Below are 109677 nucleotides of genomic sequence, written 5' to 3'. Positions count from 1 at the left end.
CATTTCGAAGGCTCGGTGCAGCGCGCCGAGGATCCGCTGGCCACGGGTCAGCGCAGCACGCCCGGCGCCGGTCAGAGCGCCCGCCCCTCCTCGCCGCCGCCGGTGCAGCGCCCCGTGTCGTCCCTGCCGGGCGACAGTGGCAAATCCGATAGCTGAGCGCACATCACTCAGCCCTGGAATTGGAAAAGCCGGACCGCTTGGTCCGGCTTTTTCCTTTTCTGCCGCCCCGGTGCCTCCCTCAGTCGAGCGAGGTCAACGCCCGGCGATACACATGCCATGTCGCGTGTCCGAGGATGGGCAGCACCACGAACAGCCCCACAAGGAACGGCAGCAAGCCCAGAAAGGTCAGCCCCGCAATCATCGCCGCCCAAACCAGCATGACGCGCTTGTTCTGCTGCACCACCTTCAGCGAGGTCAGCATCGCGGTCACGAAATCCAGTTCCTTGTCCAGCAGCAGCGGGAGCGAGACCACGGTCAAAGCGAACAGAACGATCGCGAACACGGCGCCGAACGCAGTGCCGACCAGCAACATGGTCAGCCCCTCGGGCTCCAACAGGTAGGCATAGGACGTGGTGACATTGGTCAGGACGGCCGGGCCCATGAACAGCGCGAAAAGCATATGCGCGAAGAAGGACCAGAACAGGAAATAGACGATGATCACCCAGGCCATCGACGGCAATTGCCGCAACCGCTGCCGCCAGATCACGCCGAAAATGTCGTTACGGCGGAAATCCGTGTCGCCGATCTCCAACCGGCGGGACACCTCGTAAAGCCCCACGGCAAGGAACGGCCCCAGCAGCGGGAAGCCAACGGTGAAGGGGATCGCCCACCACACCTGCTCGGTCACGAACAGGAACAGGTAGATCAGCCAGCCCCCCACGACATAGACGTGGGAAAAGAACAGGCCCATCATCGGTTTGCGGTAGAAATCCCGCGCGCCCATCTTCAGTGCATAGACCAGATCGCCCATCGCCATCTGGTTCACGCGCGGCACCTTGGACGGCGCGGCGTGGCCCGTCACGTCACTCATGTTCGCACTTCCTCCCGCGGAAACTCTAGACCGCGGGTTTCGCGCGCGTAAAGCGTCTTAGCGATGGATCGGGCGCGGGCCCATCATCTCTTCCCACCGGCGCGCCATGGCCAGCAACCGCCCATCCGAGCCGGACGGCCCGATCAGTTGCAGCCCGTGGGACAAGCCGTTCTCCGCGATCCCGGCGGGCAGGTTCACCACCGGCAGGCCGGCAAGGCTGGCCGGGATCACCACCTCCATCCAGCGGTGATAGGTGTCCATCCCCTGCCCCGCGATCTCGCTCGGCCAGTCCCAGTCGACCGGGAAGGGCCAGACCTGCGCCGAGGGCAGCACCAGCGCGTCGAAGCGCTTGAACAGGTCGTCCAGTGCGGACAGCCAATCCCGGCGCAGCGCCGCCGCGCGCTCGACCTGATCGCCGGTCATGGCGAAACCGCGCTCGATCTCCCAGATCGCCTGCGGGTTCAGCAGGGTACGGCGCCCCGCATCGCGATAATGCGGCCCGAGGTCTTGCGACACGGCAAAGCTGCGCAGATCGGTCCAGCTTTGCCACAGCAGGTCCGAGGGCACCGGTGGGGTCAGCGCCTCGACCCGCCATCCAAGGGAGTCCATCCGGGCGACGGCACCCTCGGCCGCGTCCAGAACGCCCCCCTCCATCGGATAGGCCCCGCCCCAATCCGCCAGCCAGCCGATGCGCGGCGCCTTTGGGGATGCCGCCTCCCCCTCGAAGAGACCGCCCGAGAGCGTCTCCAGCAGACGCGCCAAGTCATCGACACAGCGCGCCATCGGGCCCAGTGTCGACAGCCGATGCAGCAACACCGCGTCGCGCACATCGCCCGAGACCACCCCGACCGTCGGGCGCATCCCCCAGACATCGCACCACGCGGCGGGGTTGCGCAGGCTGCCCATCATGTCCGACCCGTCGGCAACCGCCAGCATGCCGGTCGCAAGGGAGGCCGCCGCACCGCCCGAACTGCCCCCTGCGCTGCGCGACAGGTCCAGCGGGTTGCGTGTCGGACCATAGACGGGGTTGGTCGAATGCGAGCCGAGGCCGAATTGGGGGACGTTGGTCTTGCCGATGATGATCGCGCCCGCCGCCTTCATCCGGCGCACGATGGCGTCATCCTCTTCGGGGATATTGTCAGCCAGGATTGGCGACCCCCAGGTGGAGCGCACGCCCTTCACGCCGACAAGGTCCTTCACCGCGATGGGGATACCGTGCAGCCAGCCTTGCGGTGCCATCGCCTCGGCCAGCCGCGCTTCGCCCATCAGACGTTCGCGGTCGCGCAGCGCGACGATGGCGTTGACCTCGCCATTCACGGCGTCGATCCGCGACAGGGTCGCGCGCATCACCTCCACCGGAGACAGCGTGCGCCGTGCAATCGCCTCCGAGATGTCCGACGCGCTCAACCCAAGCAGATCACTCATGGTGCTTCCCCGTATTACCCGCGAAATCTCTATCCCGGATGCGACGACACGCGCAATCTGCCGGGGTTGATCCGACCTGACAGTTTACCCCATAAGTCCGATAGAAAGACTCGGATTACATCCCCCGTTTGAGAGTTCCCCATGCGTATCAGGTTCCTTCCCCCCGCCGTCAGCGCCGGCATCCTGGCGGGCCTCCTCGCGGCAACGGCCGCGATCCCCACCGAACCCGGGGTTCCAAGCACGCTTGAGGAATTGGGTCAGCGCCTCTTCTTCGACACCAACCTGTCGGCCAACCGCACGCAAGCCTGTGCCACCTGCCACGACCCGGCGCGCGGCTTTGCCGATCCGCGCGGGGCGACCTCCATCGGCGATGACGGTCACTCCATCGGCGACCGCAACGCCCCCACGGCGACCTATGCGATGTTCTCGCCGGAATTCCACCAGCGCGAGGATGGCATGTGGGTCGGGGGACAGTTCCTCGACGGTCGCGCCGCCACGCTTGAGGATCAGGCCGGCGGGCCGCCACTGAACCCGATCGAAATGGCCCTGCCCGACCGGGAGACCGCCGTCGCGCGGCTGGCCGAAAACCCGGATTACGTCGCCGCCTTCGAGACCCTCTTCGGTGAAGGCGTGCTGGACGATCCCGAGGCCGGGTATGCCGCCATGACCCGTGCCATCGCGGCCTTCGAGCGGACCGAGGAATTCGCCCCTTTCGACTCGCGTTATGATCGTTACCTGCGCGGCGAGGTTGAATTCACCAACGAGGAAGAGCTTGGACGGCTGCTGTTTTTCTCCGAGCAGTTCACCAACTGCAACCAGTGCCACCAACTGTCGCGCAGCGCCATCGACCCGCAAGAGACCTTCACCAATTACGAGTTCCACAATATCGGCGTGCCGGAAAACACCGACCTGCGGGCGCGCAATGGCGTCGAGACTGCCGACCTCGGGCTATTGGCGCATCCGGGCGTTGACGATCCCGCCGCCGCGGGCCGGTTCCGCACCCCCACCCTCCGCAACGTCGCCGTCACGGGGCCCTACATGCATAACGGGGTGTTCGAGGATCTGCGCACCGTCGTGCTGTTCTATAACGTCTATAACACGCAGAACGACGCGCGCCTGATCAACCCGGAAACCGGGGAACCCTTCGGCCCGCCCGAGGTGTCCGAGAACATCTCGACGGAGGAACTGACTCATGGCCCCGCCCTCGACGATCAGCGCATCGACGCCATCGTCGCGTTCCTCAGGACCCTGACGGATCGCCGTTACGAATACCTGCTGGACGAGACCTGAGGCGCGGCCTCAGGCTTCGCTGCGCGCGTCCGCCCGGCTTTTCCCCGAGACGTTCTGCGCCAGAACGCTGGCCATCAACCCATCCAGGTCGCCGTCCAGCACGCCCTGCGTGTCGCTGGTCTCGAACCCTGTGCGCAGGTCCTTCACCATCTGGTAAGGTTGCAGCACGTAGGACCGGATCTGGTTGCCCCAGCCCGCGTCGCCCTTGGCCTCGTGGGACTCGCGGATGCTGGCGGTGCGTTTCTCCAGTTCCAACTGATACAGGCGCGACTTCAGGGCCTTCATGGCGATGTCGCGGTTCTGGTGCTGCGATTTCTCGGAGCTGGTCACGACGATACCGGTCGGCGCGTGGGTGATCCGGACCGCCGAGTCCGTGGTGTTCACGTGCTGGCCGCCCGCCCCCGAGGAGCGGTAGGTGTCGATGCGGATGTCGGCGGGGTTCACCTCGATCTCGATATTGTCGTCGACCACCGGGTAGACCCAGACCGACGCGAAAGACGTCTCGCGCGTGCCCTTGCCGAAGGGCGAGATACGCACCAGCCGATGCACGCCCGATTCCGATTTAAGCCAGCCATAGGCATTGGGCCCGGAGATCTTGTAGCTGACCGATTTGATGCCCGCCTCGGTGCCCGCTTCCTGCGATTGCAGCTCGACTTCGTAGCCCTTCTTCTCGGCCCACCGGGTGAACATGCGCGCCAGCATCTGCGCCCAGTCGCAGGCCTCGGTCCCACCGGCGCCGGCGTTGATTTCGAGGAAAGTGTCGTTGCCATCGGCCTCGCCATCCAGCAACGCTTCCAGTTCTTTCGCAGCGGCAACCTCGACCAGGTCGGCAAGCGCCTGTTCAGCCTCGGCGACGACTTCCTCGTCGCCTTCCATCTCACCCAGTTCGATCAGTTCGACATTGTCATCGAGGCCCGACTTGATCTGGTCATAGGTGCCCATCTTGTCGACCAGCATCTGGCGGTCCCGCATCAGCTTCTGCGCGCCGGCCTGGTCGTTCCACAGGTTGGGGTCCTCGACGCGCGCGTTGAATTCCTCCAGCCGGTGCTGGGCGGTCTCGATATCCATCCGCTGCCCCAGAAGCTCCAGGGAATTGCGGATCTTTTCGATATTGGCTTGGGTCTCGGCGCGCATGTGTGACTTTCTCTCTCGCTCGGTGCGGCAGAGATAGAGGATCGCGCGCGCACCCTCAAGCGGGCGCGCGCATCTGGTTTGGTCAGTAAAGACCGCCGGAGCTGAGCGTGCCAAAGCCCGTGCCAGTGGGCACACGCGCCTCGCCCCCGCCCGTGGTCTCGACGGTCGCCTCGTCGGTCACCGGCCGCGGCATGTCTTCCTCGGGGTCCCCCTCGCCACGGCCGAACATCGGCAGGTCCGAGCCCATGCCCCAACCGCCATCGATCACCGACAGCAGGCCTTCATAGGGGGCTTCGCCGTCGCGGAAGAGTTCGTATACCACGTGCTCGCCCTGGCTGCCCTCGGGCAGGCGTGCGCCGGAATAGCGGTCGATGGGGTAAAATGCTCCGCCCTCGGGCACTTCGAAGCTGCCGCCGCCATATTCGCGGACCGCCTCGCGCATGAACTGCGCGAAGACCGGGCCGCACATGCCGCCGCCCGATGCCCCGCGCCCCAGGCTGCGCGGCTGGTCGTAGCCGATGTAACAGCCCGCCGCGATGGTCGAGGAGAAGCCCACGAACCACACGTCCCGCGCATCGTTCGTCGTGCCGGTCTTGCCGGCAAGCGGCACGCCGATACCCGCCGCACCGACAGACCCGGCCGCCGTGCCGCGCTGCACCACACCCTGCATCATCGAGGTCAGCTGGTAGGCGGTGATCGGGTCGATCACGCGTTCGCGGTTCGACACGATACGCGGCGCAAGGCCTGCGTCGATGGCCTCCAACTCGCAATCGGGGCACAGGCGCTGGTCATGGCGATAGACGGTGCGCCCATAGCGATCCTGGATGCGGTCGACCAGCGTCGGGTCCACCCGTTCACCGCCATTGGCGAACATCGCATAGGCCGCCACCATGCGGAACAGGGTCGTCTCCTGCGCGCCAAGGCTGTTGGCGAGGAAGGGCTGCATGTCGTCATAGACGCCGAAGCGTTCGGCGTAGCGCGCGACCGTCTCCATCCCCACGTCCTGCGCAAGGCGGACGGTCATCAGGTTCCGCGACCGCTCGATCCCGGTGCGCAGCGGCGAGGGGCCGTAGAACTGGTTCGAGGCGTTCGTCGGGCGCCAGATGCCGTCGCCGGTCTCCACCTCGATCGGGGCGTCGATGACGATGGTGTTGGGCGAATAGCCGGAGTCGAGCGCGGCGGCATAGACCAAGGGTTTGAAGGACGAGCCCGGCTGGCGCGTCGCCTGCGTGGCGCGGTTGAAACTGGAGGCCTGGTAGGAGAACCCGCCCTGCATCGCCAGAACGCGGCCCGTGTTCACGTCCATCGCCATGAAGGCGCCCTGCACTTCGGGGATTTGCCGCAGCGTCCAGCGCATGAAACTGCCGTCGCTGTCGCGGGTCATGGCGCGGACATGCACCACGTCACCCACGTTCAGCAGGTCCCCGGCGACGCGCGCCTGCGGGCCGCGATTGCCATCCTCGTCCGGCGGACGGGCCCAGGTCACGTCTTCGGCGGGAATGAAATGCCCATCCTCGTCTTCGTCGACGCCCTCGATCCCGATGCGGGCGCTGGTATCGCCCACCGACAGAACGACGGCGGCATACCAGCCATCGATATCGCGCGGGATATCGGCATCGGCCAAGGCCGCCCGCCAGCTGTCCTCGTCGGTCAAGTCGGCCGGGTCGATCGTGTCGGCCGGACCGCGCCAGATGCCGAGGTCGCGGTCATACCGCTCCAGGGCCCGGCGCAGCGCAGCCTCGGCCACCTGCTGCAAGCTTTCATCCATCGACGAGCGCACGGCATAGCCGCCGGTGAAGAACTCGTCTTCACCGTATTGGGCCGACAACTGGCGACGGATCTCGTCGGTGTAGTAATTGCGCGGCGGGATGCTGCCCCGGTAGGCCTCGATATGCCCCCCCTGCACGGTTTCGAGAGGCGAGGCCTGGGCCGCCTCCATCTCTTCCCGCGAGATATAGCCGTTCTCGTACATCTCGCGGAGCACGTAATTCCGGCGGCTGATCGCGCGCTCGTAATCCTCGACGGGATGAAAATTCGACGGCGCCTGCGGCAGCGCGGCCAGGTAGGCGACCTGCTCCAGCGAAAGGTCTTCGAGGGGCGCGTTGAAATAGGTCTGCGCGGCCGCGACCACGCCATAGGAGTTCTGACCCAGGAAAATCTCGTTGAGATACAATTCGAGGATGCGATCCTTGGACAGGGTCCGCTCGATCCGGGCGGCGAGGATGATCTCGCGCACCTTGCGCTCGATGGTGCGCGACCCGTCGAGCAGGAAGTTCTTCATCACCTGCTGCGTGATGGTCGAGGCACCGCGCACGTCGCGGCCGCGGGACCGGACGGCCTCGACGAAGGCGGCGGCGATGGCGCGCGGGTCATAGCCCTGGTGCTCGTAAAAATTCCGGTCCTCGGCCGACACGAAGGCCTGCGCCACGATGTCGGGGATTTCCTCGGCACTGACGTAAAGGCGGCGTTGGGCGGCAAACTCATCGACCACCTGCCCTTCGCGCGAATAGATCCGGCTGATGGTGGCGGGCGCGTAATTGGCCAGCGTTTCATGGTCCGGCAGGTCGCGGGAATACATGAACAGAAGACCGCCAATGCCAAGCGCGGCAAAGACCAGCCCAAGGGTCAGCGCGCTGAACAACGCGCCGAAGATGCCTGTAATGAATCGGACCATGCCCGCGCCTTTTGCAGTGTTCGGCGCTTATACGCGCCGGGCGGTCTCCGGTCAAAAGCAACAGGCGGGTTTTCGCGTGCTCGTGATGCCGGCAAACTGGCGCCATGGGCAAGGAAACCGGGCCAGAGGCGATTCTGCCGAGCTACGAGGCCGAAGCCGCGGGATGGGCGCAAACGCGCAATCAGGAGCTGTGGGAACGTCCGGCGTTGGAGGCCTGCGTGGCGGGCCGCGCGCCGGGGTTGCGGGTGCTCGACCTCGGCTGCGGATCGGGGCAGCCCATCGCGGAATGGTTCGTGGCGCGCGGGGACCATGTGACCGGCGTGGACGGGGCCGCCGCCATGGTGGAGGAAGCCCGTCGGCGCGTCCCCCGGATGGAGGTCATCCACGCCGACATGCGCGGCCTGTCGCTGGGGCAGAGCTTCGATATCATCTTGGCGTTCAACAGCTTCTTCCACCTGTCGCCCGACGATCAACGGGCGATGTTCCCGGTCTTCGCCGCCCATGCCGCCGCCGATGCCCGGCTCTTGTTCACCAGCGGTCCGGACGAGGGCGAAGCCTTCGGCACGGTCGGAGACTCGCCGGTTTACCACGCAAGCCTCGCCCCGCGGGACTATCGCGCCGCGATGAATGCGGCAGGGTTCGAGGTGATATGGTTTCGCCCCGAGGATGCCGAGTTGCGCGGGCATTCCGTCTGGCTCGCCCGGTTTCGGGGCTGACCTGTCCTGCCCTATTGCCTTAGCAAGGCCGCGCGCGCTGCATCGGCTTCGGCCCAATCCAGGATCGCCGTCACAAGCGCCGCCTGCATCTCGGCCCGCCAGTCGGGATTCATCAGGTTGTCGAGGTCGCCCTCGGCAGACATGAAGCCGATCTCCAGCAGGACCGACGGGATGTCGGCGGCCTTGAGCACGGTGAACCCCGCCTCGCCGCGCGGGCTGGAATGCAACTCCAAACCGGACGCGGAGATCTGAGCCACCAGCCCATCCGCCAGGGCGGCGGCGCGCGGTGCCGTTTCGACACGGGCCAGATCCATCAGGATATCGGCCACCACGTCATCGGCGCCCGACAGGTCCACGCCCTCCAGCAGATCGGCGCGGTCATGCTGTTCGGCCAGCGCAGCCGAGGCCGCGTCCGACGCCATCTCGGACAAGGTGTAGACGGTGGCCCCCTGCGCCCGACCTTCCGCAACGGCATCGGCATGGATCGAGATGAACAGGTCGGCACCAGCGGCCCGGGCCAGCGTGATGCGCGTCGGCAGCGGCACGAAGATGTCCGCGTCGCGGGTCATCACCACCTCGACCCGTCCCGTGCGGCGCAACGCCTCGCGCAACTCGCGGGCGAAGGTCAGGACGATATTGGCCTCGTGCAGGTCACCGCGCACCGCGCCAGGATCCACGCCGCCATGGCCGGGGTCCAGAACGACGATCAGCCGCCCGTCGGTGCGGCTGAGTGTGCCGGGGTCCGGTTGACCAGCAGTGACGAGCAGACCGGCCTCGGCCCCGGGCGGCGGGCCGGCCTGCGCCGCGAACCCGTCCTCGGTGGTGGGATCGAGCCGCAAGATAACCCGCGCTTCGCCGGTCGTGGGGTCGGTCTCCATCGCGGCGACGGCGGGCATCAGCGGCGCGTCGAGCGTCAGGACCATGCGCGACCATCCGGGCTGGAACGCGGCCCCGGTTTCGACGGATGTGACCGCATCGGCCGCGTCGAACCCGGGCGGCAAGCCGGACCATGCAACCTGCCGGAAGTCGATCACCACGCGATACGGGTCGGCCAGCGTGAAAACGCGGAACGGCACCGCCTGCGTCAGCGCCAGTGTCATCTCGGCCCCCGGACCGCGATCCTCCAAGGCGCTTTCGGCACCCAGAACACGGGCCATCGCGCCAAACCCCTGCGCAGCGGCAGGCAGCGCGGTTGCAAGCGTCAGAAGAAAGATCAGGGCTGCTCTCAGCACGGCGTTCGCTCCCGTGTCGTTTGGCGGGAGCCTAGCAAAATCCCGCAAGAGCCCCAAGCGCAAAGGCCGCGTGCCCTAACCTTGCCCGAAGAAGCGGATCAGGCGAGAGACGCCCTCTTCGATCTCGGCCGTGCCGCGCGCGTAGGAAAAGCGCAACGTGCCGCCACCGCGCGCCTTGTCGAAGTCGAGCCCCGGCGTGACGGCGACCCCGGCCTCGGCCAGGATCCGGTCGGCGAGGGCAAGGCTGTCATCGGTCAGGTGCGAGACGTCGGCATAGACATAAAAGGCCCCGTCGGCCGGCGCGGAGTTGGTCAAGCCAGCCTTGGCCAGCCCCGCCAGCAGGATTTCGCGGTTCTTGGCGTAAACCTCGCGGTGGCGATCCAGTTCTTCCCGCCCCTCGGGCGAGAGCGCGCCAAGCGCCGCGATCTGGCTGGCATGGCTGGGACAGATGAACATGTTCTGCGCCAACCGCTCGATGGTGCGCACGTGATCCTCGGGCACGACCATCCAACCCAGCCGCCAGCCGGTCATCGAAAAATACTTGGAGAAGGAGTTGATGACATAGACCTCCTCCGTAACCTCCAGCGCCGAGATGGCGCGCCCCTCGTATTGCAGGCCGTGATAGATCTCGTCCGAGATCAGCGCGATGTTCTGGGCGTCGCAAGCGCCCGCCAGCGCATCCAGTTCGCCTTGGCCCAGCATCGTGCCGGTAGGGTTCGCGGGGCTGGCGACAATCAGGCCGGCCAGATCCTCGGTCAGCTGCTCGGGCGTGGGCTGAAACCGGGTCTCGGCAGTGGTTACAAGGCCCACCGGGTCCAGGCTCATGGCCCGCAGGATTTGTCGGTAGGACGGGTAGCACGGCTCCCCGAGCGCGACACGGTCGCCCGCGTCGAAGAGCGCGGAAAAGGCCAGCAGGAACCCACCCGATGCGCCGGAGGTCAGCACCACGCGCGCCGGGTCGAGGTCGAGCCCGTACCATTCGTCGTAAAGGGCCGCGATGGCGGCGCGCAGGTCGGGGCGGCCAAGGGCGACGGTATATCCCAGCGGGCCCTTCTCCATCTCCTCCGCCAACCTGCGCCGCGCGGCCTCGGGCGCGCCGCTCCCCGGTTGGCCGACCTCCATGTGAACGATATCGCGTCCCGCTTCCTCCGCGGCACGCGCGGCCTCCATCACGTCCATCACGATAAAGGGATCGACGTTCGATCGGCTTGATGTGCGCATGTTCTGCCCCCTATGCTCCGCGCCGATCAGAAAGCAGCCCCGCGCCGGGGCGTCAATGCGCCCGGCCCGCCTGCCCTGCCCCTTGCGGTCCATCGTGCGCCTGTGTCGCGCAGGACCGTTCGGCGCTTTGTGCTAGGTGAGCCTTAAACGTCCGACAACCGGAGAGAGTGACCCGAATGAAATTCCTTGCCCCGCTGGCGCTTGCCGCCACGCTCGCCACCCCCGCGCTGGCCGATCTGACGGAGCTGACCGATGCCGAGCGCGCGGCGTTCCGCGCCGAGGTACGGGCCTACCTGCTCGACAATCCCGAGGTTCTGATGGAGGCCATCGCGGTTCTGGAAGAGCGGCAGGCCAATGCCGAGGTCGAGCGCGACCAGATGGCCGTGGCCGCCAATGCCGATGCGCTGTTCAACTCGGCCTTCGATTGGGTGGGCGGCAATCCAGAGGGCGACGTGACCATCGTGGAATTCTTCGACTACCGCTGCGGCTATTGCCGCCGTGTGCATCCCGATGTCGAGGCGCTGATCGAGTTCGACGGCAACATCCGCTACATCGCCAAGGAATTCCCGATCCTCGGCGAGCAGTCGGTGCTGGCCTCGCGCTTCGCCATCGCGACGCGGATCGCGCTTGGCGACGACGCCTACGAGACGATCTCCAACGCGCTGATGGAGATGCGCGGCGACATGACCGAGGCGTCGCTGATCGCGCTGGCCGAGGAAAACGGCCTGGACTCGCAGGCGATCACCGCCGCGCTGTCCGATCCGCTGGTGGACTCGACCATCGGCTACAACCACGAACTGGCTGGCCGGATGCAGATCACCGGCACGCCGACCTTCATCTTCGGGGACCAGATGGTGCGGGGCGCCATCGGCGTCGACGACATGCAGCGGATCGTGGCCGCGATCCGGGCCGACGCCGACTGAACTGGAATACGGTCGAAAAACGAAGGGCGCCCCGCGGGGCGCCCTTTCTTGTTTCGGTTCAACCGGGATCAGCCGAGCGACCACCAGCCTTTTTTCTTGGGCTTGGCCGGCTGTTCCGCCACCTCGGGTTCCGGCTCGGGCGCGGAGACCGTTTCGGCCACGGCAGGCTCGGGTTCCGGTTCCGGTTCGGGCTGCGGGTCCGGCTCGGGATCAGCGGGGGGCTCGGCGGCCTGTTCCTCGGGCGCGGGGGCCTCGGCTGCTTCGGCCTCCACAGGCTCGGCTGCCGTGTCATCCACAGTGGCCGGGGCCTCGGTGTCCTCGGCGGGCGCTTCGGCGGCCTCCGCCTCGGCACTCTCTTTCGCCTTCGACCGGCTGGAGCGGCGACGGCTGCGCTTGGGCTTTTCTTCCGGTGCCGCCTCTTCGGGCTGCGCGTCGGCAGGTTGCTCGGGCGCGCTATCGTCAGCCGTCACATCCTGGGTCTCGGTGCTCTCGGTCTGAACATTGGCCTCGGGGCTGTCGGCATCCTCCGCCTGACCATTTTCGCCGTTGTCCCCGTTTTCACCGGTCTCGCCGTTTTCACCGTTCGTCTTGGACTTGCGGCGACCGCGGCCACCGCGGCGGCGACGGCGCTTTTTCTTGGGCTGCTCATCGCCCTCGGCCTCCGGACGGTCCTGCGCCTCGGCAGTGTCTTCCTCGACCTCCTGCGCCTCGCCCTCGATCTCTTCCATCAGGGCGGCATCCATCGAGACGACCGGGGCCACGGCCACGACTTTGCGGGTCGCGGTCTTGAACTTCTCGATCTTGAAATCGGGCGAGATCAACGCGGCTTCGGCCTCAAGACGGATGGCCATGCCGTAACGCGCCTCGATCGAAGCGATGTAGTCGCGCTTGTGGTTGATCAGGAAGTTGACGATGCCCACCGGCGCGGTCAGCAACACCTCGCGCGACCTGCCGCGCGTGCCCTCTTCCTCCAGCTGGCGCAGGATCGACAGGGCAAGGCTGTCATCCGAGCGCTGGATGCCGGTGCCGTGGCAATGCGGGCAAGGCTGGGTCGTGGCCTCGATCATGCCGGGACGCAGGCGCTGGCGGCTCATTTCCAGCAGGCCGAAGCTCGAGATGCGGCCCACCTGGATGCGGGCGCGGTCGGTTTTCAGCTTGTCCTTCAGGCGCTTCTCGACGGCGGTATTGTTGCGCCGCTCGTCCATGTCGATGAAGTCGATCACGATCAGACCGGCAAGGTCGCGCAGGCGCAACTGGCGTGCCACCTCTTCCGCCGCTTCCAGGTTCGTCTTGGTCGCGGTTTCCTCGATCGAGCCTTCCTTGGTGGCCCGGCCCGAGTTGACGTCGATCGCCACCAGCGCCTCGGTCACGCCGATCACGATGTAACCGCCCGATTTCAGCTGGACGACCGGGTTGAACATGTCGGCGAGGTAGCCCTCGACCTTGAACCGCGCGAACAGCGGCATCGGGTCGGTGTAATGCTTCACGTTCTTGGCGTGGGACGGCATGATCATCTTCATGAAGTCCTTGGCCTGCCGGTACCCGGCATCGCCCTCGACCAGCACCTCGTCGATCTCGCGGCTGTAGAGGTCGCGGATCACGCGGTGGATCAGGTTGCCCTCTTCGTAGATCGGGGCGGGCGCGACCGATTTCAGCGTCAGTTCACGGACCTGTTCCCACTGCCGCTGCAGGTATTCGTAATCGCGCTTGATCTCGGCCTTGGTGCGCTTGGCGCCTGCGGTGCGGATGATCAGGCCCGCGCCCTGCGGCACGTCCAGCGATTGCGCGGTTTCCTTGAGTTTCTTGCGGTCGGCGGCATTGGTGATCTTGCGGCTGATGCCACCGCCCCGGGCGGTGTTGGGCATCAGAACGCAGTAGCGGCCAGCCAGCGACAGGTAGGTGGTCAGCGCCGCGCCCTTGTTGCCGCGCTCTTCCTTGACGACCTGCACCAGCATGATCTGGCGCACCTTGACGACTTCCTGGATCTTGTACTTGCGCGGGCGCGGCTTGCGCACCGGGCGAATGTCTTCCTCGGTATCGTCATCGGCGACAGTTTCGGCGTCGCTGTCGTCCTTGTCGTCGGCATCGCCTTCGTCGTCGGACTCGTCGTCGTCCTCGGGTTCGGCATCCGCCTCGCCTTCGTCAGCGTCGCCCTCATCCTCGCCGTTCTCATCCTCGCCGTTCTCGGCATCGGCGTTGGGATCGATCTCTTCGGTGTCATCCGCGGGGGGGATGTAGACCTCGGGGCCGTTTTCGGCCTCGGCTTCGGGCGGCGTGCTTTCGTCGGCGGCGTCGGCTGTTTTCGCCTCGTCCGCCTCGGCATCGTCGTCCTTTGCAGCGCCTTGCGCGAACCCTTCGACCGGGCCGTCTGCGGCCTCGTCTTCCGCCAGGTCGACCACGTCCATGCCCGCGGGGCCGCTGGTCACCGCGTCGCTGTCGTTGCGCGCGGCCATCGTCTCCGACGAACTGCCCTCGCCCTCGGGTTTGTCCGCGCTTTTCTTGCGGCGCGACCGGCGGCGCTTGGGTTTCTGCTCTTCCTCGGCCTCGGCAGCCATCGCCTCGGCATAGGCGCGTTCCTCGGCCAACAACGCTTCGCGGTCGGCGACGGGGATCTGGTAATAATCGGGATGAATTTCCGAGAAGGCGAGGAAGCCGTGGCGATTGCCGCCGTAATCGACAAAAGCGGCCTGAAGCGAGGGTTCGACCCGCGTGACCTTTGCCAGATAGATGTTGCCGGCCAGTTGCCGCTTGCTCAGCGACTCGAAATCGAATTCCTCGACCTTGTTTCCATCAACCACGACAACCCGGGTTTCCTCGGGATGGGTGGCATCGATGAGCATCTTCTTTGCCATGATGTCCTTGCTCGCAGCCCGACCGGCGGTCGCCCTGGGGGTGCCGCCGCGGAAAGACTGCGTTGTTCTGAGGGGGCGATGGGGCGCCGGAGAGGGTCGGGGCAAACCGCCCCGGTCCATTGTCCGATATGTGCGTCGCGCCGTTGCATCGCGTCCGTGACTCCGGCGAGCGGGCCACGGCCCGTCCGCCAATACAAGCCCCCGCGAGGTGCAGGGGGCGGTTCCAAAGGGCCAGAGGGCGGTATCGCGCTTTGACCCGAGTGACCTGCTGCCCCCCGAGCGCGGCGGGGTTTTGTGTCGCGGCGTCGGACGGGTGCAGAGAAACTGTTTCGCCGGTCGCCTGTGCGACCGTGCTTTCACATTAGGGGATGAAATGCGGCAATGACAATGGAGAAACGTGCACTTGGTGCATGAATGCACGTGTCAAATGCGGGCCGCGGCCTCCCTGCCCGGCCCGCATCCGCCGCATTCAAAGGCGATCAGAGATAGTCGGACCGGCTCAGCCCGTACTTCGCCATTTTTTCGTTCAGCGTCCGGCGCGGCAGGCACAACTCTTCCATCACCGCGGCGATGGAGCCCTTGTGTCGCCGCATCGTATTGTCGATCAGCATGCGCTCGAAGGCTTCGACATACTCTTTCAGAGGCTTGCCCTCGGTCGAGATGGTGGGGCCCGTCGCCTCGTTATCGGCCATCAGAAGGGACGTGATCGAGCCCGACCCGCGCCGGTTCTGCAAGACGGCGCGCTCGGCGATGTTCACCAGTTGCCGCACATTCCCCGGCCAGGGCGCTTGCAGCAGTTGCGCGGCCTCCTGCGCGGTGACTTGCGGCGCGTCGCATCCGTATTCCTCGGCGAATTGTTCGGACATGCGGTTGAAAAGCGTCAGGATGTCCTCGCCCCGCGCGCGCAACGGCGGGCACAGGATGGTCATGGCCGAGAGCCGGAAGAACAGGTCGGGGCGCAGCACGTCTTCCAGCGTCTGGCCCTGCGCGTGCTGGTTGCAGATCGCGATGATGCGGGTCTGCGGCGGGGTTTCCTGATCGTTGATGAAAGTCAGCAGCCGCGATTGCAGCGCGTTGGGCAGCGCCTCGATATCCTCAAGGCAGAGCGTGCCGCCCCGCGCCTCTTCGACCAGCGGAAGCCCGTCGTCGGGGGCCGGGCCGAACAGACGCGCGCCCAGTTCCTCCTCGCCGAAGGCCGAGCAGGAGACGGTCACGAATTTCTTGGTCGCGCGCGGCCCCACGGCATGAAGGGCATGGGCCACCAGCGTCTTGCCGGTACCGGTCTCACCATCAATCAGGACATGGCTGTCGGCCTGACCGAGGTCGAGGATATCCTCGCGCAGGCGCTCCATCTCGGGCGAGGAGCCGATGAGCTTTTTCATCAGCACCTTGCCGTCGCTGAGTTCGCGGCGCAGGGCGCGGTTGTCCAGCGTCAGACGGCGCTGGTTGCTGGCGCGCTTGGCGAGGTCGGTCATCCGGTCGGGGTTGAACGGCTTTTCGAGGAAGTCATAGGCGCCGATCCGCATCGCCTCGACGGCCATGGGCACATCGCCATGACCTGTGATCAGGATCACCGGCAAACCGCTGTCCTGCGCCATGAGCCGTTTCAGCAGCGTCACCCCATCCATGCCCGGCATCTTCACATCCGTGACGACCACGCCGGGAAAATCCGGTCCGATCGCCTTCAGCGCATCCTCGCCCGAGGCATAGGTCTCGGTTTCGAAACCCGAAAGCGCCAGCCACTGGCTGATCGATTGGCGCATGTCCTGCTCGTCATCCACGATCGCAATCTTCATCGCGGGCATCCTTTCTTGTCATTCATTGCGCGGCCTCCAACCCATCGTCGTCGGCATCGCGGTCGCCCAGGCGTGGCAAGCGCACCTCGAACACCGCGCCACCGCCCGCGCCGTTGCGCGCGGTCAACCGGCCGCCGAGGTCGGACACGATGCCGGAGGAAATGGCAAGACCCAGCCCCACGCCCTCGCCCGGCTTCTTGGTCGTGAAGAAGGGTTCAAACAGGGACTCGAGATCGTCGATCCCGTCGCCCGAGTCGCGCACCGTCAGCACGGCCTCTTCCCCTTCCACGATCATCAGGTCCAATTCCCGTCGCGCACTGTCCTTCATCGCGTCGAGCGCGTTGCGCAGCAGGTTGATGATGACCTGTTCGAGGCGCAGGCGATCGGCCAGGACCATGACCGGACGGCGCGGCACGCTTTGCGTAATCTCCACCGCCGTGGTGCGCAGTTGCGGCTCCATCATGGTCATCGCACCTTTCAGCGCATCCCGCAAATCAACGGGTTCCAGCGCATCGCCGCCCTTGCGGGCGTAGGACTTGAGTTGCCGGGTGATGGCCCCCATCCGCTCGATCAGGTCGTCGATGCGCTGGAAGGACGACGCGGCCTCGTCCACGCGGCGGCGCTGCAACAACAGGCGCGCCCCGGCGAGGTAGGTTTTCATCGCGGCCAGCGGCTGGTTCAACTCGTGGCTGACAGCCGCCGACATCTCGCCCAAGGCGGCGAGTTTCTGGCTTTGCGCAAGGCTTTGCTCGGCCTCTTCGAGGGTGCGTTCGACCCGTTGCCGCTCGGCGATTTCCCGCTGTAGCCGGGTATTCAGACGGCGAAGCTCCGCCGACTCGCGCTGCAGGACAACTGACTGCAACCGCGCCCGGCGGCTCAAAACATAGAACGCGCCCGCAAGCAGCAGGGCGAATCCCATGATCTCGAGCGCGAGGACACCGTTCACCCGCTCCCGCACCGAGGCGTAGGCGGTGTAGCTGACGATCCGCCAGCCGCGAAACGGAATGCGGCTTTCCAGCCGGATGGTTTCATTGCCGAAGAAATACGGCCCCGGATCGCCGAACGCCCAGTTTCCCGTCGCCTCCAGCGCGCGCTGGATCGCGGTGGGCGCGGGTTGCCGCTCCAGCGCCTCGGCTTCGGTCAGGCTACGCCAGCGCGGCTCGGTCGACAGGATGATCTGGCCAGTGCTGCTGGTCAGGAAGACGGCCTCGGACGTGCCCCGCCAGCGATCGACGACACGGGCAAGATCGACCTCGACAAGGATCACACCCAGCAGACGGTTATTCGCCTCGACCCGGCGCGAGAAGGTGAACCCAAAGGCGCCCACGTCGCTTTCGGAGATGTTGAACACCGTGTCGGAGGAGCGCACGGCCTCAACGAAATAGGGCTGGTTGGCGCGCAACTCGGACAGGTGGGCGCGGTTGGTGGCAGCCACCACCCGCCCCTCGCGGCTCAGTAGCGTCAGCGAGGCCGCGTCGATCTCGTCCACGTAGTCGATCAGGTGGGCCGAGGTGCTGGAAAAATCGTTCTGCTCCAGCGACCGGATCAGCACCGGGTCCCGCGACAGCAAAAGGGGCACGACCGAGTTGCGCTGCACTTCGGACAGGATGTTGCCAGAATAAAGCGCAAGGCGCAGTTCGGCCCGGTTGCGCGTCGTTTCCGTGAACCGCTCGGTCAGAAGGATGTTTGAAATCCACACCACCGCCACGGCCAGCGCCAGGAACACCAACATGACAAGGCGTGTCACCCAAGGGCGGCCCAGCCGGGGAACGCGGCTGGCGGAAGCGGAGGTCTCGGTGACGCTCATGGAGAGAGGTTACGCCTTTGGGGCCTCGGCGCTCAAGCCTCGCCTGATAACTTGCCGTGATCCGGCGAAAATCACGCGCTGACCAGCGCCTCGGCAAGGCTGGCGAACAGGGGCGCGCCATCGGTGCCGCCATGGGCCTCGTCCACCACGCGCTCGGGATGCGGCATGAGGCCAAGAACCCGGCGATTCTCCGACAAGACACCGGCGATATGCGCGACCGAGCCGTTGGGGTTTCCCTCGTAGGCAAAGGCGATACGGTCCTCGCCCTGCAAACGGGCCAGCCCGTCCGCGTCGATCTGGTAATTGCCGTCATGATGCGCGACCGGGATCACGATCTCCTGCCCCGGCTTGTAGGCGCTGGTGAAGGGGCTGTCGGTGGTCTCGACCGTCAGGGCCTGCATCTTGCAGGTGAACTTGAGTCCCGCATTGCGCATCAGCACACCCGGCAGGAGGCGCGTTTCACACAGCACCTGAAAGCCGTTGCAGATGCCCAGAACATGCCCGCCTCGCGCGGCAAAGCCTGCCACGGCGCGCATGATCGGCGATTGCGCGGCGATGGCACCGCAGCGCAGGTAATCGCCATAGGAAAACCCGCCCGGCACCCCCACCACGTCAAGGCGTTCGGGAAGCTCCGTATCCTTGTGCCAGACCATGTGTGTGTCGAACCCCGCCCGCTGGAAGGCCACGGCAAGGTCGCGGTCGCAGTTGGAGCCGGGAAAGACGAGAACGGCAGCACGCATGGGCGAAACTCCTGGTCAGGCGGTGAAATCGGTGATGACGGCCACGCCCGGGGGCGCGGCGCGGTCGAAAAGCTCAAGCTCGGCGGTCGCGTCCGACAGCGCCACGCGGCGCGCGATCATGGGCGAAAGGTCCAGATCCGTGGCCGTGATGAAATCGAGCAGCGAGGGGTAGCGATGCGCGGGCATGCCGCGCGTGCCATAGATGGCAAGCTGGCCGGAATAAACGGCATCCCAAGGCAGCTCCATGCGCAGATGCTCACCCGCCGGCATGCCCACCTGCACCATGCGGCCCAGTTTCCGGCAGGATTTCAACGCGTTCTCGGTCGTCGTTGTGAACCCCAGCGCCTCGACGGACAGGTGCACGCCGCCACCCGTGGCCTCGCGCATGGCGTCCGCCGGATCGTCGCCGCGGGCGTCGACCACCACTTCGGCGCCGAGCGCCTTGGCCTGCTCCAGCTTTTCGGGCACCACGTCGGCCACCGCCACGCGCGCGCCCAAGGCGCGGCCCAGCATCAGCGCCGCGATGCCGACACCGCCGCCGCCCCAGATGCCCAGCCATTCGCCGGGCTTGAGCGCCGCACGACCGGTCAGCGCATGCCACGCCGTCGTCACCCGGCAGCCAAGCGCCGCGGCCAGCGCAGGGTCCATCCCGTCGGGCAGGCGCGTGAGGTTGGCATCGGCATGGGCGACCGCGACACGCTCGGCAAAGGCCCCGTCACAGGTGAAACCCGGCAAGATTTGCGTCGAACAGATCGTCTGATGCCCCGATTGGCAGTCGGGACATGTCCCACAGGCAAGGATGAAGGGCGCGATCACCCGGTCGCCCACGCGCCAGTTGCGCGTCCCGGGGCCGACCTCTTGCACGACGCCGCAATATTCATGACCGGGGATATGGGGCAGATCGACCGGGTCGCCACCCGTCCAGACATGCCAGTCGGACCGGCAGACGCCGCAGGCCAGCACCTCCAGCACCACCCCGTCACGCGGGCAGGCCGGGTCGGGCGCGGTGCCGATCTCCAGCGGCTGGCGCCAGCCGGTCAGCCGCGCCGCCCGCATCAGGCGATCTCCACCCGGTAGCTTTCGATGACGGTGTTCGCCAGCAGCTTCTCGCACATCTCGGTGACCTGCGCCTCGGTCGTGCCGGGGGCGAGGTCCAGTTCGATCACCTTGCCCTGGCGCACGCCCTCGACCCCGTCGAACCCCATGGAGCCGAGCGCGGATTTCACCGCCTCACCCTGCGGATCCAGAACACCGGGTTTCAACATCACGGTCACGGTGGCCTTCATCGCCCTGCCCCTTTGTCTTTCCTAATATGCGCAGCACCCGGCCCATGGCCGGGCATGTCTTCAGTTGATCAGTGTCGGCTTGGTCGGTCCGGGCTCGCGCTGCGGCATCACGCCGAGCCTGCGCGCCACCTCGGTATAGGCATCGGCCAGATCGCCAAGGTCGCGGCGGAACACGTCCTTGTCCAGCTTCTGCCCGGTCTCGATGTCCCACAGGCGGCAGCTGTCGGGGCTGATCTCGTCGGCCACGATCAGGCGCATGTAGTCGCCGTCCCAGATGCGGCCGATCTCGATCTTGAAATCGACCAGCTTGATGCCGACGCCAAGAAACAGGCCGGACAGGAAATCGTTCACCCGCAATCCCAGCGACACCATGTCGTCAAGGTCCTGCTGCGTGGCCCAGCCGAAGGCGAGGATATGTTCCTCGGCCACCAGCGGATCGCCCAGCGCGTCATCCTTGAAATAGAACTCGATGATCGGGCGCGGCAGCGGCGTGCCCTCCTCGATCCCGAGGCGCTTGGCGATGGATCCGGCGGCGACGTTGCGCACGACCACTTCCAGCGGAATGATCTCGACCGCGCGGATCAGCTGCTCGCGCATGTTGATGCGCTTGATGAAATGCGTGGGCACGCCGATGGTGTTCAACCCGGTCATGAAGAATTCGCTCAAACGGTTGTTGAGCACGCCCTTGCCCTCGATGGTGGCGCGCTTTTCCGCATTGAACGCGGTGGCGTCATCCTTGAAGTACTGCACCAGCGTGCCGGGCTCGGGCCCTTCGTAAAGGATCTTGGCCTTGCCTTCGTAGACCTTCTTGCGCCGTGCCATGCGATGCGTCTCCCGGGGAAATGCGGAAGGCGGCCATGCCTTCTCCGACATGCCGCCATTTGGCCGAGCCTATAGGCCAAAGCGCGGTGTGTCGCAAGGCGCGGTGAAGATCGCGACTTGCGGGCGGGGGCGTGTGCCACGTATTGTCCGCGCAACACGCCCATCTGGACGCAGGAGACACCGATGACGACCTTCGATGATCGCGAAAGCGCCTTCGAGAACAAGTACGCCCATGACGAGGAAATGAAGTTCAAGGCCGAGGCCCGCCGCAACAAGCTGATGGGGCTGTGGGTGGCCGACATCCTCGGCAAGACGGGCACGGAGGCCGAGGAGTATGCGAAATCGGTCGTCCTGTCCGATTTCGAGGAAGCCGGCCACGAGGACGTGATGCGCAAGGTGATGGGCGATCTTGGCGACAAGGTCTCCGAGACCGAAGTGCGCAAGAAATACGACGAATTGCTGGCCGTCGCCAAAGGGCAGATGGTCGAAGAGAACTGAGCGCACACCGCGCCAGGAACGGCCCCGCGCATCCCGCGTGGGGCCGTTCGTGTTTTTCGGTCGGCGTTCCCGCCTCGCAACGGCGCCCGCAAATGACCCCGGCGCAGGTCTTTTTGCCCTTGTTTCGCGAAACCGCCCACGTCATGTGACCCCTGCGCGCAAGACCGGAGAGATGTCCCGATGACCAATGCCCTGAGCGAGATGCTGCAAACCCGCGACTGGCTGATGGCCGATGGCGCCACCGGCACCATCCTGTTCAACATGGGGCTGCAATCGGGCGACTCGCCCGAATTGTGGAACGTGGACCAGCCCGACCGGATCGCGACGCTGTATCAGGGCGCGGTCGATGCGGGGTCGGACCTGTTCCTGACCAACTCCTTCGGTGGCACCAGCGCGCGGCTCAAGCTGCATGACGCCCAGGACCGGGTGCGCGAGCTGAACCGCGCCGCCGCCGAGATCGGGCGCGAGGTGGCCGACAAGGCCGACCGCAAGGTGATCGTGGCAGGCTCCATGGGGCCGACCGGAGAGATCATGGCGCCCATGGGCACCCTTACCCACGAGAGCGCCGTCGCGATGTTCCACGAACAGGCCGAGGCCCTGAAAGACGGGGGCGCGGATGTTGTCTGGGTCGAGACGATCAGCGCGCCCGAGGAGTACGCCGCCGCCGCCGAAGGTGCACGGCTGGCGGGCATCGCGTGGTGCGGCACGATGAGTTTCGACACTGCCGGGCGCACGATGATGGGCTTTACCTCGGCCGACCTGGCCGCGCTGGTGGAACAGATAGACCCCGCCCCCATCGCCTATGGCGCGAATTGCGGCGTCGGCGCGTCGGATCTGTTGCGCACCGTTCTGGGCTTCCGCGCGGCCGGCAGCGAACGCCCGATCATCGCCAAGGGCAACGCGGGCATCCCGAAATACCATGACGGCCATATCCACTACGACGGCACGCCTGAACTGATGGCACGCTACGCGGTGATGGCGCGTGATGCGGGCGCCAAGATCATCGGCGGCTGCTGTGGCACCACGCCCGAACACCTCCGCGCCATGCGTGCCGCGCTGGAAGAGACGCCACGCGGCGATGCGCCGACGCTGGAGCAAATCACCGAAGAACTCGGCGGCTTCTCCTCGGGCTCGGACGGCACCGATGGCGAAGGCCCCAAGCGCAGCCGGGGCGGCCGCCGCCGCAGCCGCGCCTAGGCGGGCTTGCGCGCGATCAGATCGACAAGGGCGGATCGGCCCGCGTGCCCGATCCCTTCCTCGATCTCGGCGTCGTAATCGGCGAGGCGCAGGATCTCCCACCCGTCGAAGGCCGCTGCCAATTGCGGTGTCGTGTACATGTTCTCGCGGCGTCCTGGGCCGCCGGTGCCGTACTCGACCTGTCGCGGCGCATAGCCATGCAGCAGCATCAGCCCGCCAGGCCGCACGGCGCGGGCCATGTCGGCCAGCATCCGGTCACGTTCCGGCGGACCGAGGAACTGGATGAAGATGCCGACCACGGCGTCGACTTGCTGTGACCAGTCCCACGCTTCGATGCCAGCGACCTGGAAATCGACCACGACACCGCGCGTCGCTGCCAGCTTTCGAGCTTTCTCCACGGCGACGGGACTGGCATCGAAAGCGGTCACAGCATGGCCCAGCCCCGCCAGGTGCACCGAGTTGCGCCCCTCGCCATCGGCCACGCACAGAACCCTGCTGCCGGGCCCCAGCACATGCGCCCAGTCCGCAAGGAACCCCGCTGGCGCGGTTCCGTAAACGTAGTCTTCGCGGTCGAACCGCGCGTCCCATCCGCTCATCGCCTGCCCCCATGTCCGGTCCCTTCGCAGGTATGGGGCGCAACCCCCTCAGACAAGGCCGTTTTTCTCAAGAAAAACTGTCCGGAAAACCGGGGTTTTCCGAAACGGAAATCTCGAGATTTCCGGTCCCTCCCGTCACAGCAGGTCCAGTTGATCGCCCGGTCGCGGCGGCTGATGAAACAGGTCGCAGCGCAGGCGCGGCTGTTCGGTATCGAGGCCCAGCGCTCGGGTCGCCCGGGCAAAGCGCTGCTGGATCAACTCCGCCCAGATCCCCTGCCCTTTCAAGCGCTTGCCCCATTCCGGATCATAGTCGCGCCCGCCATGCATGTCGCGGATCTTGGACATGACGCGCGCGGCCCTGTCGGGGTAATGTTCGGCCAGCCAATCGGCCCAAAGCCCCGCCACCTCGCGCGGCAGGCGCAGGGGAATGGTCGAGGCGGCCACCGCGCCCGCCTCGCGCGCGGCGCTCAGGATCGCTTCAAGCTCATGATCGCTCAGCCCCGGCACGAGCGGAGAGGCCATGACCCGCACCGGGCATCCCGCCCGTGCCAGCGTTTCGATGGCGCGCAAGCGGCGCGCGGGCGACGGCACGCGCGGCTCCATCCGGCGCGACAACTCGGGGTCCAGCGTCGTGATCGAGATCCCCACGCGCGCCAACCCGGCCTGTCCCATCTCGCCCAGAATGTCCGCGTCACGTTCGATCAGCGCCCCCTTGGTCACCACGGCGACCGGGTGGCGATAATCGGACAGCACCTGCAGCAGCGCGCGCATGATCCGCCGCTCGCGTTCAATCGGCTGGTACGGATCGGTATTGGTGCCGATGGCGATGACCTTGGGCATGTAACTTGGCGCACGAAGTTCCCGCTCCAGCACCCGGGGTGCCTCGGGGCGCGCGATCAGCCGGGTTTCGAAATCGAGGCCGGGCGACAGGCCCAGATAGGCATGGCTGGGCCGGGCAAAGCAGTAGATGCAGCCATGCTCGCACCCCCGATAAGGGTTGATCGACCGGTCGAAACTGAGGTCGGGCGAGGTGTTGCGCGTGATGACCTTGCGCGGCACCTCGTCTGAAACCTCGGTCCGCAGAAGCGGCGCATCCTCCCCGTCGCCATGCCATCCATCGGGTTCGGCCACGCGGTCGAAGCGTTCGAACCGCCCGGCATGGTTGGCCGTGGCCGCCCGCCCGCGCCGACGCGCCGTTGTCATCTCGGGGTCATGCACCATGGCGCGAAACTAGAACATAAAGAGAACATTCTCAAGCGCAGGTCGCGGCCTGCTAGAACCATGTCGCAAATCGCCATGTGCGCCCGCCGCAATTGACTAGGTATCTGGCTCAGGCCATGTGGCCGGGCCCACATGAAGGAGACTCGCGGATGTCCGAAGAAGAGGACGACATCATCCTGTCGGAACTGGATGACGAGGAACTCGTCCAGCAAATGTTCGACGACCTCTACGACGGGTTGAAGGAAGAGATCGAGGAAGCGGTCCACATCCTGCTCGACCGTGGATGGGAGCCGTATGACATCCTGACCAAGGCCCTGGTGGGCGGCATGACCATCGTCGGCAACGATTTCCGCGACGGGATTCTCTTTGTGCCCGAGGTGCTGATGGCGGCCGGCGCGATGAAAGGGGGCATGGCCATCCTCAAGCCGCTGCTGGCCGAAACCGGCGCACCGCGCATCGGCAAGATGGTGATCGGCACCGTCAAGGGCGACATCCACGACATTGGCAAGAACCTCGTGTCGATGATGATGGAAGGCGCCGGTTTCGAGGTGGTCGACCTTGGCATCAACAACCCGGTCGAAGCCTATCTCGAAGCGCTGGAGTCCGAGGGGCCGGATATCCTCGGCATGTCGGCGCTGCTGACCACCACGATGCCCTACATGAAGGTCGTGATCGACACGATGACCGAGAAAGGCATCCGCGACGATTACATCGTTCTGGTGGGCGGCGCGCCTTTGAACGAGGAATTCGGCCGCGCCATCGGGGCCGACGCCTATTGCCGGGATGCCGCCGTGGCGGTGGAGACGGCCAAGGAATTCGTCCTGCGCAAGCACAACCAGATGGCCGCTGGCGCCTGACGCCCCGGAGCATATGGCATCGAGACGGGCGGCGCGACACGGGCGCCGCCCTTTTTGTTTCGCAGGGTAAGGCTTGTGAAAAGGCGCCCCCTCTTTGGGCTTGCAGGCGCCGTGCCATAGGTCTTTTGTCGCCGCATGACCCTCTATGCCATCGGCGACATCCACGGACACCTGACCAAGCTGCGCGCGGCGCACGCCCGCGTCGACGCGGACCGGGCCGCCCATGGCACCGACGCAGCCCCCCTGATCCATATCGGCGACCTGGTGGATCGCGGGCCGGACAGCGCGGGCGTGATCGCCTACCTGATGCGCCTGCAGGCAAGCGATCCGCGCATTGTCACACTGACCGGCAATCACGACGCCATGCTGACGCGCTGGCTGGAGACGGGGCCCGGCCCCGATCCGCGCGACCCGCCGCATGTGCGCTACCTCTCCGACAAGGCCGGCGGCGGTGCAACGCTGGCCTCCTACGATGTCGATCCGACCGGGCCGCCCGACGAGGTGCATGAAGAGGCCGTCGCCCGCATTCCGCGCGCCCATCGCGAGTTCCTTGCGGAGTTGCCGCGCTGGCACCGAGCGGGGGAGTGCCTGTTCGTACATGCCGGCATCCGCCCCGGCATCCCCTTCGAGGACCAAGACCCCGAGGACCTGATCTGGATCCGCGACGGGTTCCTCGACGACCCGTGCGATCATGGGCCTCTGGTCGTGCATGGCCATACCCCGGTCGAGGATGTCACCCATGCAGGCAACCGGCTGGCCATCGACACCGGCGCGGCCTATGGCGGGCCGCTTTCGGCGGTGGCGATCGAGGGGCGCGACGTGTTCCTGCTGACCGAGGACGGACGCCTGCCCGTCCCGCGCCCGCGCTGATGCCCGCCCGCGACATCCTGCTGGTGCTGGTGGTCGTCCTCGCCTGGGGGTCGAACTTCACCGCGATGAAGATCGGGCTGGAAGAGCTTCCGCCGCTTCTGTTCGTCGGCCTGCGCTTCGCGATCCTGCTGCCGCTTCTGGCCTTCTTTCGCAAACCCGCGCCCTGGTGGACGATCCTCGGCGTGGGCGCGTTCATCAACACCGGGCAATTCGCGTTTCTGTTCACGGCGATGCGGGCCGACGCGACGGCGGGGCTGGCCAGCCTGATCCTGCAAAGCCAGGCCCCGATCACCATCATCCTCGCCGCGATCTTCTTTCGCGAACGCGTCCGCTGGGTGCAGGCGGTGGGGATCGCGCTGGCCTGCATGGGCCTTGCGCTGTTCGGCATAGCGGGGGGCGGCAATGTCACCCTGTTGGGGCTTGGCCTCATCCTGATCGGCGCGCTCTCCTGGGCCTGCGGCAACCTCGTGCTGCGCAAGTCGCCCGGGGTGAACATGACCGCGCTGTTTGTCTGGGCAAGCCTCGTGCCGCCCCTGCCCATGCTGGGCCTGTCGCTGGCCTGGGAGGGGAGCGACCCGTTCGGCCAGATCGCGGCGCTCAGCATCACGGGGTGGCTGGCGGTGGCCTATGTCGCCTTCATCTCGACGGTGCTGGGCTTTTCGATCTGGGGCAACCTCCTGTCTCGCCATCCCGCGGCCTTGGTAACGCCCTTCGCGCTCCTGATCCCGGTGGTGGGCCTGACGGTCGCCGCGATCATGCTGGGCGAAACCATCACCGGGGGCGAGGCGCTGGCGGCGCTGGTGGTGCTGTCGGGGCTGGTCCTGGCCGTTCTGGGGCCGCGTTTCGTCGCGCGCTGACCTTCACGCCCGCCCGGCGCAGCCCCATATTGGTCGCGTGAAAGGAGACACCCCATGCCCCCTGCCCGTTTCGCCCTGATCCTTGGCCTGGTCATCACCGCCGCCGCCGCAACGGTGGCGCTTGCGGCTTGGGTCGGCCCGGTGGCGGGCGGTGCGTCGATGGGCGGCCTCCTGCTTGCGGCCCTTGTCGCCCGCGCGGTGCTGGGACGCCGCGCGTGACCCGGCTTGACGATGTCGAACTGACGGAACACGGCCTGCCGCCCGAGGGGCGTGGCCGTGTCCTGCTGATCGGCTGCGGGGCGCTGGCGCGCGAAGTGCTGACGTTGAAGGCCGCCAATGGCTGGGATCACCTCGACCTCGCCTGCCTGCCCGCGATCCTGCACAACCACCCCGAGAAGATCCCCGATGCCGTCGCGCAGGAGGTGGCGGCGAACCGGGCCGATTACGCGCAGATCTTCGTGCTCTACGCCGATTGCGGCACGGGCGGTCTGTTGCAGGCGCGCTGCGCCGAGCTGGGCGTCGAGATGCTGGACGGCCCGCATTGCTACAGCTTTTTCGAGCGGAATGAGGTGTTCACCGAACGGGGCGAGATGACGGCCTTCTACATGACGGATTTCCTTGTCCGGCAATTCGATGCCTTCGTGACCCGCCCGCTCGGTCTCGACCGGCACCCGGAGCTGCGGGACATGTATTTCGGGAATTACGAGACACTGGTCTACCAGGCCCAGACCGACAACCCCGCGCTGACGGAAAAGGCGCGCGCCTGTGCCGAGCGGCTGGGGCTGGGGTTCGAGCGGCGGTTCACCGGCTACGGCGACCTGGAAACGGCCCTGCGGCGGCTTTGACCCCAAAGGGATTGCGCCGGGCCTTCGGCCCGTCGCCCCGCGCGGGCTGCGCCCGCGTTGGGGGCTCTGCCCCCGCCGCCTTTGGCGGCTCCCCCGGCATATTTTTCGGATAAAGATGGGTGCAGGTCTTGGCGTGATGTGACACCTGCCGCTGAAAGCCGCCAAGACAGGAACATTGCGCGCAAGGCCGACAAGGGGCCGCAGAAAATTGCCGAATTTTCTGCTCGGGCGGCGTCGCGCGGGATCGGAGGCGATCCAGCCGGTCTTTCCCTCGCCGCGGCGGCGATGTAGGCCAGCCAGGACCCACCCGCGAGGACAGAAATGGATAACATCAAGGGCATGGCATGGATGACATTGGCGATGCTGGCCTTCGCGCTGGCCGACATGTTCATCAAGATGACGGTCGACCGCCTGCCCGTGGGCGAGGTGATTCTGTTCTTCGGCGTCGGCGGGGCGCTGGTTTTCGGGGTCGCGGCCAGGATGCAGGGGGCGAACCTTGCCTCACCGGCCTTCCTGTCCAAGCCGGTTCTCGCGCGCAATGCCTCGGAAATCCTCGGCACGGTCTGTTTCGTCATCGCCCTGTCGAAGATCGAACTGGCGACGCTGTCCTCGGTCATCATGTCTTCGCCGCTGCTCGTGACGCTCGGCGCCGCCGTGATCCTGGGCGAGCATGTGGGCTGGCGGCGCTGGCTTGCCATCGGGATCGGGATGGTCGGCGTGCTGATCATCCTGCGCCCCGGCCTGTCCGGGTTCGAGCCGGCAGCGCTTTGGGCCGTGGGGGCGGCGATCGGCCTGTCGGGCCGTGACCTCGCCACGCGGCCCATCCCGCGCGAGATCTCGACCCTTCTGCTGGGCTGCTGGGGCTTTCTCGCCGCCGCCAGCGCGGGGGCGGTGCTGCTGATCCTCTTCGGCGGCGCCGTGATGCCCGACGCGACTGAAACCGCGCAGCTTTTCGGCGCGCTGGCCTGTGCGCTGGTGGCCTATTACGCGATCACTGCGGCCATGCGGGTGGGCGAGATCGGCGTCGTGTCCCCCTTCCGCTACACCCGGCTTGTCTTTGCCTTCATCATCGCCGCCGTCGTCTTCGGCGAGCGTCCGGATGCGGCGACCCTGATCGGCGCGGGCATCGTGATCGCCACGGGCCTTTATACCTTCTGGCGCGAAACGGCGGCGCGGCGGGCTGTGGCGACCTCCCCCCTTCCCACGGGACGCCCCGGGCGTTAGACCCTGCGGCAACCGAAACGGCTGCAAGCGGAGCTGCCCCACATGAGCTACATCATCGACATCCACGCGCGCGAAATCCTCGACAGCCGTGGCAACCCGACCGTCGAAGTGGACGTCACGCTGGAAGACGGCACCCTGGGTCGCGCCGCCGTGCCCTCGGGCGCGTCGACCGGCGTGCATGAGGCCGTCGAGCGCCGCGACGGCGACAAGGCCCGCTACATGGGCAAGGGCGTGCTGGAGGCCGTGGCCGCCGTGAACGGCGAGATCGCCGAGGCACTGGTGGGGTTCGACGCCACCGAGCAGGAGGCCATCGACGCCGCCATGTGCGAGCTGGACGGCACCGAGAACAAGGGCCGGCTGGGCGCAAACGCCATCCTCGGCGTTAGCCTCGCCACCGCCAAGGCCGCGGCCGATTTCACCGCGCAGCCGCTGTATCGCTACGTCGGCGGCACCGCTGCCCATGTCCTTCCCGTGCCCATGATGAACATCATCAATGGCGGCGAGCATGCCGACAACCCGATCGACATCCAGGAATTCATGATCATGCCGGTCGCGGCCTCCTCGGTCGCCGAAGCCGTGCGCATGGGGGCCGAGGTGTTTCACACGCTGAAGAAAGAGCTGTCGGCGGCGGGCCTGTCCACGGGCATCGGCGACGAGGGCGGGTTTGCGCCCAACCTGAACTCCACCCGCAACGCGCTGGATTTCATCCTGCGCTCGATCGAGAAAGCCGGCTACACGCCGGGCGACGACATCATGCTGGCGCTCGACTGCGCCTCGACCGAGTATTTCAAGGACGGCAAATACGTCATGGCGGGCGAAGGCAAGACGCTCTCGGCCGAGGAAAACGTCGCCTATCTCGAGGCGCTCTGCGGGGATTACCCGATCCTGTCCATCGAGGATGGCTGCTCCGAGGATGACTGGGAGGGCTGGAAGATGCTGACCGACACGCTGGGTGACCGCGTGCAGCTGGTGGGTGACGACCTGTTCGTGACCAACCCCGCGCGCCTGGCCGAGGGGATCGAGAAGGGCTGCGGCAATTCCCTGCTGGTGAAGGTCAACCAGATCGGCACCCTGTCCGAGACCATGGCCGCCGTGAACCTCGCCCATCGCAACCGCATGACCTGCGTCATGTCGCACCGTTCGGGTGAGACCGAGGACGCCACTATCGCGGACCTCGCCGTTGCCACGAATTGCGGACAGATCAAGACCGGGTCGCTGGCGCGCTCGGACCGGTTGGCGAAATACAACCAGTTGATCCGCATCGAGGAAATGCTGGACGAAACCGCGCATTACGCGGGCAAGGGCATCCTGCGCGGCTGATCCTGCCGCCTGAATGACGCTTTCGAAAAGGCCGGGTCCAAAAACCCGGCCTTTTCCACGTCCCGCTTGCATCACCCCAAGGGGCAAACCCGCGCAATGCAACGCTTTCTCTGGACCTCGGGGGGCGGGCGTTTCAATCTGGGCGTGGAATGAACATGGTCCCGCAACCCCACGGCCGACCCGGCCACGCGCAAGCGCCCGCCACGCCCGAGGCTGTTGCGCCCCCTACCGGCGGCACGGGCGCGACGCGGGACTTCCATCCGCAGATGGCGCTTCTGATCGAGGCCGATGGCAGCCATTGGTCGGAGATCATCTTTCGCTGGTTGGGGATCACGGCTGGCGGCTTCCTGGCCTGGGTCTTCTCGGGCGACTGGCTGTGCCTGGCGTGGATCATCTCCTACCTTGCCCTGAACGCAGTCTATCTTGTCGCGCTTTCGGGCGTCGAACGACCGGTGGGGCGCAATCGCTACCTGCTGGCGCTCCTCCTGAATTTCTCGCTCTCGGGGCTCTATACCGCGCTGCCGGTCTATCTGGTGACATTCTCCGATCCGGCGCTGCATTTCATCGGCATCGTCGGCTTCCTCGCGCTTGCGCTGCACAACCTAGTGCAGCACCGCGGCCTCGGGATCGTCGCCGTGTGGGACCAGGGGCTGATCGTGGTCGGCGGCGGGGTGGTGGCGAACGATCTCTACCAGGGCGCCGAAAGCGGGCCTGAGCAGGTCATGGTCGTGACCGGCACCATCATCCTGATGGCCTATTTCCTGCTCAGCTACCGCTCGAACATCGCCGTTCACAACCGCCTCAGCCGGGCCGAGCGGTTGCGCGCCGAGGGCCAGAAAATGGAAGCCGTGGGGCGGCTGACCGGGGGCGTGGCGCATGATTTCAACAACATCCTGACCGTCATCCTCGGCAATCTGGACCTCTACCGCGAGATCGAGGACCGGGCCGAGCGCGACCAGCTGATCGACGAGGTCGAAAAGGCCGCCCGCCGCGCCGCCACGCTCACCGCGCAACTGCTGGCCTTTTCGCGGCGCGCGACGCTTCTGCCCGAGACCATCCGGCTGCCCGGCTACCTCGACGGCCTCGGCGCGATGCTGAACCGCGTCCTGCCGGCCAATGTGGATCTGGAAATCCACCTGCCCGCCCCGATGCTGACCGTGCATGCCGACCCCAACCTCCTGTCCACGGCCCTTCTGAACCTTGTCATCAATGCGCGCGACGCGATGCCCGATGGCGGCACGATCGAGATCTACGCAGAACGCCTGACCCTGCCGACCCCGCAGACCAAAGGCCCGATACGCCGCGACGGGCATCGGCTGGTGGGCGAGTTCTGCGCCATCCATGTGCGCGATACCGGGCCGGGCATTCCGCCTGACATGATGGAAGACGTGCTGCATCCTTTCGTCACGACCAAACCCCTGGGACAAGGCTCGGGCCTGGGGCTGTCCATGGTGCTGGGCTTCGCCGAGCAGACCCGTGGCACGCTGCTCCTCGAAAACCGGCCTGAGGGCGGTTTGCAAGCCTCGCTTGTCTTGCCCGCGACCGGGCCGAACCGCCCTGCCGGGGCCACGCAGGCCAGCCCCGTGGCGCAAGCCTGACGCAACGCCCGGTTTGACAGGGCATCCACCAGCGGGAAACATGCCAAGGTCGCGTGACCGGCTTTGGGAGGGGCCGCAACCGATGCCATTGGAGTTGCTCCTGACGCTGGTGATCGGCGGCATCGCGGGGATCGCGCTGCTGCTGCACTTTTTCGGCTATTCCAGGCCGCTGACCTTTGACGAGGACAGCGCCCGCGCCCATTGGTTGCGGCAATACCCCATGAGCCGACCGGGCACCGTCCACCTGTCGCAGGATCGCGCCGCGGCCCTTGTCGAAACGCCCGACGGGCCTGGCCTCGTCTGGGCCATGGGGGCCGACTCCACCGCGCATATGCTGACCGGCGCCACCCTGCGCACCACGCGACGCGGGCTGCGCATCGACCTGCATGATTTCGCCGCCCCCAGCGTCCGCGTCCGCCTGTCGCCCGAGGCGCGCGAGACATGGGCACGGCTGATCCCGACACATGAGACGAAAGGGGCCCTGCCCGCATGACCGACCAACTCACCTACCCGGACGTCGTGCAATGGGCCGTGCCGATCTTCATCGCCGCCATCCTGGTCGAGCTGATCTGGATCCATATCTCGGGCCGCGGCGGGCGTTACGAGACGCGCGACGCCGTGACCTCGCTCATCATGGGGGCGGGCAATGTCGCCTCGGGGATCGCACTGGGGTTCATCGCCTGGGGCTTCTTCATGGCGCTCTGGGCGATCACGCCGCTGGATCTCGGCACCTCGCTCTGGGTCGTGGCGCTGTGCTTTGTGCTGGACGACCTGCGCTACTACTGGGTGCACCGCTTCGGGCACCGCATCCGCTGGGTCTGGGCCAGCCACGTGAACCACCATTCAAGCCAGCATTACAACCTGACCACGGCGCTCAGGCAGACCTGGACCGGCACGTTCACCTTCATGATGGTGGTGCGCGCGCCACTCATCCTGATGGGCTTTCACCCGGCCATGGTGCTGTTTGTCGGCGGGTTGAACCTGATCTACCAGTTCTGGATCCATACCGAGACGATCGGCCGGATGCCCCGCTGGGTCGAGGCGGTGATGAACACCCCCTCCCACCACCGCGTGCATCACGGCCGCAACCCGCGCTACCTCGATGCCAATTACGCGGGCGTCTTCATCATCTGGGACAGGATGTTCGGCACTTTCGTGCCGGAGGACGCGACCGAGAAACCCGATTACGGGCTGGTGCAGAACCTTGGCACCTTCAACCCGATCCGCGTGGCCTTCCACGAATGGGTGGCGATCTTCCGCGACCTCTTTCGCCCTGGCCTGACCTGGCGCGAGCGTTGGAACTACGCCGTGAAACCGCCGGGGTGGAGCCATGACGGCTCGCGCCTGACCTCGGACCAGATCAAGGCGCAGGCCATGGGCGATCCGTCCGCGGGCGCGGCAAGCGACTATGCCGCGCCAAACCGCCCCGCGTCATAGGGCGCGACCAGATCCCCATAAGCCCCACCACCCGCCATCCGGTCGGCCAGCACCTCGGCCACGATCGCGGCCAGCGTCACGCCGGAGTGCATCACGGCAAGGTACAGCCCCTCGGGCCCCGCCGCCCCGATCACCGGGCGCTTGTCGCCGGGAACGGGCCGCATCGCCACGCCAATCCGCGCCCAGTCGATGGTCACGCGCGGGAACAGCGCCACCACCGCCGCCCGCGCGCTGTCGGCCAACGCCTCCGGCGCGCAGTCCAGCGCGGCGCTCTCATCGCCCTGGTGCGAGACCGAGCCGGGCACGATCAACCGCCCCTCGGCGTCCTGCCGGATCTCCCGCTCGGGCGCGACGAGGATCGTGTCGAGCAAACGTGGCAAGGGCCGGCTGATCATCAACCCGCCCGGACGCGGCAACATGGGGAGCGCGACTCCCAGCGGCTCCACCAGTGCAGGCGCCCCGGCCCCGGCGGCCACCACCACGGCCTCGCCCGGCACCATGCCCCATTCCGTGCGCACCCCAGCCACCCGGCCCGCACGCTCCACGATCTCCAGACCGCGCGCACCCGACACCTGCCGCGCACCCGCGTCCACGGCGCGGGCCATCAACGCCGCGGCGGCCCGCCCCGGCTCCACCGACCCTTCCGTAGGGCAGACCAACGCCTCCTCCGGCACCATCGCCAGCCCCGGCACCCGGTCCCGGATGGCGTTCGCCCCCAACCGCTCCACCGGGTAGCCGAACCCCTCCAGTTCCGCTTTCATCGCCTCCAGCGCCGCGCCCTGCACCTCCCAACTCAGCGACCCCTGCCAGCTCAACCCCGGCAGGTCCCCCAGCCGCCGCCATGCCGCCATCCCGGCCTCGCGCAGGCGAAAATGATCGGCATCGAGGGAGAAGCTCGCATTGATCCAGCCAAAGGACTGCGCCGTCGCCCCTGCGCCAGCGTCGATCACCACGACCTCCTGCCCGGCCTGCGCCAAGCGGCAGGCAATCGCCGCCCCGATGATCCCGGCCCCGATGACGATGGTTTTCATGCCCGCGCTCCCGCTCTAGCCTCGGCCCGACGCTAGCGACACCTTCCGCAAGGAACCAGCCCCCGGAGCGCCCCATGACGGCAGACGAGATCATCGCCACCCTCCACCTCGAACCCCACCCGGAGGGCGGCCATTACCGCCAGACCTGGATCGACGAGGCCACCCCCGGCCGCCCCACCGGCACCTGCATCTACTTCCTGCTGAAACAGGGCGAAACCAGCCATTGGCACAAGGTCGACGCCACCGAGATCTGGCACTACCACGCCGGCGCGCCCCTTCTGCTGTCGCTGGCCGCGTCCGAGGCCGGCCCCGCCACCGACCACCTGCTCACCCCCGACCTGACCCAGGGCCGCCCACAAATCATCGTGCCGCAGCACCACTGGCAAATGGCACGCCCCACGGGCGCCTACACGCTGGTCTCCTGCACCGTCTCCCCCGGTTTCCGCTTCGAGGGCTTCACCCTCGCCGCCCCCGGCTTCGACATCCCGCGCGGCTAATCCCAAATCTTTATCCAATCAAATATGCCGGGGGCTTGGGGGCAGAGCCCCCAAAACCTGAGCCGAGGCCCGCAAGGGCCGCAGGCGAGGTAAGACCAACGCGGCGCCAGCCGCTCCGTTTCCTCGATCGCCTTCAGGGCCGCGACCGCCGCCCGCCCCCCACCGGCGCCGCCACCCCCGTCGTGCCCGGCGCGCTGGTGGGCAAACCCCGCATCACCCGCGCCGCCAGATAGGCAAAGGCCTGCGCCTCGAGGAAATCGCCGTCGAGGCCCACTGTCTCCACCGGATCCACCGGGCAGGAGAGCGTCGCGCCCAAGCCCTGCATCAGGCCCGCGTTATGCCGTCCGCCGCCCGTGACCAGCACCCGCGCGGGCATGGATGGCAGATGCTGCATCCCCACCCCCACCGCCGAGACGCAGAGCGCGGCCAGCGTCGCCGCCCCGTCGGCATCGGACAGCCCGTCGAGGCACTCCAGCAGCCCCGAGAAATCGTCCCGGTCCAGCGATTTCGGCGGCATCCGGGCGAAATACCGCTCGCCCAGCGCCGCGCGCAGCACGTCGCGGTCGGGCCGCCCGCGCAAGGCCAGCGCCCCGCCCTCGTCGCGCGGCCCCAAACCCCGCGCCACCATGAAATCGTCGATCGGTGCATTGGCAGGCCCCGTGTCGAAGGCGATGCAGGCCCCCGGCGCCTCCGGCCCCGCTGCTGACGGGTCCACCCAGGTGATGTTGCCCACCCCGCCCAGGTTCAGGAACGCCACCGGCGCTTCGGCCCCGATCCAGCGCGCGCAGGCCCAGTGATAGAACGGCGCAAGCGGTGCGCCCTGCCCGCCCAACTCCATGTCCGTGCTGCGAAAATCCCAGATCACCTGCCGCCCCGAGGCCTTGGCCAGCCGCGCGCCGTCGCCCGCCTGGTGCGTGCGCCCGCCCTCCGGGTCATGGGCCAGCGTCTGCCCGTGAAAGCCCAGCGCCTCGACCTCCTCCAGCCCCTCCAGGACCTCCAGATGCGCCGCCTCGACCACGCGCGCCGCCGCCTCGGCCCGCCCGTCCCCGGCCCATGTGCCCAATCCCTCGCGGATCACCGCGCGTTCGGCCTCGCTATAGGGGCGATAGCGCGTCTCGCCGAAGCCGGTGACGCTCACACCGTCGGTTTCGATCACGGCCAGGTCCACGCCATCCAGCGACGTGCCCGACATCGCGCCCGCCATGCGCCACCGCTGCCCCTTTTCCTTCATGCCCGCGCCCGTTATAGCCAGCTTTCACAGCCGCAGCATGGACGCAAAGCGCGATGACCTACCAGCCCAAATCCGACTTCCTGCGCATCATCATGGAGCGCGGGTTCCTGGCCGACTGCACCGACCTGCAGGGCCTTGACGAGAAACTGATCGAGGGTCCGGTCACCGCCTATATCGGCTATGACGCCACCGCGCAGTCGCTGCATGTCGGGCACCTGTTGAACATCATGCTGCTGCGCTGGTTCCAGAAGACCGGCAACCGCCCCATCACCCTGATGGGCGGCGGCACGACCAAGGTGGGCGACCCCAGCTTTCGCGCAGATGAGCGCCCGCTTCTGACGCCCACCCAGATCGACGCCAATATCGCGGGCATGAACCGCGTCTTCGCGCGCTACCTCGACTATGGCCAGCCGCCGACGGGCGCGGTCATGCTCAACAATGCCGATTGGCTCGACGGGCTGAACTACCTCGAATTCCTGCGCGATATCGGGCGGCATTTCTCGGTCAACCGGATGCTCAGCTTCGAAAGCGTGAAATCGCGGCTGGATCGCGAGCAATCGCTCAGCTTCCTCGAATTCAACTACATGATCCTGCAGGCCTACGATTTCCTCGAACTCTACCGCCGCGAGGGCTGCGTGCTGCAGATGGGCGGTTCGGACCAGTGGGGCAATATCGTCAACGGGATCGACCTGACCCGCCGCGTGCTGGATCAGGAGATCTACGGCTTGACCACGCCGCTTCTGACCACCTCGGACGGGCGCAAGATGGGCAAGAGCCAGGGCGGCGCGACATGGCTTTCGGCCGAATTGCTCAGCCCCTACGAATTCTGGCAGTTCTGGCGCAACACGACCGATGCCGATGTGGGCCGGTTCCTGAAGCTCTACACCGAGTTGCCGGTCGCCGAATGCGACCGCCTCGGCGCGCTGGAAGGCTCCGAGATCAACGAGGCCAAGATCCTGCTCGCCAACGAGGTCACGACCCTTCTGCACGGGGCCGAGGCCGCGCAGGCCGCCGAGGCGACCGCGCGCGAGGTGTTCGAGAAGGGCGGCATGGGCGAGGATCTTCCCACCCTGACGCTCTCGGCGGACGAGGTTGGCGACGGCATTTCGGTGGTGCAACTCATCACCCGCTCGGGCCTCGCCAAATCCGGCAAGGAGGCCAAGCGCCTGATCGCCGACAATGGCGCGCGACTGAACGACGAACCGCTCACCGATGCGGGGCTGATGGTCTCGGCCTCCGACCTGGCCCAGCCGATCAAGCTGTCGGCCGGCAAGAAGCGGCACGCGCTGGTCGAGTTGGGAAACTGATCCGCGCTTAACCGGATCTTCATCATGGGCGCGTAGGGTCGTGCCCATGCTTGAGTCTACTGATTTCCATGCGAGTCGCCCGGAGGCGACCGGCTTTGCCGTGCTGCCCGGCGTGCCACTTCAGCAAAGCGCGCTGTGGTTCGCCGCCTGCGCCCGCCTCGGTGCCGACAGCCGCCCGGTGCCCGGGTGGCCCGGATGTCGCGCGCTTTTGCGACGCGTGCCGCTTCTGGGGCCGGTGGCGATGCTGTCGCGCCCGACAGGCGATCTCGCCCTTGGCTTGGCCCCTGGGCTGCGCGCCGATCTGGGCGCGCGGCATCTGGTCATCCATGCGGACACGCCCGCACAGGCGCAGGTTCTCGCCCGCTCCGGCTATCGACAGATCGCAGGGCCGCGCTGGATCGCCGAGCTTGCCCTGTCCCCCGATCTCGACCGAATGGCCGCACGCCTCGATCCCCGCTTCCGAAACCGGGTGCGCCGCGCGCTTTGCGGCGGCCTGCATGTCACCCGCCGCCCCTTCCCCGCCAATCCGGGTCACTGGCTGCTGCGCGCCGAACACCGTGCCGCGCGCCGCCTTGGCTACCGCCCGCTGCCCCCCGTCCTGATCGCGGCGCTGGCCGCCGCCCGCCCCGGCGCGGCGCAGCTGTTCACCGCGCATCTGGCCGGGCAGCGCGTGGCCGCGATGCTGTTCCTGCGCCACGGGCGCCGCGCCACCTACCAGATCGGCTGGTCCCGCCCCGAGGGGCGCGCAGCCTCGGCCGGAAACCTGCTTCTCTGGCGTGCCATGGTGGAGCTTCAGGCCTTGGGCTGCGACGCGCTCGACCTTGGCGCTGCCGACCCCGTCGCCGCCCCGGGCCTCGCCCTTTTCAAGCGCCATGCAGGTGCGCAGAGTCGCCCCCTCGGCGGCACGTGGCTCGATACCGCCCTTGTGCCGCTCCGCCGGAGAAAAGGCGCTGAACCGCCGGGGCGCCAGCCCCGGCGCGGGTCGCGCGCGCCAGCGCGGGAAACCTCTGCCGACGACCTCGCGCCGTCAGGTCTCGCGCGTCACCGGCATCCCCAACTCGCGCTCCAGCTGCCTCAGCAGGGCTTCGACGCGCGGGTTTCGTGTGCTGCCGACGGCGGCCTCCACCTCCTCCCTCCGGCCCTTGCGACCCGCGCGGATCATGTCCATCGGGCTCATCCCGCCGGTCGAGGTCTGGGCGCTGCCATGCAGGTAGATCGTCCGGCCCGGATCGGGGTGGCGCAATTCGATCACGTCGAGCGGCACCGCTTTCGAGCTGCCCACGCCGGACGGGTCGAACCCGGTCACATGGCCGATCCGGTGGTGGATATCGCGATAGGCGCTCAACGGTTCCTTCCACGTCTCGACGGCCTTGCCGCTCCGGTCGGTCACCCGGACCTTGCGCTTGGTGATCTCGACCTCGCGGCGCCATTGCAGCGTGCCGTTCATCTTGCGCCGGGTATGCGGTCCGACCAGCACGAGGAGGACGATCACGATCAACCCGGCTGCACGCAGCTGGCCCCCGTCCAGCACGCCGTTCGACAGGTTCGCGACAAGGATCGCGACCAGCAGGACGGCCATGAACACGCCAAAGACCAGGGGGGCGGTAGCGGCATTGAGCCGAAACGCCGACCGCCCCGGCGCACCCGCGCCGTAGGACCAGCGCCAAGGCCGCGCACCGGGGTTCAGGCGCGGCATCGGGCCGATGCGCTCAGCGGCCGGCAAGTCCGTCAGAAGGGTTTCGACTTTGTTGGGCATGGGATCTTCTCGGTCTTGAGGTCCCTTTTCGCAAAACACCGCGCGAGCGTCAGGTGGCGCGATTCCCTACCCCGCCACCATCCGCAGCAGCCGCGCGCGCCCGGGCGGCACGGCGCGGATCTCCAGCCCCGTGAAGACATGCAGCGTGCCAAGGTCGCGGTCGATCACCGCGTGGTCGCTGACCCAGCCGCCCATCAGCAGGTACGTGCGCAGCAGCGGCGGCATCTTGGCCTGCGCGCGCTTCAGGTCGGGCTTGCGTCGAAGCCGCTTGGCGAAATCGAAAACGGCGGGCGCCTTGACCCGCGGCAACCAGCGCGGCGGCGCAAGGTGCCGGTCGCGCAGCAACGCGAAAGCGTCGTAATAGTCCCGCGCCTCGGTCCCGTGGAAGGACGAGCAGCCGAACAGCATCTCGACCCCCTGTTCATCGACATAGGAGGTCATCGCGCCCCAGGCCACGCGCAGGATATCGGGGTCGCGCCGGTCCGGGTCGATGCAGAAGCGTCCCATCTCGACCATCGGCCCGTCGAATTCGGACAGGGCCGACAATTCGTAGAATTGCGCCGAATAGCTGCGCCCGATCTCGGCCCCGGAGGGCAGGTGCAGCATCCGGAAACAGCACACCAGCGCCCCGGTCCTGGCCTCTTCGATCAGGACATGGGCGCAGGCCGCGTCGAAATCGTCGCTGTCGCGCCCGTCACCGGGGGCGCCCTGCCCGCGGAACGCGCGCCATCTCAGGCGCTGCGCCGCCTCGATATCGTCCGGCGTCGAGGCCAGCCGCGCCCGATAGCGTCCTTTCGCGAGGTTCAGCATTCTCGCACCTCCTGCCCTGCCGAGACTCGCCCCGGTCCTAGCGGCCCCGAATGACGGGGATTTGACACGAGATGAAAATGACCTCTGCGGCGTGTCGCGGCAAGCAACGCCTTGCCGCACACGGCACCTTCTTCAAGAGATCAGAGTGTGTCGCCCAGATTGATCCGGCCGAAATTCGAAAGAAGCTGCTGGAAGAAGCCGAGGTTCTCGACCGTGGCCGCGGTCGTGCGGCGCGAAAGCTGCACATACTGCCCGTCTTCCAGGCCGAATCGTTCGACATTGCTGACCCGGCCGCCGGCATCGAAGGAGATGGCGACGATATCGCGCTCGATCACCTCGGGGGCGCGATAGGTGAAGTTCCGCACGCGGTAGGCGGTGTAAAACCACGCCTCATCCCGCATGACACCGGACGTCGCGGGGCGGCCCACCGTTTCGGCCACCTGCTCGCGGCTGTCGCCGATCTGCACCTGTGCAAGGTCCTCGGCCGGCGGAACGTATCCGTGATTGTCATAGGTCGCCGAGCAGGCCGCCAGCCCAAGACCAAGCGCGATGGCCAGCGCGATCCGGCGGCTGTTGCGGGAAAGACGGGTGGCGAATGTAGTGCCCATGGTGCCTCTGATCTCTCTCTGTCCGAACCGACCCGGGTCCGGCTGCGACTTGCACGGCGCGTCTGGCCTTTGTATCGCCTTAACTTATGGCAGACGACGGAGCAAGTTAAGCGCCCGAGCCGGCTTGCCCAGCCCGCTGTCCCCGTTTTCCGCCCGACAGGAGCCGCCGGAATGACGACCGAGACCCCGAAGGCCACGCCACCGCTGACGCCCGCGCGCCTGTCGCGCGCCGCCTCGCATGGCTTTTCCCTGACCCCCGACGCCACAGAGCGCGCCGCGCTGGCCGAGGAGCTTGGCATCGACGGCATCCGCAAATTGCGCTTCGAGGGCGAGTTGATCCCAGAGGGCAAGGCCGATTGGCGGCTTGAGGCGACGCTCGGCGCCACTGTCGTGCAGCCCTGCGTCGTGACGCTGGACCCGGTGGTTACCCGCATCGACGTACCGGTCACCCGCCGATTCCTCGCCGACATGACGCCCCCAGACCCCGACGACAAGGGCGAGGCGGAAATGCCCGAAGACGACACGGCGGAACCGTTGCCCGACCGGATCGACCCGGCCTTCGTGATGGCCGAAGCGCTGGCCCTGCACCTGCCGGATTACCCGCGCGCCGAGGGCGCCGACCTTGGCGAAGCCGTCTTCGCCGAGCCCGGCACCGACCCGATGACCGACGAGGATGCCAAGCCCTTGGCCGGTCTGAAGGCGCTGCGCGACAAGCTGGCGGGCGGTAAAAACGACGACGGCTGAGGCCTTGCGAAAGGCCCTTGGAAAAACGCTTGCATGGCGGGGGAATCCGAGTATGTTCCCGGCCTCATTCGCCCCCGGATGTCGAGTGTGGCGCGCGAGCCCGTGCGCTGCCGAAACGGTGGACCAGATCGGCCCGCCAGACCCGGATCAGCGCCTTGGCGCAAGGGGGCAGACGAGATAAAGAGACGATGGAACACGGGGCCGGCGCGATTGGGCGGGGCCCCTCGAAATTCGAGGTTGAGACATGGCTGTCCCCCAGAACAAGGTCACGCGGTCCCGCCGCAACATGCGCCGCGCCCATGATGCGCTGACCGCGGCCAATCCGAACGAGTGCCCCTCCTGCGGCGAACTCAAGCGCCCCCACCATGTCTGCCCGTCCTGCGGCACCTACAACGACCGTGAGGTCGTGGCCCAGGCCGACGAGATCGATCTCGACGAAGACGCGGCATAAGCCGGTCTCGGCGGCAGGCCGAAGATGGGTGACGGCACGGCACTAACCGGTGACTCGATTCCCGGGACGGTCCTTTCGATCGACGCGATGGGCGGTGATCGGGGGCCGTCTGTTGTAATTGACGGCATGGCCGCCGCGGTGGCCAAGAACCCGGACCTGCGGTTCATCCTGCACGGTGACCGCCCGGATCTTGAGCGCCTGATCGAGCGCAAGCGCGGCCTGGCCGAGCGGTGCGAGATTCGCCACGCCGAGGGCGTGGTACGCATGGACGAGAAACCGTCCAGCGTGCTCCGCCATGGCAAGAACACCTCGATGTGGTCGACCATCGAAGCCGTCCGGGCGGGCGAGGCCGAGGTCGCGATTTCCTGCGGCAACACCGGCGCGCTGATGCTGATGTCGATGACGCGGCTGCGCAAGATCGAGGGCGTGAACCGCCCGGCCATCGCCTGCCTCTGGCCGTCTCGCAACCCGTCGGGCTTCAACGTCATGCTGGATGTCGGCGCCGATATCCGCGCCGATGCCGAGGACCTGCTGCAATACGCGCTGATGGGCGCCAGCTATGCCCGCAACGGCATGGACCTGGCCCGCCCGCGCGTCGGGCTGCTGAATGTCGGCACCGAGGAACACAAGGGCCGCGCCGAGATCAAGGTTGCGGCCGAGCTGATCGCGCGCGTGGCCCCGGCGGCCGATTTCGAATTCGTCGGCTTTGTCGAGGGCGTCGATCTGCCTTCGGACAAGGTGGACGTGATCGTCACCGACGGGTTCACCGGCAATGTTGCGCTGAAGACCGGCGAAGGCACCGCCAAGATGATCAGCGAGCGCCTGCGCGAGGCCTTCACCTACACGCCGCTCAGCCGGATCGCGGCGCTGCTGGCCTATACCTCCCTGCGCCGCCTGTCCAAGAGCATCGACCCCCGCCGCGTGAATGGCGGGGTGTTCCTTGGCCTGAACGGGACGGTGGTGAAATCGCATGGCGCCTCGGACGCGACCGGCGTGGCCGCGGCGATCAAGCTGGCGGCCCGCCTGTCCGCCTCGGATTTCAACAAGCGCCTTGCCGCGCGGATCTCGCAGGCTGAACATGCCGCCGCCGCCGCCATGCAGGGGGACCAGGGCAAAGGGGCCGTTCAATGACCTTGCGTGCCGTCCCGGTCGGAATCGGCCATTACCTCCCCTCTCGCGTGGTCGAGAATGCCGAGTTCGAGAAAACGCTCGATACCAGCGACGAATGGATTCGGTCGCGCTCGGGCATCGAGCGTCGGCATTTCGCCGCCGAGGGCGAGACCACCAGCCAGATGGCCGTCGCCGCCTCGCGCGCCGCGCTGGACATGGCGGGGCTGACTCCGGCCGATATTGACGCCGTCGTCGTCGCCACTTCGACCCCCGACCTGACCTTTCCCTCCGTCGCCACCATGGTACAGGCGGGCCTCGGGATGGAGGGGGGATTCGCCTTCGACGTGCAGGCGGTCTGCGCGGGATTCGTCTATGCGCTGGCCAATGCCAACGCGCTGGTCGTCTCGGGGCAAGCGCGCCGCGTGCTGGTGATCGGGGCGGAAACCTTCAGCCGGATCATGGACTGGGAAGACCGCACGACCTGCGTTCTGTTCGGCGATGGCGCGGGCGCGCTGGTGCTGGAAGCGCAGGAGCAGGCGGGCACGGCCGCCGACCGCGGCGTGCTGGCCACCGACCTGCATTCGGATGGCCGGTTCCGCGATCTGCTTTATGTCGACGGCGGTGTGTCGGCCACCGGCTCGGCCGGCGTGCTGAAGATGGAAGGCCGTGAGGTTTTCCGCCATGCCGTTGAAAAGCTTGCAGAAACTGCGTATGCCGCGCTGGAGAAAGCGGGCGCCACGGCCGAGGATGTCGACTGGATCGTGCCGCATCAGGCGAACCTGCGCATCATCACCCGCACCGCGCAGAAGATGGGTGTCGGCATGGATCGGGTCGTTGTGACGGTCCAGGATCACGGCAATACTTCGGCGGCGTCCATCCCGCTGGCCCTGTCCGTCGGGGTCGAGCGTGGCCAGATCAAGCGCGGCGATCTGCTGGTGGCCGAGGCCATTGGCGGCGGCCTGGCCTGGGGCGCGGTGGTGCTGCGCTGGTAGCGCGGATCCGCGCGCAAACACCGGGCTCCAAACCCCTGCATTGACTTGAGAAATCGCATCCCGCATCTTGGGAGACAACCAAGGCGGGGGGTGATCGGAATGGCTGGCAAGACTTTGACCCGGATGGACCTGTCCGAAGCGGTGTTCCGCGAAGTGGGCTTGTCGCGCAACGAAAGCGCGCAACTGGTCGAACGTGTGCTCGAAATGATGTCCGACGCGCTGGTCGAGGGCGAACAGGTCAAGATCTCGTCCTTCGGCACCTTCTCGGTCCGGTCGAAATCGGCCCGGGTCGGTCGCAACCCCAAGACCGGCGAAGAGGTTCCGATCAGCCCGCGCCGCGTGCTGACCTTCCGCCCCTCGCACCTGATGAAGGATCGCGTGGCGGCCGGGAACAAGGCCTGAGCCGGCCGGACGAGACAGCGCACAGGTCGGGCCAAACCCGACCGTGACACGAGGATCAGTGCAGGACCCGGGGACAGGACAGGCCCATGAGCAAATCCCCCGATGCGTTTCGAACCATCCGTGAAGTCGCCGACTGGCTTGGCGTCGCCCCTCATGTTTTGCGCTTCTGGGAATCGAAATTCAGCCAGATCCGCCCGGTCAAACGCGCCGGGGGTCGGCGCTATTACCGGCCCGCGGACATGGAATTGGTGGGCGGGATCAAGGTGCTGCTGCATGACCGGGGCATGACGATCCGGGGCGCGCAACGGATGATCCGCGAAGAAGGCGTCGCCGCGGTCATGGCGCTCTCCCCGTCGCCGGACGAGACGCAAGGCCCCATTGAACCCATTGAGGGCATCGCCGAAGAGGGGACATGGCAGAGCGATGCCGAGGCCGATATCGCCGAGACCGGGGGGACCGAGCCCTCCGCCGACGATAGCCCCGTGACCGACTCCCAAACGGAGCCCGACTTGGCACCCGAATCCGAACCCGAACTCGATCTCGCGCCTGAGCCTAAGCCTGAGCCTGAGCCTGAGCCTGAGCCTGAGCCTGAGCCTGAGCCTGAGCCTGAGCCTGAGCCTGAGCCTGAGCCTGAGCCTGAGCCTGAGCCTGAGCCTGAGCCTGAGCCTGAGCCTGAGCAGGCAAGCCCTGCCCCAACTGAAACGCCAGAAGAAAATGGCGCCCCCGACACGCCGCAACCCGCGCCGGTCGAAATGGCCGAGCTTGATGCGCCACAAGACAAGGTCGAAGAGCAGGCCCCAGCCGAGGCCCCGACCGAAGTCGCCGAGCAAGACGACACCACCGCGCCGGACACCGATGCACCAAAGCCGGACCAGCCCGATCTCAGCCCTGCCGACGCGTTGGACCGGCTGGCACAGCTTGCAACGACAAGGCCGGTGCCCGCGGAAACACTGGCCGCGATGCGCCGTTTGCGGCAGCGTCTCGAAACGCCCCCGGCAGAGCTTTGACCCCGTCTGGCAGCCCCGCCGGAAAACTGCCGCAAGCCGCTCTTGGCCCCCTTGCGCCCCGGCTCAAAATCGCTAGAACACCCCTCACGTCGGGCTATGGCGCAGCCTGGTAGCGCGTCCGTCTGGGGGACGGAAGGTCGCAGGTTCAAGTCCTGCTAGCCCGACCATGGAAAAACCGCCTTGCCCTCCGGGGTTGGGCGGTTTTTTCTTGCCCAATCCGAACGCCCGGGCCGAACGCCCAGGAACGAGAGGCCTGCCATGACCGACACCGCTTCCGGAGTGCTGCCCGACCACCGCCTGCGCGCCATGATCGACGCGGGCGAAATCGCGGCCGATCCCGCCGTCACGGCCGGGCAGATCCAGCCCGCCTCCCTCGATCTGCGGCTTGGAACGGTGGCCTACCGCGTCCGGGCGTCCTTTCTTGCAGGCGAAGGCAACAAGCTCTCCGAGCGCCTGCCGGAATTCGAGATGCACCGCATGGACCTGAGCAAGGGCGCGGTGCTGGAAAAGGGCTGCGTCTATGTCGTCCCGCTGATGGAGCGGCTTGCCCTGCCCGCCGGGGTCTCGGCCGTCGCCAATGCCAAAAGCTCCACCGGCCGGGTCGATTGCCTGACCCGCGTGATCACCGATGGCGGGACCGAGTTCGACCGCATCGCGCCGGGCTATGCCGGCCCGCTCTATGCCGAGATCTGCCCGCGCTCCTTCTCGGTGCTGGTCAAGCCGGGCCTTGCGCTGAACCAGATCCGCTTTCGCCGGGGCGAAGCCGTGCTGGACGACGACGAATTGCGCAGCCGTCACGCCGACACCCCGCTGGTCACCGGCACCGACCGCGCCGTGATCGACGACGGGCTCGGCTTCTCGGTCGATCTTCAGCCCGAGACCGGGACGCTGGTCGGCTACCGCGCCAAACCCCATGCCGGGGTGATCGACCTGACGCAAATCGGCGCCCATGACGTGGCCGAGTTCTGGGAAGAGGTCCGCAGCGACCGGGGCCGCATCATCCTCGACCCGGGCGCCTTCTACATCCTCGTCAGCCGCGAGGCGGTGACCATCCCGCCCGATTGCGCCGCCGAGATGGCCCCGTATCTCGCCATGGTCGGCGAATTCCGCGTGCATTACGCGGGTTTCTTCGACCCGGGTTTCGGTCACGGCATCCCGGCCCGCGGCGTTCTCGAAGTGCGCTGCCACGAGGCCCCTTTCGTGCTGGAACACGGGCAAGTGGTGGGCCGCCTCGTCTACGAACGCATGGCTGAGGCGCCCGAGCATCTCTACGGTGCCGATCTGGCCTCGAACTACCAGGGCCAGGGGCTGAAACTCTCCAAGCATTTCAAGGCCTGAGCTACCCGTTCATCCTGGAAAGGGACCTGCAAAGCGCGTTTGTGGCGGCGACAAGACGGCCTGCCCGCCATCGACTCTGCAGCTTTTTCTTCAACGGCGTCGGCGCCACCGCTTTGAAATGCGCGCTATCCCCAAGGCGCAGGATCATCCGGCATGACGCGACCGAAGACATTTTCGCGGTGCCAGCGCAGGTTCTCCGGATGCGGCGCATCGCGCGGATCCTCGGGCCGGACCAGCTTGCCACCAGGCGCAATGAGCCGCCCCACGACATCACCTGGCACCTTGTTGTGAGAGACGAGGATCGTCTCGCAATCCTCCGCGACAGAGATCAGACCGCGATCAAACATCCAGTGCAAAGTCCCCGAGAGTGCCAGCCCGTTGCGCACCGAGTCGCTGCCCCGGCTTTCGACAGGCCGAATATGCGCCGCCTGCACCTCGGGGCGCCCGCCGCCATTGCGCAACATCAGGCCAGACACGGCGCAGCGATAGCCATAGGCCGCACGCACCTTCCGGCGGAACGCGACATCGCGATAGGGCCTGCGGGTGAGCCGCTCAAGGACCGGGCGCTCGAACGGGTCAGCCCCTTCGCCAAATCCCGCTGGCTGCGGATCGTAGCGTGTCGCCTCGATCCGCTCCAGGTCCTGCGGCAGGCCCAGGTTGACGATGCGCGCGAACTCCGCCTCCGGCAATCGCCGCACGGCAAGCTGCACCGCGCCCCCTTTTTTCGGCGTGCCGTCCGGCTCGGTCAAAGCCGCTTCCAACGGGCGCCCCTCCACCAGCCGCGGCACGTCCTGGTCAAAGGGCAGAAAACTGCCCGGCTCGATCATGGCGAGGAAGCGCCCATCGACGCCCGGCTTGGGAAGGACCCGATCGATCTTCGCAACCGCAAAATACCCGCGCGGCCCGGCCTTGACCGGCTCGTAATAAACGATCCAGTCACCGACCGCCGCCTCCATCGCCTTCAGATAGGGGCGCGGAAAGTCATAGACCACGTCTGGCTCATCCTCGTAGATCGAGTCGGCCTTGTGCAGGAGGACCAGCTTAACCATGCGTCCAGGAAATCGGTAAACAACCGGAACACAAGGGGTTTATTCGCCTGGCCCGCCCCTTCATCTTGGCAAAAAACTCCGGGGGAGCGCGCAACGCGCGCGTGGGGGCAGAGCCCCCGTCCCGGCCCGCCCCAACGCGCAGCCCTGGCAGAAAAGTCCCCCCGCAGCGCGCCAGCGCTGCCACCGCCGTCGCAGATCGCAGGCCGAAGGCCGAGACGCGCGGCAAGCCCTCGCTCAGACCGACCGGCCCGCGTACTCGATCGGGTGACGTGCAAGCTCCGCCTGCTGTTCGGGCGTCAATCGCTCGAAAGGCAGGACATAGGTGTGGATCGAGAACACCACCGCTCCCGTTCGCGGCAGGCGCAGCAGGCATTGGCGTTCTGAGCGCAGGTAGTCGGGACGGGTTGTCGGCGTGACGCGCGGTTGCGCCTCGGTCGCGGGCTGAAACAGCGTCGGGTCGGCATAAAGCAACGCGTTCTGCCGCCACAGCGGCCGGCCCGGCTTGATCCCGTCGAACAGGCGCTGCACCCGCGGCGCGATGCCGTCGTCATACTGCGCCACAGGGATATGGATCGCCGTCAGCGGGCGGCCGATCTTCTCGGCCAGCGTCCAGCTCGCTGGGAAACACAGGACTGCCGCTGTCAGCACGTGCTCCTCCGCGCCGTCCGGCTTTTGCAGCAAGCACAGATCCTCCTGCACCAACCGCGCCGCGACCACCAGCGGCGTGTCCGAGGCGAGGTCCACCGCCACGCCATCCGGCCGCGTGACCGTCTCGCCCCGCCGTGAAAACCCCTCGGGCAAATGGGCGATCACCGTTTCCAGCAGCTCCGCCGAGGCGGCCTCAGACACTGGCGTCTCGGCCCAGACTCGGCCGCGCGCCTCGGCGATCAGCCGGTCGCGCAGCGCCATCTGCCCGCCATAGGCTTCGTCCGTGACCAGCCATTCCGCCATGTCGAGCGGCGCGATCCCCGGCAGCTTGCGGCCAACCGGCGTCATCCAGGGCGCGCTCGGCAGCCGTTCATGCAGGACAGGGTCACCCATTTCCGACCTTTCTTGCCGCGAATTGGCGCGCCGGGCCAGTATGACCCTCGCAGGATTTTCCCCATCGCCGCCATGCGCGTGAGGGAGGTGCGCCATGAATGAAGCCTATCGACTGCCCGCGCGCAAGATCGACCCGACCAAGGGCGTCACCCTGCCCGACGGCACCCTAAACGACCAGGACCGGATCGAGATCGGCCCCACGCCGCTGGCCTATGCCGAGTGGGAGGCGGCGGGCCTGACCCTGCCCGATCTGCCCGCCATGCGGGCCTGGCGCTTGCACCGGCTGGTGGACCGTCTGGCCGAGCGCGATTACGCAGGCGTGTTGATGTTCGACCCGCTCAACATCCGCTACGCGACCGACTCGACCAATATGCAGCTTTGGAACACCCACAACCCGTTCCGCGCCTGCCTCGTCTGCGCCGATGGGCACATGGTCTTGTGGGATTACAAGAATTCCCCCTTCCTCGCCGATCACAACCCGCTGGTGGCCGAGGTCCGCTCGGGCGCGTCGATGTTCTATTTCGCCACGGGCGACAGCGGCGGTGCGGCGGCGGCGGAGTTCGCGGGGCAAGTGTCCGAGATCCTCGGCACCCATGCGGGGACCAACACGCGGCTCGCCGTGGACAAGATCATGTGGCAAGGCGCCCGCGCGTTGGAGGCGGCCGGCCTGACGCTGTTCGACGGAGAGGAGGTCACCGAGAAGGCCCGCGCGATCAAGGGCCCCGACGAGATCCGCGCCATGCGCTGCGCCAGCCATGCCTGCGAGGCCTCGGTCGCCGCGATGGAGGATGCCTGCCAGCCCGGCCTGACCGAGGACGATATCTGGGCCGTGCTGCATGCCGAAAACATCCGCCGCGGCGGCGAGTGGATCGAAACGCGCCTTCTGGCCTCGGGGCCGCGCACCAACCCGTGGTTCCAGGAATGCGGGCCGCGCCGGGTGCAGGAGAACGAGATCGTGGCCTTCGACACTGACCTGATCGGCTGCTATGGCATTTGCATCGACATCTCGCGCACCTGGTGGGTCGGCCCCGACCGTCCTCGCCCCGACATGGTCGAGGCGATGCAGCATGCCCATGAGCACATCATGACCAACATGGCATTACTGCGCCCCGGCGTTTCGTTCCGCGAGTTGACCTTTGGTGGCCACCAACTCGCCCCGAAATACGATGCGCGCAAGTATTCCTGCCGCTTCCACGGTGTAGGCCTGTGCGATGAATGGCCCCTGATCGCCTATCCCGACCACTACGTCGAAGGCGCGTTCGACTACGAGGTGGAACCCGGCATGACCTTCTGCGTCGAGGCGCTGGTGGGCGAAGAGGGCGGCGATTTCTGCATCAAGCTGGAGGATCAGGTTCTGATCACCGAGGATGGCTACGAGACCCTTACGCGCTATCCGTTCGATGCGGCGCTCATGGGTAGCCCCTAGACCGACTCGACACCGCACGGTCCGACACGACCGCGTGACCGAACCCGGCTTCGGGTTGCGACCCAACGCAACTGCACACATGCTCTGCCGGACTGAAGGAGCGCGTTCATGCCCACCGAAAAACTGACCTTTCCCGGACATGCGGGCGACACGCTCGCCGCGCGGCTGGACCTGCCCGAGGGGCCGCATCTGGCCACGGCGCTGTTTGCGCATTGCTTCACCTGCGGCAAGGATATCGTGGCGGCGCGGCGCATCGCGGCACGTCTTGCCGCCGAGGGGATCGCGGTTCTGCGCTTCGATTTCACCGGGCTGGGCCACAGTGCAGGAGAATTTCGCAATACCTCCTTCACCTCGAACGTCGCTGACTTGCACGCGGCAGCCGCGGCGCTGGCCGCGCGGGGCATGGACCCCAGCCTGGTGATCGGCCACTCGCTGGGGGGTGCAGCGGTGCTGAAGGCGGCGCGTGGCATCCCGTCGGCCAAGGCAGTCGTAACCATCGGCGCGCCCTTCGACCCGGCCCATGTCACCCACAATTTCGGCGACGCGCTGGAGCGGATCGAACGCGACGGGGCGGGCGAGGTGGATCTGGGCGGGCGGCCCGTGCAGATCGGGCGCGGCTTTGTCGAAGACGTGCAGGGCGAGGCGATTGCCGGGGACATCGCGCATCTGGGACGCGCCCTGCTCGTCCTGCACGCACCGCGCGACGCGGTGGTGGGGATCGACAACGCCACACGGATCTTCATGGCCGCCAAGCACCCGAAAAGCTTCGTCACGCTCGACGATGCGGACCACCTGATCACGCGGGCCGGCGATGCGGAATATGCCGCCGGTGTCATTGCAAGCTGGGCGCAGCGCTACCTTGCGCTGTCGCCCCCGGCCCCACCGCCCGGCGCCCCCGAGGGCATCACACGCGTCTCCGAGGCCGACCCGACCGGCTTCCTGCAAGACGTGATGGCAGGCCCGCTCCACCATGTGCTGGCCGATGAGCCTCGCAGCTATGGCGGCACGGATCGGGGCTTTACCCCTTACCAATTCCTCGCCGCAGGTCTGGGCGCCTGCACGTCCATGACCATCCGCATGTATGCGCGGCGCAAGGGCTGGCCCCTTGATCACGTGTCGGTCGATGTGCGCCACGACCGGGTGCATGCGCAGGACGCCAGTGCCCACACCCCGTTAGACCGGTTCACCCGGATCATCACGCTGGAGGGGGATCTGAGCGACGACCAGCGCCGCCGATTGCGCGACATCGCTGACCGGTGCCCCGTACACAAGACACTGGAGGCCGGTGCGACCGTCGACACCGAGGTAAAATCCACGCCGGCCGCGCCTTGATCCCGATCAAGGCGCGCGGCATTGCGTCGTCCCAAGCTGCGCCAACCCAAAATGGCAAGGAGCCGCGCGATGGGACTGTTTCGTAAACTCGACTCTGCCAATGAACTGGCGACCGGCATGGCCGTCCGGCTGGGGGTCGATCTGGAATCCGGGTTCGAAACCGGGCCGGTTCAGGCCGCCTACCAGTTTCGCGACATGGTGATGCGCTGCTCGACCTGCACCCACCATGAAGAGTGCCGCCGCCTTCAGGCCCACACCATCGAACTGGACTTTCCGCCCGCCTATTGCCGCAACCGCGACCGGTTCGAGCGCGGCTAAAGCTCTGCGTCCAGGGGCAAAAGCGGCGAGGCCTTGATCTCCTCCATGCTGAGGAGCGCGGTCACGTTGTGGATTTTCACCTCGGAAATGAGCGCCTGGTAAAAGCGGTCATAGGCGCGCGCATTGGGCACCCGCACCTTGAGGATATAGTCGATATCGCCCGCCAGCCGGTGCGCCTCCATCACCTCGGGATGGGCGCGCAGGGTTTCGAGAAAGCGCGTCTGCCATTCGGCCTCGTGCTCGGAGGTGCGGATCAGGACGAAGAAACAGGCCTCCAGCCCCAAGGCGTCGGCATCCAGCAGAACGGTCTGCCGCCCGATCACGCCCGCCTCGCGCAGCTTGCGAATCCGGGTCCAGACCGGCGTCTTGGACGAGCCCACCACGCGCGCGATATCCTCCAGCGACCGGCTGGCATCCTCTTGCAGCGCGGCGAGGATTTTCCTGTCGAGCGCATCGATCTGAACGGGCATTCCGGCCTCCTGACCTGATTGGAACGGTGATCCTGACCCGACCCAGATACGGAACGAACGTCCCTTTTCGCAAGGGATATCTGCCGCCGGTCAGGAAATTATTCTATCTTCATGGCGAAACACAGCTTCGAGGTTCGTCATGCGACATTTCCCGATCTTCCTAGACCTCGACGGGGCCCGTGTCGTGGTGTCGGGCGGTGGCGAGGCGGCGTTGGCCAAGCTGCGCCTGCTGATGAAGACGCGCGCACGCCTGACCGTTTTCGCCGCCGATCCTGCGGACGAGGTGATCGAATTGGCCCGCGAAAGACGGATCGCGCTGGTGAGGCGCGCGGTCGAACCGGGCGATGCGCTCTGTGCACGGCTGTTCTACGCCGCCAATGACGACGATGCCGAGGATGCGCGCGTGGCCGCCCTCGCCCGCGCCGATGGCGCGCTGGTCAACTGGGTCGACAACCTGAATGCCTCGCAGTTCATCACACCCGCGATGGTCGATCGCGACCCGGTGACCGTAGCGATCGGCACCGAGGGTGCGGCCCCGGTCCTTGCCCGCCGCATCAAGGCGCATCTGGAAAGCCACCTGCCGACAAACCTCGGGGTGCTGGCGCGGGCCGGCCAGGCCTTTCGCAAGGCTGCCGAGGCGCTGCCCATGGGCCGCAAGCGGCGGGAGTTCTGGGCCGACTACTACGACCGCGCCGGCCCTCGCGCGCTGGAGCAGAACGGCGCGGATGCCCTGCCCCGAACCTTGCAAGACCTGCTGGACGACCACCTGGCGACCAAGCCATCGGCGGGCCATGTGGACCTTGTCGGCAGCGGGCCGGGCGACCCGGACCTGCTGACGCTGAAGGCGCGGAAACTGCTGGACGAGGCCGATGTCGTGATCCACGACCGGCTGGTCTCCCCCGCGATCCTCGAGCTTGCCCGGCGCGAAGCGGTGCTGATCAACGCCGGAAAGAAGGGCTTTGGCCCCGCCATGTCGCAGGAGGAGATCGGCCGCCTCATGGTCGAGCACGCTACGCAGGGCGCCCATGTGGTGCGGCTGAAATCGGGCGATCCGGGTGTCTTCGGACGGCTGGACGAGGAGTTGGACGCCCTGAATGTCGCCGGGATCGACTGGGCCATCTGCCCCGGCATCACGGCGGCCAGCGCCGCCGCCGCACAGCTGGGCCAGAGCCTGACCAAGCGGGGCCGCAACTCGGACCTGCGGCTGCTGACGGGCCATGACGTGAAAGGCTTTGCCGAGCAGGACTGGCGCGGGCTGGCGCGGGCCGGGATGGTCGCCGCGATCTACATGGGCGCGCGTGGGGCGCGGTTCCTGCAGGGCCGTCTGCTGATGCATGGGGCCAGCCCCGATACGCCGGTCACGGCGGTGGAGAACGCCAGCCGCGTCGAGGCCCGCGTGATCGCCTCGACCCTGGCCGAGCTTCCCGCCGACCTGGAGGCCGCCGCGCCCGACGGCCCCGTCATCTTGATGCTGGGCCTTGCCCCCCGCGCCGCCGTCGCCCGCCTGCCCCAGTTGCAAGAGGAGCTTGCCTGATGCCCCGCCCCTTCACCCCCAAGGTGCTGACCGCGAACGACCTGCTGCTTGGCGATGCCGTCTGGCTTGCCCCGGACGGGGCCTGGACCCGGCACATGTCCGAGGCGCTGCTGATCGAGGATCAGGCCAGCGCCGATCTGCACCTGCTGGATGCCGAGGCGCGCGGTCACGAGGTGGTTGGCCCCTACCTCGCCGATGCGCAATCCGGCCCGCATGGTCCCGAACCCACCCATTTCCGCGAAACGTTCCGCACGCGCGGGCCGTCGAACCGCCCGCACGGCAAACAACAGGCCGCCTGAGCCGCGACAGGAGATCCCCGATGTATCGCTATACCGAGTTCGACCGCGATTTCGTCCGGTCGCGCGTGGCGCAGTTCCGCGCGCAGGTCGAGCGCCGCCTTGACGGCAGCCTCACCGAGGAAGAGTTCAAGCCCCTGCGCCTGATGAACGGGCTTTACCTGCAACTGCATGCCTACATGCTGCGGGTCGCGATCCCTTATGGCACCCTGTCGGCGGACCAGATGCGCCAGCTTGCCATGATCGCCGAGCGGTGGGACAAGGGCTATGGCCATTTCACCACGCGCCAGAACATCCAGTTCAACTGGCCCAAGCTGGCCGCTGTGCCCGACATCCTCGACGCGCTGGCCGATGTGGGGATGCACGCCATCCAGACCAGCGGCAACACGATCCGCAACGTGACCGCCGACCATTTCGCCGGTGCTGCCGCCGACGAGGTGGCCGACCCGCGCCCGGTGGCCGAGCTGATCCGGCAATGGTCGACCGACCACCCCGAGTTCCAGTTCCTGCCCCGCAAGTTCAAGCTGGCGGTCACAGGCTCCCCCGAGGACCGCGCGGTGACGGCCGCCCACGATATCGGCCTGCGCCTTGTGCGGCAGGACGGAGAGCTGGGCGCGCAGGTGCTGGTGGGCGGCGGGCTGGGCCGCACGCCGATGATTGGCAAGGTGCTGCGCGACTTCCTGCCCCTGCCCGACCTTCTGCCCTATCTCGAAGCGATCGTGGCGACCTACAACCTGCTGGGGCGGCGCGACAACAAGTACAAGGCGCGGATCAAGATCACCGTGCATGAACACGGGCTGGAGGAAATCCGCGATCTGGTCGAGGCTGAATTTCCGGCCCGCAAGGCGCTGTTCGGCGGCATCGATCAAGAGATGCTGGCCGCCATCACCGCGCAATTCGCCCCGCCCGCCTTCGAGACGGATGCCGAGGGCGATGTCACTGCGTGGTATCACGCCGACCCGGTCTTTCGATCCTTTGTAGATACCAACACCGCCCCGCACCGCGCCCCCGGCTACGCGATCCTGACCGTCTCGCTGAAGGCGCCGGGGGAGACGCCGGGTGATGCCACGGCTGAGCAGATGCGCGTCCTCGCCGATCTGGCCGAGCGCTACGGCCATGGCGAATTGCGCATCAGCCACGAACAGAACGTCATCCTGCCCCATGTGCCGTGCCGATACCTCAAGGCGATCCACGATGCGCTGCGCGAGGCGGGGCTGGCCAGCGCCAATGTCGGGCTGGTCTCCGACATCATCGCCTGCCCCGGCATGGATTACTGCGCCCTCGCCACCGCGCGATCGATCCCGGTCGCGCAGCAGATCGCCAAACGGTTCGAGGAGCTGAAGCTGGAACACGAGATCGGCCCGCTGAAGATCAAGATCTCGGGCTGCATCAATGCCTGCGGGCATCACCATGTCGGGCATATCGGCATCCTTGGCCTCGACCGGGCGGGCGTCGAGAACTACCAGATCACGCTTGGCGGTGATGGCGGGCCCGATGCCGTGATCGGCGAACGGGCCGGGCCGGGCTTTGCCTATGACGAGATCACCGATGCGATCGAGCGGCTGGTCCTTGCCTACCTGGACCTGCGCGAGACCCCGCAGGAGACGTTCTTGCAGGTGTATAACCGCACAGGCTCAGCCCCGTTCAGGACCGCGCTTTACGATCGGGACGAGGACAGCGCCGATGCTGCCTGAGCCCGCCCCTTTCTCGCCCGTGCCGCAACGGGTAACCCGCCTGAACGAGCGATACCGGCACCACTCCGCCACCTCCGTCGTCGAGCGCGCGATTGCCGATGCCGATACGGGCCGGGTCGCGCTGGTCTCGTCCTTCGGGGCGGAGTCGGTGGTGTTGTTGCACATGGTCGCCGTGATCGACCCGCGAGTGCCGGTCCTGTTCATCGATACCGAGATGCTGTTTCCCGAAACGCTCGACTACCAGCGGGAGGTGGCCGACCACCTCGGCTTGCAGGATCTGCGCGTGATCCGGGCCAGCCGGACGCGGATCGCCGCAATCGACCCGCAAGGCGACCTGCACCGGACCGACCCCGACGCCTGCTGCACCCTGCGCAAGACCGAACCGCTGGAACATGCCCTCGCGCCGTTCGACGCCTGGATCACCGGGCGCAAGCGGTTCCAGGGCGGGCAGCGGGCGGCGCTGGAGTTCTTCGAGGCCGAGGGCGCCGCGCGCATCAAGGTGAACCCGCTGGCCCATTGGCGGGCCGAGGACGTGCAGGACTACATGGTCAACAACCGCCTGCCCCGGCATCCGCTGGTCGCGCGTGGCTACCCCTCGATCGGCTGCGCGCCCTGCACCACCCCCGTCGCACAGGGCGAAGACCCGCGCGCGGGGCGCTGGCGCGGCACCGGGAAAGAGGAATGCGGCATCCATTTCGTGGATGGAAAGATCGTGCGCGGCCCGTTGCGGCACGCATCCTGACGCTTAAGGAAAGGACAGATCAGATGACCGAAACCGTGATCGTGCGCGACGATGGCTTTGCCGCCAATAGCGCGACCTGTAAGTTCTCCTCCCTGGCCGAGCTTGGCCCGGACAGTGCAACGGCTGTCGAGATCGGCCCCTCCGACGACGTGGCCGCGCTTGCGCCGCATCTGGGTCACATCTCGATCCTGCGCATTGCCTTCCCGAGTTTTGCGGATGGGCGCGGCTTCACCCTGGCCCGGCGCCTGCGCGCCATGGGCTACACCGGAACGCTGCGCGCCTTCGGGCATGTGCTGGCCGATCAATACGCCATGGCGCGGCGCGCGGGCTTTGACGAAGTCGAGATCGACGCAACGCTGGCCGCCCGGCAGCCCGAGGCGCACTGGCTGGCCCGGGCCGATTGGCGCGCAAACGACTACCAGGGGCGGTTGCGCGGCCAAGCTGCCGGTTGACGCCACGCCGCCCCTGATCCAGATCAAGGATAACGCCAGGCCCAAGGGCTAAGCCCTCACTGTTCCCAAACGAGCGAGCCCAATCCCGTGAAAGACATCGACGCAGCCGCACCCGCCAAGGCCAAACCCGCCCTTCCCGACGCCCAGACCGTCACCGAAGTGAAGCATTGGACCGACCGTTTGTTCAGCTTCCGGTGCACGCGGCCCGCCTCGCTGCGGTTCCGCTCGGGCGAGTTCGTGATGATCGGCCTGATGGGCGATCCCGACCCGAAAACCGGCAAGGCCAAACCGATCCTGCGCGCTTATTCCATCGCCTCTCCTGCCTGGGATGACGAGTTGGAGTTCTACTCGATCAAGGTGCCGGACGGGCCGCTGACCTCGCGCCTGCAACATATCGAGGCCGGGGACGAGATCATCCTGCGGCCCAAGCCTGTCGGCACGCTGGTGCATGACGCGCTGCTGCCGGGCAAGCGGATCTGGTTCTTTGCCACCGGCACCGGCTTTGCGCCCTTCGCAAGCCTCCTGCGCGACCCGCAGACCTACGAGGATTACGACGAGGTCATCATCACCCATACCTGCCGCGAAGTGGGCGAGCTGCAATACGGCAAGGAGCTGATCGACTCGATCCGGCAGGACGAATTGCTGGCCGAACTGATCGGCGAAGGGTTCGCCAACAAGCTGCGCTACTACCCGACCACCACGCGCGAGGAGAGCCCTAAGATGGGCCGCATCACCGACCTGATGCGCTCGGGCGAGGCGTTCCGCGACCTCGGGGTCGAGCCGCTGAACCCCGAGACCGACCGCGCGATGATCTGCGGCAACCTCGCCTTCAACCTCGAACTGAAGGACATGCTCGAAGAATACGGGCTGGAGGAAGGCGCCAATTCGCAGCCCAAGCAATACGTCGTTGAAAAGGCGTTCCTTGACTGAACGACATCCGGCAAAGCGCCGGAAACAAACAAAAACCCCCGCTGACCTTGGGCCGCGGGGGTTTTCTTTTCGCCTGGCGGGCGGCCCGCCGTTGCAAGCCGCCCGAAGGGTTTACTGGTCGAGGCCCAGCAGACCGCGCACGGTTTCCAGCGCGCCGGGCAGAAGGTCCGGGTTGTCGCGGGCGCCTTCCAGCGCGGTGCGGGCGGTCGTTTGCGCAACCGGGCCAAGGTCCGAGGCTTCGACCGCCTCGATGGCGGCATCGTAGTCGAACCCGTCGACACTGAAGATCTCGGCCATGTCGGTGTCACCGGCCTCTGCCGCGACGGCTTCGGCAGCGGCCTCGGTTTCGGCGGCTTCCTCGGCGACCGCGTCAGCGGCCCCTTCCACGGCATCCGCGCCCTCGGCGGCAGCCTCTGCGGCGGCTTCGGTCGTTTCATCGGCCGCCTCGTCGATGGCATCCGCCGCTTCGTCTGCGGCGTCGGCGGCTGCATCCGCTGCCGCGTCAGCAGCCTCGGCGGCCTCGTCAACAACCTCTTCCGTGGTCTCTTCGGCGGCGTCGGCGGCATCTGCCGCCACGTCCGCGGCGTCATCGGCAGCGGCGGCGGCCTCGTCAGCGGTTTCCTCGACCACCTCTTCCGCTGCCTCGGCGGCCTCGTCAGCCTCGCCCATCACCTCGTCGACCACCTCTTCGATGGCGGTCTCGGCTTCGGTCACGGCCTCTTCCACGGCTTCGGCGGCCTCCTCGGCCATCTCACCGGCGGCGTCGACTGCTTCCTCGACCGCTTCTTCCACGGCTTCAGCGGCGGCGTCGGCGGCATCGCCTGCCTCTTCGGCGGCATCACCGGCTTCTTCCACGGCGGTGTCGACGGCCTCATCCATCTCTTCCGAGGTCATCTGACCCTGGCTCAGGAAATACCCGCCCGCGCCAAGCGCGGCTAGGATGACGATAATAATCAGCGCACGACTCATTTTTTCCCCCATGGGTACTGCGATACGATGGCAGAGGCTTACATGCCGCCCTGCACGTCCGCAATGCTGCAACCGCGAAGGCGCGCACACCGGCAAGGCCCCGCTGTCGGCTTTCCACGCCAGCGCCTAGCAATTCGCCTTGAACATAGGGGGTTTGAAGGATACTTTACCGGCCTCGAACCAAGGTTACAGAAGGACGATAACCATAGCCCGCAGACCCCATAACGCGCCGCCCACCCGTGACACCGGCCCGCGCGTGAATGAGAAGATCCGTGCCCCCGAATTGCGCCTGATCGGCGCAGAGGGTGAGAACATCGGCGTCGTGACGCCGGAACAGGCGATGGATCTGGCCGCAGAGGCCGGCCTCGACCTTGTCGAGATCTCTCCGAACGCCACGCCGCCCGTGTGCAAGATCATGGATTTCGGCAAGTTCAAATATGAACAGCAGAAGCGTGAAAGCGAAGCGCGCAAGAAGCAGAAGACCATCGAGGTCAAAGAGGTGAAGTTCCGTCCCAACACGGACACCCATGACTACGAGGTCAAGATGCGCAACGTGACCCGCTTCCTGGAGGCGGGCGACAAGGTCAAGGTGACCCTGCGCTTCCGCGGTCGCGAGATGGCGCACCAGAACCTCGGGCGCGAATTGCTGGAGCGGGTCGCGGCGGATGTCGAGGGGCTCGGCAAGGTCGAGAACATGCCCAAGATGGAAGGCCGCCAGATGGTCATGATGATCGGGCCGTCCAAGTAATCGGCTGGACTCGGCCGACCGTCGAACAAGGCGCGCCCGCACCGGCGCGCCTTTTGCGTTTCATCGATTTGACGCGGAGGTGAGTGGTGCCGCGATGGAAAACAGGATAAGCTTCGCACATCGCATTCCGGAGGCCTTGGCATGAAATCCGCCGCCCTGCCCGTTCTGATCTGCCTCTGCCTTGGCGCACCAGCCGGGGCCGACGGCATCCAGTTGTCCGGCACCGCCGAAATGGGCCTTGTCGGCGGAAGCGCGTACGAGGGTGGCGCGCAGCTGCTCACCAGTGTTGAGGCGACCGTCCTTTTCAGCACGACGACCGATGGCGGGCTGACGATCGGCTTCGAAGCCGATCTTTCGGAGCTCATGACCGAGGATGGCTTGCAGTGGCCACCGCCTTCCGCCCGACAAAGCCGGCCACCTTACCATCCGCGTTTTGGCGACAGAGCATTGGATTGACCCCGCGCTGTCTTGCGCGCGGGGTTCTCGGCGTGGGCCGGCCAATCGCCATACGCCCTTGATTCAGTGCACGAAGTGAACCCGGTCGAAGGATTGGCGCCAATCCGAAACCTCGGGCAGGATCGCCTCTCCGGCCAGGCCGCGCGCGATGAGGTCGGCAAGGCGATCCGCATCACTGGCGGTCATACCCCAGCGGACGAGTTCGGGCGTACCGATCCGAAGGCCGTTCATGTCCCCCTCGACCGGGTCCTCCGGCAGGCCGATGCCGCAGGCCAGGAACCCCGCCTTGCGCAGCTTTTTCGACGCCGCCTGCCCGCCGCCATAGGGCGCGGCCAGTACCGCGAACTGGTGTGACTTCGTGAACCCCTCGTCGCCCTTGAAGACGGGAACGCCCTTGGCGTCCAGCGCCGCGGCCAGCGCCTGGGACATCGCGATCATCTCGGCGGCATAGGCTGCGCCGAAATCGCGCCAGTCCAGCATGGTCACCGCCAGCGCGGCGGTTTTCGCCGCGTCGAAATTCGCAGTCATGCCGGGGAAGGCGATGGTGTCGAGCGCCTTGGCGATCTCGGCATCGTTGGACACGATCAAGCCGCCCGCCGGGCCACCGAGGCTTTTGTAGGTGCTCATCGTCATGAAATGTGCGCCCTGTTTCAACGGGTTGGACCACGCGCGGCCCGCAATGATCCCGCATTGATGGGCGGCGTCGAACATCAGCCTGGCGCCGACCTCGTCGGCAATTGCGCGGACCTCGGCGACGGGATGCTCGAACAGGTTGAGGCTACCGCCGATGGTGATCAGCTTGGGACGCTCGGCCAATGCCAGCGCGCGCAGGCCCTCCAGATCGACGGTGTAGCCATCGGCGTTGACCGGCGCTTCGACCGTGCGCAAGCCGAACAGCCCCGCGCAGCCCGCCAGTTGATGCGTGACATGCCCGCCAATCGAGGCCGGGGGCGCGATGATCGTATCGCCCGGTTTGCAGGTCGCCATGAAGCCGTAGAGGTTGGCAATCGCGCCCGAGGGCACCCGCACCTCGGCAAATTGCGCGTCGAACACCTCGGCGCAGAGTTCGGCCGCGATGACCTCGATCTCCTCGATGGCCTCAAGCCCCATCTCGTACTTGTCGCCGGGATAGCCCAATGACGGGCGCGAGCCGATGCCCGAGGACAAAAGCGCCTCGGCCTTGGGGTTCATCACGTTGGTCGCGGGGTTGAGGTTGAAACACTCTTTCTCGTGGATGCGGCGGTTTTCCTCGGCCAGCGCCTCGATCCGGGCAAGGACCTCTGCCGACGGGGTGGTGGATGTTTCGCCCGCGATCTTCTGAACGAGGGTTTCGCTGGGGCTGGGTACCCAATCTCTCTGAGCAAGCGTCATCTGCAGGCCTCCTGTTTGGGGCCAATCTGGCGCGGCCCGCGTGACGGCGCAAAGCAGATTTGCTAATTCTCGGGCTAGAAAAACTAAGGCTGCATGATGAGCGTATCCCCCAAGCGACCCAAAGGCCCGCCCCTGAATGCCATGCGGGCGTTCGAGGCGGCGGCGCGCCATGTCAGTTTCGCCGCCGCGGCCGAGGAGCTGAACGTCACGGCCGGCGCGATTTCCCAACATATCAAGACCTTGGAGGATTGGGCGGGCACGCCGCTGTTTCGGCGCAATGCCCAGGGGGTCGCGCTGACATCCGCCGGGCGGGCGCTGGCCGCAGATTTCACCGTGGCGTTCGACCGCTTGGCCGATGCCACCCGCGCCCTGCGCAATCTCAAGCCGAATGCCGATTTCCACATCGCCGCCCTGCCCTCGGTTGCCCAACTCTGGTTGCCCCGGCGGCTCAGCCGGATCCGGGCGCAGTTCCCCGAGATCAGCTTTTCGGTGACGGCGATGGAAACCCCGCCCAGCCTGTCGCGAGAGTTGTTCGACCTGTCGATTTTCTTCGCCACACCGGACGAGTCGCCGGGGCAACGCGTGATTTGCCCCGACGAGATCGTGCCGGTCTGCGCCCCGGACCTTCTGGCGCGCGCTGGCAAGCCGTTGGAGTTCAGTCACCTTCCGTTGCTGCATGACCAGACATGGCAGGAGGATTGGCACCTCTGGTCGCAGGAGGCGGGCGTCCCGCTTGGCGATGACCAGAAGGGCGCGCGGTTTTCGCTCTACAGCCTTGCGGTGGAGGAGGCGAAGGCCGGCGCCGGGCTGTTGATAGGCCATCTCTGCCTGCTGGAGGATGCCCTGGCCAGCGGCGCCCTCGTCAAGGCGCATGGGCGGTCATGCCGGACCGGGCGCGCTCTGGTCGTGCAGGCCCCGCGCAGCGCCCGCAGGCGGCCCGAGACGGACCGCGTCATCACGCTTCTGAGCGATTGATCCAAGACGGGCGCGAACGGACAAACGACAAGACATGAAAACGCCCCCGCCCGTGTCAGGCGGAGGCGGAGTGATGGTCGCAAGGGCAGGTTCAGGACGCGGCGGCGACCGCGCGGCCTGTCATCACCTTGACCAGATGGGCGCGATACTCGGCCGAGCCGTGCAGGTCCGCGATCATGTCGCCCGAGGGCGGAGACAGCGCATCGATGGCGTCCTTGGTGAAGGAGCCGTTCAGCACCTCTTCGGCCTCGGTCCAGCGGAACACCCCGTCGGACGAGGCCCCCGTCACCGCGACGCGCACCCCGTCGGCGTATTTCGCGACGAAGACACCCACCAGCGCAAAGCGCGAGGCCGGCTGCACGAATTTCTGGTAATTCGCAGCCTCGGGCACCGGGAAGCGTACCTCGGTGATGATCTCGCCCTCGTCGAGGGCTGTGGCGAACATCCCTTGGAAATAGTCGTCCGCCGCGATCTCGCGCGTATTGGTGATGATCGTGGCCCCCGACCCCAACGCCGCCGCCGGGTAACAGGCCGACGGGTCGTTATTGGCAAGGCTGCCGCCGATCGTGCCCCGGTTGCGCACCGCCGGGTCGCCAATGCGCCCTGCAAGCGCCGCAAGGGCCGGGTAATGTGCCGCGGCCTCGGCCGCGACGGTGGCGTGGGTGGTGGCCCCGCCGATACAAACCTCGCCCGCATCCGACAGGCAGATGCCCTTCATCTGGTCGATCCCCGTCAGGCTGACCAGAACCTCCGGCGCGGCGAGGCGCTGTTTCATGGTGGGCAGCAGGGTTTGCCCGCCCCCCAACGCCTGAGCCTCGTCGGCACCGAGGGCCGCGACGGCCTCGTCGATGGTGCCGGGCTTGGAAAATTCGAAATTATACATAAGCCTCTCTCCTTTTCCTCAGGCCTGGTGCATGGCCTGCCAGACGCGATGGGGCGTCAGCGGCATGTCGATATGCATCACGTGGGAATGTCCACCCCGATGCAGCGCGTCCACCACGGCGTTGACCACGGCGGGCGGTGAGCCGATGGCCCCGGCCTCGCCACAGCCCTTCACCCCAAGCGGGTTGTGGGTGCAGGGCGTCTGGCAGGAATGGTCCACGGCGTAGAACGGCACGTCGTCGGCGCGCGGCATGGCATAGTCCATGTAGCTTGCCGACAGAAGCTGCCCGTCCTCGTCATAGGCGCAGTTTTCGAGCAGCGCCTGCCCGATGCCTTGCGCGAGGCCGCCGTGAACCTGTCCATCCACGATCATCGGGTTGACGATATTGCCGAAATCGTCGGCCGCGGCGAAGGACAGGATCTCGACCTTGCCGGTGTCGGGATCAACCTCGACCTCGCAGGCATAGGCGCCCGCCGGATAGGTGAAGTTGTTGGGATCGTAGAAGGCGGTTTCCTCCAGCCCCGGCTCCAGCTCCTCCAACGGGTAGTTGTGGGGGACGTAAGCCGCCAGCGTGACATCGCCCCAGGCGACCGACTTGTCGGTGCCCGCGACGGTGAACTCGCCGTCCTTCAACTCGATATCGCCCTCGGCGGCCTCCATCAGGTGGGCGGCGATCTTTTTCGCCTTGGCGATGATCTTCTCGGTCGCCCGGACCATCGCGGACCCGCCGACAGCCAAGGAACGCGAGCCATAGGTGCCCATGCCCATCGGCGTGTTGGCGGTGTCGCCATGGACGATCTCGACCATGCCTTCGTCGATGCCGATCATGTCGGCCACGACCTGGGCGAAGGAGGTCTCGTGCCCCTGCCCGTGGCTGTGGCTGCCGGTCATCACGACCAGACCGCCGGTGGCATTCACCCGCACGGTGGCCGACTCATAGAGACCGGCGCGTGCGCCCAACTGGCCGACAAGGGCCGAGGGGGCGATGCCGCAGGCCTCGATGTAAGAGTTGATGCCGAGGCCGCGCAGCTTGCCGCGCGCCTTGGACTCTGCCGCGCGGGCCTCGAACCCGTCGCGGTCGATCATCTCCAACAGCTTGTCCATCGTCGCGTGGTAGTCGCCGGTGTCGTATTCCACGGCGACCGGCGTCGCGTAGGGGAACTCGGTCACGAAGTTCTGGCGGCGCAACTCCACCGGGTCGACGCCCAACTCGCGCGCAGCCTTGTCGATCACGCGCTCAAGCTGGAAGGTCGCCTCGGGCCGGCCCGCGCCGCGATAGGCATCGACGGGCACAGTGTTGGTGAAGACCGCCTTCACGTTCACGTAGATCAGCGGCGTCTTGTAGTTGCCCGCCATCAGCGTGCCGTGCAGCCAGGTCGGCACCGAGGGCGCGAAGGTGGACAGGTAGGCGCCCATGTTCGCATAGGTCTCGGTCCGCAGCGCGGTGAAGTTGTTGTCCGCGTCCAGCGCCAGTTCGATCTTGGTGACATGGTCGCGGCCCTGCGCGTCCGAGATGAAGGCCTCGGACCGGCTGGCCGTCCATTTCACCGGGCGCTGGATCGCCTTGGCGGCAAAGGTGCAGAAGGCTTCCTCGGCATAGTGGAAGATCTTGGAGCCGAAGCCGCCGCCCACATCGGGGGCCACGACGCGCAGCTTGTGTTCGGGGATGCCCAGCACGAAGGCGCCCATCAGCAGGCGGATCACATGCGGGTTCTGCGAGGTGGTGTAGAGCGTGGATTCGTCCGTGCCGGGCGCATAGTCGCCCACGGCGACGCGCGGCTCCATCGCGTTGGGGGCGAGGCGCTGGTTCACCAGTTCGAGCGTGGTGACATGCGCGGCCTCCTCGAAGGCCTTGTTCACCGCGTCCTTGTTTTCCTCGACGAAGCCCCAGTCGTAACAGAGGTTGCTGTCCAACTCGTCATGCACCTTGGGCGCGCCATCCTGCACCGCGGCCTTCATGTCGATGACGGCGGGCAGTTCCTCGATATCCAGCATGATCGCCTCGGCAGCAGAGCGCGCCTGCGCGGCGCTCTCGGCCACCACGGCGCAGATCGGGTCGCCCACGTGGCGTACCTTGCCCTGGGCCAGGATCGGGTGCGGCGGCTCCTGCATCGGGTTGCCGTGCCGGTCCGTGACCTGCCACCCGCAGGGCAGACCGCCCACGCCCTCGAAATCCTTGCCGGTGAAGATGCGGATCACACCCGGCATCTTCTCGGCCTCGCTGGTGTCGATCCCGTTGATCTTGCCATGCGCCATATCCGAGCGCAGGAAATGCACATAGGCTTGGCCCATGAGGTTGATGTCGTCGGTATAGCGGCCGCGCCCGGTCAGAAAGCGCAGGTCCTCGCGCCGCTTGCTGCTGGCGCCGATGCCATGATCCTTCGGCATGGTCGTCCTCCCTGTAAATCAGATCGCTGATCCGCGGCCCGCCACCATAGGGGCCGTCGGGAAAGGGGGCCTCCTCCTGCCCCCGCGGTCGCGGTTATTCCGCGGCGATGGCGCCGACGTCCTGCCCCGAGGCCGCCATGATCGCCTTGACGATATTGTGGTAGCCCGTGCAGCGGCAGATATTGCCTTCGAGATACTCCCGGATCTCGCGCTCGGTCGGCTTGGGGTTGTCCTTGAGCAGCGCCGCCGCCGACATCACCATGCCCGGCGTGCAGAAGCCGCATTGCAGCCCGTGATGATCCTGGAACGCCTGCTGGATCGTCGAGAGCGAGCCATCGGGGTTCGCCATTCCCTCGATCGTCTTGACCTCTGCGCCCTCGGCATCGAGGGCCAGCACCGAGCAGCTTTTGACCGCCTCGCCGTTCATATGCACCACGCAGGCGCCGCATTGGCTGGTGTCGCAGCCGATATGGGTGCCGGTCATCTTGAGCCCCTCGCGCAGGAACTCGGCCAGCAGCGTGCGGCCTTCGACGTCGCCGGAAACGGTTTTCCCGTTCACGGTCATCGTTACCTGGGTCATTCAAATCCTCCCTTGGTTATTGCGCGGTATCCAAGCACGGAACAGGGCGTCTGCAAACGGAAAATTTTCGTGACCGACGCAACGGTTCGTTCGCGTTGATCTGCACGACCGGGCGGTGCTACCGCTTGACCAACGGGAGGCGCGCTGATGCAGATCACACAGGACGTTGCAGGACAGGAACCCGAGATCATCGCGTTGTTTTCGCGGGTTTTCACCGATTCCGAGGGCGAAGAGGAAGGCGCGCTGATCGGCACGCTGGTGCGCCAGATGCTGACGCGCACACCCGAACCCGACCTTGTCCCCTTTGCCGCGTGGGAAGAGGGCGCGCTGATCGGCGCCGTCCTGTTCAGCCGGCTGGCCTTCGCGCAGGACCCACGCACCGTGTTCCTGCTGTCGCCGATGGCGGTGGAGACGGCGTGGCAGGGAAACGGGGTGGGCCAGGCCCTCATCCGTTATGCGCTGAACGATCTGCACGGTCGCGGGGTGGATGTCGCCGTCACCTATGGCGATCCGGCCTTTTATGGAAAGGTCGGGTTTCAGCCCGTCACGGTCGAGGAGGTCGCCGCCCCCCTGCCACTCTCGCATCCCCATGGCTGGATCGCGCAATCGCTGGACGGGGCCCCCTTGGCCCCGCTCGTCGGCGGGTCGGCCTGCGTGGCTGCGTTGGATAACCCGGTCTACTGGTAGACCGCCGCCTGGGCGAAAGGTTCCGCGGGACAAAAAAGGGCGGCCCGAAGGCCGCCCCGTACCCTGTCCTATCAACGCTGTCACAGGGTCTCGTCAAGGAACTCCAACAGGCCGGTCCAGCTGCCTTGATCGGCCTCGAGATCGTAATCGCGCGAGCCATAGACGGTGAAGGAATGGCGCGCGCCGCCGAAGATCTGCGCGTCATGGGGCACGCCCGCCTCGTTCAACTCCGCCATAACAGCCGCCAGGTCGCCGGGGCCCGAAACCGGATCGGCAGAGCCGTGGAAGAACATGATCGGTGCACCATTGGCCGAGGAATAGTCCTGACCCTCCGGCGTGGGCAGACCGCCATGGAAGCTGACGAACCCGTCGAGGTCGGCCCCCGCACGAGCGGCCTCCAGAACCGCCGCGCCACCGAAACAATACCCCATGAGAACCATGTCGTCGCCGACCCCCTCAAGGCCCTCGGCCGCCATGATCGAGCCCATCAGGCGCTCGCGGAAGGTCTCCCGGTCGCCATAAAGCGCGCCGGACAGCGCACGATACTCGTCCGTGCTCTGCGGGTCTGTCTCGGCGCCGTAGACGTCGATGGCAAAGGCGGTGTAGCCAGCCTCGGCCAGCATCTCGGCGCGGCGCTCCTCGTAGTCGGTCATGCCGTCCCAGTCATGGACGATCAGGACCGTGCCGCGCGTTTCCTCCAGCGCGGTGTTGCGTGCCAGGTATCCTTCGAATTCCATGTCGCCGACCGTGTAGGTCACGTGTTCGCCCACGATCTCGGCCGTGGCGAGCGAGGGCAGAGCCGCCGCGATCAGGGCGGTGGCAAGAAGGCGCTTGGGCATGTGGGTCTCTCCCTTGGAGTGTGTCCGTTCGCAGGTTGGAAAATAGCACGGATCGCGCCGTTTCCAGTTCGCGAATGCGCGGGCCCTGTGCGGCAACGCGCGGCTCAGGCCCGGCGTGGCCCGTCGCGCGGCTGCGGGCGGGTGGGGATTTCCTTGAGCAATCCGCCAACGCCCATGCCGGCGATATCCTCGGCGGAGACCGGCACACCGCAGGCGATCCGCTCCAGCACCCAATCCGCCCCGTTCAGCGCAGGCGAGCGGGCGCATCCCGGCAGGCCGATCACGGGCACCTCCCCCAGCGACCCGAGAAACAGCAGGTTGCCGGGATCGACCGGCATTCCGAAGCGGGTCAGCACGCCGCCTGCGCGAACCAGCCCCGCCGGGGCCTCGTCGCGCACATCTGAGGTGGCCGAGGCCGTCAGGATCAGCGCGAGATCCGTCCTGAGGCCGGCCAGCGCATCGGCAATCGCGGCGGCGCTGTGGTCCACATGCTTTGTGTCGGCCAGGGACATGCCCAAGGCCTCCAGCCGCCCGGAAATCGCCTTGATGGCCTTGTCGTCGGGTTTGGGCGGCGTGGCCTCGGTGTGCGTGATGATCAGGCCCGCCGTCTTCAAGACCGGCTTGCGGCGGATCAAGGCCCCCTGCCCCGCGGCGCAGGCCCGGGTCAAGGCGCTCTCGGGCACGGCGTAGGAGATGATCTTGACGGTGCCGACCATCATCCCCTCGGTCACGCGTTGCCACGGGGCGACGGTCGCCAGCGTGATCATCGGATCGACCCGGTTCAGCGCGTGGATCGCCCCGGCCTCCAGCGCGATGACGCCGGGACCGGTGGCGCGGATATTGACGCGGCCCGTGAAGGCGGGATCAAGGCGCAGGCCCGCCGCCTCGGGGTCGGGCACCAGGGCGCGGGCAAGGCGCAGCGCCGCGTCGTTTTCGGCCACATCACCGGGATCGAGTTGCGCCACGGTGACCTCGCTCATCCCGGCATCGGCCAGCAGCGCCAGATCATCGCCGGAGAAGCGGTGCCCTTTCTTGAACCGCTTCTCGCCTACGCGCAGGCTGTAGGCGAGGATACCGCCCTCGGCCTCGGCCAGTGGCACCGGGCCGAACCTCATCCCTTGCGCAGCCGTTGCGTGACCTCGGCGAGGATCGACACGGCGATCTCGGCCGGGCCGCGCGCCCCGATATCGAGGCCCACCGGCGCATGGATGCGCGAGATCTCGGCCTCGGAGAACCCCGCTTCGCTCAAGCGGTCCACGCGCTTGGCATGGGTGCGGGTGGAGCCGAGGCAGCCGAGGTAGAACATGTCCGAGCGCAGCGCGCGCATGATCGCCGGGTCGTCCAGTTTCGGGTCATGGGTCAGCGTCACGACGGCCACGCGCGGGTCGAGGCCGAGCGCGTCCAGCGCCTCGTCGGGCCAATCCTCGACGATGGTTTCGCCGGGAAAGCGCGCCTCGGCCCCGAAGGCGGGTCGCGGATCGACAAGGACGGGGTCGTAGCCCGCGATCCGCGCCATGGGCAGCAGCGCCTGCGCGATATGGACCGCACCCACGACGATCATCCGCAGGGGCGGGTTGTGGACATGGACGAAGGTCCGGCCGTCCTCTTCCATGCCCGAGCGGTCCATGCGGAACCGGTCGGGCCAAGCGTCGGCCGGATCGAGACGGCGCTCACCGGTTTCGGTGTTCAGCACGTAGGCCACCGGACGACGGGCCGCGCGGGCCGCAACGAGGTCTTTCAGAAGGTCTACGGGAAGTGCGCCGCCCACAGGCTCCAGCCAGACCCGGATGCGCCCGCCGCAGGCAAGGCCCACGGCAAAGGCCTGGTCGTCGGAGACGCCGAATTCCAGCATCTGACCGGCACCTGACCCGACCGCGTCCATCGCCTCGACCACGACCGCGCCCTCGACACAGCCGCCCGAGACCGACCCCTCCATCTCGCCCGCGCCGGAAATGACCAGCTGGCTGCCCACGGGCCGGGGCGCGCTGCCCCATGTCTCGACCACGGTGGCCAGCACCGCGCCCTTGCCCGCCCGATGCCAGTCGAGCGCGATCTCGGGCATGTTTTCCAGATCGTGAGCCATGATGCGCACCTCCCCGGCCCCCACCCTAGCCGGGCGCGGGCGGCGTTCAAGTGGACAAGGCAAACCCCGGCGCGCGGGACCGCGCCGGGGCAGACTTGCCAAGACCGCTTGGCTGCGGGTCAGTCGGCGCGCGTGACCTGCAACAGCGGCGTGATGCGGCGCACGACCACGCGGCGGTTGGCGCGTTCGGCCTCGGTCGTGGAGATCCGCAGATCGCTTTCGCCATAGCCCTGCAGCACCATGTTCGCCGGCGACACGCCGAAATACTCGGTCAGGGCGCGGGCCACCGACTCGGCGCGGCGATCGGACAGCGTGAGGTTGCTGACCGCACTGCCCACGGCATCGGTATGGCCCTCGATCAGGAAGACCTCGCCGGGGTTTTCGTCGATCAAGCCGGTCATCAGTTGCCCGAGGTCAAAGAGCGCCTCGGCCTGCCCCGGCTGGATGGCGGCAGAGCCGGTTTCGAAGGTGATGTTCTCGACCTGCACCGCGGGCGCGAGATAGCGCACGCGCTCGATCTGGCGCACCTGGTTCAGCGAAAAGCCACGGTCGATCGCAGCCTGCTGCATCAGCGCGGCGCGCAGGGCATCCTCGTTGCCCGGCTCGATGCGCGGGGCTGCGGCCCGGTCGGGTTCCGGCAGGGTCGAGACATCGACGGGCGCAACGGCCACGGTGTCGTCGAACAGCACGGTTTCACGACCATCGGGCGACACGACAAGGCGGCGGACGACGCGCGCCTCGGCATTGCGGATGGTGATGACGGTGGAGCCATCGGATTGCAGCACCTCGGTCCGGCTGGACCCATCGGCATAGTTGCGCGTCGTCACCTCGGCGCCGGGCTGGCGCAGGATGGCGTCATCGTCGCGCAAGACCTGCAGGTTGCCGTCCGGGTCCTGCACCACGACGCGGTCCGGCGCGGTGCTGACCACCTCGCGGTTGCCGTTGAGAAGCGAACCTATGACAAGGGCGCCCGCAGCACCGAGCAGCGCACCTTCGAGGAAGCCCGGCTCGTCATCGTCGCGATTGCGCCCGGTCCCGGCAGCCCGGTCTCCGGCGGGGGCACCCGCCTCGGCCTCGGTGAAATCCTCGTCCGAGCGGCGAGCCGTGTCCTCGGTGACGGTCTCGGTCGTTTCCTCGACCACCTCGGCGTCCTCGCCCCCGGCCATGGTGTCTTCGGCTTCGCCGGTGGCGGCCTCTTCGGCGGCGAGGTTGGTCTCGGGCAGGCCCGGCGTTTCCTCTTCGACCTCAACGACCACCTCCGCCTCGGGTTCAGACGCCCCCTCGGCATCCGGTTCGGTGTCGGCGGCGTCGGCAGGAGCGGTGTCAGCCGGCTCGCTCCCGGGCTCGGCCGCGCCTTCTCCGGTCAACGCCTCTTGCATTTCCTCGGCGGAGCGCACCGGCGCGTCCCCGGTCTGCGGCGCGGGGGCGACCTCGTCCACGATCTCTTCGGCAGGCTGCTCCGCCCGTTCGTTCGGCCTCTCGGTGGGGCGGGGTTCCGGCACCCCGCTTTCTTCGGGGGCGGCGCTATCGGCCTCGGGGGCAGCCGGTTCGGGGGCCGCTTCGGTCGCCGGGGCCTCGGGGGCTGGCAGAACCTCCTCGACCACTTCACCTGCGCTGTCCACGGCCTCACCGACGGCCTCCGCACCCTCGTCCATGGCCTCGCCCGCGTCGTCCAGCACCTCGGCCGCGCCATCCAGCAGGCCCTGTTCGGCCTGCGCGGCACACTCCTCGGGCGACAGACCCGGCGGACATTCGATGGGGGCTGCGTCCTGTGCAACCAGCGGCGACGGGACGGGCAGCGCCAGCGCGAGGCTGGCCACGAGGGCGGTGGTGGTCGTCAGATTGCGGCGCATGGGGCCTCCGATCGGTTCGTTCAGATTGCTGGATCAACGCATCTTTGACGGGAGGGTTCCCATGGCTCCCTGCCCCCTTGCGCCCGGCTGGCGGATTTCCGCCAGATGCTTTCACGCGCGAATGTGATACGTATTCTCCATGTGGTTTCGCCGTCTTTCACCCGTCCTGATCTGCCTCGCCCTTGGCGCGTGCCAAGACACCAGCGCGTCGGACGAAGTCGACCCTTTCGCCCCACCCACCGAGCAGGAGATCGCGCAGTGCGAAGCGTCGGGCGGCTATATCGGCTCGGGCGGGTTGATGCCCTGGGCCTGCCGCTACGATCTTTCGGATGGGGGGCAGGCCTGCACGCGGTCAACGGATTGCGAGGGGATGTGCCTTGTGAACCCGGAAACGAACCTTGGGGAATGCGCTGCCGTCTCTCCCGTCTTCGGTTGCGTCAGCATGCTGGACGAGCGCGGCGAGCGGGTCGAGATCTGCATCGATTGACGGCGCTCAGTCGGCTAGCAGCTTCATCAACCGGGCCTTTTCGCCGGTGTCGTCGGGGCGGCAGACCGCCTCGGCCAGGCCGGACAGCGCCGCGATGTTGTGACCCGCGCGGAAACTGTCGACATGGGGCAGCATGGCGCGGATGCCGGCGGCCTTGGGCGCGAACCCGTCCCAGCGCAGCAGCGGATTTACCCAGATCAGGCGGCGCGAGGACAGGTGCAACCGCTCCATCGCGGCGGCCAACCGTTCGGGCTCATCCCGGTCCAGCCCGTCGGTGATCAGCAGCACGACCGCGCCCTGCCCCAGAACCCGGCGCGACCAGTCGCGGTTGAAGTCTTCGAGGCAGGACCCGATCCGCGTGCCGCCCTCCCAATCCTGCGCTTCGGCTCCGGCGGCGGCCAGCGCCGCATCGACATCGCGCTGCGCAAGGTGGCGGGTGATGTTCGTCAACCGCGTGCCGAAGGTGAAAGCGTGCACCTTGGCCCAGCCCGCGCCCTTCTGGTTGGCGACCGCGTGCAGGAAGTGCAGCACCGCCCGCGAGTAAGAGGACATGGAGCCGGAGATATCGCATAGACAGACCAGCGCGGGCCATCGGGTGCGGGGATGCTTGGTGTTGAAATCCACGACCTCGCCCCCCCGGCGCAGCGCCCCGCGCATGGTTGCGCGCCAATCGGGGCGGCGGCCATGGTGCGAGGCCTCGGTCCGGCGGCTCTTCAAGGGTTTCACGGCCAACGTCATACGGGCGAGCATGCGCTTCGCCTCGGCCATTTCCGACAACGACATCTGCTCGAAATCGAGGGTTTTCAGCCGTTCCTCGCGGCTCATGGTCAGGGTGGCGTCCACCTCGATCTCGGTGCCCTGGTCCTCGGGCTGGTCGATCTCGGGGGCCTCCTGCGCCACGCCGTGCAAAAGGGCCTCGGCGGCGCGTTTCTCGGCGGGTTTCGCGGTGCGTTCCTCGGCCACGCCGCGCACGGCTGGCAGCATCAGCGACATCATGTGTTCGAGGAACCGCGGGTCGCGCCAGTAGAGGCGAAAGAGCTGGTCGAAAGCGTGCCGATGCTCGGGGCGCGAGGTGAAACAGGCCTGAAGCGTGTAATAGAAATCGGCCCGATCGGTGAAACCTGCCGCTTCGACCGCGCGGATGGCGTCGGCCACCCGACCCGGCCCTGCGGGCAGGCCGGCGTTGCGCAGCGCCCGCGCGAAATGCGTGATGTTGCGCACCAGTTGCGGGCGCTCGGGCAATTCGAGGGGGGCAAGTTCGACCATGAATGAAAAAGAAAGCCCCCCGCCCTCTGCGTCAAGGGCGGGGGGCCATCTGAGCGTGTCGCGTCAGTTGATGGCGTATTCCGTGACGAACAGCACGGCAGGGTTGTTCGACGAGCGCTGGTAGCTGCCGGTCCAGATGTCATACTGCCCGGTCAGCGGCTGGAAAAAGGTGATGGCCGAGTTGAAGCCACGCCCGGGGTAATCGTCATTGTAGTGCCACGACCCGTCGGGGGCGTTGATCAGCAGGACGGTATCGACGTTCGACCGCGCCTCGAGCACGAAGGACAACTGCCCCGTCGGCGAGGACCCGCCAGTATTGGGATTTCTGTTGTAGAACAACCGGAAATCGGGCCGCGTCACCACCCAGCCGGGCCACTGACCACCCGAGCAGTTGGACAGGCTGACCCGCCCGCCAGCGGTCAGGTTGCGAAAATACGGATCGGGCAGGAAGCCTGCGTTGAGCGTATGCGACCCGAACACCGTGGGGTTGTTGTAGCTGGGGCAGCCTTGCGCGCTGGCCGCGTTGGCCGAGACGCCGATGGCGCCAAGCGCCAGCACGACGGCGGCGGCGATACGAATGAGAAAACGCATGGGGCAGACTCCCTGATCGGATTGATTACGTTGAGTTAACCAACCAGATCACGCCCCTGTCAAAGAAAACCCGCATGGGTTGAACGCCGCACGGTCCCGGTCAGGCCGGTCCGGCCTCGGCGGCGAGATCGTCGAGCAAACGCTTGGCCTCGGAGCCTTGCAGTTTCTGGATATCGTCCTGGTATTTCAGGATCGCGCCCAGCGTGTCGGCGATGACCTCGGGGCTGAGTTCGATCACGTCCAGCGCCAGCAGGCATTTCGCCCAGTCGATGGTCTCGGCGACCCCGGGGCGCTTGAACAGGTCCTCGGTGCGCAGGCGCTGCACGAAGCCCACGACCTGCCGCGACAACGCCTCGGAGGCTTCGGGCACGCGCGCGGCGAGGATCGCCAGTTCGCGCTCGATATCGGGGTAATCCACCCAGTGATAGAGGCAGCGGCGCTTCAGCGCGTCATGCACTTCGCGCGTGCGGTTCGAGGTCAGGATGACGATGGGCGGCTCGGGCGCCTTGATCGTGCCCAATTCGGGGATGGTCACCTGGAAATCCGAGAGAGCCTCCAGCAGAAAGGCCTCGAACGGTTCATCGGTGCGGTCCAGCTCGTCGATCAGCAGGACGGGCGCCCCCGCCGGGTCGGGCCGCATGGCCTGCAAAAGCGGGCGTTCGATCAGGTAATCGGCACTGAAAAGTTCCTCGCGCAGCACGTCCTTGTCGGCATTGCCCTCGGCCTCGGCCGAGCGGATCGCGACCATTTGCGCGGCGAAGTTCCATTCGTAAACGGCACTCGCGGCATCCAGCCCCTCGTAGCATTGCAGGCGGATCAGGCGGCGTCCAAGGGCGGCGGCGATAGCCTTGGCAATCTCGGTCTTGCCGGTGCCTGCCTCCCCTTCGAGGAACAAAGGGCGTCCAAGGGTCAGGCCCAGGAAGACCACGGTCGCCAGCGATCGACCACAGACATAACCCTGCTGGCCCAGAACCTCCTGCACCTCGTCGATACTGGATGGCAACATGTCGGATCATCCTCCCCTTCCGGCCGTGGCGCCCATCAAGGCTGTCGCCCCCGCGCGGGTCAACCCCCAGAGCGGCGGGCCGGATGCCTTGCGTGAACACTGTGTTTCCCAAACGGGCGTCAGTCGCCACGGTCTGCCCAGAATTTGTCAAATGCCCTCCACAGGTTTGCGTCAATCGCCCCTCAGAACGGATGCAACGGGCTGGAAGACGGCCCGGCGAGCAGATACTCAGGATGACATGACCCGATTGCAGGACACCAACGAGGCCGACCTCCCCTCACACGGCAGGACCCGCGCTGCGTGGCTGAAGCATTTGAGCGACGTGGGCTCCGGGCACGGATTTTTCGAACGGGTGGGCGCCGATCACATGGCCCTGTTCGTCGAGGAAAGCGAGACGCTGCTGGTGAGCTTCGACCGGGCCGAGCGGGTCTACGCCGAAACCCGGGACGGGATGCCGGCGGGGTTCGAAATGGTCGTGCGGCGCGAATGGTCCTTCCTGTCGATCCTGTCGATGGGCGACACGCGGTTTCGCGACGACGATCTTTACGTGATGTTCGAAACCCTGCTCGACAATGGCGTTTTCGACACATTCAAACGGGTCTTCTTCCTCGGCCTTGGCCCGGTCTGTGGGCACGCGGCCTGCTGCTACTCGTCCGCAGCACCCGGGGCGCGCGTGATCGCCAGCCGCCCGGCGGTGCGTGTTGACCAAGGCACGGGCGCCAACACACGCTTTGCGGATGCGTCCTCGCTCCTGTCAGGCTCGGACGCGGCAACGATCCTGTTCGACTCGAAAGAAGCGGGCGCGCCGGAAAATTTCGCGCGCTTCTCGGGGTCGAACGTGGTGCGTGTTGACCTGCCGCATTGCGGCTCGACGCTGGAAACCATGATCCACGAGGATGACCTGGCCCCGCCGATGTTCCGCGCCCTTGGAAACAACCGTCTCGACGCCGCGCGGGTGCGCGAAATCCTGCGTCCCTCGAAGCGCCGCAACGGGTCCTACCTGATGCGCCTGGCGGAAGCCGCGCTGAATGCCGGACAAACCCGCCGCGCCGCTACCATTGCCCGCTACGCGCTGGACGCCACGGGAGAGCAGCGGTTTCGCACCCTTCTGTCACTGACCGGTGAGCCGATCAAGGACGCGGCGACGGCCTAAAGACCGCCCGCGTCGCGGATAAACTCGACGACCTCATCGACGCCACGCCCGTCCCGAAGGCTCGCCATCACGAAGGGCCGTTCGCCGCGGGCCGCCGCCGCATCGCGTTGCAACAGGTCGGCATCGACGCCCACGTAAGGGGCCAGATCGACCTTGTTCACGATCAGCAGGTCCGAACGGGTGACGCCCGGCCCCTTCTTGCGCGGGATGTCCTGCCCGGCGGCGGTGTCGATGACGTAAAGCGTCAGGTCCGCCAGTTCGGGCGAGAAGGTCGCGGCCAGGTTGTCGCCGCCGGATTCGATCAGGATGACGTCGAGATCGGGGATCTTCTCGCGAAACTCCGCCACGGCGGCGAGGTTGATCGAGGCATCTTCGCGGATCGCGGTATGCGGGCAGCCGCCGGTTTCCACCCCCTTGATGCGTTCTGCGGGAAGCGCCTGCGCGCGCAACAGGAACTCCGCGTCTTCGCTGGTGTAGATGTCGTTGGTGATGACCGCGACCGAGTAGTCGCGCGCCATCGCCCGGCAAAGTTTTTCGGTCAGGGTCGTCTTGCCGGCCCCGACCGGGCCGCCGATGCCCACCCGAAGCGGGCCGTTCACGCTTTTGCTCATTGCCTCATCCTGTCCTTCTTGTCGCTTGCTGTCGCGGTTTCCGGCTCATGTCCGGAAGATCCGCACCTCCAGCCCTTCATGTTCCATCGTGGCCAAGTCCGCGCCGAAGGCCGCCGCGCCGAGATGGTCTTCGACCGCCATCGCATCGAGCCTGGCCAAATCGCCCGCCAGCGCCGCGATCCGCGGCTGAAGCGCGGCCTGTATCCGCTGCCCCTCGGCCTGCCCGAGCGGCACGAACCGCACGGCGACCGACACCAGGCTGGCCGCCAAGGCTTGCAGATAGAGCGCGGCGACTACCTCGTGCGGCACGTTCAGAGCGCGTGCGGCCATACCAACGGCAACCGGGTAAGGCCGCGCCACGCCATTCCCGCCGCGCATGGCGGCCACCGTCTCCGCGAAGGCGGCGCCCATGGCGCGGGTTTCTTCCCAGCGTTCGGCGGACCCGGCGAGGGCGCGGGCCAGATCGGCCATCTCGTCCGCATCGCGCCCGGACAGAACGGCCAGCAGGATCAGCGCATCATTGCGCCCTGCCCCGACCTCGATCACCGTCGCGATCCAGTCCCGCGCCGTTTCACCGTCATGAACCCGGCCATGCGTGATCTCGGCCTCAAGCCCGTGGGAATAGGCATAGGCCGACACCGGAAAGGCCGGCGACAACCATTGCGTCAGGCTCAGCAGATCGGTCTCAGTCATCACCCGGCTCCTTGAGGCGCTCGGCCAGCGTCTCGACTTTGCCGAGCCGTGCATAATGCACCTCACGCGCCAGGCGGATGGTGGGCTTTGCCGCGAAGAAGAGCGACCCGATCAGGAAGCACCATGTGCCGGGGATCTGCCATGCCTCGGAAAAGAACATGACCGAGCCGATGACAAACAGCGCCGCGGCGGTGAAATCGACGCCCGTATAGGCGATTTCGTAGGCGGCATAGAGGCGCGCCTGTTGCGGGCTGTCATGGCTGCGACCGGAATTGAACAGGCTCATGGGCAGCGGTCAGTGGGCATGGTCGTGGCTATGCGCATGACCATGGTCGTGGTCATGATCATGGTGATGATCGTGGGAATGGCCGTGATCGTGGCCATGGGTGCGGCCATGGCCATAGGCCCCGCCTTCGGGTGTGAAGGGCGCGGTGACAGGTTCCACCCCGGCGCCGAGACGGGCCAGCATGTCCTTCAACACGTGATCGTCGCGGATCAGCAGGTGATCGCCCGCAACCTGGCAGGGCGTGTGGCGGTTGCCGATATGCCAGGCCAAACGCGCCAGGTCGCCGGTGATCTTCAGAAGCGGCTCGGGTGCAGCGACCACCTCGAACAGCGCGCCATCTTCAGCCTCCAGCGCATCGCCCGCGTCGAGGGACAGGGTCTCGGGCAGGTCGACCATGAGATGCCCGCCCGCCTCGGTGTGCAGCCGCTTGCGGCGCAGGAACCGCGCCTCGTAATCCAGCACGAGGCGGCCTGCGGCCTCTCCGCTCCAGTCTCCTGCGCGGCGCACGCGCCCTGCCCTTGGATCACTCATTCCATAACCTCCACAGCCGTCGGTGTCAGCGCGGCGAGGACTCTGCCGTCCAGCCGCTGTTCCAGCATCACCGCGAAGCCCAGCGCGGTGAAATAGATGAAATCGGTCTCAAGCCGCTGTCCCGACAGCGTCTGGGACTGGTACAACTGCAGCAGGTCATAGCTGCACTCGCCAAGGACAAGCGGGGCCGCCGCGCGCCATTCATACCGGCTGAACTCCGGCGGGCGCGTGCCGTCGGTTTCCATCACCTCCCACACCACACCCGGCGCGGGCGGCGGCGCAGTGGCATAGGACGGATCATAGGTGAACGCGATCACCTCGTCAGACCCATCGTTTTGCAGGCGCAGGGGGTAAATGCCGCGCCCCATTTCGACCGATTGGCCGGGGGTCCCAAGCTCCCACGTGAAGAAGGCGATCAGCGTATCTGGGGCGTCCGTCGCGCGCATGAGCCAGAAGCCGCCATTATCGAAATCGACCCGGATCCCCGCCGCGAGGTCCGCCGCCGTGGCGCAATCGGCCCGGAGCGGGGATGCTGCGACAGCGGCCAGCAGGGCCGCAGCGGTGGAAATGGCGGGCAGTCGCGACATGAGCCCCCTTGCTGCGCAGATCAGACGTGAAACAGGTTTCCGCACACGATACGGGGGTTATCGGCGCGTGCAATCCCGATCGCACCACGTTCTGCGAACCAGGGGGGCGAAGCTGGCACCGAGGGCCGGGAAGACGTTTCGGCGTTTGGCTCGGGGCATGACTGGTCGCGTGCTGTGTCAGGTGCGGCCACCGCGGAAAAACCGCTGCGGAAGCATCTCGTCAAAAGACGAAAAAAAGGGGGATGGGTTTCCCCGCCCCCCTTTGAACGCGTTAATGGCACAGGCCCATTAACGGTCAGCGTGGAAACTGTTCACCTCACAGCCCGATCAGATCGCGAAAGACATAGCGCGGGATCGCGTCGCGGCTCAGGCCACGGGCGGCGAGGTCATCATCGCTCATCGCGTTCAGGCGCTCGATCTGGGTCATGCGCGACCGCGCGGCTGCCGACATGGACAAGCCAAGCCCGATGCCAGAGAAGAGGCGGGAAAACGGGGTGCGCCCCGCGGTTTGGAAAGAGATATCAGCCATCTGGAACACTCCGTTTGCGTGACGGGTCTGTTCCTCCCTATGGCTTGGAATCTAGGCATCTGCCCCTTTTCTGACCACCGACGGTTGGGCAACCCCGCCATGCGCGCACGGTATGGCAGGAATGCTGACCTAGCCTCGGGTCATGGCGGCGATACGGACCAACGACATTACGCCACGCTGCGCTCCGACACCCCAGCGCGCGGATCGGAGTTCACGACCGCGCGCGAGGTCAGGAGCCTTCGAGGTTTGCGCCCATGCTGTCATGGGCAGGCCCAGCGCATCCGGCGAGTGTCACCACACGACTTTGGCCCGTGACCGTTCAGTACATGAAATAGCGTTGCGCCATGGGCAGGGATTGCGCGGGCTCGCAGGTCAAAAGCTCTCCGTCCGCGCGCACCTCGTAGGTTTCGGGATCGACCTCGACCTTGGGCGTGGCGGAATTGTGGATCAGGTCCGATTTGCGCACTTTGCGAATGCCTTCCACCGCGACCGTCTCTTTCGCCAGGCCCAGGCTGTCACCGATCCCGGCAGCTTGCGCGGCCTGGCTCACGAAGATGACGGACGACCGCTCGACCGCGCGGCCGAAACTGCCGAACATGGCGCGCGAATAGACCGGCTGCGGCGTGGGGATCGAGGCGTTCGGATCACCCATCTGCGCGACGGCAATGGACCCGCCGACCAGCACCATTTCGGGCTTCACGCCAAAAAAGGCCGGGGTCCACATCACCAGATCCGCGCGTTTGCCCACCTCGATCGAGCCGATCTGCGTGCTCATCCCATGCACGATGGCCGGGTTGATCGTGTATTTCGCGACGTAGCGCTTCACGCGGAAATTGTCGTTGTCGCCGGTTTCCTCGGACAGGCGGCCGCGCTGCTTCTTCATCTTGTCGGCGGTCTGCCAGGTGCGGATGATGACCTCACCCACCCGGCCCATGGCCTGGCTGTCCGACGCCATGACGCTGAACGCGCCCATGTCGTGCAGGATATCCTCGGCCGCGATGGTCTCCTTGCGGATGCGGCTTTCCGCGAAGGCCACGTCCTCGGGGATCGCCTTGTCGAGGTGATGGCAGACCATGAGCATGTCGAGATGCTCTTCCAGTGTGTTCACTGTGTAGGGCATGGTCGGGTTGGTCGAAGACGGCAGGATATTCTCGTAGCCCACGACCTTCATGATGTCGGGCGCATGCCCGCCCCCTGCCCCCTCGGTATGGAAGGCGTGGATGGTGCGGTCGCCGATGGCGGCCAGCGTGTTCTCGACGAAGCCCGACTCGTTCAACGTGTCGGTGTGGATCATCACCTGCACGTCCATGTCATCGGCCACCGACAGGCAGCAATCGATGGCGCCGGGCGTGGTGCCCCAATCCTCGTGCAGTTTCATGGCGCAGGCGCCCGCGTTCACCATCTCGACCAGCGCCTCGGGCCGCGAGGCGTTGCCCTTGGACGACAGCCCGAGGTTCACCGGGAAGGCGTCGAAGCTTTGCAGCATCCGCCCGATATGCCACGGCCCCGGCGTGCAGGTGGTGGCGAGCGTGCCATGGGCCGGCCCGGTGCCGCCGCCCAGCATCGTGGTGACGCCCGAGTGGATCGCGTCGTCGATCTGCTGCGGGCAGATGAAATGGATATGCGCGTCAAACCCGCCGGCGGTGACGATCCGCCCCTCGCCCGCGATGGCCTCGGTGCCGGGTCCGATGATGATGTCGACATTCGGTTGGGTGTCGGGGTTGCCCGCCTTGCCGATGGCGGCGATGCGCCCGTCTTTCAGCCCGATATCGGCCTTGTAGATGCCGGTATGGTCCAAGATCAGCGCGTTGGTGATGACCGTGTCCACCGCGCCGCCCGCGCGGGTGACCTGGCTTTGGCCCATGCCGTCGCGGATGACCTTGCCGCCGCCGAATTTCACCTCTTCGCCGTAAGTGGTCAGGTCACGTTCGACCTCGATGATCAGGTCGGTATCGGCCAGCCGCACCCGGTCACCCGTGGTGGGGCCATACATGTCGGCATAGGTCGTGCGGGGGATACGGGTGGGCATGTCAGGCTCCTGAAATCAGGTAATAATCTCGAGACACTTCAGGCGCGCAAAAGAAACCGAAAAGTGCGTGCATGAGAGTTTTCCGCGATATGTGATTGATGGGGTGTCGAAGGTATTCTCAAAGGAGACTTCGGCATGGACCTGCAAGAGCTGCAACTTGAACGTGAAAGGCTCAGGGCGCGAAATTCTCGAACGGTCGTGGTAGGGTCTTGCATTCTTGCCTGCACGTTCATCAAAAAAGTCGATCTGCTGGCGCTGATTGCGCTTTTTCAATGATACCCGATCCCAAAGCTGCGCCCCGAGCGGCATCGACGGGCCGCGGTGCGTCGATCCGACGGTCGAGCGACTGCGCTTTATGTCAGCCAAATCCGCACGCCACTCGAACGGCGCACCAAGCCCAACCAAATCGACGCGCCGGGGGGCGGCCCGTCGATGGCGCGGCGCGCTACGCGCTTGGTTCCGCGCCTGGGTGCGTTGCCCACCCATCCTCACGCCTTGAACACCTCGTCCACCTCGACCTGCATCGCGGTGACCAGACCGTTGGTCTGCATCGCGGTGCCGATCACGGCCAGCAGTTCCATATGCATCGCGTCGGTCATGCCCTTTGCCTTGGCCTGCGCGGTGTGGGAATGGGTGCAATAGGTGCAGGAATTCGCCACCGAGACGGCGACATAGATCATCTCTTTCGTCAGCGGGTCCAACTCGCCCGGGCCCATCAGCACCTTCAGGCGGTCCCAGATCTCGCGCAGGCGGGCCGGATCATGGGCCATCGCGCGCCAGAAATTGTTGACGTAATCCGTGCCCCTCAGGGCACGGATCTCGGCGAAGACCTCTGCCGCCTCGCGCGACAGGTCCTCATCACTCAACAGGGGGACGGTTCCCATGTCAGGCCAGCCCCATGATCCGGGCCGGGCCACCGGTGCCGCCGCGCACCTTGGGCGCGCCAACCATCAATGTGCCGCCCGCCGCCGGCATGTTGTCGAGGCCCGCAAGGCATTCGATGCCGTAGCGCCCCGCCGGCAGCCACGCGTAATGGGTGGCGAAATCGGCCGAGGGCCCGTGATCGAGCGACAGGGTATCCACCGCGATACAGGCGGCGTTGGTTTCCTCCAGCAGCATCTGCGTCGCCTCGATATGGAACCCCGGAAAATGCAGCGATCCGCCGCGCGCGGCATCGGCGCCCCGGAATTCCTCGGTGCCCACCTTGTCGGCCCAGCCCGAATTCATCGCCACGCAGGCCCCGTCGGGGATGTCGCCATGTGTGGCAATCCACGCGGTCAGGTCGTCGGGCGTGACCTGCGTATCGCGGTCCTCGGCCGCGCGAGCGCGGATGTCGATCACGCAGAGCGGACAGGCGAGGTTTTCGACCGGGATCTCGGCCACCGATTGACCATCGGCGGAAAAATGCAGCGGCGCGTCGATATGGGTGCCGGTATGCTCGTTCACCGTCAGGACATACAGGTTGTACCCGTTCTCGGCGAAATCGAACTGCTTGTCATAGGAGATGCCGGACACGCCGCCGAAGGTCGGAAACTCCTCGGACAGCTCATGCGTCATGTCCATCACCGTGCGCGGGACCTGTGCAAAGGCCTGTTTCGGCGCGACAAGGCCGCCCGCCGCCGCAGCACCGGCCGCCATGGCCGCGCCACCCTTGAAGAAATTGCGGCGCGACAGCATCCGCTCCTTCACCTTGTTCATCACGCAAATATCGCACATGACACGTCTCTCCCTTTGTGGTTGTTGCCGTTCGGTCTTGCCGCCGATCGGGTTTGCCGTCTGTCCCGCCTCGCCGTGATCAGAGCCCTCCCTGCACCTTTTGGTTGAAGCCCCAGACGGCCCGCGCGCCGCCATAGGGAACAAGCTGCACCTCGCGGGTCTGGCCCGGCTCGAACCGCACGGCGGTGCCTGCGGCGATATCGAGGCGCATCCCCCGCGCCGCGTCACGGTCGAAGGACAGCGCGCTGTTGGTTTCCGCGAAATGGTAGTGGCTGCCGACCTGCACCGGTCGGTCGCCCGTGTTGGAGACCTCCAGAACCAGCGCCTCGGCGCCCGCGTTCAACTCGATCTCGCCGGGGGCGGTCATCACTTCACCGGGGATCATGGCATTCTCCTGCAGTCGGGGGTCTGACGCGGGGTCCGGAACATCGTTTCAACTCCTTTGCCCTGTGTCGCGCTCAGCGGATGGGATGGTGGACGGTGACCAGCTTGGTGCCGTCGGGAAACGTGGCCTCGACCTGCACGTCATGGATCATCTCGGGCACGCCCTCCATGCATTGATCGGCGGTGACGACATGGGCCCCGGCCTCCATCAGGTCGGCGACCGAGCGCCCGTCACGGGCCCCTTCGACCACGAAATCGGTAATCAGCGCGATGGCCTCGGGGTGGTTCAGCTTCACGCCGCGCAACAGGCGGTTGCGCGCCACCATGGCGGCCAGGCTGATCAGCAGCTTGTCTTTCTCGCGGGGGGAGAGGTTCATCGCGTTCTTGCGTCCTTCGTCGTCGTCAGATCTGCCAGACCCGTGGCAGGGGCCGGTTGGTGAGAACAGGGATCGCGCGGGCCAACGCGCGGCGGAGGGGATAGGCCTGGGCGGCCATGAAACGGGCCGTCAGCCGCCCTTCCCAGGCCGAGGCGGCAGCGCGCACGGGGCCATCCGTCGGCAAGGCCGCGCGCAGGCGGTCCAGCCGGTCGGACGCATCGCGCGCCATGAGGGTCAGGGTGGCAAGCGTCGTCGCGCCATCGAGACCGGCAGAGCCCGGGCGCACCAGATCATCGGCCCCCAGCCGGATCGTTTCGACCATATCCAGCCGTCCGCCGCGCCTCACCTGCCGCCGGTCGCTCAGATGAAGCCGTGTCAGCGTTTCGCCCATGGCCGCGCGCCCCAGAACGAGGGTCTCCAGCAGCACAAGCTCGGCATCCTCGGCCATGTCGACGGTCAGGCGGCGGTCCAGCGCGGCGCCCTCGAACAGGATCAGTTCCTGCGGCAACCAATCGAGCACCGCGCCCGCGCCAAGCGCAAGATGCGTGTCGATCCGACCGACTCCGCCGTTGGCGCGATAGGCCCGTTCCGCTGTCTGGGTGGTGCCGGTGGCCGTCGCCCCTGCCCCGATCTCCAGGGTGTAAGACAGACGATCGCCCCCGGTGATCCCGCCCGCCGTGTTCAGGAAAACGACCTCGGGGGCGCGGCCATGCATGCGCGGAAGCATCGCCTTGGCCGACCCGGCCTGCGCCAGGTCCTTCACCCCGGCGCGCGGGCCTGTGCCCAGCCGGACCATGGCACGGCCATGCACACGCTGATGGCGCGTCTGGGGGGCTGCGGCTGGGGCGGGTTGGGCGAGATCGAACATCTTGGGCCCGAGCCTAGGCCCGCCGCTTCGCGCAAGGCAAGCGCCGCATCGGGTCATTCGCCACCCATACGCGCAATTGCCCAAGAATCAGGCAACTGGCCTGCGCCCCCGCCCCCTGTGGCGACACGCGCGCTTTGCACGACCGCCCCGCATGGTGTAGCGCATCGCCATGACCCAAAGCCTGACCATCCGCCGCCCCGACGATTGGCACCTCCATCTGCGCGACGGCGCGATGATGGAAGGCGTCCTGCCCGAAACGGCCCGCCATTTCGGCCGCGCCATCATCATGCCCAACCTGGTGCCCCCGGTGGTCACGGGCGACGATGCCCGCGCCTATCGCGACCGCATCCTGGCCGCGCTGCCGGGCGACATGACGTTCGAGCCGTTGATGACGCTCTACCTGACCGAGGCGACCGACCCCGCCGACGTCGCCGCCGCCCATGCCGAGGGGCTGGTGCACGCGGTCAAGCTCTACCCGGCCGGGGCCACCACGAATTCCGCCTCTGGCGTGCGCGATTTCGACAAGGTCATGGGCGTGCTGGAGAAAATGGCCGAGATCGGCCTGCCGCTCTGCATCCATGGCGAGGTGACGACGCCCGAGGTGGATATCTTCGACCGCGAGCAGGTATTCCTCGAAACCGTGCTGGAACCGCTGCGCCAACGCGTGCCCGAATTGAAGGTGACGCTGGAACACATCACCACCAGTCACGGCATCGACTATGTCGCGGGCGCGGATGGCGATATCGCGGGCACGGTCACGACGCATCACTTGATGATCAACCGCAACCACATCCTCGTGGGCGGGATCAAACCGCATTACTACTGCCTGCCCGTGGCCAAGCGCTCGACCCACCAGGCGGCGCTACGCAAGGCGGCGACCTCGGGCAATCCGCGCTTTTTCCTGGGAACCGACAGCGCACCCCATGCCGACCCGGCCAAGGAATCGGCCTGCGGCTGCGCGGGGTGCTTCACGGCAACCAACACGCTGTCCTGCCTTGCCCATGTGTTCGAGGAGGAAGGCGCCCTCGACAAGCTGGAAGGCTTCGCATCGCTTTTCGGGCCAGTGCGCTACGGTCTTGCCCCGAACAAGGGCACCGTGACGCTGGAAAAACGCGACACGCCGGTGGACACCCCCGCCAAGATCGAAACCGGCGCGGGCCCCGTGACCGTCTTTGACCCGGGCCACCCGCTCCACTGGCACGTGATCGCCTGAGCCTTCACCTTTCTCTCACATACGCAAACCGGACGGCCGCCATGATCCCCACCACCTACCCCGATGATGCGCAGATGGCGCAGATGGCCGCGCGCATGCTGCTCGATATCCGCGCGGTGCATTTCAACACCGATGAGCTCTTTACCCATGCCAGCGGCAAACAGGCGCCCACCTATATCGACTGCCGCAAGCTCATCTCCTATCCGCGCATCCGCTCCACGCTGATGGATTTCCTGACCTGCAAGGTCATGCGCGCCGCGGGGCTGGAGGCGTTCGACAATATCGCCGGTGGTGAAACCGCGGGCATCCCATTCGCCGCGCTGGTGGCCGAGCGCATGGCGCTGCCCATGTCCTATGTGCGCAAGAAGCCCAAGGGCTACGGCCGCGCCGCCCAGATCGAGGGCGAGATGCGCGAGGGCGAGCGCGTGCTGCTGGTCGAGGACCTGACGACCGATGGCGGCTCCAAGCTGAAATTCGTGGACGCGATCCGGACAGCGGGCGCGGAATGCGCCCATACCGCCGTGATCTTCTACTACGGCATCTTCCCGGAAACCGAGGCGCGGCTGGCCGAACACGGGGTCACGCTGCATTGGCTGACCACATGGGCCGATGTCATCGCCGAGGCCCGCCGTGGCGGGGATTTCACCGAAGACACCCTGTCCGATGTGGAGCGATTCCTGTCCGATCCCGAGGGCTGGCGCGCAGAGCGCGGGCTGACCTGAGACCGGACGCGCTTTTATCGCGGAAGGCGTGGCGAATCCGACACGTCAGTGTCACCTGACAGCGATATATTGCGGTTCGTGACGAGCATGGCCACGTTATGTTGTGGCCGCGCCAAGGGTTGCGCGATAGCCTGAGTTACCCACAGCTTATCCAGATTGACCGGCCCGCACCGTGCGAGTCTATACCCGTGGCTCACATCGCCACGTTTGCAGACCGGGCGATCAGAGGGGGAATGGCATGACCACATTGGTACCGGTTCCGACCGGCGGTCAGGACGAGGCCAGCGCAGGGAACGACACGCCGCCGCTGCCGCATAACATCGAGGCCGAGCAACAGCTTCTGGGTGCGATCCTGAGCGCCAATGACGTGCTCGACCGCGTCGACGACCTTGTGAAGCCCGAGCATTTCTTCGATCCGGTGCATCGCGAGATCTTCACCATGGCGGCGGGCCGCATCGCCAAGGGCCTCGCCACGGACGCCACCACGCTCAAGAATTTCGTCTCCGATATCGTAGGCCTGAAAGAGCTTGGCGGCGCGGAATACCTCGTGAAGCTCCAGCTTGCGGCCATCGCGACCTCGGCGGCGCGCGACTATGCGCAACTGATCCACGACCTTGCCGTGCGGCGCGAGCTGATCGCGCTTGGCGCCAATATCTCGGAACGCGCGCGCGCCATGCGCGACGACATCAGCCCCGATGAACAGATCGTCGAGGCCGAAAGCGATCTGTTCAAACTCGCCTCCTCGGGGACGACCAATCGCGGCTTCCAGTCCTTCCTGCGCGCGCTGCACGACGCGGTGCAAATGGCCAATGCCGCCCATAACCGGCAGGGGCAGTTGGCCGGGGTCTCGACCGGGCTGACCGATCTCGACCGGATGCTTGGCGGCTTGCACGAATCCGACCTCCTGATCCTCGCCGGACGTCCTTCGATGGGGAAAACCTCGTTGGCGACCAACATCGCCTATAACGTCGCCAAGGCGTGGAAACAGGGGCAGAAGGAAGACGGCAGTCACGGCACGATCGAGGGCGGTGTCGTGGGCTTCTTCAGCCTCGAAATGTCCTCGGCCCAGTTGGCGCAGCGGATCCTGTCCGAGGCGGCCGAGATCCCCTCGGAACTGATCCGCAAGGGCGACCTGACCGAAGAAGAATTCCAACGATATCTGAGGGCTGCGGGCGAACTTGAACGTTGTCCGCTTTACATCGACGACACGCCCGCCCTGCCCATCGGACAGGTCGCCGCCCGCGCGCGGCGTCTGAAACGCTCGCCCCAGGGGCTCGACCTGCTGGTGATCGACTACCTGCAGCTTCTGCGCGGCTCGGCCAACAACCGCGACAACCGCGTGAACGAGATTTCCGAGATCACCCAGGGCCTCAAGGCCATCGCCAAGGAATTGAACATTCCCGTCATCGCGCTCTCGCAGCTCTCGCGCCAGGTCGAACAGCGCGAGGACAAACGCCCGCAGCTCAGCGACCTGCGTGAATCCGGCTCGATCGAACAGGACGCGGACGTGGTGATGTTCGTCTACCGGGGCGAGTACTACAAGGAACGCGAGAAGCCGGGCGAAGAGAACCTCGAAGCCATGACCAAGTGGCAGCAGGACATGGAGCAGCTCCATGGCAAGGCCGAGGTCATCATCGGCAAGCAGCGCCACGGCCCGGTCGGGTCGGTCGAGTTGAGCTTCGACGGCCGCTACACGCGCTTCGGCAACCTCGTCAAACCCTGGCAGCAGGGCAGCGGCGACGGCTTCTGACCCGCCCCATCTTTATCCTTCAAATATGCAACGGTGCGGCACGCACCGGCACGGCAAGGGGGTCAAGACCCCTTGTCGTGCGCCAAGTCGCGCCTGCGCGGCGCAATGCGCCTTGACCCGGGCGCGTGCAGGTCCGAGACAGGCAAAATGGGAACGGGAACGCTTCATATCGATCTCGACGCGCTCGCCGCGAACTGGCGCGCGCTCGATGCACATACCGGCTGCGAAACGGCGGCGGTGGTCAAGGCCGACGCCTACGGCCTTGGCGTGGCCCCCGCGGCCAAAGCCTTGGCACGGGCCGGCGCGCGGCGCTTTTTCGTCGCCACCGCCGAGGAGGGCGCCACCCTGCGCAAAGCCTTGGGCGAAGGCCCCGAGATCAACGTCTTTTCCGGCCACATGGCGACGGACACGGACCCGATCCGCGACGCCCGCCTGACGCCCATGCTGAACGACGCAGCGCAAGTGACACGCCACCGCGCCGCGCTGCCCGATGCGCCTTACGGCATCCAACTGGATAGCGGGATGAACCGGCTGGGGATGGAGCCCGCCGACTGGGCCGCCCTGCGCGCCGAGGCCGAGGCCGGGCCCCTGACCCTGGTGATGAGCCACCTCGCCTGCGCGGATGAGCCCGACCACCCGCATAACACCGAGCAACTGCGCCAGTTCACCGAGATGACGGCGGGCGTCACCGTGCCCCGCTCCCTCTCGGCGACGGGCGGTATTCTGCTTGGCCCCGCGTATCACTTCGACCTGACCCGCCCCGGCATCGGCCTCTATGGCGGCCTGCCCTTTGCGGAGGCCAGCCCCGTGGTGCGTCTGTCGCTCCCCGTAATCCAGCTGCGCGAGGTCGCCCCGGGCGAGCATGTCGGCTATGGCTGCACCTTCACCGCCACGCGGCCGACGCGGATCGCCACGGTCTCGGCCGGTTACGCCGACGGGCTGATCCGCGCCATGTCGGGCAAGGCCCGGCTTTTCTGGGGCGATACACCCTGCCCGCTGGCAGGCCGCGTGTCGATGGACCTGCTGACCGTCGACGTGACCGACCTGCCCGAGATCCCCGAGGCGCTCGATATCCTTTGCCCGACGCAGACGGTGGACGACCTGGCCGAGGCGGCTGGCACCATCGGCTACGAGATCCTGACCTCGCTCGGGCCCCGCTATAGCGGCCGCTACACGGGCCGCGCGGCCTGATGGGGGGCGGCCTCGCCCTTCTCGCGCCGCTGGCCGTGCTTGGCCGGGCGACCCTGGCGCTTCTGGCGGGCACCGGGCGGCTGACCCTTTTCGTTCTGCAGATCCTGCGCCACGCCCTGACCCCGCCCTGGTATCTGCGCGAGTTGGGCCAGCAACTGCTGCATATCGGCTGGCTGTCGCTGCCGGTCGTGGGCCTCACGGCGCTCTTCACCGGGGGGGCGCTGGCGCTCCAGATCTACGCGGGCGGCTCGCGCTTCAACGCGGAATCGGTCGTCCCCTCGATCGTGGCCATCGGCATGACGCGCGAGCTTGGCCCCGTCCTTGGCGGGCTGATGGTGGCGGGCCGGGTCGCGGCGGCCATCGCGGCCGAAATCGGCACGATGAAGGTGACCGAACAGATCGACGCGCTGACCACGCTCAGCACGAACCCGATAAAATACCTCGCCGTGCCGCGCGTGCTGGCCGCCACCCTGACCCTGCCGGTCCTTGTGGCCGTGGGCGACAGCATCGGCATCTTCGGCGGCTTCCTCGTCGGCACCACCCGGCTGGGGTTCGACGCGGCCACCTATCTCGACAACACCGCCGATTACCTTGAGTTGTGGGACGTGATCTCGGGCCTGATCAAGGGCGCGGCCTTCGGGTTCATCGTGGCCGTGATGGGCTGCTATCACGGCATGGGCTCGGGGCGCGGTGCGCGCGGCGTGGGCCGGGCGACGACCAAGGCGGTTGTCTCGGCCTCGATCCTAATCCTCGGGGCGAACTACCTGCTGACGGAGGTGTTCTTCCGGGCATGATCGCGATCACCGACCTTGAAAAATCCTTCGGCCCAAAGGCCGTGCTGCGCGGCATCACGCTGGAGGTGCCCAAGGGCGAAAGCCTTGTCGTGATCGGCGGCTCGGGCACGGGTAAATCCGTCCTGCTGAAATGCATCCTCGGGCTGGTGCGGCCCGATGGCGGCAGCATCACGCTGAACGGGCAGGACGTGACCGGCAAGGGGCGCGAGGCGTTTCTCGCGCGCTTCGGCATGTTGTTCCAGGGCGGCGCGCTGTTCGACAGCCTGACGGTCTGGCAGAACGTGGCCTTTCGCCTGGTGCGCGGACCGGATCGCCGCCCGCGCGCCGAGGCGCGTGCCATCGCGGTCGAAAAGCTCGCGCGCGTGGGGCTGGGGGCGGACGTGGCCGATCTGCACCCGGCCGAACTCTCGGGCGGCATGCAGAAACGCGTGGGCCTTGCCCGCGCCATCGCCGCCGACCCGGAGGTGATCTTTTTCGACGAGCCGACCACCGGCCTCGATCCGATCATGGCGGGCGTGATCAACGACCTGATCCGCGAGATCGTGGCCGAGATGGGCGCGACCACCATCACGATCACCCATGACATGAGCTCGGTCCGCGCCATTGCCGACAAGGTCGCGATGCTGCATGCGGGCAAGATCCGCTGGCACGGGCCCGTGGCCGAGATGGACAGCGCCGAGGACCCGTACCTGCGCCAGTTCATCACCGGCGCCCCCGAGGGGCCGATCGAGACGCTGCGCTAGGGCGATGGGGACGGACGCGCAACGCCTGTCTGACGCGATCTCGGGCCTGTTGCTGACCTTGTGGGCCGCGTCCCTCCTGATCCTGCCGCTATTGGCGCTCTGGCTTGCGCTTGCGCTGAGGCGCGACGCGGCGCGGGGCCACCCGACGGCGCGGGTGCGCTGGATTGTTCTGGCCGCCCTGATGCTGCTGACCCTGCAAGTCGTGCTGTTTCGCGCGCCGCAGCTTTTGCCGGGCCTGTTCTTCGCGCTCCGCGGGCCGGAGATCACGTTCTTCGCCCTTCCCCTCTGGATCGGGGTCGAGGCCTGGGGCGCGGCGCGGGCGACCGGCTGGCGGCGCCGATGGCTCTATGCCGCGATTTTTGGCAGCCTGAGCTTTCTGGGCGGGGTGCTGGCCCTGGGATACGTCCTGCGATGAGGGCTTAGGGAAGAAGGACCTGACGATGGAGCCGGATATCGACGCCATGCGAGAGGCGGGCTTCGCCCCGCTCGATTTCTCCCCCGCGCTATGGATCGCGGTGATGGCCGCCGGTGTCCTGATCCGCGCGCTGCCCCTGTGGCTGGTGATCGGCGGCCTGCTCAAGGCACGGCGCTTTCCGGAGGATCGCCGCCGCCATGTCACCCAGGCGATTGCGGCGGGTCTGGTCCTGCTCCTGTTCCTGATCGAAGGCTTTGCCATCGGTCTCGTGCCGGAGAGGCTCAGAACATCCGGCATCTGGTCCTTCGTCTGGATTTTCGCCGTGGTCTGGAGCCTTCTGACATGGGCGCACAGCGCGCGAGCCAGCCGCCTGCGGCCCCGCTGGATGGAGGGCATCGCACTGGCCCTCGCGGTCCTTGGCGCGGTATCCTTGGGTGCGGTCCTGGTGCTGCCGGGCTGAGGGCACCCTTGTGCCGCCCCTGCGCCGGGCGCATGTGAAAGCCATGAACAAGATCCTGATCGGGGCGAACCTGTCGCTCCTCGTTCTGTTTCCGCTGGCCTGGGCCGCGCCGCTGATGCGGGCGGGGTTGCTGCCGCTTTTCGGTCTCACCGAGGTGTCGGTCCTGTCCGGGCTGCGCGCGCTCTGGCAGGGCGGCGAATGGGCGCTGGCCTTGCTGGTGGCGCTGTTCGCGCTGGTGGCGCCGATGGCCAAGACCGTGCTTATGGCGCTGATCCAACTGTCGCACGCGCCCGCCCGCCTGCTGCCTGCCGTGCAAGTGATGGGCAAGCTGGCAATGGCCGACATTTTCCTAATCGCGGTCTATATCACGCTGGCCAAGGGGCTGGCTGTGGGGCGCGTGGAAACGGCGTGGGGCTTGTGGCTCTTCACCGCCTGCGTTCTGGCCTCGCTCACCATTTCCATCCTGACGGCGCGGCGTCTGCGCGGCTGAGGCCCACGCGGCAGCACGCCACGCTGTGCCGGCCCCCTTCCCTGCCTAAATGCGATGCATGGATATCCTGACCCTTCCCCCCGCCCTTGCCCTGATCCTTGGCACCTATGCCGTGCTGGCCGCACTGGCCTGGCTGCGCCGGGTCACCGCCGAAAAGGTCGAAGGGCGCCGCAACGGGATCATCCTCAACCTTTTGCGCCGTGCCGCGCCCCCAGTCATCGGGGGGATCGTGGTGCTGATCCTCGGGTCGGTCATGGGCGTGATCGGGGCGACCGGCATGGGGTTCCTGCTGATCACCGGGGGCCTCGCCTTTGGCCTGCATCGCGGGCTTGACGACCTGCGCGCCAATGACAAGCGCGTGCTTCTCTTTCGCGCGGCCATGACGGCGGCGATCTCGATGACGCTGATCTGGCAGGCCGGGCTTTTCTGAGGCGTCTGGTCAAGCGCGCCCGCCTGCGCTACGCCCAACCAAATGGCCAAACCTGTCACCACCTTCGTCTGTTCCGCCTGCGGCGCGACCCACAAGAAATGGGCCGGGCGCTGTGATGCCTGCGGCGAGTGGAACACGATTGCCGAGGAAGCGCCGCTGAGCCAGGGTCCGGCGGGCAAGGGCCTCGGCGCGGCCAAGGGCGCGCGCGTGGCGCTGTCCGACCTGCGCACCGAAGAGGCTGCCCCGCCGCGCCATTCCAGCCAGATGAACGAGTTGGACCGTGTCCTTGGCGGCGGCCTCGTGCCCGCCTCGGCCACGCTGGTGGGCGGCGATCCCGGCATCGGGAAATCCACCCTGCTGTTGCAGGCGGCGGCCAGTTTCGCCCGCGCAGGCCTCAAGGTGATCTATGTCTCGGGCGAAGAGGCGACGGCGCAGGTGCGGATGCGGGCCCAACGCCTCGGGCTGGCCGACAGCGCGGTGTTGCTGGCCGCCGAGACCAACCTGCGCGACATCCTTACAACGCTCGAGGCCGAGGCCCCCGACCTTGCCATCATCGACTCGGTGCAGACCATGTGGCTCGATACCGTGGACAGCGCGCCGGGGTCGGTCAGCCAGGTCCGCGCCGCGGCGCATGAGCTGACGACCTTCGCCAAGCGGCGCGGCACGGCGGTGATGCTGGTGGGCCATGTCACCAAGGAAGGCCAGATCGCAGGCCCCCGCGTGGTCGAGCACATGGTCGACACCGTGCTTTATTTCGAGGGCGAGCGCGGCCACCAGTTCCGCATCCTGCGCTCGGTCAAGAACCGCTTCGGCCCCGCTGACGAGATCGGCGTGTTCGAGATGACCGGCGCGGGCCTGTCCGAGGTGGCCAACCCCTCCGCCCTGTTCCTGTCGGACCGCGAGAAACCCTCGCCCGGATCGGTCGTCTTTGCCGGGATCGAGGGCACACGCCCCGTCCTGGTCGAGGTGCAGGCGCTGGTCGCGCCCTCGTCCCTGTCACAGCCGCGCCGCGCGGTCGTGGGCTGGGATGGCGGGCGGCTGTCCATGATCCTCGCCGTGCTGGAGGCGCGGGCGGGCATCACCTTCCAGGGGCTGGACGTCTACCTGAATATCGCGGGCGGCATGCGGATCAACGAACCCGCCGCCGACCTTGCCGTCGCCGCCGCCCTTCTCAGCGCGCGCGAGGATGCCGCCCTGCCCCATGACACCGTGGTTTTCGGCGAGCTCTCGCTGTCGGGGGCGCTCCGGCCCGTGTCGCAGGCGGAAAACAGGTTGAAAGAAGCGATGAAACTTGGTTTTTCCACCGCCATCGCGCCCGCCGGGTGCAAGATTTCGCAAAACAGCGGCGTCACGGTCCAATCCACGGAGGATTTGCCCCGTTTCGTCGGAGAGGTATTCGGGGCAGGTTAGGCCCCGCAAGCCGGGTAAACAGAGAGGCGCGGGCAGCGATGGAAGGTTTCACCATGTTCGACGGGGTCGTGGCGGGCGTGATCGTCGTCTCGGCCATTCTTGCCTATTCCCGCGGCTTCGTGCGCGAGGTCATGTCGATCTTCGGCTGGATCGGGGCCGCTGTCGTGGCCTTCATCTTCGCGCCTACTGCCGTTCCGCTGATGAACGAGATCCCCTACCTGGGCGATTTCATCGGCGGCAGCTGCGAACTGGGCATCATGGCCAGCTTCGCCGCCGTTTTCGCCGTGGCGCTGGTGGTGATCTCGCTCTTCACGCCGGTCTTTTCCTCGGCGATCCAGCAATCGGCCATCGGCGGCGTTGATGCGGGGCTTGGCTTTCTCTTCGGCGTGGCGCGGGGCGTGCTGCTCGTGGTGGTGATCCTGATCGCCTATGACCGCGTTGTGGGCGACGAGCCCATTGCGGCGATCTCCGACAGCCGCTCGGCGCAGGTCTTCGCCTCCATGCAGGGCGATGTCGAGGACCAGATCCCGACCGACGCGCCGGGCTGGATCCTGGAACGCTATGAGCAGCTGACCAACACCTGCACGGCCCCCGCCGAATAAGGCTCAGGCGCGCCGTCCGCCCCAGCCGAATCCGATGATCCCCGCGACGACCACGGCGGCCGCGCCCAGCCAGTACAGGTAGAGCCCCGGCATCGCCATCTGTTGCAGGGCCGACCACGCCTGACCCAGCCCGCCGCGAAAATCGGCCAGTGACAGGCCGAACTCTCCAACCCGGTCCTCGGCCCGCCAAACCTGCCATCCCAGGTAGCCCCAAGGCAGCGCGCCCGCGAAGAAGGTGACACCGCGATGGGGCGACCCGATCAGCGCCAGTAGAAGGGCCAGAGCCGCCAGCACGAAACTGGCCGCCAGCACCGCCATCTCGCGCGGCATCTCGATGCCGTAATCGGCCCAGGCCCGTTGCAGGGCATCGAAGGGCTGCATCTCCACACCCAGCCCCAGGTCCAGCCAGGGCAAGGCCCCGCCGGCCAGCATCGCCGCCGCCCCCAGTATCGCCACACCTCGCATCGCACATCCTTTCCGCGTCACCCCCGGTATCAGCCTCGGTCAGGGCAGATGGCCCGTCAAGTTGCCCGAATGTGACGATCCCGTAACAGCGTGGGTGACAGGCGGCGTCTCACCGCGTAGATGAACCCTCGTGGAACGAGCCCTGCGGGAATCGCCCCCGCCCCTGCCAGCACCGGAGCGCACCGATGCCCCAGCCCGAGTTTCCCCGCCACCCGTTCGAACCGGTCGGTGACGACAAACTCCGCGAGGAGTGCGGCGTCTTCGGCGTGATCGGCGTGGCCGATGCCGCCAATTTCGTGGCCCTTGGCCTGCACGCGCTGCAACATCGCGGCCAGGAAGCGGGCGGGATCGTCACCCATGACCCCGAACACGGGTTTTCCTCGGCCCGGCGCTTCGGCCTCGTGCGGGACAATTTCACCTCGCAGAAGATCATGGAAACGCTACCGGGCGCGATCGGGATCGGCCATGTGCGCTATTCCACCGCCGGCTCCAAGGGCGCCACCCAGATCCGCGACGTGCAGCCTTTCTTCGGAGAGTTCGCCATGGGCGGCGCGGCGATTGCCCATAACGGCAACATCGTGAACGCCGACGAGCTGCGCCGCGAATTGATCGAGCGTGGCTCGATCTTCCAGTCCTCCTCGGACAGCGAATGCATCATCCACCTGATGGCCCGCTCGCTGCAACGCAACATCCCCGAGCGGATGAAGGACGCCCTGCGCCGAGTCGAAGGCGCGTTCTCCGTCGTCGCCATGACCCGCACCAAGCTGATCGGCGTGCGCGACCCGTTGGGCGTGCGCCCCCTGGTTCTGGGGCGCGTCGGCGATGGCTGGGCGCTGTCTTCCGAAACCTGCGCGCTGGACATCATCGGTGCCGAGTTCGTGCGCGAGATCGAGCCGGGCGAGATGGTCGTCATCAGCCCCGAGAACGGCGTCGAAAGCTTCAAACCATTCGAGCCCAAGCGCGGGCGCTTCTGCATCTTCGAGCATGTCTATTTCTCGCGCCCCGACAGCATCCTTGGCGGGCGGTCCGTCTATGACACCCGCCGCCAGATCGGCGTCGAACTGGCGCGCGAGGCCCCGGTTGAGGCCGATCTCGTCTGCCCCGTGCCCGACAGCGGGACGCCTGCCGCCATCGGCTACAGCCAGGAAAGCGGCATCCCCTACGCCATGGGGATCATCCGCAACCAGTACATGGGCCGCACCTTCATCGAACCGACCGAGCAGATCCGCAACATGGGCGTGCGGCTCAAGCTCAACGTCAACCGGGCCCTGATCCGGGGCAAGCGGGTGATCCTCGTCGATGACAGCGTGGTGCGCGGCACGACCAGCCGCAAGATCAAGGAGATGATCCTCGATGCCGGCGCGGCCGAGGTGCATTTCCGCATCGCCTCGCCGCCGACCGCGTGGCCCTGTTTCTACGGCGTCGACACGCCCGAGCGCGAGAAACTGCTGGCCGCGACCATGTCCGAAGAGGAAATGCGCAGCCATCTCGGCGTGGCCTCGCTCAAGTTCATCACGCTCGACGGTCTCTACCGCGCCGTCGGCGTGGCCGAGGGCCGCGATCCCAAGGCCCCGCGCTACTGCGATGCGTGTTTCTCCGGCGACTACCCGGTCAAGCCGACCGACATGATGGCCCGCGGCTTCGAGCTGGCTGAACCGGCCGAATAAGCGCCGCGAGTCGGCGGGCGGGTCAAGGATCGCGCGCAGCGCGACCGCGCCGCAGGGCGCGGCTTGTCCTTGAGGCGCACGGCGACTCGCCCCCAAGATCGGGCTGGCCTGTTTGCCTGGCAGACCTGCCAGCAAACGGCCTCACAACAGCTTTACCCCCTTCTGCGCCCGGCCCCGCGACCTTCCATTCCAGGCGCAACCGCGCGCGGACCCGGCCCGCAGGGTCGGCCCGCGCGCCACGCCCAAACCGTGAAGGACTGGCGAAGCCATTCCTGAGCGGGCGGGAGCGCTCCGGCCAAACGAAAAACGCCGCCCCCGAAGGGACGGCGCTTTCCAAACTCTCTGTCGTGGGTCAGGCGCGCTTCAGCGCCTTCCAGCCACCGGACACGATCAGCGCCACGATCACGGCCTTGACCGCATCGCCCAGCAGGAAGGGCGCGACGAAGGCGCCCCAGACGCCAGCCGCCGAAAGCCCGGCCCAGCCCGCGTCGATCCCGGCCAGCGCGGCCAGGCCCAGCGGCCATGCGGTGCCGGGGACGTAGAGCAGCGCCGAAAGCACCAGCGCCACAAGCGTGGTCGAGACCACACCGCGCGCCCAGCCGCGCTCTGCCGCGTAGCCCGCGCCCCACGCGAGGCCGACGAAGCCGATCAGGAAGCCCGCGGTCGGACCGGCGAAAGCCACGCCGTTCAACCCATTGGCGAAGACCGGCAGGCCGGCTGCGCCCTCGGCCAGGTAGGCCAGAAGCGTCACCGCCCCCAGCCGCGAGCCGAAGGTGAAGCCCACGGTCAGGATCGCCAGCGTCTGCAGCGTCATCGGCACCGGGAAGAACGGCACGCTGATCTGTGCGGCCAGCGCGATGAAAAGCGTGCCCAGCACGACCGCGGCGATCTTGCGGGCAAGGCCCATATCGCCCAGCGTGGCATGAAGAAGTGTGGTGTCGCGGCCCATCGGTGCCTCCCGTTCAGGTTGTCGTCCCAAAATTCCTGATATTCCGTATCCCCGCCCCCTCGTGCGCTGTCAAGCCGAAGCCGCGCCGCCGGCGCCTTGCGACGCGCGGGCGCAGGGCCTTGCATCCCCGGCGCCAAGGGGGCAGATCGCAGGGCATGAGCAAGATACTTGATGGCAGGATTGCCCTTGTCACCGGGGCCTCGCGCGGGATCGGCGCGGCCTCGGCAGAGTGGCTCGCCGAACACGGCGCGCATGTTGTGGCTGTGGCCCGCACCGTCGGCGGGCTCGAGGATCTGGACGACCGGATCAAGGCAAAGGGCGGACAGGCGACGCTTGCCCCGATCGACCTGACCGATGACGACGCGATCGCGCATCTGTGCCGCTCGATCTACGACCGCTGGGGCAAGGCCGATATCTGGGTCCACGCCGCGATCCACGCCAGCCCGCTGACCCCCGCGCCGCATTACCAGCTCAAGGACCTGGAGGCCGATATCGGCACCAACATTCGCGGCCTGGCCCGCCTGATCGCGATGGTCGAGCCATTGATCGCGCCCTCCGACGCGCCGCAGGCCGTGTTCTTCGACGATGATTGGGAAGAGAAATACGGCGGCGCCTACGGCATGTCCAAGGCCGCCCAGCGCGCCCTTGTCCAATGCTGGCAGGCCGAAACCGCCAAGCATGGGCCGAAGGTCCACCTGCTCCGGCCCGAACCGATGCCGACCGCGACGCGCGCGCGCTTCTACCCCGGCGAGAACCGGGACGCGCTGACCCATCCCAGCGTCGAGGCCGAACGCCTGTTGCGCCGGCTCTTCGCCTGATCGCGACCGCGTCTTGCACGGCAAAACGCCGCCCCAGGCCGGGGCGGCGTTTTTCATTGGTCCGGGGCAGAACCGCTCAGCCCTGCTTGCTCTCGACCTCGTCGGCCAGGGCCTCGGCCCGCGCCGCAAGCTCGGCCAAGCCGTCGGTGACGCTATCGGGCAACTCGGTGCGCGGCCCGGCCTCCTGCAATTCGGCGATGCGCCTTGCGCGGTCGGCCAGCCGTTCCTCGGCCGAGCGCAGCGCCTTTTCCTGTGCGCCGACCTTGGCCTGCGTTTCCCTCAACTCGTCCTCCAGCGCGGCGGTCTTGTCCGCCAGCATCAGACCCGCCATCAGCAGCATCCGGTCCGACGGCATACGCCCGATCTGGCCCAGCACGACCGTGGCCTCCGTGTCCAGCATCTTGGCGGCCGCGCGCAGATAGGGCTCCTCGCCCTCCTGGCAGGCGACGGTGAAGGTCCGGCCACCGATCTCGATTTCAACCTCGGGCATCTCAGGCCTCCTCGGTTTGCGGGCCGGGCGCATCCCCGCCCTGCGCGTCCAGTTCGGCGATGATACGGGCCATCTCTGCGGCATCGGCGCGGCGCGCCTCTTTCAACGCGTCCAGTTCCACGGTCAGCCCGTGATGGATGGCCGTTTGATCGAGCGGCTGATCCCCGCGCCGCTTGTCCAATTCCTCGGCGAGGGCTTCGGTCCGGGCGCGCAGCCGACGCAGTTCGGCGCGCAATTCAAGGTTCCGCGCATCGGGGGCCATATCCGACGCCTCTGACAGCTCGTCCGCCAGGTCCTGCGCCGCGTCGCGTTCATCGCGCAACTGCGTACGCTCGTCGCTCAGGCGCTTCACCCGGCGGTTCAGGATCGAGATTTCCTTGTCCTTCTCGGCAATCCGGGCGGCGACATCATCGCCCGACACCGGCGTTGCGGCCTCGGGCGTGGCAGGATCGCCGCCGTCGGCATGCCCTGCCTCGGCCAGGGCCTGTTCCAGCTCGGCCAGTCGCGCGCCCATGTCGTCACGCGCACGCGTCGCCTGCGCCAACTCGTCGGCAAGACGCGTGGCCTCGGCGCGTGCGGTCTCCGCCGCCTCGATGGCTGCGGCGAGTTCCGCCGCCAGCCGCTCGGCCTCGCCCGTGTCGGCTTCGACGCTTTGCGCGGTCTCGGCCTGCGCGGCCTCCGCTGCACTCAGGGCATCCTGCGCCTCGCTCAGCCGCGTCTCGAGGGCGGCCACACGCTCGGTCAACTCGCTTGCCTGCGCCTCGGCCTCGGCCTGCGCGGCCTCTGCCGCCGCGATGCGGGCGGCGGTCGCCTCGTCGGACGGTGCATCCGGCGGCGGCGCCGCGGTCGGGGCACCATCGGTCGAGAGCTGCGCAACCCCGCCCGCGATACGGTCGAGCGCGCGGGCAAGCCGCGCTTCCAGCGTGCTCAGTTTTTCGAATTCGGCACTGTCGCCCATGATCCGGTGTGACCCCCGTCCTGCCTGCATTCTCCGGGCCGTCCCCCTGCCACGCCCTACGGATGTGATGAAGGATCTGACGCCCATCGCGGGGTGCCTCGCCCCGCCCTCCAAACGAATCGTAAATGGCCCCGATTTGCAAGGTATTCCGCGCAAAACGGGGCGGAACAGGCGCCGGACCGCCCTTGCGATGCGTCGCGCGGGCGCGTCAGCCGCATCGCGCCTTGCCTTTCATCCCGCCTCTGCTATCACCCGCGCCAATCAAAACAGACCCGGCGCAGGCCCGCTGCCGCCGTCCCGTCAAAGGAATGCCACCCATGGACATCGCCGCCCTCGCCCAGAAAAATCCCGCGCATTGGCGCCGCGCCGCCGCGATCCGCACACTGACGCTCGACGCCGTCGCCGCCGCCAATTCGGGCCATTCCGGCATGCCGATGGGGATGGCCGATGTCGCGACCGTGCTGTTCGAAAAGCACATGAGCTTCGACGTGACGACGCCCGACTGGCCCAACCGCGACCGCTTCATCCTGTCGGCGGGCCACGGCTCGATGCTGATCTACTCGCTCATGTATCTCATGGGCTCCGAGGACATGACGCTGGAGCAGGTGAAAAACTTCCGCCAGCTCGGCAGCATCACCGCCGGTCACCCCGAATATGGCCATGTGAAGGGCGTCGAGACCACCACCGGCCCCTTGGGTCAGGGCATCACCAACGCCGTGGGCTTTGCCATGGCCGAGGAATTCCTGCGCGCCAAGTGGGGCAAGAAGATCATCGATCACTACACCTACTGCATCGCCGGCGACGGCTGCCTGATGGAGGGGATCAGCCACGAGGCCATTGGCTTGGCCGGACGGCAGGAACTGTCGCGCCTGATCGTATTCTGGGACAACAACAACATCACCATCGACGGCACGGTCGACATGTCGGACCGTACCGACCAGGTGGCGCGCTTCAAGGCGGCCGGCTGGGACGTGTTCGAGGTAGACGGCCATGACCCCGAGGCGATCGACGCCGCCATCACCGAGGCCAAGGCCACTCCGCGCCCCGCGATGATCGCCTGCAAGACGCATATCGCGCTTGGCTCCTCGGCGCAGGACACGTCGAAAGGGCACGGCGCGCTGACCGATGCGCAGCTGATCGCGGACGCGAAAAAGGCCTATGGCTGGGATTATGCGCCCTTCGAGATCCCCGCCGACCTCAAGGCCGAGTGGGAGGCCATCGGCACCCGTGGCCGCGAAACCCGCGAGGAATGGGAAACCCGCTTCGCCCTGATGTCCGAGGGCAAGCAGAAGGAATTCACCCGCGCCTTCGCCGGTGACATGCCCAAGAAGCTGACCGCGACGATCAAGGCCCTGAAAAAGCAGATCTCGGAAACCCAACCCAAGGTCGCGACCCGCAAAGCCAGCGAAATGGCGCTCGAGGTCATCAACCCGATCCTGCCGGAAACCATGGGCGGCTCGGCCGACCTGACCGGCTCGAACAACACCAAGACGGCCGACCTCGGCGTGTTCACCCCCGAGGATCGCAAGGGCCGCTACGTCTATTACGGCATTCGCGAGCACGGCATGGCGGCGGCAATGAACGGCATGGCGCTGCACGGCGGCGTGCGCCCCTATGGCGGCACCTTCTTCACCTTCACCGATTACGCGCGCCCCGCGATGCGCCTGTCGGCGCTGATGGGGATCAACGTGCAATACGTGATGACCCATGACAGCATCGGCGTGGGCGAAGATGGCCCGACGCACCAGCCGGTCGAACACCTCGCGATGATGCGCGCCACGCCCAACTGCCTGGTGTTCCGCCCCGCCGACGCGGTCGAGGCCGCCGAGGCCTGGGAAGTCGCCCTGTCGCAGAAGACCTGCCCCTCGGTGCATGTCCTGTCGCGGCAGAACCTGCCCACCGTCCGGACCGAGCACAAGACCAAGAACCTGACCGCGCAAGGCGGCTACGTTCTGGCCGATGCCGAAGGCAAGCGCGAGGCCATCCTGATGGCCACCGGCTCCGAGGTGTCGATTGCGCTGGCCGCCCGCGACCTGTTGCAGGCCGAAGGGATCGGCACGCGCGTCGTCTCCATGCCCTGCTGGGAGTTGTTCGAGGAACAGGACGAAGCCTATCGCCGCCGTGTCCTGCCCGGCGGCCCGGTGCGCGTCGCCATCGAGGCCGCGATCCGCTTTGGCTGGGACCGCTGGCTGTTCGGCGAGCGCGGCAAGCGCGAAAAGTCGGGCTTCATCGGCATGCACGGGTTCGGGGCCTCGGCCCCGGCGGGGGATCTCTACACCCATTTCGGCATCACCGCCGAGGCGACCGCCGACAAGGTCAAGGCCCTGCTCGGCAAGGGCTGAGGCCCTGTTCAGCTGAAAGAAACCGGGCGCCCGATCGGGCGCCCTTTTTCAATGGGCGGTTTCCTTGTCGCCACCAAGGCCCACGGCCCGAAGGATCGGCGCAAGAACGTAGGCCACCACCGGGATCAGCAGCAGCCCAAGCGCCAGGCCCAGGATGCCGTCGATCACGGCCTTGACCGCCCACATGGCGAAACCGCCCGCGCCTTCGGCCAGATGCGCGGCCTCGTCGATCAGGTGCTCGGGTGCATGCCAGCCCATCTGTGCCGCGCCATGCACGAGGATCGAGCCGCCGACCCACAGCATCGCGGCGGTGCCCACGGTCGTCAGCAGCTTCAGGAACCCCGGCATGCCGCGCACGATCCCGCGTCCGATGGCGCGCCCGAACCCGGTCCGCCCCTCGGAAGCCATGTGAAGCCCCACGTCATCGGCCTTCACGATGATCGCGACCGAGCCGTAGACCGCGACCGTGATCCCCACCCCGGCAACGCCAAGGGCGGCGGCGCGGAACCAGATATTGTCGACCTCCAGCGCCGACAGGATGATGGTCATGATCTCGGCCGACAGGATGAAGTCGGTCTTGATCGCGCCCTTCACCTTCTGCTCTTCGAGATGGGCGGCATCGGCCGCGACCTTTTTCTCCACCAACTCGTCCACGTCATGGTGTTTGGGCGACAGGACGTGCCAGATCTTTTCGGCGCCCTCGTAGCACAGGTACGCGCCCCCCAGCATCAGAAGCGGCGGGATCGCCCAGGGCGCAAACGCCGACAGTAGCAGCGCCAGCGGCAGCAGGATCACCAGCTTGTTGAAGATCGACCCGCGCGCGATTTTCCACACGATCGGCAATTCGCGCTTGGCCTCGAAACCGTGAACGTATTTCGGGGTCACGGCGGCATCGTCGATCACGGCGCCCGCGGCCTTCGTCCCGGCCTTGGCAGCCTGTCCGATCACATCGTCGATGGAGGTCGCCGCCACCTTGGCAATCGCCGCCACATCGTCCAGCAGCGCCAGAAGTCCGCTCATTCCGCCTCTCCATGGGTCGTTCCGAGGGCGGAGCATAACGGCCCGCCTTCGCCTGACAACCCGGCCCGATCCGCTGCGGTTCCGGCATTGCCCATGCGAAACCGGCCGGAGTGTTAGCGCAAACCCCTAATGTTTACGCTAACAAGCTGCATAAAATGGGTTTTTCAGCCTTCCCCCATTTGGCATGCGCTTGTATGCCACCTGCGAACCCCATTGGATTCCCTACCAAGAGGCGCGCGCGAACAATGACCATCACTCTCGGCATCAACGGTTTCGGACGCATCGGGCGCTGCACACTGGCCCATATCACCGAGGCGGCGCGCAACGATGTGCAAGTGGTCAAGATCAACGCCACCGGCCCGATCGAAACCAACGCCCACCTGCTGAAATACGACAGTGTGCATGGCCGCTTCCCCGGCGAGGTGCGCGTCTCGGGCGACACGATGGACCTTGGGCGCGGGCCGATGCAGGTTTTCTCGACCTATGACCCGCAGGAACTCGATTGGGAGGGCTGCGACGTGGTCCTCGAATGCACGGGAAAGTTCAACGACCGCGACGCCGCCGCCGTCCACCTGGGCCGCGGCGCCAAGCGCGTGCTGGTCTCCGCGCCGGCCAAGAACGCGGACAAGACCATCGTCTACGGCGTGAACCACCGCGAGCTTCTGGACACGCACCATGTCGTGTCGAACGGGTCCTGCACCACGAACTGCCTCGCGCCCCTTGCCAAGGTGCTCAATGACGCCATCGGCATCGAACGTGGCATCATGACGACGATCCACAGCTACACGGGCGACCAGCCCACGCTGGACCGCCGTCACAACGACCTCTACCGCGCGCGCGCTGCAGCCATGGCGATGATCCCCACCTCGACCGGCGCCGCGAAGGCCCTGAAAGAGGTTCTGCCCGAAATGGAAGGCCGCCTCGACGGCACGGCCCTGCGCGTGCCCACGCCGAACGTGTCCGCCGTTGACCTGACCTTCGAGGCGGGCAAGGACGTCACGGTCGAGGACGTGAACGAGATCGTCCGCGAGGCCGCCAACGGCCACATGGGCAGCGTCCTGGCCTTCGATCCCGAGCCCAAGGTCTCGATCGACTTCAACCACACGACGCATTCCTCGATCTTCGCACCGGACCAGACCAAGGTCGTGGGCGGGCGCACCGTGCGCGTGCTGGCCTGGTATGACAACGAATGGGGCTTCTCGGCACGGATGGCCGATGTCTCCGCCGCGATGGGCCGCCTGCTGCACTGAGCCGGCCGCCCGCTGACATTCCCGAACGGCCTGCGCCCAGCGCGGGCCGTTTTTCTTTGGCCATGCACTTTTCCGCACGCCGCTCGCATTCCATTTCGCGTGAAACCTTCACGTTTCTTGATATTTGACGACGATCAAGGCGCAAAACTGTTTCACTTGCGACAATCCTTGAGCCGGGAGGAACCCGGTTCATAGGGAGGATTGATCGATGACACCCCTCACCCTGCCCCGCGTCGTCCTGCGCGCGGGTGCTGCTGCGGCCTTGGCCTTGGGGCTCGGCGTAACGGTGGCTGCGGCGCAGACCTGTCCGAATGTGGGCCTTTCGGGACGCGCGCTCAGTTACAGCGCCGGACAGTTGGTTGGCGGCGGCCAGACCGTCAACGTGATGGCGGGCGGCAATATCGACCTCGGGGCCTGCGCCTCGGTCCCCGGCCATGGCTGGATCATCGAGGCGCCGGATTTCGAGTTGATGCTGAACGCCATGCCGCCCGGCCAGTCGCTGACGCTGTCGGTGGATGGCACCTGCGATGCTGTTCTTCTGGTCAACGACGCGCGCGGGCAATGGCACTACAATGACGACGCCGGCGGCTCGCTGGACCCGTCGATCACCATTCCCGGCGCGTCGAACGGCCTCTACGATATCTGGGTCGGCACCTTTGGATCGGCCACCTGCCCCGCCACGCTGACCCTGCGCGCCAGTGGAACGGGGGCCGCGCCACCGCCCCCGCCGTCCAACGCCGTGCGGTTCGATTATCCGCGCGTGAACGGGGAGCTGGTCGATTGGTGCGTGACATGGGCCACGAATTGCGGCCAGGGCGGGGCCGACAACTTCTGCCGCTCGCAAGGGTTCAGCCGCGCCGCAAGCTGGGAACGCTACCCCGGTCAGCGCACGCTGGTCCTCGGTGACAACCGGATCTACCCGGGCGGCTGCGACGCGCTGCGCAACGTGGTGTGCACCGGCACCGGTGGCGGCGGTGTCGCCCCGCCCCCGCCGCCGAGCGTGCAGCAGACCTTTGCCGTGCCGCGCGTCAACGGCGAGATCGTGGATTGGTGCGTGACCTGGGCCACGGATTGCGGGCAGCCGGGGGCGGACAACTTCTGCCGCACGCAGGGCTTCAGCCGCGCCGCAAGCTGGGAACGCTACCCCGGCCAGCGTACGCTGGTGCTTGGCGACAACCGCATCTGCGGCGGCGGATGTGACGGGCTGCGGAACGTCGTCTGCACCAACTGATCGCACTCCACCCGAGCTTTGAGGGCGCGTCCATGCGGCGCGCCTTCTTCTTTGGCGGCGGGCGACAAACCGCGCCGGGAATTGCGGAAATAGGGCTTGGCCCCTTTCGGGCAGCATGGCAGGGTCGCGGGGAAACGCGCTGACACACGGTTGGAGATGACAGAACATGACCGACAAGGTGGCGCTGTATCTTGCGATCGCCATCCTTGCGGCAGCGGGCGCGGACGCGCTCTTCAATGAGGGGCGCATCCTGTTCATGGTCGCCCAAAGGGTGCTGGAACTCCTGCGATGGGCGGCCTTTTGGCGATAGGGTGGTTCCACCGCGCCCCGCGCACTGATACCAGCCGTTAGCGGTAACATCGCGATCCGCCCCCGGGTCGCACTCACGTCACGGCGGCGCATCCGCCCGCCAACACAGATCGGAGGATATCATGGCAGTCAAAGTGGCCATCAACGGCTTCGGACGCATTGGGCGCAATGTCTTGCGGGCCATCATCGAGTCGGGACGCACCGATATCGAGGTTGTGGCGATCAACGATCTCGGCCCGGTCGAGACGAATGCCCACCTGCTGCGCTTCGACAGCGTGCATGGCCGTTTTCCGGCCGAGGTGACGACGACCGAAACCTCGATCGACGTGGGCCGCGGCCCGATCGAGGTGACGGCGATCCGCAACCCCGCAGAGCTGCCCTGGGCCCATGTCGATATCGTCATGGAATGCACCGGCATCTTCACCGACAAGGACAAGGCCAGCGTGCACCTTGAGAACGGCGCCAGCCGGGTTCTGGTCTCGGCCCCGTCCAAGGGCGCGGACAAGACCATCGTCTACGGTGTGAACCACGAGACGCTGACGGCGGACGACCTGATCGTGTCGAACGCATCGTGCACCACCAACTGCCTGTCCCCCGTGGCGCATGTGCTGCACAACGCCATCGGGCTCAAGCGCGGCTTCATGACCACGATCCACAGCTACACGGGCGACCAGCCGACGCTGGACACGATGCACAAGGATCTTTACCGCGCACGCGCCGCGGCCATGTCGATGATCCCGACCTCGACCGGGGCGGCCAAGGCCGTGGGCCTTGTCCTGCCCGAGTTGGACGGCAAGCTGGACGGCGTGGCGATCCGTGTGCCCACGCCCAACGTCTCGGTCGTCGACCTGACTTTCGAGGCGGCGCGCGACACCTCCATCGAGGAGATCAACCGCGCCATCCACGCCGCCGCCGAAGGCCCGCTGAAGGGCATTCTCGGCGTGACGGACATGAAGCTGGTGTCGATGGACTTCAACCACGACCCGCATTCGTCGATCTTCGCCACCGACCAGACCAAGGTGATGGACGGCAACATGTGCCGCATCCTGACCTGGTATGACAACGAATGGGGCTTCTCGAACCGCATGGCGGACACCGCCGTGGAAATGGGCAAGTACCTCTGATCGCTCGCGACCCGACCTTGCAAACGCGCGTCCCGCCCACCGGGGCGCGCGTTTTTCACTGCGTGATAGCGCAAACCCGCCTGACCTTCGGAGCAAGTCGCGCTATCACACCGGCAACGCCAAACCGGAGACGATCTTGATGAGCTGGAAAACCCTCGACGACATGGAACTTGCGGGCCGCCTCGTGCTGACCCGGGTGGATATCAACGTGCCGGTCGAGAACGGCGAGGTGACGGACGCCACGCGGATCGAGCGGATCGTGCCCACCGTCCACGACATCCTCGCGGCAGGCGGCAGCCCCGTGCTGCTGGCCCATTTCGGCCGCCCCAAGGGCAAGGTGGTGCCCGAGATGTCGTTGCGCCCGCTGGTGCCCGCGCTGGAAAAGGCGTTCGGCCACCCCGTCAGTTTCATCGAGAGGCCGACGCGCGGCGCGCTCGAGTCGCTGCCCGAGGGGGCGATCGCGCTGATCGAGAACACCCGCTTCGCGCCGGGCGAAGAAAAGAACGATCCGGAAATGGCGAAATTCCTCGCCTCCCTGGGCGACGTCTATTGCAACGACGCCTTCTCGGCGGCGCACCGGGCGCATGCTTCGACCGAGGGGGTCGCGCATCTGCTGCCCTCCTGCGCAGGGCGGTTGATGGAGGCCGAGTTGAAGGCGCTGGAGGCCGCCCTCGGCGCGCCGAAGCGGCCCGTTCTGGCCGTGGTCGGCGGGGCCAAGGTCTCGACCAAGCTCGATCTTCTGGCCAACCTGATTTCCAAGGTCGACATGCTGGTGATCGGCGGCGGTATGGCCAATACCTTCCTCGCGGCGCAAGGCCTCGATGTGGGCAAATCGCTGTGTGAACACGACCTCGCAGAGACCGCGCGCGAGATCATGGCCAAGGCGCAGGACACCGGCTGCGAGATCTACCTGCCCTCCGACGTGGTCGTGGCCGAGGAATTCCGCGCCCATGCGCCCAACACCGTGGTTGCCGACACCGCCGTTCCGTCCGATTGCATGATCCTCGATGCCGGGCCAGATAGCGTGGAGCGTATCCTTGGCGCCATCGACCGGGCCGAGACGCTGATCTGGAACGGCCCGCTCGGCGCCTTCGAGATCGCGCCGTTCGACGCTGCTACCAACGCCGCCGCGGCCCATGCTGCTGCGCGCACCGAGGCGGGCGAACTGGTGTCGGTCGCGGGCGGTGGCGACACGGTCGCGGCGCTGAACAAATCCGGCGCGGCGGAACGCTTCACCTATATCTCGACCGCGGGCGGGGCCTTCCTCGAATGGATGGAGGGCAAGACGCTTCCGGGCGTCGCCGCGCTCGAGCAAGGTTAAGGCAGACGCATCCCCGAATCGCGCTACGCTAGGGCCGGTCCTGTTCCAAGGGAGGCCCCATTCATGTTGTCCGTATTTCGATCCCTGCCCCGCGCCGCGTTGATCGCGGCCGGGCTGGCGCTGCCCCTGCCCGCCGTCGCGCAAGAGGGCGACCCGCGCCCCGGTTTCGCGGAAATCCTCGCCCCCGACCGGCTGGCGGGGATTCTGGCCAATTTCGGCATCGCCGCGCTGCGCACCCAGATGGAGGTGGAATACCAGCACCTCTCGACCGACATCCTGCGCGGACAGGTCAGCCTGTCGGGCGTCACGCTGCGCCCGCACCTGCCCTATGACCGCGCGCGGCTCTGCGAGATCACGCTGGACCGGGTGACGCTCTCGGCCAGCCCCTTTGCGGCCGTCAGCGACATCTCGGCGGCGCGCATCGGCGCGGTGGGGGCGGCGGCGACGCTGGCCTGCCTGCCAAGCGACACGGCGATGCCCCTGCGCACGATGGGCCTTGGCCAGCTGGCCTTCGACCGGGTCGGCGTGGAC

114 protein-coding genes, 1 tRNA gene and 1 pseudogene (2 of these 116 only partly in view) are annotated in these 109677 nt (G+C 66.9%); 63 read left to right on the top strand and 53 right to left on the bottom strand.

The genetic code is table 11. The features are described from left to right. Positions 1 to 156, top strand: partial view of a bactofilin family protein gene (locus KUV65_RS01420; protein WP_222187083.1) — the 3' portion only. Its footprint begins 312 nt before the window's first position; 156 of the gene's 468 nt are visible here — the last part of the coding sequence; its start codon lies off the left edge, out of view; it ends in the stop codon at positions 154 to 156. An 82-nt stretch (positions 157 to 238) separates the two neighbouring features. Here KUV65_RS01420 and KUV65_RS01415 read toward each other — a convergent pair whose 3' ends face one another. Both KUV65_RS01415 and KUV65_RS01410 read right to left on the bottom strand, forming a co-directional pair. After that, positions 239 to 1030: a DUF2189 domain-containing protein gene (locus KUV65_RS01415; RefSeq protein WP_222187082.1), complete on the bottom strand. Its 792-nt coding sequence runs from the start codon at positions 1028 to 1030 to the stop codon at positions 239 to 241. A 57-nt stretch (positions 1031 to 1087) separates the two neighbouring features. Next, positions 1088 to 2455 carry an amidase gene (locus KUV65_RS01410; RefSeq protein WP_222187081.1) on the bottom strand — a complete coding sequence of 456 codons (1368 nt, stop codon included), beginning with the start codon at positions 2453 to 2455 and terminating at the stop codon, positions 1088 to 1090. Between the two features lie 141 nt (positions 2456 to 2596). Here KUV65_RS01410 and KUV65_RS01405 point away from each other — a divergent pair, with 141 nt between their 5' ends. After that, positions 2597 to 3745 carry a cytochrome-c peroxidase gene (locus KUV65_RS01405; RefSeq protein WP_222187080.1) on the top strand — a complete coding sequence of 383 codons (1149 nt, stop codon included), beginning with the start codon at positions 2597 to 2599 and terminating at the stop codon, positions 3743 to 3745. A 9-nt stretch (positions 3746 to 3754) separates the two neighbouring features. Here the strand turns inward: KUV65_RS01405 and prfB are convergent, their stop codons facing one another. Together prfB and KUV65_RS01395 are read right to left on the bottom strand one after the other, a co-directional pair. Beyond that, entirely contained in the window at positions 3755 to 4879 is a 1125-nt protein-coding gene (gene prfB / locus KUV65_RS01400; RefSeq protein ID WP_222187079.1) for a peptide chain release factor 2, read from the bottom strand. 82 nt (positions 4880 to 4961) lie between these two features. Continuing rightward, entirely contained in the window at positions 4962 to 7553 is a 2592-nt protein-coding gene (locus KUV65_RS01395; RefSeq protein ID WP_222187078.1) for a penicillin-binding protein 1A, read from the bottom strand. A 104-nt stretch (positions 7554 to 7657) separates the two neighbouring features. On the opposite strand from KUV65_RS01395, the gene KUV65_RS01390 reads away from it, so the two are divergent. Next, a complete protein-coding gene (locus tag KUV65_RS01390; protein WP_222187077.1) occupies positions 7658 to 8269 on the top strand; it encodes a class I SAM-dependent DNA methyltransferase in 612 nt (203 codons plus the stop codon). An 11-nt stretch (positions 8270 to 8280) separates the two neighbouring features. On the opposite strand, the gene KUV65_RS01385 is transcribed toward KUV65_RS01390, so the two are convergent. Both KUV65_RS01385 and KUV65_RS01380 read right to left on the bottom strand, forming a co-directional pair. Beyond that, on the bottom strand, positions 8281 to 9501 hold the full coding sequence (locus tag KUV65_RS01385; RefSeq protein ID WP_222187076.1) for an N-acetylmuramoyl-L-alanine amidase: 1221 nt from the start codon (positions 9499 to 9501) through the stop codon (positions 8281 to 8283). Positions 9502 to 9576: 75 nt separating this feature from the next. After that, positions 9577 to 10722 (bottom strand): pyridoxal phosphate-dependent aminotransferase, encoded by a 1146-nt coding sequence (locus KUV65_RS01380; protein WP_222187075.1) that lies wholly within the window; start codon positions 10720 to 10722, stop codon positions 9577 to 9579. 176 nt (positions 10723 to 10898) lie between these two features. Between KUV65_RS01380 and KUV65_RS01375 the strand changes: the two genes are divergently transcribed. Beyond that, positions 10899 to 11645, top strand: a complete 747-nt coding sequence (locus KUV65_RS01375; protein WP_222187074.1) for a DsbA family protein — start codon at positions 10899 to 10901, stop codon at positions 11643 to 11645. Between the two features lie 68 nt (positions 11646 to 11713). Here KUV65_RS01375 and KUV65_RS01370 read toward each other — a convergent pair whose 3' ends face one another. The 7 genes from KUV65_RS01370 to purC form a co-directional block, all read right to left on the bottom strand. Beyond that, positions 11714 to 14497, bottom strand: a complete 2784-nt coding sequence (locus KUV65_RS01370; protein WP_222187073.1) for an Rne/Rng family ribonuclease — start codon at positions 14495 to 14497, stop codon at positions 11714 to 11716. 479 nt (positions 14498 to 14976) lie between these two features. Then, positions 14977 to 16293, bottom strand: a complete 1317-nt coding sequence (locus tag KUV65_RS01365) for a sigma-54-dependent transcriptional regulator (RefSeq protein ID WP_222187072.1) — start codon at positions 16291 to 16293, stop codon at positions 14977 to 14979. 22 nt (positions 16294 to 16315) lie between these two features. Beyond that, the gene (locus KUV65_RS01360; RefSeq protein WP_222187071.1) at positions 16316 to 18100 is read right to left on the bottom strand and encodes an ATP-binding protein; all 1785 of its coding nucleotides are present in this window, start codon (positions 18098 to 18100) and stop codon (positions 16316 to 16318) included. Positions 18101 to 18171: 71 nt separating this feature from the next. Beyond that, positions 18172 to 18840, bottom strand: a complete 669-nt coding sequence (gene purQ / locus KUV65_RS01355) for a phosphoribosylformylglycinamidine synthase subunit PurQ (protein ID WP_222187070.1) — start codon at positions 18838 to 18840, stop codon at positions 18172 to 18174. A gap of 15 nt (positions 18841 to 18855) precedes the next feature. Next, positions 18856 to 19896, bottom strand: a complete 1041-nt coding sequence (locus tag KUV65_RS01350) for a zinc-binding dehydrogenase (protein WP_222187069.1) — start codon at positions 19894 to 19896, stop codon at positions 18856 to 18858. Further along, positions 19896 to 20126, bottom strand: coding sequence for a phosphoribosylformylglycinamidine synthase subunit PurS (purS, locus tag KUV65_RS01345; RefSeq protein WP_222187068.1), 231 nt, complete (start codon positions 20124 to 20126; stop codon positions 19896 to 19898). Before purS ends, KUV65_RS01350 begins: the two co-directional genes overlap by 1 nt. 60 nt (positions 20127 to 20186) lie before the next feature. After that, positions 20187 to 20948: a phosphoribosylaminoimidazolesuccinocarboxamide synthase gene (gene purC / locus KUV65_RS01340; RefSeq protein ID WP_222187067.1), complete on the bottom strand. Its 762-nt coding sequence runs from the start codon at positions 20946 to 20948 to the stop codon at positions 20187 to 20189. 183 nt (positions 20949 to 21131) lie between these two features. On the opposite strand from purC, the gene KUV65_RS01335 reads away from it, so the two are divergent. Both KUV65_RS01335 and bmt read left to right on the top strand, forming a co-directional pair. Continuing rightward, positions 21132 to 21446 (top strand): DUF1476 domain-containing protein, encoded by a 315-nt coding sequence (locus tag KUV65_RS01335; RefSeq protein ID WP_222187066.1) that lies wholly within the window; start codon positions 21132 to 21134, stop codon positions 21444 to 21446. A gap of 180 nt (positions 21447 to 21626) precedes the next feature. Then, on the top strand, positions 21627 to 22643 hold the full coding sequence (bmt, locus tag KUV65_RS01330) for a betaine--homocysteine S-methyltransferase (RefSeq protein ID WP_222187065.1): 1017 nt from the start codon (positions 21627 to 21629) through the stop codon (positions 22641 to 22643). Here the strand turns inward: bmt and KUV65_RS01325 are convergent. Further along, positions 22640 to 23239: an SAM-dependent methyltransferase gene (locus tag KUV65_RS01325; RefSeq protein WP_222187064.1), complete on the bottom strand. Its 600-nt coding sequence runs from the start codon at positions 23237 to 23239 to the stop codon at positions 22640 to 22642. The genes bmt and KUV65_RS01325 overlap by 4 nt on opposite strands. A gap of 135 nt (positions 23240 to 23374) precedes the next feature. Then, positions 23375 to 24460, bottom strand: coding sequence for a PA0069 family radical SAM protein (locus tag KUV65_RS01320; RefSeq protein ID WP_222187063.1), 1086 nt, complete (start codon positions 24458 to 24460; stop codon positions 23375 to 23377). Positions 24461 to 24609: 149 nt separating this feature from the next. Between KUV65_RS01320 and KUV65_RS01315 the strand changes: the two genes are divergently transcribed. From KUV65_RS01315 to KUV65_RS01270, 10 genes are all read left to right on the top strand, one after another. Beyond that, the gene (locus KUV65_RS01315) at positions 24610 to 25317 is read left to right on the top strand and encodes a corrinoid protein (protein WP_222187062.1); all 708 of its coding nucleotides are present in this window, start codon (positions 24610 to 24612) and stop codon (positions 25315 to 25317) included. A 135-nt stretch (positions 25318 to 25452) separates the two neighbouring features. Beyond that, on the top strand, positions 25453 to 26187 hold the full coding sequence (locus KUV65_RS01310; protein WP_222187061.1) for a metallophosphoesterase family protein: 735 nt from the start codon (positions 25453 to 25455) through the stop codon (positions 26185 to 26187). Beyond that, on the top strand, positions 26187 to 27044 hold the full coding sequence (locus tag KUV65_RS01305) for an EamA family transporter (protein WP_222187060.1): 858 nt from the start codon (positions 26187 to 26189) through the stop codon (positions 27042 to 27044). Before KUV65_RS01310 ends, KUV65_RS01305 begins: the two co-directional genes overlap by 1 nt. A 54-nt stretch (positions 27045 to 27098) precedes the next feature. Beyond that, complete coding sequence (locus KUV65_RS01300; protein WP_222187059.1) at positions 27099 to 27263, top strand: hypothetical protein; 165 nt, start codon at positions 27099 to 27101, stop codon at positions 27261 to 27263. After that, complete coding sequence (locus KUV65_RS01295; RefSeq protein ID WP_308124477.1) at positions 27260 to 27889, top strand: DUF1638 domain-containing protein; 630 nt, start codon at positions 27260 to 27262, stop codon at positions 27887 to 27889. Before KUV65_RS01300 ends, KUV65_RS01295 begins: the two co-directional genes overlap by 4 nt. A 321-nt stretch (positions 27890 to 28210) precedes the next feature. Continuing rightward, the gene (locus KUV65_RS01290; RefSeq protein ID WP_222187058.1) at positions 28211 to 29113 is read left to right on the top strand and encodes a DMT family transporter; all 903 of its coding nucleotides are present in this window, start codon (positions 28211 to 28213) and stop codon (positions 29111 to 29113) included. Positions 29114 to 29155: 42 nt separating this feature from the next. Continuing rightward, positions 29156 to 30433, top strand: a complete 1278-nt coding sequence (gene eno / locus KUV65_RS01285) for a phosphopyruvate hydratase (protein ID WP_222187057.1) — start codon at positions 29156 to 29158, stop codon at positions 30431 to 30433. A gap of 155 nt (positions 30434 to 30588) precedes the next feature. Further along, on the top strand, positions 30589 to 32031 hold the full coding sequence (locus KUV65_RS01280; protein ID WP_222187056.1) for a sensor histidine kinase: 1443 nt from the start codon (positions 30589 to 30591) through the stop codon (positions 32029 to 32031). Positions 32032 to 32071: 40 nt separating this feature from the next. Then, positions 32072 to 32524, top strand: a complete 453-nt coding sequence (locus KUV65_RS01275) for a hypothetical protein (protein ID WP_222187055.1) — start codon at positions 32072 to 32074, stop codon at positions 32522 to 32524. Beyond that, positions 32521 to 33468, top strand: coding sequence for a sterol desaturase family protein (locus KUV65_RS01270; protein WP_222187054.1), 948 nt, complete (start codon positions 32521 to 32523; stop codon positions 33466 to 33468). The genes KUV65_RS01275 and KUV65_RS01270 overlap by 4 nt, the downstream gene beginning before the upstream one ends. On the opposite strand, the gene KUV65_RS01265 is transcribed toward KUV65_RS01270, so the two are convergent. Beyond that, positions 33438 to 34499 carry an NAD(P)/FAD-dependent oxidoreductase gene (locus KUV65_RS01265; protein ID WP_222187053.1) on the bottom strand — a complete coding sequence of 354 codons (1062 nt, stop codon included), beginning with the start codon at positions 34497 to 34499 and terminating at the stop codon, positions 33438 to 33440. The genes KUV65_RS01270 and KUV65_RS01265 overlap by 31 nt on opposite strands. Before the next feature lie 74 nt (positions 34500 to 34573). On the opposite strand from KUV65_RS01265, the gene KUV65_RS01260 reads away from it, so the two are divergent. Further along, entirely contained in the window at positions 34574 to 34996 is a 423-nt protein-coding gene (locus KUV65_RS01260; RefSeq protein WP_222187052.1) for a cupin domain-containing protein, read from the top strand. Positions 34997 to 35129: 133 nt separating this feature from the next. Here the strand turns inward: KUV65_RS01260 and KUV65_RS01255 are convergent, their stop codons facing one another. Then, positions 35130 to 36227 carry an anhydro-N-acetylmuramic acid kinase gene (locus tag KUV65_RS01255; RefSeq protein WP_261331561.1) on the bottom strand — a complete coding sequence of 366 codons (1098 nt, stop codon included), beginning with the start codon at positions 36225 to 36227 and terminating at the stop codon, positions 35130 to 35132. A 53-nt stretch (positions 36228 to 36280) separates the two neighbouring features. On the opposite strand from KUV65_RS01255, the gene tyrS reads away from it, so the two are divergent. Both tyrS and KUV65_RS18240 read left to right on the top strand, forming a co-directional pair. After that, positions 36281 to 37534 (top strand): tyrosine--tRNA ligase, encoded by a 1254-nt coding sequence (gene tyrS / locus KUV65_RS01250; RefSeq protein WP_222187051.1) that lies wholly within the window; start codon positions 36281 to 36283, stop codon positions 37532 to 37534. Between the two features lie 46 nt (positions 37535 to 37580). After that, a pseudogene (locus KUV65_RS18240) lies at positions 37581 to 38309 on the top strand (GNAT family N-acetyltransferase); the annotation flags it as partial. 252 nt (positions 38310 to 38561) lie between these two features. Here the strand turns inward: KUV65_RS18240 and KUV65_RS01240 are convergent. From KUV65_RS01240 to KUV65_RS01230, 3 genes are all read right to left on the bottom strand, one after another. Continuing rightward, positions 38562 to 39290 carry a hypothetical protein gene (locus tag KUV65_RS01240; RefSeq protein ID WP_222187050.1) on the bottom strand — a complete coding sequence of 243 codons (729 nt, stop codon included), beginning with the start codon at positions 39288 to 39290 and terminating at the stop codon, positions 38562 to 38564. A 66-nt stretch (positions 39291 to 39356) separates the two neighbouring features. Next, the gene (locus KUV65_RS01235) at positions 39357 to 40100 is read right to left on the bottom strand and encodes a GNAT family N-acetyltransferase (protein ID WP_222187049.1); all 744 of its coding nucleotides are present in this window, start codon (positions 40098 to 40100) and stop codon (positions 39357 to 39359) included. Positions 40101 to 40240: 140 nt separating this feature from the next. Next, positions 40241 to 40708 carry an outer membrane protein assembly factor BamE gene (locus KUV65_RS01230; protein WP_222187048.1) on the bottom strand — a complete coding sequence of 156 codons (468 nt, stop codon included), beginning with the start codon at positions 40706 to 40708 and terminating at the stop codon, positions 40241 to 40243. A gap of 171 nt (positions 40709 to 40879) precedes the next feature. On the opposite strand from KUV65_RS01230, the gene KUV65_RS01225 reads away from it, so the two are divergent. The 8 genes from KUV65_RS01225 to KUV65_RS01190 all read left to right on the top strand — a co-directional run bounded on the left by KUV65_RS01225 (position 40880) and on the right by KUV65_RS01190 (position 46752). Further along, positions 40880 to 41452 (top strand): YceD family protein, encoded by a 573-nt coding sequence (locus KUV65_RS01225; RefSeq protein WP_222187047.1) that lies wholly within the window; start codon positions 40880 to 40882, stop codon positions 41450 to 41452. A 244-nt stretch (positions 41453 to 41696) separates the two neighbouring features. Then, complete coding sequence (rpmF, locus tag KUV65_RS01220; protein WP_222187046.1) at positions 41697 to 41903, top strand: 50S ribosomal protein L32; 207 nt, start codon at positions 41697 to 41699, stop codon at positions 41901 to 41903. Between the two features lie 24 nt (positions 41904 to 41927). Next, positions 41928 to 43034, top strand: coding sequence for a phosphate acyltransferase PlsX (gene plsX / locus KUV65_RS01215; RefSeq protein WP_222187045.1), 1107 nt, complete (start codon positions 41928 to 41930; stop codon positions 43032 to 43034). Next, positions 43031 to 44005: a beta-ketoacyl-ACP synthase III gene (locus KUV65_RS01210; protein WP_222187044.1), complete on the top strand. Its 975-nt coding sequence runs from the start codon at positions 43031 to 43033 to the stop codon at positions 44003 to 44005. Before plsX ends, KUV65_RS01210 begins: the two co-directional genes overlap by 4 nt. Before the next feature lie 99 nt (positions 44006 to 44104). Further along, positions 44105 to 44407 carry an integration host factor subunit alpha gene (gene ihfA, locus KUV65_RS01205; RefSeq protein ID WP_222187043.1) on the top strand — a complete coding sequence of 101 codons (303 nt, stop codon included), beginning with the start codon at positions 44105 to 44107 and terminating at the stop codon, positions 44405 to 44407. An 86-nt stretch (positions 44408 to 44493) separates the two neighbouring features. After that, on the top strand, positions 44494 to 45414 hold the full coding sequence (locus tag KUV65_RS01200; protein ID WP_222187042.1) for a MerR family transcriptional regulator: 921 nt from the start codon (positions 44494 to 44496) through the stop codon (positions 45412 to 45414). A gap of 90 nt (positions 45415 to 45504) precedes the next feature. After that, positions 45505 to 45581: transfer RNA gene (locus tag KUV65_RS01195), tRNA-Pro, on the top strand. A gap of 91 nt (positions 45582 to 45672) precedes the next feature. Beyond that, on the top strand, positions 45673 to 46752 hold the full coding sequence (locus KUV65_RS01190; protein WP_222187041.1) for a 2'-deoxycytidine 5'-triphosphate deaminase: 1080 nt from the start codon (positions 45673 to 45675) through the stop codon (positions 46750 to 46752). Between the two features lie 125 nt (positions 46753 to 46877). Here the strand turns inward: KUV65_RS01190 and KUV65_RS01185 are convergent, their stop codons facing one another. Then, positions 46878 to 47801, bottom strand: a complete 924-nt coding sequence (locus KUV65_RS01185) for an HNH endonuclease (RefSeq protein WP_222187040.1) — start codon at positions 47799 to 47801, stop codon at positions 46878 to 46880. A gap of 234 nt (positions 47802 to 48035) precedes the next feature. Then, on the bottom strand, positions 48036 to 48842 hold the full coding sequence (locus KUV65_RS01180) for a heme-dependent oxidative N-demethylase family protein (protein ID WP_222187039.1): 807 nt from the start codon (positions 48840 to 48842) through the stop codon (positions 48036 to 48038). Between the two features lie 94 nt (positions 48843 to 48936). Between KUV65_RS01180 and dddP the strand changes: the two genes are divergently transcribed. From dddP to KUV65_RS01165, 3 genes are all read left to right on the top strand, one after another. Next, positions 48937 to 50268, top strand: coding sequence for a dimethylsulfonioproprionate lyase DddP (dddP, locus tag KUV65_RS01175; RefSeq protein WP_222187038.1), 1332 nt, complete (start codon positions 48937 to 48939; stop codon positions 50266 to 50268). A 108-nt stretch (positions 50269 to 50376) separates the two neighbouring features. Then, on the top strand, positions 50377 to 51600 hold the full coding sequence (locus KUV65_RS01170) for a bifunctional alpha/beta hydrolase/OsmC family protein (RefSeq protein ID WP_222187037.1): 1224 nt from the start codon (positions 50377 to 50379) through the stop codon (positions 51598 to 51600). A 69-nt stretch (positions 51601 to 51669) separates the two neighbouring features. Next, entirely contained in the window at positions 51670 to 51918 is a 249-nt protein-coding gene (locus tag KUV65_RS01165; RefSeq protein ID WP_222187036.1) for a DUF6455 family protein, read from the top strand. Here KUV65_RS01165 and KUV65_RS01160 read toward each other — a convergent pair. Beyond that, positions 51915 to 52388, bottom strand: coding sequence for an Lrp/AsnC family transcriptional regulator (locus KUV65_RS01160; protein ID WP_259552749.1), 474 nt, complete (start codon positions 52386 to 52388; stop codon positions 51915 to 51917). The two genes, KUV65_RS01165 and KUV65_RS01160, sit on opposite strands and share 4 nt — an antisense overlap. 139 nt (positions 52389 to 52527) lie before the next feature. On the opposite strand from KUV65_RS01160, the gene cysG reads away from it, so the two are divergent. The 6 genes from cysG to KUV65_RS01130 all read left to right on the top strand — a co-directional run bounded on the left by cysG (position 52528) and on the right by KUV65_RS01130 (position 58036). Further along, a complete protein-coding gene (gene cysG, locus KUV65_RS01155) occupies positions 52528 to 53922 on the top strand; it encodes a siroheme synthase CysG (RefSeq protein WP_222187035.1) in 1395 nt (464 codons plus the stop codon). Further along, positions 53922 to 54221: a DUF2849 domain-containing protein gene (locus tag KUV65_RS01150; protein ID WP_222187034.1), complete on the top strand. Its 300-nt coding sequence runs from the start codon at positions 53922 to 53924 to the stop codon at positions 54219 to 54221. The genes cysG and KUV65_RS01150 overlap by 1 nt, the downstream gene beginning before the upstream one ends. A 20-nt stretch (positions 54222 to 54241) precedes the next feature. Next, the gene (locus KUV65_RS01145; protein WP_222187033.1) at positions 54242 to 55912 is read left to right on the top strand and encodes a nitrite/sulfite reductase; all 1671 of its coding nucleotides are present in this window, start codon (positions 54242 to 54244) and stop codon (positions 55910 to 55912) included. Then, positions 55902 to 56654 (top strand): phosphoadenylyl-sulfate reductase, encoded by a 753-nt coding sequence (locus KUV65_RS01140; RefSeq protein ID WP_222187032.1) that lies wholly within the window; start codon positions 55902 to 55904, stop codon positions 56652 to 56654. Before KUV65_RS01145 ends, KUV65_RS01140 begins: the two co-directional genes overlap by 11 nt. A 23-nt stretch (positions 56655 to 56677) precedes the next feature. Continuing rightward, a complete protein-coding gene (locus KUV65_RS01135; RefSeq protein WP_222187031.1) occupies positions 56678 to 57106 on the top strand; it encodes a DUF934 domain-containing protein in 429 nt (142 codons plus the stop codon). 87 nt (positions 57107 to 57193) lie between these two features. Continuing rightward, entirely contained in the window at positions 57194 to 58036 is an 843-nt protein-coding gene (locus KUV65_RS01130; RefSeq protein ID WP_222187030.1) for a ferredoxin--NADP reductase, read from the top strand. 111 nt (positions 58037 to 58147) lie between these two features. Here the strand turns inward: KUV65_RS01130 and KUV65_RS01125 are convergent, their stop codons facing one another. Next, positions 58148 to 59005 (bottom strand): hypothetical protein, encoded by an 858-nt coding sequence (locus KUV65_RS01125; protein ID WP_222187029.1) that lies wholly within the window; start codon positions 59003 to 59005, stop codon positions 58148 to 58150. A gap of 199 nt (positions 59006 to 59204) precedes the next feature. On the opposite strand from KUV65_RS01125, the gene infC reads away from it, so the two are divergent. Together infC and KUV65_RS01115 are read left to right on the top strand one after the other, a co-directional pair. Further along, complete coding sequence (gene infC / locus KUV65_RS01120; RefSeq protein ID WP_374107059.1) at positions 59205 to 59753, top strand: translation initiation factor IF-3; 549 nt, start codon at positions 59205 to 59207, stop codon at positions 59751 to 59753. Between the two features lie 141 nt (positions 59754 to 59894). Next, positions 59895 to 60209: a hypothetical protein gene (locus tag KUV65_RS01115; protein WP_222187028.1), complete on the top strand. Its 315-nt coding sequence runs from the start codon at positions 59895 to 59897 to the stop codon at positions 60207 to 60209. Positions 60210 to 60272: 63 nt separating this feature from the next. On the opposite strand, the gene glyA is transcribed toward KUV65_RS01115, so the two are convergent. Beyond that, on the bottom strand, positions 60273 to 61580 hold the full coding sequence (gene glyA, locus KUV65_RS01110; protein WP_222187027.1) for a serine hydroxymethyltransferase: 1308 nt from the start codon (positions 61578 to 61580) through the stop codon (positions 60273 to 60275). A 93-nt stretch (positions 61581 to 61673) separates the two neighbouring features. Between glyA and KUV65_RS01105 the strand changes: the two genes are divergently transcribed. After that, entirely contained in the window at positions 61674 to 62555 is an 882-nt protein-coding gene (locus tag KUV65_RS01105) for a LysR substrate-binding domain-containing protein (RefSeq protein ID WP_222187026.1), read from the top strand. 91 nt (positions 62556 to 62646) lie between these two features. On the opposite strand, the gene KUV65_RS01100 is transcribed toward KUV65_RS01105, so the two are convergent. The 3 genes from KUV65_RS01100 to KUV65_RS01090 form a co-directional block, all read right to left on the bottom strand. Next, positions 62647 to 63438, bottom strand: coding sequence for an FAD binding domain-containing protein (locus KUV65_RS01100; RefSeq protein ID WP_222187025.1), 792 nt, complete (start codon positions 63436 to 63438; stop codon positions 62647 to 62649). An 18-nt stretch (positions 63439 to 63456) separates the two neighbouring features. Continuing rightward, a complete protein-coding gene (locus tag KUV65_RS01095; protein WP_222187024.1) occupies positions 63457 to 65826 on the bottom strand; it encodes a xanthine dehydrogenase family protein molybdopterin-binding subunit in 2370 nt (789 codons plus the stop codon). A 94-nt stretch (positions 65827 to 65920) separates the two neighbouring features. Continuing rightward, complete coding sequence (locus KUV65_RS01090) at positions 65921 to 66406, bottom strand: (2Fe-2S)-binding protein (RefSeq protein WP_222187023.1); 486 nt, start codon at positions 66404 to 66406, stop codon at positions 65921 to 65923. 147 nt (positions 66407 to 66553) lie between these two features. On the opposite strand from KUV65_RS01090, the gene KUV65_RS01085 reads away from it, so the two are divergent. Next, a complete protein-coding gene (locus tag KUV65_RS01085; protein WP_222187022.1) occupies positions 66554 to 67093 on the top strand; it encodes a GNAT family N-acetyltransferase in 540 nt (179 codons plus the stop codon). Between the two features lie 80 nt (positions 67094 to 67173). Here KUV65_RS01085 and KUV65_RS01080 read toward each other — a convergent pair whose 3' ends face one another. The 4 genes from KUV65_RS01080 to KUV65_RS01065 form a co-directional block, all read right to left on the bottom strand. Then, positions 67174 to 67932, bottom strand: coding sequence for a dienelactone hydrolase family protein (locus KUV65_RS01080; protein ID WP_222187021.1), 759 nt, complete (start codon positions 67930 to 67932; stop codon positions 67174 to 67176). A 104-nt stretch (positions 67933 to 68036) separates the two neighbouring features. Next, positions 68037 to 69047 carry a molybdopterin-binding protein gene (locus KUV65_RS01075; protein WP_222187020.1) on the bottom strand — a complete coding sequence of 337 codons (1011 nt, stop codon included), beginning with the start codon at positions 69045 to 69047 and terminating at the stop codon, positions 68037 to 68039. Further along, complete coding sequence (locus KUV65_RS01070; RefSeq protein ID WP_261331558.1) at positions 69044 to 70015, bottom strand: XdhC family protein; 972 nt, start codon at positions 70013 to 70015, stop codon at positions 69044 to 69046. The genes KUV65_RS01075 and KUV65_RS01070 overlap by 4 nt, the downstream gene beginning before the upstream one ends. Positions 70016 to 70134: 119 nt before the next feature. Beyond that, complete coding sequence (locus KUV65_RS01065) at positions 70135 to 71868, bottom strand: OmpA family protein (RefSeq protein ID WP_222187019.1); 1734 nt, start codon at positions 71866 to 71868, stop codon at positions 70135 to 70137. A gap of 139 nt (positions 71869 to 72007) precedes the next feature. Between KUV65_RS01065 and KUV65_RS01060 the strand changes: the two genes are divergently transcribed. Continuing rightward, positions 72008 to 72355: a hypothetical protein gene (locus KUV65_RS01060; protein WP_222187018.1), complete on the top strand. Its 348-nt coding sequence runs from the start codon at positions 72008 to 72010 to the stop codon at positions 72353 to 72355. A 6-nt stretch (positions 72356 to 72361) separates the two neighbouring features. Here KUV65_RS01060 and KUV65_RS01055 read toward each other — a convergent pair whose 3' ends face one another. The 3 genes from KUV65_RS01055 to KUV65_RS01045 all read right to left on the bottom strand — a co-directional run bounded on the left by KUV65_RS01055 (position 72362) and on the right by KUV65_RS01045 (position 75218). Then, complete coding sequence (locus KUV65_RS01055; RefSeq protein WP_222187017.1) at positions 72362 to 73621, bottom strand: vWA domain-containing protein; 1260 nt, start codon at positions 73619 to 73621, stop codon at positions 72362 to 72364. Between the two features lie 63 nt (positions 73622 to 73684). Continuing rightward, entirely contained in the window at positions 73685 to 74212 is a 528-nt protein-coding gene (locus KUV65_RS01050) for a hypothetical protein (protein ID WP_222187016.1), read from the bottom strand. 100 nt (positions 74213 to 74312) lie between these two features. Beyond that, positions 74313 to 75218 (bottom strand): AAA family ATPase, encoded by a 906-nt coding sequence (locus tag KUV65_RS01045; protein ID WP_222187015.1) that lies wholly within the window; start codon positions 75216 to 75218, stop codon positions 74313 to 74315. Between the two features lie 238 nt (positions 75219 to 75456). Here KUV65_RS01045 and KUV65_RS01040 point away from each other — a divergent pair, with 238 nt between their 5' ends. After that, positions 75457 to 76371 carry a hypothetical protein gene (locus KUV65_RS01040; protein ID WP_222187014.1) on the top strand — a complete coding sequence of 305 codons (915 nt, stop codon included), beginning with the start codon at positions 75457 to 75459 and terminating at the stop codon, positions 76369 to 76371. Here the strand turns inward: KUV65_RS01040 and ureG are convergent. The 13 genes from ureG to KUV65_RS00975 form a co-directional block, all read right to left on the bottom strand. After that, positions 76368 to 76982, bottom strand: coding sequence for an urease accessory protein UreG (gene ureG / locus KUV65_RS01035; protein WP_222187013.1), 615 nt, complete (start codon positions 76980 to 76982; stop codon positions 76368 to 76370). The genes KUV65_RS01040 and ureG overlap by 4 nt on opposite strands. A 45-nt stretch (positions 76983 to 77027) precedes the next feature. Next, entirely contained in the window at positions 77028 to 77675 is a 648-nt protein-coding gene (locus KUV65_RS01030; RefSeq protein WP_222187012.1) for an urease accessory protein UreF, read from the bottom strand. Further along, positions 77668 to 77961: a YrhK family protein gene (locus KUV65_RS01025; protein WP_222187011.1), complete on the bottom strand. Its 294-nt coding sequence runs from the start codon at positions 77959 to 77961 to the stop codon at positions 77668 to 77670. Before KUV65_RS01025 ends, KUV65_RS01030 begins: the two co-directional genes overlap by 8 nt. A gap of 9 nt (positions 77962 to 77970) precedes the next feature. Further along, a complete protein-coding gene (gene ureE / locus KUV65_RS01020) occupies positions 77971 to 78492 on the bottom strand; it encodes an urease accessory protein UreE (protein WP_222187010.1) in 522 nt (173 codons plus the stop codon). Further along, on the bottom strand, positions 78489 to 79079 hold the full coding sequence (locus KUV65_RS01015; protein ID WP_222187009.1) for a hypothetical protein: 591 nt from the start codon (positions 79077 to 79079) through the stop codon (positions 78489 to 78491). Before KUV65_RS01015 ends, ureE begins: the two co-directional genes overlap by 4 nt. Positions 79080 to 79395: 316 nt before the next feature. Then, positions 79396 to 79608 (bottom strand): hypothetical protein, encoded by a 213-nt coding sequence (locus KUV65_RS01010; protein ID WP_222187008.1) that lies wholly within the window; start codon positions 79606 to 79608, stop codon positions 79396 to 79398. Positions 79609 to 79927: 319 nt separating this feature from the next. After that, complete coding sequence (gene ureC / locus KUV65_RS01005; protein ID WP_222187007.1) at positions 79928 to 81637, bottom strand: urease subunit alpha; 1710 nt, start codon at positions 81635 to 81637, stop codon at positions 79928 to 79930. Between the two features lie 15 nt (positions 81638 to 81652). After that, the gene (locus tag KUV65_RS01000) at positions 81653 to 82123 is read right to left on the bottom strand and encodes a hypothetical protein (RefSeq protein WP_222187006.1); all 471 of its coding nucleotides are present in this window, start codon (positions 82121 to 82123) and stop codon (positions 81653 to 81655) included. A gap of 2 nt (positions 82124 to 82125) precedes the next feature. After that, positions 82126 to 82521 (bottom strand): carboxymuconolactone decarboxylase family protein, encoded by a 396-nt coding sequence (locus KUV65_RS00995; protein WP_222187005.1) that lies wholly within the window; start codon positions 82519 to 82521, stop codon positions 82126 to 82128. A gap of 1 nt (position 82522) precedes the next feature. After that, the gene (locus KUV65_RS00990; protein WP_222187004.1) at positions 82523 to 83353 is read right to left on the bottom strand and encodes a cyclase family protein; all 831 of its coding nucleotides are present in this window, start codon (positions 83351 to 83353) and stop codon (positions 82523 to 82525) included. A gap of 79 nt (positions 83354 to 83432) precedes the next feature. Then, entirely contained in the window at positions 83433 to 83738 is a 306-nt protein-coding gene (locus KUV65_RS00985) for an urease subunit beta (RefSeq protein WP_222187003.1), read from the bottom strand. Positions 83739 to 83811: 73 nt separating this feature from the next. After that, positions 83812 to 84114, bottom strand: a complete 303-nt coding sequence (locus KUV65_RS00980) for an urease subunit gamma (protein ID WP_222187002.1) — start codon at positions 84112 to 84114, stop codon at positions 83812 to 83814. A 25-nt stretch (positions 84115 to 84139) separates the two neighbouring features. Next, entirely contained in the window at positions 84140 to 84982 is an 843-nt protein-coding gene (locus KUV65_RS00975) for an urease accessory protein UreD (protein WP_222187001.1), read from the bottom strand. A gap of 169 nt (positions 84983 to 85151) precedes the next feature. Here KUV65_RS00975 and pyrC point away from each other — a divergent pair, with 169 nt between their 5' ends. From pyrC to KUV65_RS00915, 12 genes are all read left to right on the top strand, one after another. After that, positions 85152 to 86195, top strand: a complete 1044-nt coding sequence (pyrC, locus tag KUV65_RS00970) for a dihydroorotase (RefSeq protein WP_222187000.1) — start codon at positions 85152 to 85154, stop codon at positions 86193 to 86195. 41 nt (positions 86196 to 86236) lie between these two features. After that, positions 86237 to 86917 carry an orotate phosphoribosyltransferase gene (locus tag KUV65_RS00965; protein ID WP_222186999.1) on the top strand — a complete coding sequence of 227 codons (681 nt, stop codon included), beginning with the start codon at positions 86237 to 86239 and terminating at the stop codon, positions 86915 to 86917. A gap of 238 nt (positions 86918 to 87155) precedes the next feature. Next, entirely contained in the window at positions 87156 to 88667 is a 1512-nt protein-coding gene (locus tag KUV65_RS00960) for a replicative DNA helicase (protein ID WP_222186998.1), read from the top strand. A gap of 147 nt (positions 88668 to 88814) precedes the next feature. Continuing rightward, positions 88815 to 89858 carry an alanine racemase gene (alr, locus tag KUV65_RS00955; protein WP_222186997.1) on the top strand — a complete coding sequence of 348 codons (1044 nt, stop codon included), beginning with the start codon at positions 88815 to 88817 and terminating at the stop codon, positions 89856 to 89858. Next, entirely contained in the window at positions 89858 to 90652 is a 795-nt protein-coding gene (locus KUV65_RS00950) for an MlaE family ABC transporter permease (RefSeq protein WP_222186996.1), read from the top strand. The genes alr and KUV65_RS00950 overlap by 1 nt, the downstream gene beginning before the upstream one ends. After that, positions 90649 to 91395: an ABC transporter ATP-binding protein gene (locus KUV65_RS00945; RefSeq protein WP_222186995.1), complete on the top strand. Its 747-nt coding sequence runs from the start codon at positions 90649 to 90651 to the stop codon at positions 91393 to 91395. The genes KUV65_RS00950 and KUV65_RS00945 overlap by 4 nt, the downstream gene beginning before the upstream one ends. Positions 91396 to 91399: 4 nt before the next feature. Beyond that, complete coding sequence (locus KUV65_RS00940) at positions 91400 to 91810, top strand: hypothetical protein (RefSeq protein WP_222186994.1); 411 nt, start codon at positions 91400 to 91402, stop codon at positions 91808 to 91810. 25 nt (positions 91811 to 91835) lie between these two features. Continuing rightward, complete coding sequence (locus tag KUV65_RS00935) at positions 91836 to 92270, top strand: hypothetical protein (RefSeq protein ID WP_222186993.1); 435 nt, start codon at positions 91836 to 91838, stop codon at positions 92268 to 92270. Between the two features lie 43 nt (positions 92271 to 92313). Beyond that, entirely contained in the window at positions 92314 to 92760 is a 447-nt protein-coding gene (locus KUV65_RS00930) for a paraquat-inducible protein A (RefSeq protein WP_222186992.1), read from the top strand. A 58-nt stretch (positions 92761 to 92818) separates the two neighbouring features. Continuing rightward, complete coding sequence (locus KUV65_RS00925) at positions 92819 to 93190, top strand: hypothetical protein (protein ID WP_222186991.1); 372 nt, start codon at positions 92819 to 92821, stop codon at positions 93188 to 93190. A gap of 42 nt (positions 93191 to 93232) precedes the next feature. After that, positions 93233 to 94600, top strand: a complete 1368-nt coding sequence (gene radA / locus KUV65_RS00920; RefSeq protein ID WP_222186990.1) for a DNA repair protein RadA — start codon at positions 93233 to 93235, stop codon at positions 94598 to 94600. A gap of 38 nt (positions 94601 to 94638) precedes the next feature. Next, the gene (locus KUV65_RS00915) at positions 94639 to 95202 is read left to right on the top strand and encodes a CvpA family protein (protein WP_222186989.1); all 564 of its coding nucleotides are present in this window, start codon (positions 94639 to 94641) and stop codon (positions 95200 to 95202) included. A 3-nt stretch (positions 95203 to 95205) separates the two neighbouring features. Here KUV65_RS00915 and KUV65_RS00910 read toward each other — a convergent pair whose 3' ends face one another. Next, complete coding sequence (locus tag KUV65_RS00910) at positions 95206 to 95667, bottom strand: hypothetical protein (protein WP_222186988.1); 462 nt, start codon at positions 95665 to 95667, stop codon at positions 95206 to 95208. Positions 95668 to 95852: 185 nt separating this feature from the next. On the opposite strand from KUV65_RS00910, the gene purF reads away from it, so the two are divergent. After that, positions 95853 to 97334 (top strand): amidophosphoribosyltransferase, encoded by a 1482-nt coding sequence (gene purF, locus KUV65_RS00905; RefSeq protein WP_222186987.1) that lies wholly within the window; start codon positions 95853 to 95855, stop codon positions 97332 to 97334. Between the two features lie 352 nt (positions 97335 to 97686). Here the strand turns inward: purF and KUV65_RS00900 are convergent, their stop codons facing one another. Beyond that, the gene (locus tag KUV65_RS00900; protein WP_222186986.1) at positions 97687 to 98283 is read right to left on the bottom strand and encodes a biotin transporter BioY; all 597 of its coding nucleotides are present in this window, start codon (positions 98281 to 98283) and stop codon (positions 97687 to 97689) included. Between the two features lie 155 nt (positions 98284 to 98438). Here KUV65_RS00900 and KUV65_RS00895 point away from each other — a divergent pair, with 155 nt between their 5' ends. Continuing rightward, positions 98439 to 99101 carry an SDR family NAD(P)-dependent oxidoreductase gene (locus KUV65_RS00895; RefSeq protein WP_222186985.1) on the top strand — a complete coding sequence of 221 codons (663 nt, stop codon included), beginning with the start codon at positions 98439 to 98441 and terminating at the stop codon, positions 99099 to 99101. 76 nt (positions 99102 to 99177) lie between these two features. On the opposite strand, the gene KUV65_RS00890 is transcribed toward KUV65_RS00895, so the two are convergent. Further along, a complete protein-coding gene (locus KUV65_RS00890; protein WP_222186984.1) occupies positions 99178 to 99591 on the bottom strand; it encodes a cell division protein ZapA in 414 nt (137 codons plus the stop codon). 1 nt (position 99592) lies between these two features. Continuing rightward, positions 99593 to 100549 carry a hypothetical protein gene (locus KUV65_RS00885; RefSeq protein ID WP_222186983.1) on the bottom strand — a complete coding sequence of 319 codons (957 nt, stop codon included), beginning with the start codon at positions 100547 to 100549 and terminating at the stop codon, positions 99593 to 99595. 317 nt (positions 100550 to 100866) lie between these two features. Here KUV65_RS00885 and tkt point away from each other — a divergent pair, with 317 nt between their 5' ends. Further along, positions 100867 to 102891, top strand: coding sequence for a transketolase (gene tkt / locus KUV65_RS00880; RefSeq protein WP_222186982.1), 2025 nt, complete (start codon positions 100867 to 100869; stop codon positions 102889 to 102891). 48 nt (positions 102892 to 102939) lie between these two features. On the opposite strand, the gene KUV65_RS00875 is transcribed toward tkt, so the two are convergent. Further along, entirely contained in the window at positions 102940 to 103911 is a 972-nt protein-coding gene (locus KUV65_RS00875; RefSeq protein WP_222186981.1) for a DUF808 domain-containing protein, read from the bottom strand. A gap of 245 nt (positions 103912 to 104156) precedes the next feature. Between KUV65_RS00875 and gap (KUV65_RS00870) the strand changes: the two genes are divergently transcribed. From gap (KUV65_RS00870) to KUV65_RS00845, 6 genes are all read left to right on the top strand, one after another. Beyond that, positions 104157 to 105161, top strand: a complete 1005-nt coding sequence (gap, locus tag KUV65_RS00870) for a type I glyceraldehyde-3-phosphate dehydrogenase (RefSeq protein WP_222186980.1) — start codon at positions 104157 to 104159, stop codon at positions 105159 to 105161. Between the two features lie 208 nt (positions 105162 to 105369). After that, a complete protein-coding gene (locus KUV65_RS00865; protein WP_222186979.1) occupies positions 105370 to 106392 on the top strand; it encodes a hypothetical protein in 1023 nt (340 codons plus the stop codon). 166 nt (positions 106393 to 106558) lie between these two features. Continuing rightward, positions 106559 to 106702, top strand: coding sequence for a hypothetical protein (locus KUV65_RS00860; RefSeq protein ID WP_222186978.1), 144 nt, complete (start codon positions 106559 to 106561; stop codon positions 106700 to 106702). A 121-nt stretch (positions 106703 to 106823) separates the two neighbouring features. Continuing rightward, positions 106824 to 107825, top strand: coding sequence for a type I glyceraldehyde-3-phosphate dehydrogenase (gap, locus tag KUV65_RS00855; protein ID WP_222186977.1), 1002 nt, complete (start codon positions 106824 to 106826; stop codon positions 107823 to 107825). 136 nt (positions 107826 to 107961) lie between these two features. Continuing rightward, positions 107962 to 109146: a phosphoglycerate kinase gene (locus tag KUV65_RS00850; RefSeq protein ID WP_222186976.1), complete on the top strand. Its 1185-nt coding sequence runs from the start codon at positions 107962 to 107964 to the stop codon at positions 109144 to 109146. A 63-nt stretch (positions 109147 to 109209) separates the two neighbouring features. Further along, on the top strand, positions 109210 to 109677 hold the 5' end (the start) of the coding sequence (locus KUV65_RS00845) for a hypothetical protein (RefSeq protein ID WP_222186975.1). It continues 1140 nt past the right edge of the window; only the first 468 of its 1608 coding nucleotides appear in the window; the start codon lies at positions 109210 to 109212; the stop codon falls past the right edge of the window.

This window comes from Maritalea mobilis, from assembly GCF_019800885.1.
In the GTDB taxonomy this organism is placed as follows: Bacteria; Pseudomonadota; Alphaproteobacteria; order Rhodobacterales; family Rhodobacteraceae; genus Roseibacterium; species Roseibacterium beibuensis.
Note: the sequence above shows the minus strand (reverse complement) of the source record. Positions and strands in the feature narration are given on the sequence as shown.

What these genes read in the sequence shown, in the direction of transcription:
- KUV65_RS01415 (WP_222187082.1), bottom strand. Translation starts at nt 1,030, where the DNA reads ATGAGTGACGTGACGGGCCACGCCGCGCCGTCCAAGGTGCCGCGCGTG.
- KUV65_RS01410 (WP_222187081.1), bottom strand. Translation starts at nt 2,455, where the DNA reads ATGAGTGATCTGCTTGGGTTGAGCGCGTCGGACATCTCGGAGGCGATT.
- KUV65_RS01405 (WP_222187080.1), top strand. Translation starts at nt 2,597, where the DNA reads ATGCGTATCAGGTTCCTTCCCCCCGCCGTCAGCGCCGGCATCCTGGCG.
- prfB (WP_222187079.1), bottom strand. Translation starts at nt 4,879, where the DNA reads ATGCGCGCCGAGACCCAAGCCAATATCGAAAAGATCCGCAATTCCCTG.
- KUV65_RS01395 (WP_222187078.1), bottom strand. Translation starts at nt 7,553, where the DNA reads ATGGTCCGATTCATTACAGGCATCTTCGGCGCGTTGTTCAGCGCGCTG.
- KUV65_RS01390 (WP_222187077.1), top strand. Translation starts at nt 7,658, where the DNA reads ATGGGCAAGGAAACCGGGCCAGAGGCGATTCTGCCGAGCTACGAGGCC.
- KUV65_RS01380 (WP_222187075.1), bottom strand. Translation starts at nt 10,722, where the DNA reads ATGCGCACATCAAGCCGATCGAACGTCGATCCCTTTATCGTGATGGAC.
- KUV65_RS01375 (WP_222187074.1), top strand. Translation starts at nt 10,899, where the DNA reads ATGAAATTCCTTGCCCCGCTGGCGCTTGCCGCCACGCTCGCCACCCCC.
- KUV65_RS01370 (WP_222187073.1), bottom strand. Translation starts at nt 14,497, where the DNA reads ATGGCAAAGAAGATGCTCATCGATGCCACCCATCCCGAGGAAACCCGG.
- KUV65_RS01365 (WP_222187072.1), bottom strand. Translation starts at nt 16,293, where the DNA reads ATGAAGATTGCGATCGTGGATGACGAGCAGGACATGCGCCAATCGATC.
- KUV65_RS01360 (WP_222187071.1), bottom strand. Translation starts at nt 18,100, where the DNA reads ATGAGCGTCACCGAGACCTCCGCTTCCGCCAGCCGCGTTCCCCGGCTG.
- purQ (WP_222187070.1), bottom strand. Translation starts at nt 18,840, where the DNA reads ATGCGTGCTGCCGTTCTCGTCTTTCCCGGCTCCAACTGCGACCGCGAC.
- KUV65_RS01350 (WP_222187069.1), bottom strand. Translation starts at nt 19,896, where the DNA reads ATGCGGGCGGCGCGGCTGACCGGCTGGCGCCAGCCGCTGGAGATCGGC.
- purS (WP_222187068.1), bottom strand. Translation starts at nt 20,126, where the DNA reads ATGAAGGCCACCGTGACCGTGATGTTGAAACCCGGTGTTCTGGATCCG.
- purC (WP_222187067.1), bottom strand. Translation starts at nt 20,948, where the DNA reads ATGGCACGGCGCAAGAAGGTCTACGAAGGCAAGGCCAAGATCCTTTAC.
- KUV65_RS01335 (WP_222187066.1), top strand. Translation starts at nt 21,132, where the DNA reads ATGACGACCTTCGATGATCGCGAAAGCGCCTTCGAGAACAAGTACGCC.
- bmt (WP_222187065.1), top strand. Translation starts at nt 21,627, where the DNA reads ATGACCAATGCCCTGAGCGAGATGCTGCAAACCCGCGACTGGCTGATG.
- KUV65_RS01325 (WP_222187064.1), bottom strand. Translation starts at nt 23,239, where the DNA reads ATGAGCGGATGGGACGCGCGGTTCGACCGCGAAGACTACGTTTACGGA.
- KUV65_RS01320 (WP_222187063.1), bottom strand. Translation starts at nt 24,460, where the DNA reads ATGGTGCATGACCCCGAGATGACAACGGCGCGTCGGCGCGGGCGGGCG.
- KUV65_RS01315 (WP_222187062.1), top strand. Translation starts at nt 24,610, where the DNA reads ATGTCCGAAGAAGAGGACGACATCATCCTGTCGGAACTGGATGACGAG.
- KUV65_RS01310 (WP_222187061.1), top strand. Translation starts at nt 25,453, where the DNA reads ATGACCCTCTATGCCATCGGCGACATCCACGGACACCTGACCAAGCTG.
- KUV65_RS01305 (WP_222187060.1), top strand. Translation starts at nt 26,187, where the DNA reads ATGCCCGCCCGCGACATCCTGCTGGTGCTGGTGGTCGTCCTCGCCTGG.
- KUV65_RS01300 (WP_222187059.1), top strand. Translation starts at nt 27,099, where the DNA reads ATGCCCCCTGCCCGTTTCGCCCTGATCCTTGGCCTGGTCATCACCGCC.
- KUV65_RS01290 (WP_222187058.1), top strand. Translation starts at nt 28,211, where the DNA reads ATGGATAACATCAAGGGCATGGCATGGATGACATTGGCGATGCTGGCC.
- eno (WP_222187057.1), top strand. Translation starts at nt 29,156, where the DNA reads ATGAGCTACATCATCGACATCCACGCGCGCGAAATCCTCGACAGCCGT.
- KUV65_RS01280 (WP_222187056.1), top strand. Translation starts at nt 30,589, where the DNA reads ATGGTCCCGCAACCCCACGGCCGACCCGGCCACGCGCAAGCGCCCGCC.
- KUV65_RS01275 (WP_222187055.1), top strand. Translation starts at nt 32,072, where the DNA reads ATGCCAAGGTCGCGTGACCGGCTTTGGGAGGGGCCGCAACCGATGCCA.
- KUV65_RS01270 (WP_222187054.1), top strand. Translation starts at nt 32,521, where the DNA reads ATGACCGACCAACTCACCTACCCGGACGTCGTGCAATGGGCCGTGCCG.
- KUV65_RS01265 (WP_222187053.1), bottom strand. Translation starts at nt 34,499, where the DNA reads ATGAAAACCATCGTCATCGGGGCCGGGATCATCGGGGCGGCGATTGCC.
- KUV65_RS01260 (WP_222187052.1), top strand. Translation starts at nt 34,574, where the DNA reads ATGACGGCAGACGAGATCATCGCCACCCTCCACCTCGAACCCCACCCG.
- KUV65_RS01255 (WP_261331561.1), bottom strand. Translation starts at nt 36,227, where the DNA reads ATGAAGGAAAAGGGGCAGCGGTGGCGCATGGCGGGCGCGATGTCGGGC.
- tyrS (WP_222187051.1), top strand. Translation starts at nt 36,281, where the DNA reads ATGACCTACCAGCCCAAATCCGACTTCCTGCGCATCATCATGGAGCGC.
- KUV65_RS01240 (WP_222187050.1), bottom strand. Translation starts at nt 39,290, where the DNA reads ATGCCCAACAAAGTCGAAACCCTTCTGACGGACTTGCCGGCCGCTGAG.
- KUV65_RS01235 (WP_222187049.1), bottom strand. Translation starts at nt 40,100, where the DNA reads ATGCTGAACCTCGCGAAAGGACGCTATCGGGCGCGGCTGGCCTCGACG.
- KUV65_RS01230 (WP_222187048.1), bottom strand. Translation starts at nt 40,708, where the DNA reads ATGGGCACTACATTCGCCACCCGTCTTTCCCGCAACAGCCGCCGGATC.
- KUV65_RS01225 (WP_222187047.1), top strand. Translation starts at nt 40,880, where the DNA reads ATGACGACCGAGACCCCGAAGGCCACGCCACCGCTGACGCCCGCGCGC.
- rpmF (WP_222187046.1), top strand. Translation starts at nt 41,697, where the DNA reads ATGGCTGTCCCCCAGAACAAGGTCACGCGGTCCCGCCGCAACATGCGC.
- plsX (WP_222187045.1), top strand. Translation starts at nt 41,928, where the DNA reads ATGGGTGACGGCACGGCACTAACCGGTGACTCGATTCCCGGGACGGTC.
- KUV65_RS01210 (WP_222187044.1), top strand. Translation starts at nt 43,031, where the DNA reads ATGACCTTGCGTGCCGTCCCGGTCGGAATCGGCCATTACCTCCCCTCT.
- ihfA (WP_222187043.1), top strand. Translation starts at nt 44,105, where the DNA reads ATGGCTGGCAAGACTTTGACCCGGATGGACCTGTCCGAAGCGGTGTTC.
- KUV65_RS01200 (WP_222187042.1), top strand. Translation starts at nt 44,494, where the DNA reads ATGAGCAAATCCCCCGATGCGTTTCGAACCATCCGTGAAGTCGCCGAC.
- KUV65_RS01190 (WP_222187041.1), top strand. Translation starts at nt 45,673, where the DNA reads ATGACCGACACCGCTTCCGGAGTGCTGCCCGACCACCGCCTGCGCGCC.
- KUV65_RS01185 (WP_222187040.1), bottom strand. Translation starts at nt 47,801, where the DNA reads ATGGTTAAGCTGGTCCTCCTGCACAAGGCCGACTCGATCTACGAGGAT.
- KUV65_RS01180 (WP_222187039.1), bottom strand. Translation starts at nt 48,842, where the DNA reads ATGGGTGACCCTGTCCTGCATGAACGGCTGCCGAGCGCGCCCTGGATG.
- dddP (WP_222187038.1), top strand. Translation starts at nt 48,937, where the DNA reads ATGAATGAAGCCTATCGACTGCCCGCGCGCAAGATCGACCCGACCAAG.
- KUV65_RS01170 (WP_222187037.1), top strand. Translation starts at nt 50,377, where the DNA reads ATGCCCACCGAAAAACTGACCTTTCCCGGACATGCGGGCGACACGCTC.
- KUV65_RS01165 (WP_222187036.1), top strand. Translation starts at nt 51,670, where the DNA reads ATGGGACTGTTTCGTAAACTCGACTCTGCCAATGAACTGGCGACCGGC.
- KUV65_RS01160 (WP_259552749.1), bottom strand. Translation starts at nt 52,388, where the DNA reads ATGCCCGTTCAGATCGATGCGCTCGACAGGAAAATCCTCGCCGCGCTG.
- cysG (WP_222187035.1), top strand. Translation starts at nt 52,528, where the DNA reads ATGCGACATTTCCCGATCTTCCTAGACCTCGACGGGGCCCGTGTCGTG.
- KUV65_RS01150 (WP_222187034.1), top strand. Translation starts at nt 53,922, where the DNA reads ATGCCCCGCCCCTTCACCCCCAAGGTGCTGACCGCGAACGACCTGCTG.
- KUV65_RS01145 (WP_222187033.1), top strand. Translation starts at nt 54,242, where the DNA reads ATGTATCGCTATACCGAGTTCGACCGCGATTTCGTCCGGTCGCGCGTG.
- KUV65_RS01140 (WP_222187032.1), top strand. Translation starts at nt 55,902, where the DNA reads ATGCTGCCTGAGCCCGCCCCTTTCTCGCCCGTGCCGCAACGGGTAACC.
- KUV65_RS01135 (WP_222187031.1), top strand. Translation starts at nt 56,678, where the DNA reads ATGACCGAAACCGTGATCGTGCGCGACGATGGCTTTGCCGCCAATAGC.
- KUV65_RS01125 (WP_222187029.1), bottom strand. Translation starts at nt 59,005, where the DNA reads ATGAGTCGTGCGCTGATTATTATCGTCATCCTAGCCGCGCTTGGCGCG.
- KUV65_RS01115 (WP_222187028.1), top strand. Translation starts at nt 59,895, where the DNA reads ATGAAATCCGCCGCCCTGCCCGTTCTGATCTGCCTCTGCCTTGGCGCA.
- glyA (WP_222187027.1), bottom strand. Translation starts at nt 61,580, where the DNA reads ATGACGCTTGCTCAGAGAGATTGGGTACCCAGCCCCAGCGAAACCCTC.
- KUV65_RS01105 (WP_222187026.1), top strand. Translation starts at nt 61,674, where the DNA reads ATGATGAGCGTATCCCCCAAGCGACCCAAAGGCCCGCCCCTGAATGCC.
- KUV65_RS01100 (WP_222187025.1), bottom strand. Translation starts at nt 63,438, where the DNA reads ATGTATAATTTCGAATTTTCCAAGCCCGGCACCATCGACGAGGCCGTC.
- KUV65_RS01095 (WP_222187024.1), bottom strand. Translation starts at nt 65,826, where the DNA reads ATGCCGAAGGATCATGGCATCGGCGCCAGCAGCAAGCGGCGCGAGGAC.
- KUV65_RS01090 (WP_222187023.1), bottom strand. Translation starts at nt 66,406, where the DNA reads ATGACCCAGGTAACGATGACCGTGAACGGGAAAACCGTTTCCGGCGAC.
- KUV65_RS01085 (WP_222187022.1), top strand. Translation starts at nt 66,554, where the DNA reads ATGCAGATCACACAGGACGTTGCAGGACAGGAACCCGAGATCATCGCG.
- KUV65_RS01080 (WP_222187021.1), bottom strand. Translation starts at nt 67,932, where the DNA reads ATGCCCAAGCGCCTTCTTGCCACCGCCCTGATCGCGGCGGCTCTGCCC.
- KUV65_RS01075 (WP_222187020.1), bottom strand. Translation starts at nt 69,047, where the DNA reads ATGAGGTTCGGCCCGGTGCCACTGGCCGAGGCCGAGGGCGGTATCCTC.
- KUV65_RS01070 (WP_261331558.1), bottom strand. Translation starts at nt 70,015, where the DNA reads ATGGCTCACGATCTGGAAAACATGCCCGAGATCGCGCTCGACTGGCAT.
- KUV65_RS01065 (WP_222187019.1), bottom strand. Translation starts at nt 71,868, where the DNA reads ATGCGCCGCAATCTGACGACCACCACCGCCCTCGTGGCCAGCCTCGCG.
- KUV65_RS01060 (WP_222187018.1), top strand. Translation starts at nt 72,008, where the DNA reads ATGTGGTTTCGCCGTCTTTCACCCGTCCTGATCTGCCTCGCCCTTGGC.
- KUV65_RS01055 (WP_222187017.1), bottom strand. Translation starts at nt 73,621, where the DNA reads ATGGTCGAACTTGCCCCCCTCGAATTGCCCGAGCGCCCGCAACTGGTG.
- KUV65_RS01050 (WP_222187016.1), bottom strand. Translation starts at nt 74,212, where the DNA reads ATGCGTTTTCTCATTCGTATCGCCGCCGCCGTCGTGCTGGCGCTTGGC.
- KUV65_RS01045 (WP_222187015.1), bottom strand. Translation starts at nt 75,218, where the DNA reads ATGTTGCCATCCAGTATCGACGAGGTGCAGGAGGTTCTGGGCCAGCAG.
- KUV65_RS01040 (WP_222187014.1), top strand. Translation starts at nt 75,457, where the DNA reads ATGACCCGATTGCAGGACACCAACGAGGCCGACCTCCCCTCACACGGC.
- ureG (WP_222187013.1), bottom strand. Translation starts at nt 76,982, where the DNA reads ATGAGCAAAAGCGTGAACGGCCCGCTTCGGGTGGGCATCGGCGGCCCG.
- KUV65_RS01030 (WP_222187012.1), bottom strand. Translation starts at nt 77,675, where the DNA reads ATGACTGAGACCGATCTGCTGAGCCTGACGCAATGGTTGTCGCCGGCC.
- KUV65_RS01025 (WP_222187011.1), bottom strand. Translation starts at nt 77,961, where the DNA reads ATGAGCCTGTTCAATTCCGGTCGCAGCCATGACAGCCCGCAACAGGCG.
- ureE (WP_222187010.1), bottom strand. Translation starts at nt 78,492, where the DNA reads ATGAGTGATCCAAGGGCAGGGCGCGTGCGCCGCGCAGGAGACTGGAGC.
- KUV65_RS01015 (WP_222187009.1), bottom strand. Translation starts at nt 79,079, where the DNA reads ATGTCGCGACTGCCCGCCATTTCCACCGCTGCGGCCCTGCTGGCCGCT.
- KUV65_RS01010 (WP_222187008.1), bottom strand. Translation starts at nt 79,608, where the DNA reads ATGGCTGATATCTCTTTCCAAACCGCGGGGCGCACCCCGTTTTCCCGC.
- ureC (WP_222187007.1), bottom strand. Translation starts at nt 81,637, where the DNA reads ATGCCCACCCGTATCCCCCGCACGACCTATGCCGACATGTATGGCCCC.
- KUV65_RS01000 (WP_222187006.1), bottom strand. Translation starts at nt 82,123, where the DNA reads ATGGGTGGGCAACGCACCCAGGCGCGGAACCAAGCGCGTAGCGCGCCG.
- KUV65_RS00995 (WP_222187005.1), bottom strand. Translation starts at nt 82,521, where the DNA reads ATGGGAACCGTCCCCCTGTTGAGTGATGAGGACCTGTCGCGCGAGGCG.
- KUV65_RS00990 (WP_222187004.1), bottom strand. Translation starts at nt 83,353, where the DNA reads ATGTGCGATATTTGCGTGATGAACAAGGTGAAGGAGCGGATGCTGTCG.
- KUV65_RS00985 (WP_222187003.1), bottom strand. Translation starts at nt 83,738, where the DNA reads ATGATCCCCGGTGAAGTGATGACCGCCCCCGGCGAGATCGAGTTGAAC.
- KUV65_RS00980 (WP_222187002.1), bottom strand. Translation starts at nt 84,114, where the DNA reads ATGAACCTCTCCCCCCGCGAGAAAGACAAGCTGCTGATCAGCCTGGCC.
- KUV65_RS00975 (WP_222187001.1), bottom strand. Translation starts at nt 84,982, where the DNA reads ATGTTCGATCTCGCCCAACCCGCCCCAGCCGCAGCCCCCCAGACGCGC.
- pyrC (WP_222187000.1), top strand. Translation starts at nt 85,152, where the DNA reads ATGACCCAAAGCCTGACCATCCGCCGCCCCGACGATTGGCACCTCCAT.
- KUV65_RS00965 (WP_222186999.1), top strand. Translation starts at nt 86,237, where the DNA reads ATGATCCCCACCACCTACCCCGATGATGCGCAGATGGCGCAGATGGCC.
- KUV65_RS00960 (WP_222186998.1), top strand. Translation starts at nt 87,156, where the DNA reads ATGACCACATTGGTACCGGTTCCGACCGGCGGTCAGGACGAGGCCAGC.
- alr (WP_222186997.1), top strand. Translation starts at nt 88,815, where the DNA reads ATGGGAACGGGAACGCTTCATATCGATCTCGACGCGCTCGCCGCGAAC.
- KUV65_RS00950 (WP_222186996.1), top strand. Translation starts at nt 89,858, where the DNA reads ATGGGGGGCGGCCTCGCCCTTCTCGCGCCGCTGGCCGTGCTTGGCCGG.
- KUV65_RS00945 (WP_222186995.1), top strand. Translation starts at nt 90,649, where the DNA reads ATGATCGCGATCACCGACCTTGAAAAATCCTTCGGCCCAAAGGCCGTG.
- KUV65_RS00940 (WP_222186994.1), top strand. Translation starts at nt 91,400, where the DNA reads ATGGGGACGGACGCGCAACGCCTGTCTGACGCGATCTCGGGCCTGTTG.
- KUV65_RS00935 (WP_222186993.1), top strand. Translation starts at nt 91,836, where the DNA reads ATGGAGCCGGATATCGACGCCATGCGAGAGGCGGGCTTCGCCCCGCTC.
- KUV65_RS00930 (WP_222186992.1), top strand. Translation starts at nt 92,314, where the DNA reads ATGAACAAGATCCTGATCGGGGCGAACCTGTCGCTCCTCGTTCTGTTT.
- KUV65_RS00925 (WP_222186991.1), top strand. Translation starts at nt 92,819, where the DNA reads ATGGATATCCTGACCCTTCCCCCCGCCCTTGCCCTGATCCTTGGCACC.
- radA (WP_222186990.1), top strand. Translation starts at nt 93,233, where the DNA reads ATGGCCAAACCTGTCACCACCTTCGTCTGTTCCGCCTGCGGCGCGACC.
- KUV65_RS00915 (WP_222186989.1), top strand. Translation starts at nt 94,639, where the DNA reads ATGGAAGGTTTCACCATGTTCGACGGGGTCGTGGCGGGCGTGATCGTC.
- KUV65_RS00910 (WP_222186988.1), bottom strand. Translation starts at nt 95,667, where the DNA reads ATGCGAGGTGTGGCGATACTGGGGGCGGCGGCGATGCTGGCCGGCGGG.
- purF (WP_222186987.1), top strand. Translation starts at nt 95,853, where the DNA reads ATGCCCCAGCCCGAGTTTCCCCGCCACCCGTTCGAACCGGTCGGTGAC.
- KUV65_RS00900 (WP_222186986.1), bottom strand. Translation starts at nt 98,283, where the DNA reads ATGGGCCGCGACACCACACTTCTTCATGCCACGCTGGGCGATATGGGC.
- KUV65_RS00895 (WP_222186985.1), top strand. Translation starts at nt 98,439, where the DNA reads ATGAGCAAGATACTTGATGGCAGGATTGCCCTTGTCACCGGGGCCTCG.
- KUV65_RS00890 (WP_222186984.1), bottom strand. Translation starts at nt 99,591, where the DNA reads ATGCCCGAGGTTGAAATCGAGATCGGTGGCCGGACCTTCACCGTCGCC.
- KUV65_RS00885 (WP_222186983.1), bottom strand. Translation starts at nt 100,549, where the DNA reads ATGGGCGACAGTGCCGAATTCGAAAAACTGAGCACGCTGGAAGCGCGG.
- tkt (WP_222186982.1), top strand. Translation starts at nt 100,867, where the DNA reads ATGGACATCGCCGCCCTCGCCCAGAAAAATCCCGCGCATTGGCGCCGC.
- KUV65_RS00875 (WP_222186981.1), bottom strand. Translation starts at nt 103,911, where the DNA reads ATGAGCGGACTTCTGGCGCTGCTGGACGATGTGGCGGCGATTGCCAAG.
- gap (WP_222186980.1), top strand. Translation starts at nt 104,157, where the DNA reads ATGACCATCACTCTCGGCATCAACGGTTTCGGACGCATCGGGCGCTGC.
- KUV65_RS00865 (WP_222186979.1), top strand. Translation starts at nt 105,370, where the DNA reads ATGACACCCCTCACCCTGCCCCGCGTCGTCCTGCGCGCGGGTGCTGCT.
- KUV65_RS00860 (WP_222186978.1), top strand. Translation starts at nt 106,559, where the DNA reads ATGACCGACAAGGTGGCGCTGTATCTTGCGATCGCCATCCTTGCGGCA.
- gap (WP_222186977.1), top strand. Translation starts at nt 106,824, where the DNA reads ATGGCAGTCAAAGTGGCCATCAACGGCTTCGGACGCATTGGGCGCAAT.